This is a genomic window from Fructilactobacillus sp. X8R4C1 (genome assembly GCF_059900905.1).
Map to the genome: position 1 here is coordinate 115,344 of NZ_JBWXVJ010000001.1, position 115,343 is coordinate 230,686.

Sequence of the window (115,343 nt, forward strand, 5' to 3'; positions counted from 1 at the left end):
ATAGTATGAAAGCTTACGAAGTCCCAGAGTACGGACGATCCGCGAAGGGAATTCCAATTGTTAACCTCTTAAACTTGGGTCAAAATGAGAAGATTCAAACGGTTATCAGTATTTCGTCCCAGCATAATGACGAGGACAAGTACCTGTTCTTTACAACGAAACTGGGAACGGTTAAACGAACCCCAGTCTCTGACTTCTTGAACATTCGAAAGAATGGTTTAAAGGCCATTCACTTACACGATAATGATGAAGTGATTGGCGTATCCATCGTGGATAACGGCGACAACATGATCATTGGAACTCATTTGGGATACGCCGTTAGCTTTAGAGCTGATGACGTTCGCTCTATGGGACGTTCGGCTTCAGGAGTGAGAGGAGTTCGACTCAGACCAAATGACTATGTGGTTGGAGCGGCCATCTTGACACGTGACAGTGACGTGTTTGTCATTTCTGAAAATGGATATGGGAAACGCACGAAAGCTTCCGACTACCCGATCAAGGGTCGCGGTGGTAAAGGAATCAAGACGTCAAACGTTACTAAGAAAAATGGTCCCCTAGTGGGATTAAGTACCGTGACTGGTGATGAAGACATCATGTTAATCACTAACATGGGTGTTATGATTCGGTTTGCGGTTAATAACGTTTCTGAAACCGGCCGTGCCACCCTTGGAGTTCATTTAATCCGAGTCGACGATAATGCTAAGGTTGCTACGATGGCAGTCGTTGCAAAGGATGAAGAAAACGAATCAAAGGTCAATGAACCAGCTTCATCTACTGATCAATCCGAAGAATAATGGTTAAAAATAACACTACGTTAACGGTAGTGCTATTTTTTTGCCTAAATTTATGGTTAACATTCGTAAATTGGCACTTTCATATTGATTAAATGGTGCAATTCGATTATGATATTGGTTGTGTTTGAAACATTTAAACTAAATTTGACAAAATAGTTCGTAAAATAATCAAGGAGAGTTATGAAGATGGACGTGTTTGATTACGAAGATATTCAACTGATTCCGAATAAGTGTGTGGTCAATTCTAGAAGTGAGTGTGATACTTCCGTGGAATTTGGTGGCCGTAAGTTCAAGATTCCGGTCGTACCCGCCAACATGCAAACGGTCATTAATGCTGATTTAGCCGAAAGCCTTGCAAAAAACGGTTATTTTTACGTCATGCACCGTTTTCAACCTGAGAAACGACTTGATTTTGTTAAAAAGATGCACGCTGACGGGGTCTTTGCCTCTATCAGCATTGGGGTCAAGCCTGGCGAGTATGACTTCATTAAAGAGTTGGTCAAAGCCAACCAGCTTCCTGAATACGTTACGATTGACATTGCTCACGGATACTCGGACTCGGTTATCAATATGATTAAATTCGTCAAAGAACAGATGCCTGACACTTTCCTGATTGCTGGAAACGTTGGAACGCCAGAAGCCGTGCGGGCACTTGAAAATGCCGGAGCGGACGCTACCAAGGTTGGAATTGGACCCGGGAAAGCCTGCATTACCAAGATTAAGACCGGCTTTGGAACGGGAGGATGGCAATTAGCTGCCATTCGGTATTGTGCGAAGGGTGCCAGAAAGCCCATCATCGCTGACGGTGGGATTCGGACCGATGGTGATATTGCGAAATCAATTCGCTTTGGTGCTACAATGTGCATGATTGGATCGATGTTTGCGGGCCACGAAGAGTCGCCCGGTAAAAACGTTGAAAAAGACGGTAAGGAATACAAAGAGTACTTTGGTTCCGCATCGCAATTTCAAAAGGGTGCTTACAAGAACGTCGAGGGTAAGAAGTTGCTGGTTCCGTTTAAGGGCAGCATCTACGACACCTTACGGGAGATGCAAGAAGATTTGCAGTCATCAATTTCTTATGCTGGTGGAAAAGACATTGATGCCATTAGAAAAGTTGATTACGTGGTCGTAAAAAATTCAATTTATAATGGTGATTAAAAAAAGATTTAAAAAAGCTTCGTATTTAATCATGTATCGCAAGTCAACGTCTCAAATGTCCTGTTGAAGTAAAAAACAATCAATGATATAATCAATCGTTGTGAGTTTAATTAGATTTTAATTGACTCCCCTTGCTCTCCAAATCACTGGAGAGCCGACAGTCCACAAGGAGGTGTAATTCATGGAAAACAAATACGAAATTACTTACATCATCAGACCAGATATCGACGATGCTGCCAAGACTGACTTGGTCAACCGCTTCGATAAGATCTTGACTGATAACGGTGCAAACGTAATCGATTCAAAAGACTGGCAAAAACGTCGTCTTGCTTACGAAATCGGCGGTTACAATGAAGGTACTTACCACATTGTTAACGTTGAAGAAGGCGACAACGACCAAGGTCTAGACGAGTTTGACCGTCTTGCTAAGTTTAACAAAGACATCTTACGTCATATGATCGTAAGAAGAGACGACAAATAATTAGAATGAAAGGAGTTTTTCAGTATGATTAATACAGTAGTTCTTACTGGACGCTTAACACGAGACGTTGATTTGCGATACACCCAAAACGGCGCAGCAGTGGGTACTTTTACGCTAGCTGTTGACCGTCGTTTCACTAACTCAAATGGTGATCGGGAAGCTGACTTCGTCAACTGTGTCATTTGGCGCAAATCAGCTGAAAACTTTGCCAACTTCGTGCATAAGGGTTCCCTGGTTGGAATTGAAGGTCGAATTCAGACCCGAAATTACGAAAACAAGCAGGGTCAACGGGTTTATGTTACCGAAGTAGTCGTTGAGAACTTCACTCTCCTTGAACCACGTTCACAGAACGGAAATGGTCAGGGTCAAGTTAACAACGGTGGCAATCACGCTCCTAGCGAAAATCCATTTGGAACTCCAAAGACGAGTGGTCAGGCCACTCCTAACAATAGTAAAGGTAACGACAATTCGAAGGATCCGTTTGCTAACTCTGGAGACCAGATTGATATTTCCGATGACGATCTTCCATTTTAATGGAACGATTTGATTAATGTTTTAGGAGGGAATTACACATGGCTCAACAAAGAAGAGGTGGCCATCGTCGCCGTAAGGTTGACTTTATCGCCGCTAATCACATTGAATACATTGATTACAAAGACGTTGATTTGTTAAGACGTTTCGTATCAGAACGTGGTAAGATTTTACCTCGTCGAGTTACCGGAACAAGCGCTAAAAACCAACGTAAGTTGACCATTGCGATCAAGCGTGCCCGCATCATGGGCTTAATGCCATTCGTAGTTGGTGACTAATTAAGAATTTGAGACTTAACTAATTTAGTTAGGTCTTTTTTTTATCCGATTATTGGGTTGCCTCAATGTGATAAAATAGAAGCTATAATGGAGCAAAGATGGGAGTTACTATGAAGAAATTCTTTTCACAAATGACGTTGCCGCCATTTTTAAAAAATACACGATTAAGAAAAATTACGATTTTTATTGCAATTTCATTGATTTTGGGACTAGTAATTGCCTTTCTCTACAACTTCTTTATCGGAATCGTTCTTTTACTGATTGCTTGTGTGGGGCTCGTCTATACCATTAACACGATGAACCGCGTGGGTGAAGAATCCGATAAGTACATCAACGATTTGTCCTATCAAATCATGCGCGGACAACAGGAGTCACTACTTGAGATGCCGATTGGGATCTTAATCCTTGATGATAACCACGTGGTGGAGTGGATTAATCCATATTTACAGCCATACTTTGATAGTACGGAGGTGGTCGGATATCCACTTGACCATTCTGCTCCAGACCTCTTTGACATCATTCAGGCAAACCTTGACCAGACCAAGCCAATTGAGGTCACCTGGCGCGGTCACATGTTCGATATGTTGATTCAAAGAGAGTACAACACCGTCTACATGATGGACATTACCCGCTATGCTGAGATTGAAAAGAAGTACGAAAACGGTAAAATTGCGGTCGGCCAGATTTTTCTGGATAACTTTGACGAAATTACGCAGTCAATGAGCGACCAGGACGTCTCTAACCTTAGAAACTACATCACCAACGAACTGAGCTCGTGGGCGCAGGAATACGGAATTTTTCTAAAGCGAATTGATGCGGATCATTACTTTATCCTGTTGTACGTTTCCGCGTTGAATCAAATTGAGGCGGATAAATTTAAGATTTTAGACGTGATTCGAGAAGATACCTCGAAACAGAACCTTCCTTTGACCCTTAGTATCGGGATTTCATACGATGATAATAACCTGAACAACTTAGCCGACCAGGCTCAGAGTAACCTTGATTTAGCCCTCGGTCGTGGTGGCGATCAGGTCGTCGTTAAGGCCAAGGACAAAGAAGCCCGCTACTATGGTGGAAAGACGAACCCAATGGAGAAACGAACTCGGGTCCGGGCGCGGATGATTTCTCACGCTTTACAAGAGTTAATGAAAGAATCGGATCAGATTTTCGTTCAGGGTCATGCTCAACCTGACATGGACGCGATGGGAGCCGCCATGGGAATCAGACGGATTGCCCAGATGAACGGGAAGCAGTGTTGGATTGTGATGGATGACGAAGAACCGCACTCAGACATCAAGCGGTTATTAAACGCGATTGATGATTATCCAGACATTAAAGAGTCAATTATTACTCCAGATAAGGCGTTGAAAAAGGCAACTGACAACAGTTTGCTGATTATGGTTGATCATTCCAAACCGGACATGGGTGTTTCTGGGGATCTTTACAAACGCTTAAAGAACCGCGTGGTCATCATCGACCATCACCGGCGTGGTGAGGACTTTCCTGAGAATCCGATCCTGGTTTACATTGAACCCTACGCTTCGTCAGCCTGCGAACTGATTACCGAGATGTTTGAGTACCAGTCTCAGGACGCCGATCCAATCAACCAGTTAGAGGCGACCGCCATGCTGAGTGGGATTGTGGTTGACACCCAATCCTTTACGATTAGAACGGGAACGAGAACGTTTGATGCGGCGAGTTATCTGCGGTCAGCCGGTGCCAACGCTGACGAAATGGCCGACTTTATGAAGGAAAGTATCAATAATTACATGGCCCGAAACCACCTGATTTCCATGATGGAACAGATTGATGAGAACATGGCCCTGATTACCGCTGAAGATGATAAGGAATATGATTCGGTCATTGCCGCACAAGCCGTTGATTCGCTACTGACGATTGACGGAGTGGAAGCCTCGTTTATCGTCTTTAAGCGGACGAACGGGAACATTGGAATCTCGGCGCGAAGTAATGGTAACATTAACGTTCAGTTGATTATGGAAGCACTTGGTGGAGGTGGCCACTTATCAGCGGGAGCTACGCAAATTCCCGACGAAAGTGTTTCAGAGGTTAAGAAGACACTGCTAGGTGCCATTGATAAAATCGTTAATAACGATGATAAAACCGACCAATAGCAGAATTAGTTTAAATCTGTTAAATTATTAGTAAACAAGGAGGGATTTAAAATGAAAGTAATCTTTTTAAGCGATGTTAAAGGCAAGGGCAACCGGGGCGACGTTAAGGACATGCCATCTGGGTATGCTGACAACTTTTTGATTAAGAAGGGCTTGGCTAAAGAAGCTACCAAGCAGGCTATCAGTGAATTAAAGGCTCAACAACACGTTGAACAGGAGCACGAGCAAGAGGAACTAGCAGATTCCAAGAAACTAAAAAAAGAACTTGAAAATGACAAAACCGTCGTTGAGTTGAAAGCCAAGGCTGGGTCTGACGGTCGCTTGTTCGGTTCGATTACCAGTAAACAGATTGCCCAGGGACTTTTGGATCAATACAACATTAAATTGGATAAACGGAAGATTGAATTAAGTGAGCCAATCAAGACCATGGGGTACACCGATGTTCCCGTTAAGGTCCATCCCCAGGTTTCCGCTCAAATTCGGGTTCACGTCAGCGAAAAATAGTCGTAAGTTGCAGTTAGAAAAGAGTCGATAATGAACAACGATACTTTAAATGATCACACGCCACCACAAAATATTGAGGCCGAAAAGGCCGTTTTGGGTTCCATTTTTCTGAGTACCGACGGTTTAGTTGACGCGATGGAATATCTGAATCCAGATGACTTCTATAAGCGGGCGCATCAATTAATTTTTAAGGCGATGTTGGATCTAAATGATGACGATCAGGGCATTGATGCCGTGACCGTGACCGATCTTTTGAAGCAGCGTGACCAGCTGGAAGACGTTGGTGGTGTGCCTTACATCATTGATCTGACCAACGCCGTGCCAACGGCCGCTAACTTGGTCTACTACGCGAAAATTGTAAGAAATAAGGCCGTGCTCAGGCGCTTGATTCAGACGGCTACTAACATTGCCACTCAGGGATATGAACAGTCCGAAGACGTCGAAGACCTCTTAGATAATGCCGAACGTGACATTATGAACGTCTCTGAGGACCGTAATCAGTCGGGATTTAAGAACATCAAGGACGTTTTAAACGAATCATTTACAAAGATTGACCAACTTTCTCAAAATGGTGGCGACGACATTACGGGCCTTGCGACTGGTTATCACGAGCTCGATAAGATGACGACCGGACTTCATCCCGGCGAATTGATGATTCTAGCCGCCAGACCGGCCGTTGGTAAAACCGCCTTTGCGCTAAACATTGCGCAAAACGTGGGAACCAAGACCGACAAGACGGTGGCCATTTTCAGTTTGGAAATGAGTGCCGAATCGTTAGTGAACCGAATGTTGTGTGCCGAAGGTAGCATTGACGCCAATCACCTTAGAACGGGTCAGTTGACCGAAGAGGAGTGGCAAAATCTAGTCATTGCGATGGGCAGTCTTTCTAAGGCCCACATTTACATTGATGATACTCCCGGCAATAAAATGGCTGGAATTCGGGCTAACTGTCGTCGTTTGGCAAAACAAACGGGGAACTTAGGGCTGATTGTGGTCGACTACCTCCAGTTAATTGAGGGTGGTAATAAAGAAAACCGGCAACAGGAAGTGTCTGAGATTTCCAGACAACTTAAAAAGCTAGCCAATGAATTACAGGTGCCAGTGATTGCGTTATCTCAGCTTTCGCGTGGAGTGGAACAGCGTCAGGACAAGCGTCCGGTGCTGTCTGATATCCGTGAATCGGGGTCAATCGAACAGGATGCTGACATTGTTGCATTCTTATACCGAGAGGATTATTATGAACACGATTCAGATGATGATGACCAAGATCCACGTTCCGATGTTGAAAATGATGATGATAACGTTGGCGAAGTTGAAGTTATTATCGAAAAGAACCGTTCGGGTCCACGTGGAACGGTTAAACTGCTCTTTATTAAATCGTATAATAAGTTTTCATCGATTTCATACGCTTCAAACGATGGTGTACAGTAAAAGGCCACTTACAGAGTAAGTGGTCTTTTTATTAAAATTAAGAATGATTGAGAGGATTTTCAATGAATAACAATGAAAAGACACAAGGGTTGCCAAAACTTACCACGGCCGCAATCTGGTTTCTATCCTTTGGAATTCTTGGAGTCCAAATGGCGTTTGGCTTAATGAATTCGCAACTGGGAAGAATTTTTCAGACCCTCGGGACTTCTCCGAGTCTTTTAGGGCTTCTGTTTATTATTCCCCCAATTGCGGGATTATTTGTCCAACCGTTAGTGGGAGCGTGGTCCGATCGAACCTGGGTGCCAAAATGGGGAAGAAGAATTCCCTACCTCATTATTGGAACCGTTGCTTCCGCCGTTACCCTGTTTCTTTTACCAAACGTTGGTGATTTTGGCTGGCCGAGCATCATTACGATCTCACTGGCCGCCGTCATCACGTTGGTTTTGATGATTGCGTTCAATATGTGTGTGCAACCCTACAAGATGTTGATTGGTGACATGGTTAATCAACGTCAGAGTGGGTTTGCTTACTCAATTCAGAGTTTTTTCTTAAACATTGGGAGTGTGTTAGCGTGTTTATCGCCGTGGGTTTTCACCAAGCTCGGGGTCAGTAACACCGCTAGTAAAGGGATGATTCCTAATTCAGTCATTTTTTCGTTCTACGTTGCGGTGGTTGTTTTAATCTTCTGTACGTTTATTACTGTCATGAAGGTTAATGAGTATCCCCCTAAACAGTTTAATGACTATCATGGACTGGAGCAGAATGATGAACGGGCCAAAAAGAGTACGTGGATGCTTTTAAAAGATGCTCCACGCGTTTTCTGGGTGGTATCCATTATCCAACTTTTTGCCTACATTGGCTTTGCCTACATGTGGATGTACGGGACGAGTATCATTGCCAAAAACGTTTTCAACACAACCAATCCGATGAGCAGTGGTTATCAGTCCGGTGGTAATTTATTTGGAATTTTATCGGCCGTTTATGCTTTATCAGCTGTTATTTTTTCACTTTTACTATCAAGAATTCCCCAACGAAAGTACAAGTTGCTCTTTTCAATTAGTTTGGTAATTGGCGGAGTCGGCTTTTTGATGTCAGCATTCTCCCACACCGTTTTCTTGCAGGTGCTTGCGTTTATTTTGATTGGCATTGGATGGGCTGGCGTTTCGGTCTACCCGTTGACTTTTGTAACCCGTGAGATTCCAGGAAAGTACATTGGCGTGTACATGGGACTGTTTAACGTTCAAATTTGTATTCCCCAAATTGTGGCTTCACTTGCTAGTCCACTAGTTGTGATGGCAATTGGATCCATTGCTAACATCTTTGCGATTGCGGCGGTTACCATGGTTTTGGCGGCAATCTCAGTATGGATCTTAAACGACATTAAAGACTAGTTGGAGGTGAGAACGTGCAGGTAATTGATGTAGGTGGTTTTCGGGGGCATCCACTGACCGTTAGTTTCGATGGGTTGAACGTCTATTTTGACTACTTAGATGTAATTAATTTATTGAAGCCCAAAATCGTTTCACTTTCAGACAGTGAACTAGTGACTGATGAAAATGGAGTTAACCAATTAACCGTGGCGGGAACGTGTCGTCTTGCTTCCCTTAGTAATTATCCACGTGCTGACCGACTAATGCGCTGGATTCAGCAGCAGGTAAAACCAATCGTGTTGCGTTACGGAAATAGTTTAAAGCAGAATCAGATCACTAAATCAATTGATGACGTTTACGGTGAGTTACACGTAAGTGGGATGGAAATGACGAAACGTGAGTTTTACCAGTTCTTAAGAGCCCATCACTACACCATCAAATGGCTCAAGGGAAATAATAGCCCCAGTGACTTGAGTGTGAAAAAGCATTTAATGGTACCAAAAATTGGTCATTTTAACTTGCCTCAACCATGTGGAGCGGATAAACTATACGTAAACGCGGCTTTTACCACCAAAGGTGTCCAAGTTGTGATTAATCAGTTGAAAGAATTAGATGAAGTTGCCTATCAACAGGTTTCACTGTTTTAAATGATAATTGTTCCACGTGAAACAATTGATGTAATCCCATGGTGTTCAAGGATTAGAGGTGTTAAGCGTGAAGAAGCAACATGTCCTATCGTTAATCTTGGCCTTTTTGGCGGCAATGTTTTTGATCCTCGTTCCGTTTATTGAGGATCAAAGCTTGATTTGGATTGGTCTGGCGATGGCCGGCTTTTGTGCTGTTTTAGCAATTTTAACCGAGATTTTAGCAATTAAAAAATAAAAAAGGAAGGATCCTTCGCAATTAACGAAGATGGTCTTTCCTTTTTTTAGTGAAATTAATGATATAAAAAAAGATCATGGCGTTAACCATGATCATGATATGTGATGGGCAGTCAGGGGATCGAACCCTGGACCCACGGATTAAGAGTCCGTTGCTCTGCCAGCTGAGCTAACTGCCCAAATCAAAAGTACATTTATTATAATAGCATACCGCAAAACCCCATGCAACACTAATTTACAAAAAAAGGCGAAATTGCAGATACGGAAGAAATACTGAAAAGAGCTGTTATTAATTAACAACAGTTGTTGAATAACGTGAAGCGAGTAATTTGATGTGTTACAATTTAACTAGGATTGAGCGTAAAATAAGCCTTGATTCCAAACTTGATTGATATAGGGACTGCCAGCAGTTCAAAGGAGACAAATAATATTATGAAGAAAAAAATTCTAGTTGTCGATGATGAAAAACCAATTACAGACATTGAAAAATTTAGTTTAACCAAAGAAGGATTTGACGTTGACGTCGCACACGATGGGCAAGAGGCCCTTGATAAGGTTGATAGTAATACACCCGATCTCATTATTCTTGATCTCATGTTGCCAAAGGTCGATGGCTTAGAAGTTGCCAAGGAAGTTCGAAAGACCCACAACATGCCAATTATCATGGTAACCGCCAAGGATTCCGAACTTGATAAGGTGCTCGGACTGGAGCTTGGTGCCGATGACTACGTTACCAAACCATTTTCTAACCGTGAACTTGTTGCCCGGGTTAAGGCCAACTTGAGACGGCAGAATATCACTGGCTCAGCTGGTGAAGGCAAGGACGATAATCACGACATTGAAATTGGAGACCTGGTGATTCATCCCGATTCTTACTCCGTTACTAAACGCGGGAAAGGCGTGGATCTTACCCACCGAGAATTCGAACTTCTTCATTATCTAGCCCAACACATTGGTCAAGTGATGACCAGAGAGCACTTGCTTCAGACGGTTTGGGGCTACGATTACTTCGGTGACGTTCGCACCGTCGACGTGACCGTACGTCGTTTACGAGAAAAAATTGAAGATGATTCAAGTCACCCCAAGTGGTTAGTAACCAGACGTGGGGTTGGTTATTACCTGCGGGATTCCGAAAAGGAAGAATAACCCAAATTGATTAGTTTAGAGGTATTCATGTAATGAAGAAGAAAAGACGTTGGCACTTTTTAAGGTCCATTCATTTTAAGATTGCGTTAGTTTTCGCCTTAATGATGATCATTACCTTGGAAGTAGTGGGTGCCGTTTTTGTGCGTCAACTCGAGTACCAAAATTTGAATACGTTTAAGGACTCCATTCAACTGAAGCCCTACGTTAATACATCCCTTAAAAAGCAGTTAGCCAAAAAGAACCAAACCAAGGCTAATAAGCAGATTCAGACGATCCTTGAAGACGTTGATACCAACAATTCTGATGATATTCTGGTGGTGGATTCCAGAGGAAACATTCGTGGAACCAATCAGAGTAGCGACCAATCGTTAGTGGGGCAAAAAACCACCGACAATGACATCAAGAATGCCTTAAATAACGGTAAAACCATCGAGAAAAACACCTACAGTGATGGGAACCGTTACTACACCATGATTACACCCTTGATTAACAGTCAGGGCAACGAAAACAACATGGAAGGGGTCGTTTACGTTCGTGCTAATCTGAATCCGGTTTACCAAAACATCAACAGTATCACCTTAATCTACCTGTTTGCGGCGATCGTTGCCATCATCTTGGGCTTGCTTTTAACGTTCATCATTTCTCGGGCCATTACGAAGCCAATCGACGCGATGAAGAAGCAGACGGAACAGATTGCTCGCGGAAATTATTCGGGGCACGTTAAGGTCTACGGAAATGACGAGTTGGGTCAACTAGCGAAGGCCGTCAACAACCTGTCAGTGCGGGTTGAAGAGTCTCAAGAGTCAACCGAGTCAGAGCGAAGGCGTCTGGATTCGGTCTTAGATAACATGACCGACGGTGTGGTTGCCACGGATCGTCGCGGAAACGTCATCATCATTAACGATGAGGCACTTAGTTTTCTAGGCGTTAGTAAGCAACAGGTCATCGGTAAGTCCATCCTAGATGTCTTGCATTTACGCGACCGGTTCACCCTTAAAAACTTGATTGAAGACCCAGGACAGGTCAACTTGGATTTTTCTGATCACGACCATAAGCTGATTTTATCAGCTCATTTTTCGTTGATTCAGCGTGAATCCGGCTTTATTAATGGGCTTGTTTGCGTGTTCCATGACATCACCTTGCAACAAAAGATTGATGACGATCGGAAGCAGTTTGTATCCAATGTTTCACACGAACTAAGAACGCCCTTAACCAGTGTTCATTCCTACATTGAAGCCTTGCAGGATGGGGCCTGGAAGGATAAAAAGTTGGCACCCAAATTTTTGAAGGTCACTCAGGACGAGACCGATCGAATGATTCGAATGATCAACGACCTTTTGACACTATCGCGGATGGATTCTGGGACCCAGAAGTATGATACGGAACTAGTTAACATCAACAAGCTCTTTAACTACATCTTGGATCGTTTTGACATGATCATTAAGACCGATGACGATCCGAAAAAGAAGAATTATTCCATTAAACGGGACTTTACTAAGCAGGATCTGTGGGCTGACATCGATACCGACCGTTTTACCCAGGTCATTGATAACATTATGAATAATGCGATCAAATATTCACCAGACGGTGGCGTCATTACCTGTCGGCTGTACGAACAGAACAACCGCATCATCATGAGTATTTCTGATCAGGGACTAGGAATGCCACGAAAAGCCATTAAACACATTTTCGATCGTTTCTATCGAGTCGATAAAGCTCGTTCACGGGCTCAAGGTGGAAGTGGACTTGGGCTCGCAATCTCTAAGGAAATTGTGGAAGCCTTTGGCGGCCATATTTGGGTCGATAGTATTGAAGGAAAGGGTTCAACGTTCTATATTTCACTACCAAACGAACCAGTCGAGGAGGATCTTTGGAATGAAGGAGAAGCTTAAACCTTATATTTTACCGGTTTCACTGTGTATTGCCGTACTAGTCAGTTTGGTGCTCATCGTGGCACTACTGGTCAATCCAGCTCGCTTTGGGAGTCGAATGCATCAGGATAAATCAGCTACGCTTAAAAGCGAAGTTTCTTCGAAGAATCGTTATGATATCTATTCTCCCACCGAGGTTATTACTACCACTAGGAGTGGGAAACAGAAGTCGCTCACAAGTGAGACCACGAGTTTGACCGGTGAAATCGTCAAAAACATCAAGACCTATCAGGTCAAGTCAATCAAAGAGGTCTCAAAGGATAATCAAAAGCGGTATATCGATACCCTTAACTCTGAAAATTCGCTGATGCTGAATTATGGTGGCGAAGTTCCAGTTAATTTGTTAAGTAAGATTTTTAATCACAAGGTGAAAAAGAATGATTTCAACGTTGATCGCATGGTCATTCCACTAAATGACAGTACCCACTTTTACCTGCTAGGCGATGACGGTTACCACGTGTACCAGGTCACCACTAAAAAGCGGAATTTAGCCAAGTTACAGAACATTCTTACTACGAAAGTTCAAAGTGTGGACGTTCAGATGCGGACGTTAAACGATCGCCCGTTTCTCTTCTACCCAAGTCAGGTCAAGATGCGTAATTACGGGTACTTACTCGCAGAACAGTCCCAGACGGCTTACATTAATCGGGTACTAGGTAATACGACGGATACCAGCGTTAAGCACCGAAAGAAGAGTACGACCTACAGTAGTCGGGACCAGTCATTAAACTTTGACAATGAGGACAACGTTATTTATCAGGACTACCAGCAAAGTAAGCGGGGCCACAGTTACGAGGAAGTGTTGAACTCGGCTTATCGCTACGCTACTAAGCTGGGGATTCCACTGGATAATGCTCGTTTTGACAGCTATAATCCGGTCAAAAACACCGTCACTTACCGGACGTTTGTGGAGGGTTATCCCGTCTTCAATCAGAAGCGACTGGGAACGTGTTCGTTTAAGATGGGAAATGGTGGAGCCAATCGTTACGAATTTTCACTTTTAAGTTTTCAAATCCCAATTCCCACGAACGCCGAAAGTACTACCCTTCCAAGTACTGGAACAATCTTAAACCAACTATCCGCTCAGGGAATTGACATGAAGAAGGTCAGATCCATCACCCTTGGTTACCAAGTTGTTCCCGAAAAGAACAATAAGCAGTTAATCACCTTGCAGCCATCATGGTTCGTTAATTACGACGGCACCTGGATTAACTCCCAGTTGATTGGCAATGGGACCGGAAAGGAGAGCTTCTAATGAATTTTAAGCGAATTCAAGAGATCTTCTTGCTGGCTTTCATTATTTTGGACGTCTTCTTGGTCCTAATGATTGTTCAAAACCAAAACATGCAGTCCGAGAACACGAGTCAAAACAGTGCGAACTCCACCATTATCAAAGAGATGCGCAGGGATGAAATTTCCGTTGGGAAGCTCTCAAATAAGCGCTCTAACGGTTACTACATTTCCGCTTCTAATGATGGTAATCTCGCAAATGAGATGGGTAACTTGAAAAATCAGGACGCGCGCTTTGAAAATGGCGCTGTCGTAAGTACGTTGCGGACGCCAATTGACATTGATAATCGGAACCCACAGAACACGCTGGACCCGCTCATGAAAAGAAAGAGTTTTGTGATTAACGGTGAGGATTATGAGTATGACCAAAACCAGTCCAATTCAAGTAAGATTGTCTACATTCAGAAGGCGCTGACGAGTAATTTGATGGACAATAATGCCAGAATCATCTTCTATTTAGATGACGACGGTAATATTAAGAGTTATACGCAAACGGCACTTAATAACATCAAGATTTTACACGAGAGTTCTGAGACCATTTCGGAAGAACGGGCACTGATCTGGCTCTACCAGTACAATGAAATTCCCAACAACTCCAGGGTGCTTTGGACCAGAAGATCATACACTAAATTGTTAAACATTAATAATAATGGGGTCTACATCCCTACTTGGGTCATTGCCATCCAGACCCGCAACTCCAAGGACGTTTCCGTAAGGCGGATTAACGCCTTCACTGGGTCGGTCTTAAAGACCGAAAACGTTCAGGAGAACTTTAAAAATAAAATCACAAGTGGGACAGAAGATAATTAGAAAGCTGGGAATAAGTTGAGCGAAGATCCAATGAAAATCAGTGTATTGTCGAGCGGAAGTGGCGGCAACGTTACTTATATTGAGACGAACCAGCACAAGGTCTTACTTGATGCCGGACTGTCGGGTAAAAAAATTGAGAACCTCATGAATTCAATTGGACGGAGTTTGACCGACGTTGATAAATTATTTGTGACCCATGAACACACCGATCACGCTAAATCGGTGGGTATCTTGGCGAGAAAGTACAACATGCAGGTCTACGCGAACGAGAAGACCTGGAACGCGATGGGTAACAAGATCGGAAAATTTCCGGAGGAACAGAAGTTTATTTTCGATCCCGATACTACCAAATCGTTTGGGGACTTGGACGTTGAAAGTTTCAGTGTGTCCCACGATGCTGCTGACGCTCAGTTCTACAATTTTCACGACGGCGATAAGAGCTTTGTGGTTTTGACTGATACAGGCTACGTCTCTGATCACATTGAAGGAGTCATAAGAGACGCCAACGCGTACGTTCTAGAGTGTAATCATGACGTGGAAATGCTGAGAAACGGCGACTATTCGTGGCCAACCAAGCAACGCATCATGAGTGATGAGGGTCATTTGTCAAATGAAGACGGGGCGGACGCCATGATGAAAATCATCGGACGTGACACCAAGAACATCTTCATCGGGCACCGCAGTCATCATAACAACATGAAGTCACTGGCTCATCTTACCGTCGCTTCCATGCTTGAAAACGAAGACTTTGGGGTTGGTCATGACTTTAATTTGTTTGACACCGATGTTGAAAAACCATCCGATTTAATAACTCTTTGAGAATAATTGATACTTTTTTAAAAACTATTTGATAGAATAATATTAAATGGGGTGTAAATATGAAGAGAACACATCCGCTACTAACAGTTGCCATCGTGGCACTAGTAGCCGGTCTATTGGGCGGTGGAATTGCCTATGGTGGGATTTCGTGGTATAACGGCGGAATGTCTCTAGGAACTCAATCCGTCCCTGCGGGTTCCAATCGTGGCGGAACCGCAAAAGTTGAGAATGTAAGGGTGAATGCCTCTAATCAGGCGGAAAAAGTCTTTAAGGACAACAAGGATACCGTTGTTTCGGTGATTAACACCGAGAAGACCAAGTCCAGTGACTCTGATCCACTTCAGGGTATGTTTGGTGGCGTGTTCGGAGGAAATGGCGGAGACAATGGCGGTCAAGACCAAAAGGATCAGCAACAGATTAGTGAGGGTTCTGGAGTTGTCTACAATAAGGATAACGGCTCAGCGTACATTGTGACCAACAATCACGTGGTGTCTGGTTCGTCCAACCTGGAAGTCATCTTGAGTAACGGCCAGAAAAAGGAAGCTAAGCTAATTGGCCATGATGCCGTAACCGACCTTGCCGTTCTTAAGATTAACGGCGATGGTGTCAATAAGGTGGCTAACTTCGGTAATTCTGACGACATCAAGGTGGGTCAAACCGCCCTTGCGATTGGATCACCACTTGGCTCTGAGTACGCTTCGTCTCTGACTGAGGGAATCATTTCCGCAAAGAAGCGGGAAGTGCCGCAGGCTAGCACCGAGAACGGTCAGCAGAACGCCAGTGCCGGTGACGCTACGGTTATTCAGACCGATGCCGCCATTAATCCCGGAAACTCGGGTGGACCACTCCTAAATAGTGCCGGACAGGTCGTTGGGATTAACTCAATGAAACTGTCGAAGGATAGTTCCGGTACCAGTGTTGAAGGGATGGGTTTTGCCATTCCAAGTAACGAGGTCGTACGGATTATCAACCAGCTCATTAAGAACGGAAAGGTAATTCGTCCCGAACTAGGCATTAAGTACGTGGACCTAGCTAACATCTCGGTTAAGCAACAGAAATCGATTTTAAAGCTTCCTTCAAACGTTACCAATGGAGTTGTAGTAATGGACGTTAGGGGTAGCTCACCAGCCGCTAATGCGGGTCTCAAGAAAAATGACGTGATTACCAAGTTGGCTGGAAAAGACATTACCAATCAGGGTAAGTTGCGTGACATCCTGTATGAGCATAACGTTGGCGACAAGATTTCCGTTATCTATTATCATAATGGACAAATGAAAACGTCTGAGATTACGCTAGATCAGCAAGCAAAACAGCAGTAATTTAAAAAATGTTCGTCGTAGAGTAAATGCGGCGAACATTTTTTGTTTGAAAAGAGTGAACTGACATTCGGATAGCTTAATGCGATAATTGAAGCAATTGTCCGTTTAAAGCCTGAATTTTAGTTGTGATGATTGTAACGATACTTATGAATTCCGTGATAGAGGGATTGACGGTAAACTCCGAACAAAATTGGTTTAAAAAAAATTAATAATCAGAAAATACGTGGTTGGAAATGTCAAGTGGTAAAAGTCTGTGCATAACTTTGGGGATAAACTCATTGTGAAAACACAAAAGCTGTAATTTAGGCTTTAAATGATAGTGGAAAAGTATCGAGAAGTTATCCACAGGCAGTGTGCATAAGTTTATGTAACAAAATTTTATTAAAAAAAGAACGCGATAAACGTTGATATCACAACAACGAAAATTGCGTTAACGAACATATGTCTTGTTTATTTCTGTGGATAAATAAAAATGTTGTTGACAAAATCGAAATATTAACAGGTCTTTAAATTCTCCAGAAACGTGATAGTTTGTGAAGGTGCCTGTGGATAACTTTGTGGATAGTCTGTTTAAAGGAGTCGACTTATGAACATTAAATTGGTGGTAGTTGGAAAATTGAAGGAAAAATACTTCAAAGATGGAATTAATGAGTACGTCAAACGACTTTCTCGTTTTTGCAAGTTTAAGATTGTTCAGGTTCCCGACGAAAAGGCGCCTGAGAACCTTAGTCAAGCGGAAATGGACGAGGTGATGGAGCAAGAAGGAGCCCGAATTTTGGCTAAAATTAAAGACCGCGAGTATGTGATTGCTTTGGCAATTCAAGGCGATGAACTGACCTCTAAAGCCTTTGCGAAGAAAATCAAGGATCTCGCAACGTACGGTCACTCGGACATTACCTTTGTGATTGGTGGGTCGTTGGGACTTGCTCCTAAGGTCTTGAAGCGGGCTAACTTTGAACTGTCATTTGGTCGTTTTACGCTACCGCACCAGCTGATGCGCTTGGTGTTGACCGAACAAATCTATCGGGCTTTCATGATTAATAGCGGGAGTCCGTACCATAAATAGGCTGATTGACTTTGATTAGAAACTAAGATTATAATAATTATGGATTTAAAAGGGAAGAGATGCTGGTATCATCTCTTCCATGTTCGCAAGTTAGGTGCGGTTACTGTGGTGAAGCTAATCAGTTATGATTAGCTTTTTTTATTATTTTATTTGTAAAATATGGATATTTTCTTCAATTACACGTACACGCCGAAAGGATGTTATTAATAATGAAAATTTTAAATTCGCATCGGATGCTGCGTTTTCTGGTTCAAGTTCTAATTACCGCTATTGGAACGGCGATTATCGCTTTGGGAATGACCCTGATGCGAAAGGAAAACCTCGGAATGGACGCCTTTACCGCGTTAAGTGTCGGATTATCGCACCATTTACCGCTTGGCTTGGGTAACATCCAGTTCATCGACTACATGATTCTGTTAGTCATCGTGCTGATTTTGGATTACCATCAGATTGGCTTTGGGACTTTGATTAACATGCTGGTGGGTTACGGGGTTCAGTATTTCACGCTCTGGTTCGGTGCCTACTTGGTGTTCGATAACTTTTGGTTGAAATTGTTGTTTGCTGTCCTTGGATTCCTGATATTCACGGTAGGAATTGCCGTGTACATGTCGGCCAAGTTCGGGGTGTCCTCGTATGACGCGATTGCGCCCATTTTCTCTCAAAGATTGCACATGCCGTACTGGTCAGTGCGGGTGATTCAGGATGTGCTTTTCATGTTTTTGGCGTTCCTCGTCTCTGGTCCAATTGGAATTATGACGGTCATCATTTCGTTGTGTTCGGGTCCATTTGTGGAACTCTGGGGCAGACACCTCCATCTGATTAAATAAAAAACGGTCCGCTGGATTATTCCAACGGACCGTTTAGTTTAACTAATTTTTATTATCATTTGGGTCAACGCTGCAGCTTCCGCCTTCACAGTTAGCACCCTTTTGCTGGTCATCATCGCCACCAACCATTTCAATTGGTTGAAAGCTAGCCCAAGCCTTGTCTAAAGCAGACTTGAAGACTTTTACTGGTTGAGCACCAGAAACGGCGTACTTCTTGTTGAAGATGTAGAACGGAACCCCGTTAATTCCAACTTGTTGAGCGGCGGCTTCGTCAGCTCTGACGTCGTCTTTGAATTTATCACTGTCTAGGACTGATTTGACTTCGTCTTGATTTAAACCAACGCTCATGGCAAGATCAACTAAAACGGAGTTGTCGTCAACGTTTAGACCGTCGGCGAAGTAAGCCTCGAATAACTTGTCCATCAGTTCGGATTCTTTGCCCTTGGTTCCCGCAAAGTGAAGCAAGCGGTGTGCTTTTAAAGTATTAACCACCTTAATCTTTCCGGTATCCATCTTTAAACCAGCTTCGTTTGCCAGTTCGGTGATGGTTGATAGAAACTCGGAAACTTTTTCCCTTGACATCCCCTTTTCCTTACTCATGTGGTCAGCCATGGTTTCTGGTTCACCAGATGCGTTGGGATCAAGTTCAAAACTATTGTAATGAACCTCAACGTCGTCCTTATGGTCAAAATCACTTAGTGCGGACTTGAAGTGGGCTCGTCCGATGTAACAGAATGGACATGCAATATCGGACCAAACTTGGACTTCCATTTTTTTCGTCATTTTAGTACCTCCTACAAATTATCTACTAACTAAAGTATAGTGTTCAACTGAATCAATCACAATCATCTTGCTTAAGAATCACTTATCAATGGCGTTGCTTGTTCCAAGTAACTTATCATTTTTGATTTGTTTTGGATCTTGGTTTTGTTCAGTGGTTTGCTTACTATCACTGTTTTTTGCTTCATTTGGAGTGTTTTGATTTTTATTCTCGGCATGATCCGATGACTTCTTGTCAGAATCGCCATGGACTGATTTGAGAATCTTATTAAGCCAATTCTTCATGTTACTTCCCCCTCATCTACTTCTCACCTTATTATAGTATAGTGAGTTTTGATTGTAATGAAAGTTAACTAATTTATAAAGAATTGTGATAGGCCAACTACGAAGCGGGCTTTTTGCTTGCTTTTGTTTCGGAAATTAAATAGAATTAAAGTACGTATTAGCTTACTTTTTGTGAGTAAAGGGAGAGAGATTAAATGAAAACAGTTGACGTAATTTTAGGTAGTGCCCGATCCAATTCTAGTGGTGCCGGAATTTTTAACTTTTTAAAGAAGAACGCAAAAGAACTTGAGTCTGATAACGAGGTCAAGTTGAACTTTATTGACATTGGTGATTTAGACTTACCAATCTTCAATGAACCACTCCCACCAATGGGTGATCCTGACCGGAAACTAACGGGGGCCCCCAAGAAGTGGATTGATAACATCAAGGCTGGAGACGGTTATCTATTTATTGAACCAGTCTATGACAACGGTCTTTCTGGCGCGTTTAAGAACGCCCTTGATTACATCGGCTTTGAAACGGCTGACAAGCCTGCCCGAATTGTTTCGTATTCTAGCAGTGCCTTGTCTGGGCAAGCTTCCGCTTTAGGCATTCTTCCCACTTTATCCATGTTGGGAATGGTAATGTTGCCACACATGACCATGATTGGTCACATTGACGACAACTTTGAAAAGGATGGCAATTTTGTAAGTAATGCGCCATCAGAAGAATACTATTCCAAACAGTTAAAGGATGCCGTAAGTGACATTGCTTCTTACACCAAACTTTTAGGTAATTAGCACTATAAGTAAATACGTAAAAGGAGCACTTCATTTTTTTGAAGTGCTCCTTTTTTTTATTGAAAAATCATCTGCAGGACGATCAGGATAATCGAGATCAAGAAGACCGCTGTGATTATGTACTTGAAGAGCTTGTTAATCTTATTACTTCCCTCGGGGAAGAGCCACAAGATTAAGATTAAAAGGACGTTTAGACCAATTCCCACCCATGGATTGGGATGAAAAAAGGTTAAGACCATTAGTAACACCAAAATCACGAGTTCAAGTAATTCCTTAAAGACTGTCAATTCAAGTAACCCCCTTTCTGTTTTACTAAAAACACCAAATCCGAGTAGACGTGGAGGTCTCTCAATAGATTTGGTGCACAGGTATGTTTTTAAAATGGCAAAAGAGATTGATTGGTACTTCTCATTACCGAACTAATTATACCATTGCGTTAAAACAAAAGCGAGATTATTTTTAATTATTTTAGATGATTGACAAGTACTGGGGATTAAGGCTGATTTAAACGGTCTAAGTATCAACTAATAATGGATTATCATTAGTCAGTACATTCAACAAAGTTAATTAATTAAGAGCCAAGTTATATTACGTTCGAGGATTTTTCTGATGCGATGATTGTTAAACATGTAACTATTAAAAAGTTAGTTAAAATTTGGCAAAAACGGTTAATTTTCCCAGTGTATCAACACATATCCGCTTTTACAAATTATCAGTCTTTGAACGATTTGACAAAATTTGTGAAACAGTTATCATTATTGACGTACGACTAGGAAACTTTTTCTAGTCGGTTAAAATGCTTGTTATAAATTGCGAAACCCCGTACGATATGGGTGGTTAAATCGTTTAACCATAAGCATGAATAACAATCTTAAGGAGGATTATTATGAAATCTGCAATTGAAGTGAACTCTGAAATTGGGCAGCTGAAGTCTGTCTTAATGCACAGGCCCGGAAAAGAGATTGAAAATGTCATTCCGGATACCATGAAGCAGATGTTGTTTGATGACATTCCGTATCAAAAAATCGCTGACAAAGAGCACGATTATTTCACCAATCTACTCCGTGATCATGGAGTGGAGGTTGTGTACATCGAGGATTTGTTGGAAGACATCTTAAAAAAAGATGACGTAAGGGATGATTTTGAGTCAACTTATCTAAATGAACACTACTACACGGGTAGTTCGGCAGAGGACATCAAGCGCTACTTTGAGAGTCTCTCGATTCACGACCTGGTCAGTACGATTTATGCCGGTCTAAGACGAGACAAGATTCATTTTACTCACCCAAGTTTGCATGATGTGGCCGGGACGAACGCTTTTGATCCCTTCCTGCTGGATCCACTACCAAATGCGTACTTTACCAGGGATCCGCAAGCTTCGATGGGATCTGGTTTAACGATTAACCACATGACTTTTGAGGCGCGGCGTCCGGAGTCACTCATCACGGAGTACGTGATGAAGTATCATCCACGGTTTGCCGGAAAAGTTGACGTTTGGCTGGACCGCTATAATGATGCTCGGATTGAGGGTGGTGACGAACTCGTTTTAAACGATCACGTCATGGCAATTGGTTGTTCGCAACGAACCTCAACTCGTTCGATTGAAAAACTGGCTCACAAACTTTTTGAAGATCCCAAGTCACATTTTGACACAATCGTGGCGGTTCAAATTCCGCATAACCATGCCATGATGCATCTAGATACGGTCTTCACCATGGTCAACTACGACCAATTTACCGTATATCCAGGGATCATGAACGGTGGTAAGATGAATATTAACATCCTTCATCCCGGAAAAAACAATACCATCAACATGAAACATCGTGAAAGTCTGCCGGATACACTCAAGGAAGTTCTTGGATTATCTGAGATTGACATGATGGAGACCGGCGATGGTGATCCAGTTGCCGCTCCACGTGAACAGTGGAACGATGGGTCAAACAACCTGGCAATTGCCCCCGGGGAAGTGGTCACATACGATCGCAACACGGTCACGATTGATGTGATGCGAAAACACGGTATTACTGTTTACGAGATTTTGTCTTCAGAACTATCGCGTGGCCGTGGTGGAGCTCGTTGTATGTCACAACCAATCATTCGTGAACCACTTGATAAAAATAATTAGAGGGGGAGCAAATTAAATGAGTACATTACTAGAGGAATTAAAATCAATGCAAGGACGTTCTTTTTTAAAGGAGTCTGATTTTACGCCAGCCCAGATTGAAGCTTTGATTGATTTTGCCATTAACTTGAAAAACGAACACAAGAAGTATGGCAAGGTGACCAAGTATTTACACGACAAGGACCTGGTGCTCTTGTTTCAAAAGACTTCGACCAGAACCAGACTTTCGTTTGAACTTGGTGGTGACGACTTAGGTGGAAACACGGCCTACATTGATCCAACCTCAAGTCAGTTCGGCAAAAAGGAATCGGTAGAAGACTCCGCGCGAGTCTTTGGCGAACTGGCTGACGGAATTGAGTACCGGGGCTTTGAACAATCCGACATGGAAATCATGGCCAAGTACTCGGGAGTTCCCGTTTGGAACGGTCTTTCAAACGAGTGGCATCCCACTCAAATGATTGCGGACTTCATGACCGTGAAGGAAAATTTTGGTCACTTAAAGGGGCTCACGTTGACCTTTGTTGGTGATGGGCGCAATAACGTGGCTAATTCTTTACTAGTGACCGGTTCGATGCTGGGTGTGAACGTTCACATCGTGGCTCCAGATGAACTGCACCCCGAAAAAGCGGTGGTCGACCTGGCCGAAAAGTACGCCAAGGAATCAGGAGCACACTTCATGATTACCTCTGACATTGACAAGGGGGTCAAAGGCTCAAACATCATCTACACCGATGTCTGGGTGTCAATGGGTGAAAACAACTGGCAACAACGAATTGACCAACTACTACCATACCAAGTCAACATGGACTTAATGAAGAAGACGGGCACCCCTGACGATGAATTGATTTTCATGCACTGTCTACCAGCCTTCCATGACGGCAACACCACCACTGCCAAAGAGGCGGTTAAAAAGTACAAGGGCCTAAATAGTCCCGAAATGGAAGTAACCGACGAGGTCTTTAGAAGTCCTTACGGGCGCCAGTTTGTTGAAGCTGGCAACCGCAAGCACTCGATCATGGCAATTATGGCCGCCACTTTAGGCGACTTAAGTATGTACAACGAAAATTAAATTTTACTAAAGCATAAATAGGATTATCAATGATACAATCATGTCCTAAATTAGGATTTGAGAGGATTGCGTAAATTATATGGGAAATAAAAAGGGAGTTTCATTATTTGGATTAATCATGCTGGTCATTAGTTCCGCGATTGGCGCTGGAATTTATAATGCCAGTGAACAGATTGCGGCAGCGGCCACTCCGGGACCCGCGCTCGTTGCGTGGATTATTACTGGAGTCGGAATTTTTGCACTAGCAATGAGTTTGAAGTCTCTAAGTGAGGATAAACCAGAACTGACTGGAATTTCCGATTTTGCCAGAGATGGATTTGGTGATTTTGCTGGATTTCTATCGGGCTGGGGATACTGGCTATCGGCATGGCTTGGTAACATTGCGTTTGCCACCATGATGATGTCAGCGATCGGTTATTTCTTTCCGGTTTTTCGATCAGGCAACTCAATTCAAGCGGTAATCATTGCGTCGGTATTCACGTGGCTACTCACGTGGTTAGTAACGATGGGGATTGAGAACGCGGCTTTCATCAATACCATTATCACCGTAATAAAAATAATTCCCTTGGTTGCTTTCGCAATCTTAGGAATTGTCTTATTCAAAGCTAACGTTTTCACCGCCCACTTCTGGGCTAATTTTAGTACTAACTTCACGTATAGTCCGGCGACGGCAATGGGGGTATTTGATCAAGTCAAGGGCTGTATCATCACTACCATGTGGATCTTCATTGGGATTGAAGGAGCCACGATGATGGCAGGACGCGCCAAGAAGCGTTCTGATGCGGCCAAGGCGACCATTATTGGCACCATCTCACTCTTGATCATCAACATCGTGATTGCGATGCTACCATATGGCTACTTACCCCAAGCCAAACTAGCTAAGTTGAGTAACCCGGCCCTGACCTATGTTGTTAAAGATATGATTGGACCAATAGGTGCGGCTTTTGTCAGTATCTCACTTATAATCACCATGGTCGGTGCCCTCCTGTCATGGACCATGCTTCCGGTTGAAGCGACGTCACAACTAGCTGATCAGAAGCTACTACCCCGGTGGTTCGGTTACTTAAACAAGCACAATTCACCTTCACACTCATTATGGTTAACTCAGATTTTGGTACAAATTGTTTTGATTTCGTTACTATTTACCGATCAGGCGTACAACCTGGCAATTTCGTTGTGTACGGCAGCGATTGTGATTTGTTACGCGCTGGTTGGTGCCGATCAAATTAAGGCTGGCGTACAGGCTCATTCGGTCAAGAAAATGATGCCGGGAATCCTAGCTCTATTGTTTGAAGTTGTCGGAATCGCAGTGGCGGGACTACAATTCTTGTGGTTATGTTCAATTGCATACGTTCTAGGCTTTGGTTTCTACATCAAGGCAATCAAGAATCAAGGACGTAAAATCACACCCTTTGAATGGATCATGATGGCATTGATAACGATTGCCGCCATTGGGGCGGTCATTGCTCTATTTATGGGAAAGATAGGAGTGTCGTAAATGAAGAGAATCGTGATAGCTCTAGGTGGCAATGCGATTTTAACCGATGATCCAACTGCAAAAGGGCAAAGAGAAGCTTTAAAAAAAACCACGAAAAAAATCGTGAAGTTCGTGCGTAATTCAACTGAGAACCTTCAGTTAGTGATTACTCACGGCAATGGACCGCAGGTTGGAAACTTGTTACTCCAAGAACTAAACGGTAGCACGAAGGAAAATCCGCCAATGCCACTTGACGTGGTTGGAGCGATGACTCAAGGTGAGTTAGGACTGTGGATTGGGGATGCCCTCTCAGACAATGATATGACTAGTTCAACCATTGTCACGCGGGTATTAGTCAATCCCAATGATCCAGCGTTTAAGGATCCAACCAAGCCCATCGGTCCGTTTTACGCGGACGTTAATTCCGTCTTAATGAAACATCCGGACTGGAAATTCGCCGAAGACTCCGGACGCGGATTCAGGCGGGTCGTTCCATCGCCTCATCCCATCAGCATTTTAGAGGCGAAGCAAATTAGCACCCTGGTTGACAGTGGGTTCACTGTCATTGCTGGCGGGGGAGGTGGCGTTCCGGTCGTCATGACCGATGACGGGGACGTCGAAGGCGTGGAAGCCGTGATTGATAAAGACTTTACGGCTTCACTAATCGGACAAATGGTGAACGCCGACCAGTTAATTATCCTGACGGGCATTGACCAGGCGGCCATTAATTTCGGACGGCCTAATCAAAGAGAACTGGGACACGTGTCGCTTGACGAACTGGACATGTATCTAAAACAAGGTCAGTTTGGTAAGGGTTCAATGGAACCCAAGATTCAAGCGGCGATGCAGTTTGTGAAAAACACCGGCAGGGAAGCCGTGATTACGTCATTAGACAACGTTGCCGATTTTGAGGAAAATGGTCGAGCAACGGTCATTAAAAAATAACGACTGAAGAAATCACCCGATGACTATGAACTAGTCTTTGGGTGATTTTTAGTTGTTATTAAGTGATTCAACGGGACTATAACCATTTTTCCAATTTGATATTAGCATTTAAGAACGAAATGTCAAAGATTATTCTTATCTAGTTAGAGGTAATCCAATGTCGTGATTAGTCTTTAAAACAAAAAGTTCCCTTGCAACTATCAAAAATAGTTGCAAGGGAACTTCATGGTACTTGTGGGTCATAACCATCAAATAGAAAGGAGTAGTGCATCTTGTTTGAAAACTACCGCCTACGCGGTACAAACATAGTATATCATACATGATAAAAATGTCTATCCTTATTTATTTTATGTGATTGAATGGTGGCACGATTAACGCTGGCTTTAACATAAACTTCACATGCATATCGCTATTAACGCTTAGTTGAATTTGTTATGCTTTAGACGTATATAGGAGGTTTCAATTATGAAGATTATGATTATTGGTGGAACCGGAAGAGTCGGTTCTGACCTAGTAAAACAATTTCAAAAAAACACTGACGATTCGGTTACCATTGCGGCTCGTCATCCTGAAGAAGTCAAGTTTGTGGACACCGTTGAGGAACGTCCCAAAATTAACACTATGAAGTTTAGCATCGTCGACATGAGTGTTAACGAAATGGCCGACGCAATGAAGGGCTTTGACGCCATCTACTTCACCGCTGGATCTGGTGGACACAACGTGGTCCTAGTTGACAGTTACGGAGCCATCAAGACCATGCAGGCCGCCGAAAAAGCCGGCGTCAAACGTTACATCATGCTCAGTTCAGCCTTTGCGCTTCAACCAGACCAATGGGAAGGAAAGAAACACTACGCCAAGTTGCAGGACTACCAGGCTGCTAAGTTCATGGCCGACCACTGGTTAATTCACGACACCGACCTGAACTACACTATTTTACAGCCGGGCTCCTTGCTTGAGACTCCTGGAACCGGCGAAGTAACCTTTAATGATGACCAACCTGGTTCAAATTCAATCAACGACGTTTCGCAGGTTTTGTTTGACGTTTTAGATAACCAGCATGCCTTTGACAAAGTCATCGTCATGCACAGTGGCGACATGAGTATCGAAACTGCACTTAACAATTTAAAATAGTTAGGGAGAATTAAGATGGCTGTTAAAGATAAAGTAGTTGTAATTACGGGAGCTTCTAGTGGAATTGGTGAAGCGACCGCCAAGTTGTTGGCAAAGAACGGCGCCAAGGTCGTGCTGGGTGCTAGAAGAGAGGACCGCTTACGTGCGATTCAGGAAGATATCGAAGCTGATGGTGGCGTGGCCGCCATTCAGAAGACCGATGTCACCAAACTCGATGAGGTCAGAAACCTGGCGTCCGCTGCGGTTGACCAGTTTGGTCGCATCGACGTTTGGATGAACAATGCGGGTGTGATGCCCCAATCACCACTGATTAAGGGTGACGTCAAGGGTTGGAATCTCATGATTGACGTCAATATCAGGGGTGTTTTGTACGGCATTACCGCTTCCCTTGATACCATGCGTGGTCAAGGTAGCGGTCAGTACATCAACACCGCTTCGGTTGCGGCCCATACTTCTGGAATTAACAGTGGGGTGTACAGTGCCACAAAGGCAGCCGTTAAGATGATTAGTGATTCACTCAGAGAGGAAGAGGCCAAGGCTAAGTCTGGTATTCGGGTAACCATGATTTCACCCGGCGCGGTAGCTACCGAACTGCCCAATCACATCACCGATCCGGACATCAAGAAGCAGTTTGAGTCATACGACTTGACGCCGCTTAGTCCCAAACGGATTGCGCAATCCATCCTGTACGCCATTGACATGCCAAAGGACGCTTCGGTCAACGAAATCGTGATTCGACCAACCGATCAGGTTTAGGACTGATGCATATGAAACTAGATGTATCGAAACATGTCTTAAGGGATGGTTCGTTTTTAATCATCGCCATCCTGTCAATCATGCAGTTTGCGCGCTACGTCTACACCCAGGAGTATCTGCGTTCGGCTAAGTACCTGGTGCTGTTTTTGATCACCGTCTTAATGTATGGACTAGTTCCAGATCAGGTCCTGCAGTCGATTGTCAATCTGATTATGATTGGGTTGCTCCTGATTTTTACGTGGTACGACGAACGCATTGATAAACGACGAGAAAAGAAATAAATTAATTAGACTAGTTGTTGGTTTTAACCGATAATTAGTCTTTTTTTACGGGAAAATTAACCAATCCGTGAACCATTTCCGCGATGAAGGTTGAAATTGTTAATGTTTAATACTATTATTATAAAAAACAGGTTGTTCGAATTTTGTTATCTGACAATATCCGAACATTGCATATAAAATGGAGGAGAAAGTTCGATGAATTACTATCTAATCATTAACATCATTGGGGTCGCTGTGTTCCTCGGAATTGCCTTTTTGTTTTCTAAGGATCACAAGCACGTCAACTGGCGATCGGTCATTGTCGTTTTAGTCTTAAACCTAGTCATCGCGTTTCTCCTTACTCGCTTTAGTTGGGGTCGAGATGCCGTCAAGGGTGCCGCTGAAGGATTCAACTGGATTGTCCAGGTTGCCTACACTGGGATTGCCTTCGCACTTCCCAACTGGGTGCACGTCAAACAGATGAACTTTGTTACTTCAGCACTGCTTCCAATCCTAATGATTGTTCCGTTATTTGATATCCTTACATACTTTGGGATTTTGCCATTTATCATTAAATGGATCGGAATTGCGTTATCAAAGGTTACAGGACAACCAAAGTTTGAGTCATTTTACGCCGTTGAAATGATGTTCCTGGGAAACACGGAAGCCCTAGCTGTTTCTAGTCTGCAACTTAAGAAATTATCCAGTGAACGACTCTTGACGGTTGCCATGATGTCGATGTCGTGTATCACCGCTGCGATCGTTGGTTCGTACACCCAGATGATTCCGGGGCAATACGTCTTAACCGCGATTCCGCTTAACATCTTGAACGCCATCATCGTGACATCACTACTGAACCCCGTTCACGTTACGCCTGAAGAAGACACAATTGCGACGATGACGGAACCTTCAGAGCAGGTTGCTGAAGAAACGGTTGCTGATAAGCCGGAAAAACCCAAGAAAGAACCGTTCTTCTCATTTTTGGGTGATTCAATCTTAGGTGCCGGTAAGTTGGTCTTAATCATCGCTGCCAACGTCATTGCCTTCGTGGCCCTTGCTAACTTAATTAGTAAGTTACTAGGACTCATTAATCCTTGGTTGTCACTTCAACACTTACTTGGAATCGTAATGTTCCCATTTGCATGGCTGATGGGGATGGACGTTAACCACGCCTTCCAGTTTGCTCAATACATGGGAACCAAGTTAGTGACCAACGAATTCGTGGTCATGGGTGCCATTGCTCCCCATATCAACAACTTACACATCTTTCCGGCTCACTACCAAGCCCAACTCTGTGTCTTCTTGACTTCCTTTGCTAACTTCAGTACCGTTGGCATGGTCATTGGATGCTTGAAGGGCTTAGTCAGCCGTGAAAAGAACGACGTTATTTCCAGAAATGTTGGATACTTAATCCTATCCGGAATCTTGGTATCACTACTCTCGGCTGGAATTGTTGGATTATTCGTCTGGTAATCATAAAATTAAATTTATAACACTTCTGATTTAATTCAGAGGTGTTTTTTGTTGTCTAGTTATAAATACGTAAGTTTAGCGAAACTTAATTTTAGTATGATACACTGAACGTAAATAATTAGGGGATGAGAATTTGAAACGAATCCATCCAAAGCTAAAGATTCGTTGGCTCGCCATCGTTTTGGTGCTAATCTCGGGGATCGTCGCCGTGACCTTCACCCATTTCGACGCACCGATGTACAAACAGACGGTGGCTCGAGTCGTAAACGTGCACAACTACGGTCGCACTTCACAAACTGATGAATTTAAGAATCATGACTACCAAGAAAATCAGAAACTGACCCTCAAGGTCTTAAACGGAGAATACAAGGGCAAGACGATTACCGCTAACAACCAGTATTCTGGTGCCGGGGCGACCGACATGAAGTATCATGCTGGCCAACAGATCTTTATTCACGTTGCCAACAAGAACTTAAAGCCTTCGTCGATTCTGATCAACGGCTTTAAGCGGGACACCGCGGTCGTCTTCTTAATCTGGCTAACGGTGATGCTGTTGCTGGTGATTTTGAAGTTCAGTGGCTCCATGGCGCTTTTAAGTATCATCATCAACGCCGTGCTGTTCTTTTTGGCGGTCTCAATTGACGTGGGAACGAGCTTCAATCCGTTTGTTTTATTTGCCATCTTGTCGGTCATTTTCACGATTGTCACCGCCATTCTGATTTTTGGGGTGTCAAAGGAGACGGTCGTGACGATTTCGTCCACGATTCTAGGGACCGCGGTCGCGATTCTGATTGCGTTCATTGTCCTGTCGGTCACGCACGAGCGGGGCATGAACTTCGAGATGATGGACTACGTGACCCAACAACGACTACCAATCTACTTCGTCGGTTGTATGATTGGGTCGCTGGGGGCCATCATGGACCTCTCAGCCGACATCACGTCCAGTCTGTTTGCGGTTTATGAAGAAGACCACAGTCTTTCGTTCTTGAAGCTCTTAAAGAATGGGCAAAACATCGGACGGTCAATCATGGGACCGTTGATTAACGTCTTGTTCCTCATTTTCGTGGCCGGAACTTTTCCGATGATGGTGCTGTTTTTAAGAAACGGCAACAGTTGGGGCTACTCGTTCTCAATGATTATGTCACTTGGAATCATTCAAAGTCTGATTAGTGCGATTGGGATTACACTGACGGTGCCGATTACCAGCCTGATTGCGAGTGCACTTTGTGAAATGAAGGTGATTAAATGAGTACCATGACCGTCTTATTAATCATTCTCTTTTTCGCAATGCTGCTGGCGGGTGGCTCCAAGGGTTTCGTGGCTTTTATTGGTCTTTTGTGTAACTTTGGTTTGGTCTTCATGTCCGTCGTTTTGATTGCGTTTGGCATTCCGTACCTCTGGGTCACACTGGTTAACGCCGTCATTATCCTCGTCATTACAATTTACTTCGGTAATGAACAGGGACGGAACGCCGACGTGGCGTTTGTGACTTCGTTAATCGTGGTGGCAATCGTAATTGCGTTGATCATTCCGGTGGAACACTGGGCGCAGGTGCAAGGTTTTGGACCCGAGAATACCGAAGATTTGGAAGGAATGTCGCTCTTAATTGGCGTGAAATTCCTAAACGTTTCGTGTGCGATGACGATTTTGAGTTGTCTGGGAGCCGTGGCCGAAGCGGCCGTTGCCATGGCCACTGGGTTAGTTGAGATTCAGGACCACAACATCAAGATTTCCGATAAAGACTTCAGTTATATCGGAGTTTCAATTGGAAAAGAAATCGTTGGAACGGCCTTTAACACCCTATTCTTTAGTTTCTACGGGGAACTAGTTGGTTTGTTCATCTGGTTTGCGCGTTTGCATTACAGTATCGGCATGGTCATGAACGACAAAATCTTTGCGTCAGAGTTGATCATGACGTTGATTTCGGCAATTGGAGTGGTATTGACAATTCCCGTGACCATCGCGGTGATGTTGTATTTGAAGCATCGCAAGTTGAAGAAAGTGAAACAGGGATAAATATTAAAAACATCTTCTTCAGACTAGTATCTAGTATGGGGAAGATGTTTTTTAATATTATCTTTTAAAACGTGATAAGACATGAATAAAAATGATAATTAATCCGAATAATACCGTTATTAGTAAGGCATTTTTAAAATTGGAACTAATTCCTAATGAAGTTAATACATGTTTTGGCACTGCTGTTTTTATATTTTTAATGCTTTCATAACGCATGATTGATGCTATTTGAAATCCAGGCCATAAGTTTAAAATTTTCTGCATAAAATGCGGTAGATCGCCATAAACAATGTAGGTTCCTGAAAAGAAACCAGCTAATGTCCCAACAATTGCGGATAATGATGAGAAACTTGAATTGCTTTTTAAGAAATCAGTAACAAAAGAAAATAGTAAACTAGAAAAAATAATTAGTAGAATGCTAAATAACATTACAACAAGAAATTGAATATTAAATGAATTATACTTGTATTTGAAAGACAAATATCCAAAACAAATAAGCGAAAAAACAAATGTTGAGACAAGACCTTCAATAACAGAAGTTACAGTATATAATTCGTTAAGTATTTTTAGACTTATCTTACTATTAACAATAAAATCATCTATTCTATTATTTTTTTGATCTTCAAGTTTTTGACCAAATGCGGTTAATGTAGTTGTCATTGATACGATGGAAATTAAGCCTGCCATCATCCATGTGTCTACAAACTGGTCGATATGGTTAATACCCTTTAATGAATCTATTAAATTAGAACGTAAGAAAAAGATATAAATAAATAAACTAATGAACATGCCTAAGAAAGAAAAGAAGATACCTATTTTGTCTTTAAAATAGATCAGAAGGTTTCTTTTAATAAATTTTCTGTACATTCTACAAACCTTCTTCCATATTCTTGAATAAATCAGTATAAGTTGTTTTTACTATTTCAAAATTTTCATTCATTAAATCATGTTCTATTACGAAATTTACAGCTTTAGCAGCAGTGTTAAAATATTCAGTATTTTTATTTTCATGAAAAATAAGTTTGAATTTTGGCATTTTTTTCATGAAAGTATTAATATCACCAAAATATTTCACTTTACCGTGTAACATGAATAGTACTTTACTAGCATTTTCTACTTCTTCAAGTAAATGAGTAGTGAAAATGATACTGCATTGTTGATCACGTAGGTATTGATTCAAATCTTTCCAAATAGTCTGACGTATGTCAACGTCTATTCCTGCTGATAACTCATCTAAAATAAGGAAATTCGGCTTAATAGAAATTGCACGTAAGTAATTTACTAAACGTTTTTGACCACCTGATAATGTTGCATATGGTTGACTAGTATCAATATCAAATTCCTCTAGTTTATTTAAGATGTATTGAAGTTTATGTTTATCATTAATTCTACAGTGTATATTTTGATACACAGAAAGTTCATTATCTAAAATATTATTTTGGAAAACTGTGCCTAAATTAATGTCTTTCATGTAAATGTTCCCACTAGTTGGTGATGTTAATCCCATTATTATATTCAATAATGTAGTTTTACCAGCACCATTCGGGCCAATTAATGCAATCTTGTCCCCTTTATTAACAGAAAGGGAGACATCGGTTAAAATATCTGTTTTTGAGATTTTTTCAACTGTTAATTTCATGAACTCTCCTTATGATGTAGTTTATGGTCATAATTTTAATATTTAGTATGTACCTTTCTTTATTATTTGAAAACTGATTTTTAATTTTTTTATTTTGAAATTTAATTGATTTGAATAACGAACAAGACGAGGGGGTCCCTTTTCTGATTTGTGAACTTTATCCTTTACAACTCGCGATTTCTGTGGTTAAATTAATGCAAAATAAGAAAGGGATGAAACCAATGACAACGATTACTACGAACTATCAAAATACTTACTGTTGCTGTACTTGTTACATGTAGGTCAGCGTTCGTAGTTTTAGATGCGGGTGTTGATCAAACGCCTGTATCTAAGTGTAGTAATTTTTGTGCTCAGTTAGATACAACATTTTGTTAGTCTAACTGAGATTGGTGAATTCCAACTCAATCGAATATACTAATCTACTCTATATTTACGTGGAGAAAAAGGATCAGTTAGGCTAACTTAATGGATAGTCTAACTGATTTTTTTAATTGTTTCGTTTAATGGGGTTTTGTCAGAAACAGGATTACTTAGTTGAAGGGGAGAAATAGGATGAAGAAAAGATATTGGATTACCGCATTAGTCGCAATTATCGTGATTTTATTTGGATATACGTTTGTGTATCGGCCGTATCAGAAGGCCCATGCACCACAGTCAAACAAGAAGACGATCACTTTAGCAAGTTCGCCTGGTCCATACAGTGACCTGTTTATGAAGGGCATCAAACCCATTCTTGAAAAAGACGGTTATAAGGTTAAAAATAAGTCATTCTCCGTCTTACTGAATGCCGACATGGCATTAAACCAGGGTCAGGTTGACTTAAACGTTGAACAACACGGCGCCTACATGAATAACTTTAATAAGGAAAATCACGGAAACTTGGTTTCATTAACCAAGGTGCCAACCATTCCAACTGGGATTTATCCCGCTAAAAAGCATAGCTTAAAGGACGTTAAGAAGGGTGACACGGTTGCCATTCCAAACGATCCATCCAACATGTCACGGGCTTTTCTAGTAATGGAAAAAGCGGGTTGGATTAGGCTGAAGAAGGGTGTTGATCCCATCAAGGCCACTAAAAATGACATCATCGACAACAAGTACGATCTGAAGTTTGATGAAATGGATTCGGCCAACGAACCACGTTCCAGAAACAGCGTGGACTACGCCATCATCCCTGGTTCTGATACTTACGGGGCTAAGATTCCAGCAAGTTCAATGCTTCTGCGTGAAAATCCACAGAGTCAGTACATGTTGCTAGCCGTTGTAAACAAGAAGAATGAGCACACCAAGTGGGCTCAGGACGTCAAGAAGGCATACAACTCCAAGCAGTTCATGAACTACATGAAGAAACACAATCAGGACCACGAGTGGGAAATTCCTGAGAAATAATTGAACACTGTGTCTAAAAATACGATCAAATCCTCCCAATGTTTGGAGGATTTTTTTGTTTCACGTGAAACTTATTTCACACAAAAACAGGTCAACCTTACAGTTAACCTGTTTTGTTACTAAGTATTGCAATCCTACTTGTTATCTTTGTTCAAAGCGATGTTCTTAAGTGCTTCAAAAGCATCGATATCGATTTCTTCAGTAGTATTGTTGTTGAAAGTAACTTGGTATGAAATGATGTTACCTTCTGATTCGCGGGGATGGATTGAGTTCACGTTGTTCACGTTAATCAAACGACCATCACCAGTTTCAACTAATCCAGAAAAGTTCATGTTTTTCACCTCCTTACTAGTATTATTACATATGACGCGCCAAAAGATAACTAATAACACGCTCAAATTGCCGTTAAATTGGGAATTTATTGCCTTTTGTTAATTTCGTGATTTACATTAAAAAGACTTAATAAATTAAGCAAGCGTTTTTATTGCAACCGTTTTCATATGGGAGTATATTAAGGTCAACAAAAGAATTAAGTACTTTTGGGAGGAAGAAATTATGACAGATGTAAAGAAAATTCCTGCAGCAGTAGCAATGCTTAAAGTTATTGAATCATATGGCGTTAAGGATGTTTATGGATACCCTGGTGGTTCCATTAACTCAACGCTTGCTGCGCTCGATCAAGAAAAAGATAACATTAATTACGTACAAATTCGACACGAACAGGTTGGGGCATTAACGGCCGCTGCTCACGCTAAACTAACTGGTAAAATCGGAGTTGCCTTTGGATCAGCTGGTCCTGGTGCGGTCAACTTACTAAACGGTCTGTATGACGCTAAAGAAGACCACGCTCCAGTTCTTGCCATCGTTGGCCAAGTTGGTCATGACAACATGAACTATAATTACTTCCAAGAATTTCCAGAGACCCCAATGTTCTCTGACGTTTCGGTTTATGACCGTATCGTAATGACTCCTGAAAGTTTGCCACACGTTGTTGACCGTGCGATTCACGAAGCATACGCAAAGAAAGGTGTTGCCGTAGTTGTCATTCCAAATGACTTCGGTTTTGACGAAATCCCAGATGTTCCGTACAGTTCTGCATCAAAGACTTATGACAAGCCAGCTCCAGAACCAGTCGCAACCGATGACGAAGTAAGTCAAGCCCTTAAGATGATTAAAAATGCTAAACGTCCAGTGCTTCACGTTGGTCGTGGAATCAAGAGCAACGGCGACAAGTTAATCGAACTTTCAAAGAAACTCCAGATTCCAGTTATTATGGACGGCTTAGCTTTAGGCTACGTTGACGCCAACTACGAAGCTAACCTTGGAACCGCCAACCGTGCCGCATCAAAGGCCGCTGACGAAATCTTGAGTACCGCTGACCTAGTTATCGCCATTGGTGGTGACTTCCCATTCGCTAAATCAGTTTATGCAAGTCACAAATTCGCTTACATCCAAGTTGACGATTCTCAAATCCAACTTGGTCGTCATCACGAAGTTGACCTCCCAATCTGGTCTGACGCTGGCTCATTTGTTGACAAAGCATTGGCTCAAAGTGAAAAAGTTGCGCCAAGTCCATTCTACAAGGCTGCCGTTGCTGACCAAGCTAACTGGATGGAGTACATTCACAAGATGTTAAACATTGGCAGTGACGAAACCGACCAGAGTAATGGTAGTTTCATGGAAGAATTCAAGGACTTTGGTAAACACTTGAAGGACACCATGACTAACGCTAACTCAACCATGCCAGTTGCCCCAATCTACAAACAAATTAACCGAGTAGCCGACAAAGATGCCGTCTTCTCAATCGACGTTGGTGACAACATCATCAACAGTTTCAGATACTTGGACATTCAGCCAACTAACAAGTGGGTCATTTCCGCATTGTTTGCAACGATGGGTTCCGGACTTCCTGGTGCCATTGCTGCTAAGAAAGCTTACCCAGATCGTCAAGTCTTCAACATTGCTGGTGACGGTGCCCTTTCAATGGTTATCCAAGACTTAGTAACTTTGACGAAGTATCAACTTCCAGTTATTAACGTGGTTACTTCAAACGAAGACTTAGGCTTCATCGAAGGTGAACAAGAAGACTTACCAATGCAATTCTTCGGCCTTCAACTTCAAGGTCAAAGCTTTGAATTAATCGCTAAGGGAATGGGAATTGACGCTACAACTGTTCACAACGTTTCTGAACTTCCTGCTGCATTTGACAAAGCCGTTAAGGTTACAAAAGCTGGTCACCCATTCTTGATTGACGCAAAGATTAACCAAGACCGTGGACTTCCAGTTGAAGACTTGATCGTTAAAATTGAAAATGGTCAAATTGTTGAAACCATCAGTCCAAACTATAAGAAGGACAAGAATGACAACAAGACTTACACATTACCAGAATTCTTCGCAGAATATGGTGGTGAAGGCTTGTTACCACTTAAGGACTTCTTCGATAAATACGATGTTCAACTTTAATAAGTATGAAAAAGAGCTCTCATTGAGAGCTCTTTTTTGTGGGCAAATAGAGGATGTAAATACTTGAGCAAATTCCTCAGCTCACGGCGATTTAATGGTATGATGAAAGTAATCACAAGAGGATATCGGAGATGAAATATAATGAGTTTTAAAGGATTTGTTAATTGGTTTTTAGTTGTTTTTTGGATCGTGACTTTCGTGGTGTTAGCCATGGGCTTCAGTATGGTATCAATGTATATGATGGTGATCGGAATGCTGATTCACAGTTTAAATTGTGTCCTGGGAGATAAAATTTAAAGGAGGAATTAGATGTTTAAACCAATTTTATTGATTATCGCAGTGATTGCCTTAATCATTGCCTGTTATTTGTATTGGACGAATCGCGGTCGGGCCGTTGATAAGAGTTATATCAAGAGCTGGACGTACTGCTTCTTTGTTGTATGTATGCTGGTTGCTGTTGTAACTTTTGCCGTCGCCACCAGAAACATTTTGTCGGTTGCTGGCTTTGTGATTGCCTTCGTCCTGTTTGTTTACTACTTAGTTCGCTACTTTATGGCTGCTTTAGGTAAGGGATACAGCTGGGATCAGACCGTTTTTCTGAAATACTTTAGAAGAGCCGTGTACGCACTGCTTGCAACCCTAATTTTCTTCATTGCGTTCTACTGCTCGTCAAACAACCAGTTGGATATGTTGCATCATCGAGAGATCACTTCACATCTCCAGATGAAGCATAAGAAGACGCACAAGGAAAAGATGAGAATGGAGAAAAAGGATAAGAAAGCGGAAATGAAATAGTTGTTGAGGAGCCCTGTGGTAGGGCTTTTTGTGTACATAGGAGGGAGTTACATTATGCGTGATGTCTTACCTAAGCACAAAGTATTTTTTAATTTTAGTGATTTTATTTATAATATTTTATTGGTAATCATTAATGTTTTGCTGAGTGTTGTTATATTATTTTTTAAAAGTAAGTATCAATTTCAATTACTCTTAGTGACTATTGGAGTTGTGTTAAGTATACTTTTGCTTATTCATATAATTAGTAGGAAATATCCTTTATCCTTTATTTTTTTTCCATTTATGGATGGTTTGTATTATTTATTTTTGTATTTAGATAATATTTTCTTATATAATTTTATCAATGAATTGTTAATATCTTTTGCCACAGTTTCTATAATTATTAATATTAGTTTGTGTTGTATGTATGCTTATGATAGATGGAAACCATTTAAAGATTTTTGTATAAAAACAAAAGAACGTTTTTTGAGTCCACTAGATAAAAAAATTAATTTAATATGGCCACACATTAAGAATTGCATAAAATATTATACTATTTCACTTATGATTACATTTTTTGCATACATTCTCATATTGTTTATGATTGCTGACACGTCTTTTGATCCGTCGTGTGTTTATTTGAGCTCAGATGTATATAATCAAAGTACTTTATTATTAAAAATAGGAATTTTCTTGATGATCTTCATAACATTTTTAGTAGAATTAATTTACTGTGCCGGGGAATTTAAGGTTAGTAAGAAAGAGTCGACTAGGAACAAAATAGTAACTCTATTTGATCACAATTCAATATTAATATACTCTCCTGTAGTTATTATGTTTTTAGTGCAAATGTTTTTGGAAACGTGGGGAAATAAATCCTTTTATGAAATAATAAATTCAAGATTATTTATGTTTACTTTGATATTTTTGATACCATTGTTATTTTCGATTATTATCAATGGATGTGTTCAAGTTATGACTAAGGTTATAATTTGGATTTTAGATGGAGAATATAAAAATACTCCAGGAACAGTTTCTGAACGTTTTAAAATAGTATGGACAATTGGAGCTGGAATAATTGCTATAATTGGGTATTTGATTTTATTATTTAAGTAAAATAAATATGTTAAATGAAAAGGGACTAAAATTTTTAGTCCCTTTTCATATCTCACTATCGTAGAGATTACTCGCAATGATAAATCAAGTCTCACTAATGTAGAGATACTCATTACTTATAGTAGCATAATCTTTCTTTAAAATAGTTCTTTTTCTATATTATTCCCTATGGTAAAATTATTATCGTGAAAAATTTCATTTTTACGTACTTTACTGTGCGTACGATAATATTCTACTTGGAGGTTAACGTTCATGAACGTTATGCAAGCAATTGAGAAGACCGTCACTAATGCGGGTATCATTAGTTCGATCACCTCAACGATTTTCATTATTTTACTTGGTTTCTTTTTACGTAAGAAGAACATTTTTACCGATAAATTCGGGAAGATGTTGTCAAAGGTCGTATTGACCGTCGCCATTCCAGCCTTAGCACTGAACTCATTCATGCAGCCAATCAACGATGATACCTTGAAAGAGGGAATGAACGTCCTGCTGTGGGGCTTCATCATCTACATTATCTTGATTTTTGTTGCGCCACTGCTTTATCCCAAACAAGACAAGGATAAAAAAGAAGTGATGGGAATTTTAACGACCTTCGGTTCCACGACTTTCTTTGGAATTCCGATTGTCGGGGCGGTCTTTGGACCGAAGGGAATCATGTACAGTTCCATTTTCAATATTGGTTACCGGGTTTTCCTTTATTCATACGCCTACATCAGAATGTCAGGTTTGAAGATGGAAATGAAAAACATCAAGAAAATGTTCCTTAATCCTGTTGTAATTGCAACTTTCCTCGGACTTTTCCTGTGGTTGGGACAAAATTATGTTCCACATGTAACAGTCCAAACGATGTTAAATGGAATTCCTGGCAAAGGTACGAGTAGTGTGGCTTTCTACCGAATTGACCAAACCGCCTTGTGGCTCTGGAAACCGTTGAACTACTTAGCTCAACTATCCTCTCCACTTGCTTGGTTATCAATCGGTGTTACGCTTGGTTCCATTTCATTCAAGCAGGCCGCTTCCAACAAACTGTCATGGTATTATAGTTGGAATAAGGTCATCATTGTGCCGTTGTTCAACCTGATTGCGTTGACTGCTCTCTCAATGCTTGGCATCATGCCAATGAGTTACGTGGCTATCGCAACGATTGTCATCATGATGGCAACCCCAACAGCCACGGTTGCTTCAGCATACGCAATTAGCTTCAATCGTGATCCAGTTTTGGCTTCCAACGCGTCGTTCTTGTCGACCATTCTGTCAGTGATTATGATGCCGATTTGGATTGCGCTGCTTGAAGTCATCAATAACTCGGGGATTATCAAATAATGGGTGATAAAATGTTCAAAATTACTGCGTATGGGGTGCGTCCCGTTGAAGTCAGTTACTTCAAAGATTTAAATAAATACGATTATGAATTGAACTTAGTTTCTGAAATGTTAAATCGTGACAACGCCATCGATTCCAAGGGGTCAGACGGAGTGTTAGTTCGTGGAAACTGTCTGGCTGACAGGGAAAATTTACAGAAATTTGCCGACTGGGGTATTAAGTATGTCTTCACGCGTACGGTTGGTTACGACCACATTGACTTGAAGGCTGCCAAAGAACTTGGCATCAAGGTCGCTCGCGTTCCCGGATATTCGCCATATGCTGTGGCTGAACTGGCAATGACTCTCGGAATGAGTCTGTTTCGCAAAGTTGCTTCTGAAATCAACGCCACTCACGCTGGTGATTTTATCGTCAATGATTCGTACTTTAGTCGTGAGATTCATTCTAGTACCGTTGGAATTATCGGTGCGGGCCGCATTGGTCGAGCTGAGGCTAGTTTGTACAGTGGAATGGGAGCAACCGTGCTCGCTAACGACGGTCACAAGGTTGACGCTCCTGAAATCGATGAATACGTCCTCATTGATGAATTATTGAAGCGGTCTGACATTGTTTCACTGCACGTTCCCTACATTAAAGGTGAAACTGATAACTTAATCAGTACCGCCCAAATCAATTTAATGAAAGACGATGCCATTTTGGTTAATACGGCTCGTGGTCAAGTGGTTGACTTAAAAGCCGTCGATAATGCTCTTGCGTCCGGCACATTAGGTGGATATGGTGCTGACGTGTTAATTGATGAAGCTAACATTTTTGGTCATGAATTCAAAAGCGTCGACGATATTAAGAACCAGGAAGTTGTTAACCTAATGAAGAAATATCCAAACGCAATTGTGACGCCGCACGTTGGTTCGTTTACGGAACCAGCCTTGACGGACATGATTACCGTTAGTTACGACAATTTTCATGAAATGTTGACGACGGGTAAGTCTAAGAACGAGATTTAAGATTAAAAGAGAATATTAATTTTAGTCAGCATTTAACAATTATTGAGAGTGTCTTTTTTAAAGACATTCTTTTTAGTTTTACTTTTTATTCTATATGGTATAATCATCACTATAAAAAATTTCATTTTTTACGTATGAAGAGAGATGATACTACATGAAAGTGGTTAATTGTAATAATTTCAAAGTGAACTTTGAAACATACATGGATCAGGTTATGAAGGACGATGAAGAAGTTACCATTCATTGTGAGAATGGTGATTCGGCGGTGCTTGTTTCAAAAAAGAAATATGATAACATGATCGAGAATCTGTATGTCTTAGGAAATGGTGAGAATTTGAAGTTCTTGGAACATTCGAAGAAGCAATTGAAAAATGGAAAAACGAATTATTTGAAATAATAGTTAATTAACATAATTATGCTGTATAATAACAAATGAAGATTATGCAATCAACTCATCGATTTAATAGGGTGGTGGGACTGAGTTTATCAGCTAAAAGTTGATGAACTCTTTTTTAATTGTTATACCGTATAATTGAATTACTGTTTAATTAAGTTATAATATACTTATAACAAGTAATACATGGTCACCTATTTTCGGTAGAATTGATGATCGAGAGCTCATCGGCCTGTCGCTGATGAGTTCTTTTTTAATTATCATGGTTGTTTAAACGGTCAAATAACATATCTATTAATCGAATGATTAAATTAAGTTATAATAATAGATGTAAATAGTTCATGGGATCATCGATTTTTAGTAGGATTGATGATCAAGAGTTCATTGGTTTGTCGCTGATGAACTCTTTTTTTATTCATAGAACCACATAAAAAGGCTGAAACCAATTGGGGTTTCAGCCTTTTTGGTACTATAGGTCTCGCTAATGTGGAGACATTGACAAGATGGTGCCATTCCCACTAACGCAGGGAGCCTCGTTACTTCTATGATACCATTTCAATTTAATTAAATAAATGCCGTAATGGCGGAAGCAAAGACAATGAGAACTAACCCGAGGTAGGTCAGAGTCATTTCCTTTGGCGTCTTCTTCTGGTGTAAAAAGTAAATCCCGGTCAGAGTGGAAACGAGGACGGCTAATTGACCCAGAACGTTGGCAGTGGCCAATCCGTTCATGTCAGGCTGAGCTGAGATTAAGTACATTAACATACCAAAGCCTTGCGATAATCCAGCGAGAATGTTCTTGTATGAAACGGATTGAATGAAGACATTTTCGTCTCTTAGGTTCCACAAATCGTAAATCACGGCACATAGTACCATTCCGATGGCCTGGGGAAGAAACGCATGGTTCCCGTCCATGGCTTGCATGTTTGGCAATAAAGCCTTCATTGATGGCATGATGACCACCTGTGGAGCGGCTGAGTAAACTAAGTATCCCAGGGCACCAATCAGTTGAAAGATCGTAGCTTTCTTTAAAGCACCCTTATTGGTGGATTCTGGGTTTTGGACCCAAGCGGTGAGAGTCGCACCAAGAATTACGATAACTAGGGCAGTAAATCCTAAGACTTTTCCGATAATGCCAGTCCAGTCGCCTAGAACAAAGACTCCCCAAAGCGACGTCAGGATCAGCTGAAAGGCCGTGGTAATCGGCATTACTCGTGATGATCCAACTAACTTAAAACCCTTGAACTGCATGATCTGACCAAAGCCCCAGCCAAGTCCAGAAATAATTCCAAAAGTGGTACTGATCCAGCCGGGAAGGGCTAATCCTTCAATGAAAAACAGGACGACCGCAAAGACTAAGGTTCCAAGGGTGGCACCTAAGATTTGGTTGGCGGGTTTTCCACCAACCTTCGAAGCAATCGTGGGGAAAAGTCCCCAACCGACCATTGGTCCTAAACCAATTAATATCGCTAGCCAATTCATAATAATAACCTCCTAAAGTGTGTGAATGAATTTTTGAAACGCTGCGGTCCCCTGGTCATCAAGCTTGAAGACCCCGGCGTTTTCCAAGACGTGCATAAAGGTAATCCCGACTTCTTTGTCAATCACGTCCTGGACGTTGTCGGGATTGAGTTGGTAACTTTGTTTGATCTGGTTGGCCCAAGCAACGTGATAATCCGCGATGTCGTTAGGTTGACCAAGTAGATACTTCTTGACCTCGGCCAGTTCGGATTTCAAACGGGAGGGTAGAATGGCCCGTCCCATCACTTCAATCAGGCCAATGTTTTCCTTTTTGATGTGTTGGTATTCGGCGTGGGGATGAAAAATGCCATCGGGATACTTCTTGGACGTCTGGTTATCACGCAGAACCACGTAGACCTCAAATTGCCCCTGCTTGTTCATGCGGACGATCGGTGTGACCGTGTGATGCGGTGTCCCGTTTGTTTCGGCGCGCACGTCGACGGACGGGTCCGAATACTTACGCCATTCATTTAAGATATGGGTCGCAAAATCAATCAGTTCTTGTTTATCTGTCCCGGTCAGGCGAATCGTCGACATCGGCCAGTTTAAGACCTCGGCCTTAACGTCTGGATACTGATCCAAGTCAAAGGTGAACCGGGTCTGTGCTTTCATCATTGGGAAGGTGTGATAGCCGCCCTGGTAGTGTTCGTGACTCAGAATTGAACCTCCCACGATTGGTAGGTCCGCATTACTCCCCATAAAGTACGCAGGGAACATCGAAACAATTTCAGTTAGATTGAAAAACGTCTGCGCACTAATTTTCATCGGCTCGTGAACATCATCCAAAAAGATGCAGTGCTGATCAAAGTAGGAGTACGGTGAATACTGAAAGCCCCATGGCTTCCCGCCAACTAAAACATCAATGATGCGGTGATTAACCCGCACCGGAATTTGCGAATTACCGTAGTAACCCTCAGTTTGAGCGCACAGGTTGCACTTGGGATAACCAAAGTGGGTGTTTTGACCGGCCTTGGCAATGTCTTTGGGGTCCTTCTCCGGTTTCGACAGGTTAATCGTGATTTCCAGATCCCCAAACTTGGTGTCAATGTCCCAGAGCAGGTTCTTCTTGATGCGAGCAGTTTTAATGTAGTTATTTTGTTGACTTAAATTGTAAAAATAGTTCGTGGCCCGGTCTGGAGCCTGCTGATACAGGTTCCAGAACTTGTCATTGACTGCACTTGGAAGTGGGGTGTAGAGATTAGTCAGTTCCGCCTCTAACAGTTCACGGTTTTTGAGGGTATCGTCAATTTGACCATTCTTAATGGCCACATCGATTAATTGATCGACCGTTGCCAATAATTTATTAGATAAGTTCGGATTGGACACGTTCTTTTCACCAACCAAATGGTAAAGATAATTTATGAGATACGTGCGGTCCGATGGTCGGTACGTTTGTCCAGTATCAATGACCTGACCGGCGTAGTGTTCAACGAGATTTTCCATGTTGTTCACCTCACCTAAATCTGGATTTCTTTCGGGCCATCCGAGATGTTGGCAATGTAGAAGTCAGCGTCGTAGCCGAACCGGTAGTTGTAGGTGTCACCAACGTTTTTGGTGAAGCTTGCGACTTGGTCGGATGGAACAATTGCAATCGCACACCCACCAAAACCAGCACCGATCATTCGCGATCCAACGGCGCCGTTCTTCCAAGCTTCATGAACTAGCGTATCCAAGTTCGGACCAGTGACTTCGTAATCGTATTCAAGGGAAATGTGAGATGCGTTCACTAGTCGACCAAATTGAGCAATAGCGTTGTTACGTAAAGCCTTCACGGCTCTTAAGGTTCGTTGATTTTCAGAAACCGCATGACGGGCTCGTTTCAACAACGTTGCGTCATTAATGGTGTAGGTATACTCATCAAATTCGTCGTTTGTCATGGCCCCAAACGAAGAGAAGTCGGCCACCTTGTTGACTAGTTTTAAAGCGTCCTCACACTGTTGGCGGCGCTCGTTGTACTTGGAATCTTTGAGGCCCCGTTTCTTGTTGGTATTCATGATGACGATTTTGTCGTTTCCGAGTTTAATCGGAACGAACTCGCTCTTCATCGTGTTGGTGTCGAGCAGAATGGCCGTGTCTTTTTTGCCCATCTCAACGGCGTACTGGTCCATGATGCCGGAATTCACACCGATATCGTTGTTTTCCACATGTTGTCCGAGTTTGGCTAGTTCTGGTCCCGAGAAGACGTCGTTAAACTGGTCGTTTAAAATCTTGCCAAACAACATCTCAATGGAAGCAGATGATGATAGTCCTGACTCATCCGGTAAAGTGCCATAAATTAGAATGTTGAAACCATGATCCAGCTTGTGACCCTTGTCGGCAAACGCCTTGAACATGCCCTTGGGGTAGTTAATCCAGCCATCATCGTGGTTAATGGTTAGGTCGTCGATTTGAAACGAGTTGACTCCCGTATCTGGGAAGTTCTCCGAATAGATGTTGACTTGTTTGTCGTTACTCGGAGTCACCACGGCGTACGTTCCGAGGCTAATGGCACACGGAAAGACATGACCACCGTTGTAATCGGTGTGTTCACCGATCAGGTTGATTCGGCCGGGCGCGAAATACGCCTTGGTCGGTTCTTGTTGATACAAGTCTTGAAATTTATCCTTTAAATTACTAATAATTTTGTTAGTTGAAGTTATTTTCTCGGTCATTTAAAACATCTCCTTAGAAATCATTTCATTTGTAGTGATTTCTATTTTGAGAGTAAGCGTTTTCATGTGGTAAGTCAAGATTTTTTATCTTATAAAATAAATTGTGTAAAATAAATCTAATTGTTAATTTGTTGCACATGTAAGCGCTTTACATAATCAGACATCTTGTTATACTTGAACTGTGATCACAATATATTCGTTAAAAAGTAATAAATGAATTAATAGGAGGATCGTTATGGATAATTCTAAATCTGCTGACAAACCTAAGAAGAATACACTTCCTAAGTTGAGTTTGTATACGATTTTTGCGATGACATTTGGCTTTTTTGGGGTCAATATGGCATTCTCGCTTCAAAGCTCACAAATGGGACGAATCTTTCAGACCATTGGTGCGGATCCAACAAAATTAGGTTTCTTCTTTTTGTTGCCACCATTAGCTGGAATGATTGTGCAACCATTGATTGGTAAGTATTCAGATATAACCTGGAATCGGTTTGGTAGACGAATGCCATATTTATTAGTAGGAGCTCCAATTGCAGCGATTGTACTGATATTGTTACCAAATGCTGGTTCATTTGGGTTTGGTTATGGATCGCTTGCAGCTCTTCTATTTGGTGCAATTACGATTGCCATGATGGATGTTTCATCAAATGCATGTATGCAGCCATTTAAGATGATTGTTGGTGACATGGTTAATGAAGACCAAAAAGATTTGGCATGGTCATGGCAACAGTCCTTCTCAAACTTAGGTGGAGTGTTTGCAACTTTACTGCCATTCGTCTTAACGGCGCTTGGAATTTCAAACGTAGCACCTAAGGGAGTGGTTCCATTATCGGTTAAGATTGCGTTTTATACTGCCGCAGCCGTTCTACTAATCACAGCTTTATACACCGTTATGTCAGTTCATGAGTACAGTCCAACCGTCTACGCTAAGTATCATGGCATTGATGTCAATGCCCAAAAGACAAAGAGTAGTTTAATTAAATTATTAAAGACGGCGCCTCGTCCATTCTGGGAAGTCTCGTTTGTCCAATTCTTTAGTTGGTTTGCTTTTCAATACTTATGGACATATGGAACTGGTTCAATTGCTAAGACCATTTGGCACGTGACCGATCCATCGTCAGCCGCATATCAGGCAGCTGGAAATTGGTTTGGAATTCTGTCAGGAGTTGAAGCATTAGCCGCTGCTATCTTTGGATTCTTAGTCTTGTCACGGACGAAACCCAATTCACGTAAAATGTGGTATCGGATTGGATTGTTTGCTGGTGGAGTTGGCTTTGTTTGGTTGGCATTTATTCATTCTCAAGCTCTTTCAGTTGTTGCGTTTGTTTTAATTGGAATTGCCTTTCTTGCTATGCAGTCTGAATCACTGTCAATCGTGACTGAGACTTTGAACGGTGAGGATGAGGGTGCCTACTTAGGCCTCTTTAATATCAGTATTTGCATGCCTCAGATCATTGCTTCACTAGTTAGTTTCGCCATTTTCCCGCTGATTGGAAAATCAATGCCTGGCATGATTTTGGTTGCCGGAATTATGATGTTATTAGGAGTGATAGCCGTTAGTGCTATTCACGTTAAACCAATTGAAAGTAAAAAATAATTTTAAATTTTAGTTTAGGAGTTAGTTATGAAAAATAAACAATGGTGGAAAAATGCAGTCGTTTATCAAGTCTATCCCCAAAGCTTTCAGGACAGTAATGGAGATGGAGTTGGAGATTTAGACGGGATCAGAGAACGACTTCCGTACATTAAAAAATTAGGTGCCAACGTGATTTGGTTGAACCCAATTTACGTCTCACCCGAAGTTGACAACGGGTATGACATTGCTGATTATCGGAAAATCAATCCTAAATACGGTGATATGGAATCGTTTAATAAGTTACTTGATGCCGCCCATGATTTAGACATTAAGATCGTGATGGATTTGGTGGTTAACCATACTTCGACCGATAATGAATGGTTTAAGGAAAGTGAGAAGTCTAAAGATAATCCATACCGTGATTATTATTTCTGGCGTGATCCAGTTGATAGTCGTGAACCTAACGATTGGGGCTCCTTCTTTACGGGTTCGGCTTGGAAATACGATCCTAAAACTGGCCAGTACTACTTGCACTTCTTTGCCGATGAACAAGCGGATTTGAATTGGGATAATCCCAAGGTTAGAGGAGAGGTCAAAAACATCATGCGTTTTTGGCTTGATAAAGGAGTCGATGGCTTTCGAATGGACGTCATCAACATGATTTCTAAACCAAAGGGCTTACCAGATGCACCCAAACTTAAAAATGCTAAATACGCTGAACCAGCCAAAGACGTGTTAAATGGACCTAACCTGAATCAATACTTAAAAGAATTAAATCGCGACGTGCTCTCTCATTATGACGTGATGACTGTTGGTGAAATGCCTTCATCAACGCCTGATGAAGCGTTGGAATACACTGGTTTTAATTCTCATGAATTAAACATGGTCTTTCAATTCGATCACGTAGGATTGTCACCAAATCCTGACAAACGTTTGGACAAATGGAACGACCAACCCGTTAAATTAACCGAGTTGAAGCAAGTCTTTAATAACTGGGAAACCAAGCTAAACGGTAAGGGGTGGAACAGTCTTTACTGGGGTAATCATGACCAACCTCGTGCTGTGAGTCGGTTTGCGACCGATGATCCCAAGTATCGGATCTTGGCTGCCAAAATGCTTGGTACCACACTCCACATGATGCAAGGAACTCCTTACATTTTTGAAGGTGAAGAACTCGGGATGACGAACGCTCACAAAGAAGATTTGAGTCAGTATGAAGATATTGAATCACTGAACGCTTATGATCAATTTGTGAACAAAGATAAGTTGGTATCGCCAACGAAAATGATGAGTTACTTAGCTAATATCTCACGGGATAATGCGAGAACGCCAATGCAATGGGATACGTCTAAGAACGCTGGATTTACTACGGGGAAACCTTGGTTTGCTGTTAACGAGAATTACCATGAAATTAACGCAGCCGATGAAGTTGATGATCCAGACTCAGTCTTCACTTATTACCATGATCTAATTAAGTTACGGAAGGATAATCCAATTATTATCGAGGGAGACTTTGAATTGTTGGATCCTGACGACGACCAAGTTTTTGCGTATAAGCGACACTATAATGGACAGACATTACTCGTTGAAAGTAACTTTACTGGTCAAAAATTGAGTCGTAATTATGAGATTCCAGTTGGCGTTAAGGAACTGATTGGAAACTACAATGATGACATTGAAGGTCAGTTACGTCCTTACGAAACAAAAGTTTATTTAAGTAAATAAAAACCGGGCTCATCAAACCATACCTTGATGGGCCTGTTTTTAACGGAAGTTTAGTTGAGAGGTGGAAATTATGAAAAACAAGCAATGGTGGAAAAATGCAGTGGTATATCAGGTCTATCCACAGAGTTTTCAGGATAGTAATGGTGATGGAGTCGGTGATTTAAATGGTATTAGAGAACGGTTGCCGTACATTAAAAAATTAGGTGCCAACGTGATTTGGCTTAATCCGATTTATGAATCACCAGAAGAAGATAATGGTTATGATATCGCCGATTATCGCAAAATTAATCCGAAGTACGGCGACATGGAGTCATTTCAAAAATTGTTAGACCGGGCTCATGAATTGGGAATTAAAATTGTGATGGATTTAGTTGTTAATCACACGTCTGATCAAAACAAGTGGTTTAAGGAAAGTCGGAAGTCCAAAGACAATCCGTATCGTGATTATTACTACTGGAAGGACCCTGTTGATGGCCACGAACCGAATAATTGGGGTTCGTTCTTTAGTGGTCCAGCGTGGAAATACGATAAAACCACTGGTCAGTACTACCTGCATCTCTTTGCGGACGGTCAACCCGATTTGAACTGGGAGAACCCCAAAGTTAGAGAAGAAGTTAAAAGTCTGATGAAGTTTTGGTTGGATAAGGGGGTTGATGGTTTTCGAATGGACGCCATTAACCTGATTTCAAAACCAGTGGGATTGCCTGATGTAGATAAGGCTAAAAACGCCATGTATGGTGCACCAGGCCAAGATGTTTTCAATGGGCCTAAGTTGAATCAATATTTAAAGGAACTGAATCGAGATGTGCTTTCTCACTATGATGTGATGACCGTTGGCGAAATGTCGAGCATTAATCCCGAACAAGCCATTGAATACACTGGCTTTAACGCGCACGAGTTGAACATGGTTTTCCAGTTCCAGCACGTTGAATTGTCGCCCAACCCTGATCCAAGACTGGGAAAGTGGAACGACCAGCCAATTAAGTTAACTGAACTAAAACAAGTCTTTAATAACTGGCAAACGAGGCTAAATGGTAAGGGTTGGAATTCACTTTACTGGAGTAATCATGACCAACCTCGTGCCGTGAGTCGATTTGCGACGGATGATCCCAAGTATCGTGTTTTAGCTGCTAAAATGCTTGGCACCACGCTTCACATGATGCAAGGAACTCCGTACATCTTTGAGGGTGAAGAACTTGGGATGACGAACGCTCATAAAGAGGACTTGAGTCAGTATGAAGACATTGAAACAATTAATGCCTATGACCAATTTGTCAAAAAAGAAAAGATTGTTTCCCCAACTAAAATGATGAGTTATCTGGCTCATATGTCCCGTGATAATGCGAGAACGCCAATGCAGTGGGATAATTCTAAGAACGCTGGCTTTACTACTGGAACACCGTGGTTTGCGGTGAACAAAAATTATAAAGAAATCAACGCGAAGGATGAGGTTGATAATCCAAATTCGGTCTTTGCTTACTATCAGAAGTTAATTGAATTGCGTAAGAATAATCCAATTATCATTGAAGGGGATTTTGAACTCCTAGACCCAGACGATGAGGAGGTCTTTGCCTATAAGCGTCAATATCAAGGAGAGACTTTGTTGGTTATCAGTAATTTCACTGACCACGAGGTGGAACGTGATTATGAGGTACCTGATGGGGCTGAAGAGTTAATTGGAAATTATAATGATGATACTGGTAAAAAGTTGAGGGCGTATGAGAGTGAAGTTTATAAAATTAAATAGATAATTTATATAAAAATAGAGTAATACAGATATTTAAATATCTGTATTACTCTATTTATTTTGTACCATTTTTCTCGGTAATTGGGAATGTTTTGATAATCATGTCTGTCAAACGCTCACACCTAGAGCTAATTTCTTCGGGTGTCCATTTATTGTTTGCTGCAATATTCTTATTTGCAGTAATTAAGCTATTTTCTTTAACTTCACTATCTAGGTATATTTTCTTCTTAAAGTAAAAGTTTTTATTATTTGCTTTTCCATTATTGTGTTCTGATAATAACGTTATGTTTCCAATGGCGTATTTATATTTTGTTCTTATTTTTTCACTTTTGGGAAATGAATTATCCCAAGAAGAACCATCATCTATAACTTTAGGTAAAATATGCTCAAGTTGTAGATCATACTTTTTTAATTCACTTTCGTCTGCTCCAAATAATTTTCCATAAACGATTTTTAGAATAAGTATTAATTTTGGATCTCTTTTTTCAAATTGTTTTTTAATAATTTGATTTTTTGTTTCATAGTCATTTTTCATTTTTTGTTGTATTGTTTTCTTTATTTTTTCAGTAATAGGATTATCATTTTTACAAACTTTAATAGTTAATTCTTTAAACATACTATTTACTTTATTATTATTGTTTAGAGTGTCTGTTTCATGATTTACTTTGTCTAATTGTGTGTCATTAATGAGTTCCCCAGTAGCATTTGTGGAATTTAAGTAATGCCAACCGTCATAAAGAACTCGATTTCTAACTACGAATGTCCTAATAACTCGTAAAATTTCGTTAATATGTTTAATGTCATATTCTTTATCTAACATAGCTATTATTAAAGGATAATGTGAATTGAACTCGAATGTATTTAGGTCCATTAATAAATTAGTATATGTAATAAGATATTTCTTATCTTTATGTTCAATATTATGTGATATATTTTTATCCATTGTTAGTCTGTATCTCCTAATAATATTTAATATATTGAAACACAGTAATTATTTCATTAGTGGCATAACTATTCAATAGTTATGTTTGCAATAATATATTGAATGAATGGCAGTTCTAAAATGTTAATTGTTTATTGACTATTATTAAGATAACTTATAAATAATGATAAAATAAAACTATTCACAAATTTAAAAAGCTTGGAAGTTATGAAAAATGAACGAAAAAGAAGAAAAATTACTAAAAAAAGCTAAAGAAGAGTATGAAAAGCAAGTAAGACAAACAAAGGTTCCTGAAGATGAGAATATATTTCCGTGGATGACTCATTCACTTAAAATTATTGTTTTAGAAACAACTCAACCCGCTTTAACATTAGGTGGATCTGGTGATACTTCTTACACCGTGTTTTCTGTAATATCAAAAAATGATGAGCTTGAAATTATTGATAAAATCAATGAAACAGATAATTATGATTTTAAATCAATAGATCCTACAGATATCTTAGATAATCTTGTGACAAAACATGTTATAGATGATCCAGGAGAAATTATTGATGGACCTGATCAACTATTTATTTTAGAACCGCAATATAATTTTGAAAATTCATTAGTTAAATTGATGGATAATTGGGTTAGAAAAGAATATCAAAAATCAAAAAATATATTAACTTCAATACCAAATGATGAATTAAAGTTTGATAAACAGGACTTTTATGCCGATATTCTTCAATATGATAAAATTGTTGATGGAATTAATGATGATCAATTTACTGATGAACTAAAAGAGTGTTTATATGCATATAATCATTCAAAGTGGTATATATGTGCAGCTGGAATAGGAGGATTAATTGAGCATTTAATGTATCTTACTTTAGATAATTATGGAATGGCTACTTCACAAAATTTATCCAAAGACCCGACAGCTAAGGATTATTTGCGAGCTTTTAAACGTGATCCAATAAATTTAGAATCAAGACAAGAAACATTTATAAAAATGTTGTTTATGGGTAGAAATGCTATTTCTCATTTTAATAGTGGGTATACTGATAAAAAGCTTTGTGATTTGATGTTTAATGGGCTTATGAGTTTATATTTTGACTATTATGTTAAAAGTGAAGATTATAAGGTTAATGGAGAATAATTAATTAGGGGTTTTATATATGAATGGATCAGATACACAGATAATGCAGCAAATAAAGGATGTACTATCAGAATTTAATGATAAATACATATCTAAAAATGGCAGTTTAAAAAAGTCTAAAGTTATTGAAGACTTGGATAATTTTAATAAGCCGCTTATAGAAAAATTGTTAAAGAATAAAATAATCAGAAAGTATTATGTGGAAAATATTGACGGAACAGATGTATTCAATTTAAATCAATTTATTCAAATGTTCCAATATAAGAATTTTTGGGAGGATAGTTTTACAAAATATTCAAATAAGATTGGTTTGTCTAAAGAAGGTAGTAATGAATTTATTGATGAATCAGATAATGTAGTATTAAATTTTCCCTTTAAAGATACTGTTTTAAAAGGCGGAATGAGTGAAGAACATCCTGATGGTAATACTAATGAACAATTTTTAAATGAAGTACTTGCTAAATCTGAGATAGATGAAATGCTAGAGCCAAAAATATTTAAAAATGCGATTAAGTATGATAAAGAAGGTCATCATTTTACTAATCATTTCGATGATAATGATAATTTCATTATAAAGGGTAATAATCTTATTGCTTTATATAGCATAAAGAAAAGATATGAGGGATCAATAAAAATGATTTATATTGATCCTCCATATAATACTACGAAGGATTTTGAATATAATGATAAATTTACTCATTCGGCTTGGTTAACGTTTATGAAAAGCAGACTTGAAATAGCTTGGGAGCTGCTTGCTGATCAAGGGACAATATGGATATCTATTGATGATAACGAGAGCCACTACTTAAAGGTATTATGTGATTCTATTTTCGGAAGAAATAATTTTCTAGATGAGGTTATTTGGCAACGGGCTTATGCTCCAGTAAATTTAAAAAAGACTTTTTCTAAAAGTCACGATTATATTGAGGTTTATGCAAAAAATAATTCCGATGATTTTTCACTTAATAAGTTACCTAGAAGTGAAGAAGCAAATAGTAGATATAAAAATCCTGATAATGATCCAAGGGGAAGATGGCAATCAGATAATCTTTCAGTTGGCCCAGCTGTTAAAAACAATATATATCCCATTACTACTCCCTCTGGAAGAGTTGTTCTTCCTCCTGATGGAAGAAGTTGGCTATATTCAGAAGATGAATTTAAGAAAAGAAGAAAAGATAACAGAATATGGTTTGGTAATGATGGTAAAAATGTTCCCAGGGTTAAAAGATTTTTATCTGAAACTAATACTGGTGTAGTAGCTCAAACTCTTTGGACATATCAAGAGGTAGGACACAATCAAGATGCCAAAAGAGAAATAAAGAAACTATTTAATAGTAAGAGTGTCTTTGGGACTCCTAAGCCCGAAAAATTAATCCAACGAATTTTAACGTTGGGATCCAATGAAGGAGATACTGTTTTGGACTTCTTTATGGGTTCTGCAACCACTCAAGCAGTAGCCATGAAAATGAAACGAAAATTTATTGGTATAGAACAAATGGATTACATCGACACTGTGTCTGTCCCAAGATTGCAAAAAGTCATTGATGGGGAACAAGGTGGAATTTCAAAAGATGTTGCTTGGAATGGTGGAAGTTCATTTGTTTATGCTGAGTTAATGGAGAAAAATCAAAAATTTGTCCGTTCCATTAAAAATGCTGTTGATGATAAAGATCTAGATGAAGTGTTTAATGAAATGAAAGAATCTTCAGACATTGATTTTAGAGTAGACATAAATAAGTACGAAGAAAATTATAAAAACGATCTAAATTTTGATGAAAAGAAAAGAGTTTTGTTGGAAATGTTAGATAAAAATCAACTTTATTATAATTTTAGTAATATTGATGATGAAAATATCCGAAAAATGTTGTCAAAAGACGATTATGAATTTAATGAAAGTTTTTATAAGAATTAATAATTTAGGAGGAACAAATGAATACTGAGCCATCTGTTATGTACGAAGTAAAACAAATACTAAAATCTTTTGGAAATAAATACATCAATGAAGCTGGGGGGGGGTACAAAGAAATCTAAGGTAATAGAAGATTTAGATAATTTCAATGGACCACTTATGAAAAAAATATTGAATAATGAAACAATCAAAAAGCATTATGTTAAAAGTATTAATGGAACTGATGTTTTTGATTTAAATAAATTTATTAAAATGTTTCAGTATAAGAATTTTTGGGAAAATAGTTTTACAAAGTATTCAAATAAAATTGGTTTAACTAATAATGATAGAAAATTTATTGATGATTCCGATGATGTTGTCTTAACATTTCCATTTAAAGATTCAGTGTTAAAGGCTAATATGTCTGATGGAGACAACAATGATAATAATGAACAATTCTTAAATGAAGTTATTGCCAAACCAGAAATAGATGAACTTTTTGAGCCTAAAATATTTAGTAAGGCTACTAAGTATGATGATAATGGAAGTAATTTAATAGATGTTTTTAATAATGATAACCTTATTATTAAAGGTAATAATCTAGTAGTTCTACACAGTATTTTAAAAAGATATAGTGGAAAGATTAATTTGATTTATATTGATCCACCATTTAATACGCATAATGATACTTTTAAATATAATGACAAATTTAGTCGTTCCGCATGGCTAACGTTTATGAAAAATAGGTTAGAGGTAGCTAAAGAATTATTATCTGAAGATGGTAATATTTTTGTTCACATAGATATTAATGAATCACATTATTTAAAAGTTTTAATGGATTCTATATTTGGTGAGAACAATTTTGTTGAAGAAATAATTTGGTCATATGGATCCGCATCTGGTGGAAGAGCTGCAGGTGCAAAACCTGTGAACGTACATGATTATATTCTTCATTATTCTAAAAACTATTCTGATAGAAAACAACATAAATTATATACACCTTACTCAAACAATTATTTGAAGTGGTTTAAATATGAGGATGAAGATGGAAGAAGATATAGACGTAGACAGCGTGGAAAAGATAATAATGGTAATGCAATTTGGACAAAACAATACTTAGATAAATCTAATGGCGTTCCTTTAACAACAGTTTGGGATGATATTAAACAAATATATGCTAACCCTCAAGCATACAAAGAAAAAAATAAAGCATTTTCTGAGATTGAGAAGGGTTTTGGTAATTCTGGACAAAAGCCGGAAAAATTAATTAAAAGAATTCTTCAAATGTCTACAGATCCTGGAGACATTGTTTTAGATTTTTTTCATGGATCAGGTACTACTGCTTCAACTGCATTAAAGATGAATAGAAAATTTATTGGTGTTGAACAAATTAATAATCAAGTAAATATAGAGTTAAGTAGACTTATTAGTGATATTCAGGGAAAACAATCTGGCATTTCAAAAGATAAAGATGTTAATTGGAATGGGGGAGGATCATTTGTTTATCTTGAGTTAATGGAGAAAAATCAAAGGTTTATACAAAAAATTCAAAATGCATATGATAATGAGAATTTAGACAAAGTTTTTGAAGAAATGAAAAAGACATCTGACATTGATTTTAGAGTAGACTTAAATAATTATGAAAAAAAGTATAAAAATAATTTGAATATTGATGAAAAGAAAAAAGTCTTGCTAGAAATGTTAGACAAAAATCAGCTTTATTATAATTTTAGTGATATAAATGACGAGAATGTTCGGGAAGTTATGTCACACAGTGATTATGAATTTAATGAAAGTTTCTATAAGGGTGGTGAAGATTAATGTCAAAAGGAAAAGAAAAAGTTCTACCATTAATGGATAAAGTTAGAAGTGAAGTTAGAGAAAATCTTTTTCACCAACGTGTTAATTTGCCGGACTATATAAAAACTGGGTTAAAACATACACTAAGGCCTTATCAAATTGAAGCCTGGGAATTTTTAGATGATACTCAAAGAAAAGATAATGCTAATCAATCATACAATCATTTATTGTTTAATATGGCCACAGGAAGTGGTAAGACTGATCTAATGGCAGCTATAATTTTATATATGTATGCTGAGTTTGGATATCAAAATTTTTTATTTGTTGTTAATACAAATTCTGTTATTTCAAAAACAATTGAAAATTTAATTAATAAATCTTCTTCTAAATATCTTTTTAAAGATGACTTTACGATTAATGGAATAAAAATTGATATAAAACAAGTAACGCGTTTCCCACATAATCCTAATCCTGGAACAATATATATTTGTTTATCTACTGTTCAAACACTAGCTAATGAGTTAAATGATCCCAGTGAAAACAGTATTACTAAAGAAGAATTAAGTAATAATAAAATAGTCATACTAGCTGATGAAGCACATCATTTTAGTGCTAATACTAAAGGAAAACAGGCACTTGAAGATCGTTCTTGGGAAAATACGTTAAGTAACGTCCTTGAGGCTAACAAAGAAAATCGACAATTTGAGTTTACTGCAACGATTGATCTTCAAAATGAATCTATTTACGATAAATATAAAGATAAAATTATTTATCAATATAAACTAAGTGATTTTATCCATCAAGGATACTCAAAGAATGTATATAGACTACAAGCGAATAATGATGATAAAAGCAAAATGCTTAATGTAGTCCTATTAAGTCAATTTAGAAAAAGAATTGCTATAAAAAATCATATTTCCGATTTTAAACCGGTAATTTTATTTAAATCTAATAAAATTTCTATATCAAAAGAAGCTAACAAAGAATTTGATGAAATGATTGAGCACTTAAATGTTGAAGATTTAAGGGAATTTATTTCTTTACAATTAAAATCTAGCCAAAGTAGTGCTTTAAAGGATGCTTATAAATATTGGTTAAGACAGGATTTAGCTAAAGCAATTGTGGAAATAAAGAGAGACTTTTCTCCCACAAACACTATTAACGTTAATGAGGGAAAACAAGGTGTTAAGGATAGTAAACAATTAAAGGAAATTAATTCACTTGAAAGTCCTGATAATCCGATTAGGGTTATTTTCGCTGTTGCAAAATTAAGTGAAGGATGGGATGTTCTTAATTTGTATGATATTGTTCGTATAGGAGAACAGCCTACAACAATTAAACAAACTAATAGTGAAGCACAGCTAATTGGACGAGGTGCAAGATATAATCCATTTGAATATGATAATAATAAAAGCTATCAACGAAGATTTGATAATGATTCTTATGATCTTCAGCTGTTGGAGAATCTTTATTATCATACAATTAATGATCCAAAGTATTTATCTAATTTGAAAAAATCATTAGATAATATGGATTTGCCTACTCATGATGATTCGGAAGTAAATACTTATACTGCGAATGTTAAAAACGAATTTAAAAAAACATCAGCATATCAACAAGGAAATCTGTTTGTTAACAAAGTAAGGGAAGTTCCAGATTCTGAATTAAATAGTTTAAGTAGTTTTGGGATTGGTATGAAAGAAATTCACCACGTTGACCTCAGGAATAGTACTTCAGAGTCCGTTTACAATGAGTTAGATGATAATTCAGATAAAAAGGAAGAAAGAATTGTCCTTAGACCGAGTGATGATCACAGAATAGTCAAGAAAGCTATGGCTAGAAATATTTTCTATCGATTTTCAACTTTAAAGACATACATTCCCTCTTTACGATCTTTAAATGAATTTATTACTTCAAGTTCTTATTTAGGTGAAATTAGATTAAATGCCTATGTTTCACCTGGTGTTCAAGAACATCTTTCCAAACAACAAAAGTTGATGGCAATTGAAAAATTTCTAGGTTATGTTCAAAGAAAGATTACTGAGAATTTTCATAAACAGATTGGGACTAAGGTGTTTAAACCAATTCCGGTAAAAGAAGTGGTAAGGGACTATACTAAAGTTGTTTCTAAGAATTTTAATGATAACGAAACACTTAGAGAAAAAATTCAACCATATTCTGATGAGGTAAAACATAAGTCTTGGTTTGTTTTTGATAATGCTATAGTTGATGGCTTAGAAATGGATCTAATTAATTTTATCGGTACGTTGATAGAAAGATTGCAAAAGTACTATTCACATATTTATTTGTTTAGAATAGATGAGCGTGCTACTGACTTTAAGTTGCATCAATTTAAAGGTGAACCAATGCATTATTCAGGATTTATGCCAGATTTTGTCTTGTACATGGATAATTCTGATTATTGTTATCAAGTTTATATTGAGCCTAAGGGTGAACAATTACTTGATAGAGACGAATGGAAACAGAAACTTTTAGAAAGTATCGATCCAAATAATATAACTTTTATGAAAGAAAATGATAATGTCAGATTATACGGGGTCAAGTTCTTTACAAAGGGTGATAGTAGAGAAATCGAAAAAGAATTAAATGAAGATGGCATTTTATAAGTATTAAAAAACAAGGATTATTCTTACTAAAGAATAATCCTTGTTCTGTTTTAGAAGAATTTTATTTATTCGCAAAGCCAATGATAGCTTTTTGATGATGATCCGTCAGATGCTAGTTTAGTTCCATTTACTTCTACTAATTTTTTCCATCTTTTATCCATATAAATGAATTTAGGCCGTCTTCAATATTTGTTTTTGTTTGAAATGGTATAGTAAAGGGAATTTTAGTAGCTCCACTATTAATAAAATCTTCGGCTTCTTTTTTTGAGGCTGTTTTATATCTTGGATCTTGTCTATTATTATTTTTTTTAAATTTGTCCAAATTAGTTCTTCTGCTATTAAAGTTTGTAATTTAGTTTTATATTTAATATTATTTTATAAGATACATGGCATATAAACAATAATAAATTTATTTTAGAGTGGTTTTCTGAATAACTTTTAACTATTATTCTTTTACAGTAACAATATTGTAGAAACTGGAGTTACTTTTCCAGATATACACATTATTTAACTATCTCTCTTCCCATTGCTTTACCTAACTCTTCCCTTTGTCTAAGGGCTTTCTTTTGTTTTTCATCTAGTCCATCTAGATACCATGTTCCTTCAAATGGATTTCGATGTTTAGGCGTTAACTTTGATCCATCTTTTTCTTTTTTAATGTCAAAATCAGTACCTTCTGGGTAGTTAAATCTTTTTGGAATCGTAATTACACTTTTATTTCCAACTTTTCTAAGTTTCATTAGTAATTCCTCCTTTAAGAGTTTGTATAATGACGATCTTACTTGGTACCTAAACCCTCAATGAGCTATGCTTAAACTGTAATGATTATTCATTGATATTGATTACTTAACTTTAATCAGGAGGGGATCCATGGAAAAGCATAAATATTTCATCGTTACTGGAGTATTGATACTGTTAGTGATGGTCTTAACTGGCGCGGGTTTTGCCTCATTGCATCATGCTCATGAGAAGCCGGCCAGTAAAGGCATGAGTATGGCCAGTTTTCCTGCGAAGTTCCGTGGGACTTGGTACTCATATTCGACTAAAACCAAGCAATACAGCGTTATCCGCAACACGAAAAGGACGAGTTCAGCGACTATTTATGATGTCGATTCCAAACCAGATACATATCGTGTCACGATCCATCAAACCAAGTATAAGCCCCACTTTAAGGAAATTGGCAATCGCACTAAACTAAGTAACAGTTACATCAAAAAGACCGAAAATTGGTCGTTGTTACGTAATATGAGTTACATCCCTTGGCAATCAGGTCCAAAGGGAAGGGCGGCCACCGTTAATCTTTACGGTTGGACGCAATCAACAGGGGATGGGATTTACCTGCAGGAACGACGCCAAAAAGTCGACGACTACCACGTTGACATGCTGACGTATGTGAATAACGGAGTGAACCCGATCGTTAACATGAACGAGGGTGGTCACTTTTATCGTAGTAGGCAACTGGCGCAGAAGTTAGCTGGTCGCAAGTATCATCACGAGTTTCGGTACGTTAAAGACTACTAAATTATTTTAATAGATTACTTAAGTCTTCCCATCCGCATCCACCTGAAGTCGGACCGTGATAGTTAGAATTTCCACCATCTTGACAGCCAAACAAGTTATTCACTTGTCTGGATATCATTTCCTCCAGACTTCTGATTTTGTATGAATACTCTTCCTGTTTCTTGATGAAGGGAAAAGAGCCGTCCAGATAGATTGGGGTAACAATGTCGTTGAAGTACAGTTCCAGGCGGTCGTCACCCTTGCGAATCACATGATTGAGGTTGTGGTAGGCGACCCACGACGTGTTGCGCTTGCAGTGGTCAATGGACTTTAAGCGCAGGAGTTGAACGTCATTTCTGATGTATGGGATATTCTTTTTAATCTGACAGTGACTCGCCAGCGTTTTGATTTTCGCAAGAGACAGGTGGTTCTTTTGCCACAACTCCTTCATTAAGACGTTGGTGGTTTGTTTTACGAGGGTAAAGCCTGAGACACGGTCGACGACGAGGGAATTAAATTGATTGCGGGCGTCCTTTAAATTGATGAGCAACAGGACCGAATCCCAGTTAATGGTGTAGGTGGTCAGTTTCCGGTTCACCTGTGACGGTAAAATCGAGTTGATGTCGACCGCGAATTCGTTGCGCATCTTTCGCTTAAGTGGTTCACATAGATTCAGTGGTAATTCATTTAATTCCATGATATCTCTCCTTTTTTGTTTGTTCATTATTTAGATACGCACTTTAGGGAGCAATTTTTCATGAATTTCGATTATTTAAAATAAAACACAATTAGCACGATTAAAAAATAAACCCTAGTGATCATCACTAGGGCTTATTAGTGTTTCAATGTGTGAAAGATTATTTGAGGTATTTACGGCGCTTGTCAGCTAATCCAAAGATGCCCATCAGAGCCGTGAGAAGTCCGACGATTGACAACCAAGTAGTATTTGATTGGCCGGTTTGAGGAAGGGTCACGTTTGAAATTCCCTGCTTCTTACTCGTCAGCTTATCAACCTTGACAGATTGACGATAAGCAAGCGGTGAGGTGGTCAAATGATTACCGACTTGTTTACTGATTCGGTACTTAACTTCGGTTAACGGGATTACACCGGACGTATTGGTCTGGGCGCTTTCAGTACGAACCGTTTCCGTGTGGTTGATGTAAGTTGTCCGTGGTTTTGTGGTCCGTTGAGCCCGGTCAATGGCGTGGTTGATGATTTGAGCGTGCGCCTTTTTGGTCGTGTTTTGATCACTAGCTTGGTTAGCAGCCTGCTCGTCATGAGCCAGTGCGGCTTGGTCCTTTGCTAGGTCACTCTTAGCCTTGTCCAAAGCTGTTTGATCGGAGGCCGCTTGTTTTTCGAGGTCGGCTAACTTCGCCTTATCGTTGGCAAGTTTGGCCTTGGCGTTCGCTAAATTATTGGCTTCATTTTGGTAATTAATCAGTTGTTTTTGTAAGGCGGCCAGTTTAGCTTGGTCATCTTGCAATTGCTTTTCTGCTTTTTCAAGATCCTTTTGTTTGTTGATGAGGTCTTGGGTGGCCTTGTCTAAATCACTTTGCGCCTGTTCGTTTGCGGCCGTTTCCTTCTTCAACTTGTCCTGATCGTTATGGAGTTGGTTGGTGGCGTTTGCGACCCGCTGTTTGGCTTGGGCTAACTTGTTCTGCAAGCCAGGAAGGGCAGCGTTGTTGTGGTCGATGGTCTGTTGCTGCTGAGCAATCTGCTTGTTCAAGTCGTTGATTTCGGCCTTGGCCTTGTGAATGTTGGCGGACCATTTATCTGGATCATACTGGGTAACTTGTTTTTCATCGTTACCTAACTGATTGGTCAGACGTCCCAGCTTGTTTTGTGAGTTTTCTAGCGTTTGTTGGGCACGTTTGATTGCTCCTTTACAATCTGAGATTAATTCGAGCGTGTCATCAATTTGGCGTTCCAGTGTTTCGGGAGTCACGATACCTGTATCAGTTACACTAAACTTAGTCGAATCCTGAATTTGACTTGGGCTAATCAAGACCAAGTGAACTTGACCATAGTTATCAACGCCGATGCCAAGGTACTTGTCATTATTGACGTTTCCGGTCTGCGGGTCGAGACCTAAAAGACTCATCTCGTGGGCATCCGATTCCTGACTGTCATTAAACAGCAAGTTCATAATTATACTGTAAAGTTTGGAGTAGATGGTATCCATAGTGGTGTAGTTGTCAAAGGTCATGTTACCAGGGGTAACGATTTCATAACCGTCCGCTCCGGGGTAAACTTTCAGCCCATACTTGGCTGCCAAGTTGTTGATGGCGTTGACGTCATAACCATTTTTGTTACTAATGTTCCAATCATCTTGGTTATAAGCGTTCATCAAGTTGTCAATAAAGTAATCCATACTATAACCACCGATTGCAATGTCCGTGGTACCAAACTGTTTGTGGATTTGATTAATGAGCCATTGGACGTATTCTGCCATTTCGAGTTTTTGATTATTGGTGAATTGCGGGGTTTCCTGGCCATTACTGTTAGTCCCAACCTGGACATAATCCTGTTTCGCAATGTCACTCGGTTGGTAGTGGTTGGCGGCCATTGCCGCATTATCAAACTGGTTGAACCAGTCGGATGCGTTTTCGTTTGGATGTTGTTGCTTCCATTGCTGAAAGCCCTGTAAGGTCATGCCAGCGGGAATGTGAATGCTTTGCTCAAAGGCACTCTCAGACTGTTTCTCGTCGTTTAAGGTACTCTGAGCGTCACTAAGGGTTGAGTTCCATGAACTAATGTCATCTTGCGCGTTACTAATGTCCTGGTTCGTTTTATTGATGGCATCTTGGTCGTGTTTAACGTTGTTTTCGGCCTCGTCATGCTTTTTCTTAGTGGCGGCTTGCCACTTGTCTAGGTTGTCAAGCGTGGTCTGAGTATCCGCTTTTTGTTGCTTCGCTTGGTCTTGTTTTTGTTGGGCATCCTTGGTGCTTTGTTCGTTGTTGTCAACGGCACTTTGCGCTTGATTTTGAGCGTCAGTATCGTGGTTTAACTGGTTCTGGTCGTTGTTAACGGCGCTCTGGGCTTGGTTTTGGGCCTGCTGAGTATTATCAGCGTTCTTCTCATCTTTTTCCACGGTCGCCTGGTCGTCATTTTCGGCTTTTTGATCGTTATCAACTTGACTTTGGTCCTTTTTAATGTCGTTATCGGTCTGATTAATTTGGTCCTGAGTCTTTTTGATGTTTTCGGGAGTGGCATCGGCCGCTTCTTTTTGGGCCTGGTCAACGGCAGCTTGGTCCTTATTCACCACACCCTGTTGATTACTTATGGCTTGAGAGTCGGAGTCGACGTTCTTTTGGTCGGTGTTTACAGCCGTCTGGTCATTTGTGACCTGGTTTTGATCAGTTGAGACGGCATTAGACGTGCCATTTTGTTGTTGACTAGTGGGTTGCGTCTGGACGTTTGCACTAGCAGCATTGTTGAATACTCCCACTGCAAACACTCCCGACGCTACCAAAGCGCTTCTAGTAGTAATCCTTAGCCAACGTTTATGTAGCCTTACTGGATTCACGTGCGACTGATGACTATCATCTTTTGATACCTTACAATTATCATATTTAATAAATTTACTCATAACATAAGTCCTTTCTGCTTATAAATTATTTTGCATAATTGATAATACTATAAGGACTTTTATAATACAATTGTTTTAAGTAAAAAATGATAATTATGTGAGTTGGTCTTATTTCAATAAATAAAAACCAGCGCGTAAAGCGCTGGTTTAATCATATTCAGTTTGGAGTTAAACGAGCCACCAAATAATCAAAGCGATGATGAAGACGATTAAGGCTAATCCGAGCCAGTCTTTATACGTTGGCCGATGTGGTGTCATCGTGATGGTTATGTGCTTTCCAATTTTCCATTCTCTCGTTTTCATGTCATACCTCCCATATGTAATTGGTGATAGTGTGTTATACTAAAAATGTAGTAAGGAGCGAGCGCAAATCGCTCCCTAAATGAATTACCATTTAAAAACAATTTTGAAGCCTATGATTTCTAAGTTTATTTTGACAGTTAACTTAGTAATTCTGGGCTTTTTTATTTTCAAATGAGGCCATAGTCATCACCTCCTTACTACATTTACTACAATACACTAGTATGAAAGTATTTAAAATACTTTTTCAATCTCATTGTGTATAATATTAAATTAATTTATTTCTGATGATAAAAGTACTTTACTTTCTCAACAATTCTCGCTTCTTTCGTTCAAACTCTTCTCTAGTAATGATGTGATCATCCATCAACTTTTTGAACTCGCGGATTTCATCTGCCTCTGAAACGGGTCCGTGGTCTGTTTCCTTGGAAAAGAAGGTAGTGAGGGTACTTGTCAGCATCCCTACAAAACTAATCCCAACCAGCATCAAAACGACGGTAATTCCCTTCCCAATCTCGGTCTTAGGACTAATATCACCGTAACCAACGGTCGTGGTGGTCGCAATTGCCCACCAGATCGAGTTAGTGAGCGACGTGTTTTCGACGATGGAGTAGAGGCTGGCTGACAGCAAGATAATAATCGTACATATGAGTAATAGGTAAATAAAGCCGTTGGTTTTAAGAAACCGTTCGATTCGTTCTTTGAATTTGCCAAGGACACCCGCGACTCTGAAAAGTCGGAAGATGCGGGTTAATCGGGTTACCCGAGAGATTTTGAAGAAGGATAAGCCGTACCCAAACGGAATGATTGCGAGTAAATCAAACAGATGAGTTTTTATGTACCGCCATTTTGGTTTGGCAAGCAAGAGACCACCGAAGTAGTCGACGGTGAAAATCAGCCAGATGGCATCGTCAATAGCCACGTATGGTTCAGCGTCAAGATTAAGCTTATTTAAGAACTGAAGAACGGTCAGCACAATGGAGATAATTGCTAACAAGATAATCATTGCATCGTAGGTATTTCTGATAATTGGTTTAGTCACGTTCACATCACCCATCACATAGTATATATTTATTTTACCAGTCCTTAGGATCGTTTATAACAACTTCAAGAGCTCACTACCAAAAATGATAGTGAACTCTTTTTGTTTTTGTTCTCATATTTGAATTGCTAATAATGTTGTGATACATCAATTTTTATCATGGAATAAAAATTATAATCAGAGAAATTGCACACCAGACGGCGATTATAATCGAATAATGATTATTAAATTATTATGGAAATCACATAATTATTTTTCACAAATTACCTACAAGCAACACTAAAAGTTACAAATATTATATTATGTAACATATATTTTAAAACCATCTAAATTGTGATGATGTACTCAAATTATTGCCACTCTACGAATTGTTCCGTCTATTATTTTAATTTTTAATAAATTGTTCATAAAATACTTCGTGAATTTTGTTCAAACCACGTTATTCTTGTGAAGTATTAATTAATTACTTGATTGGCAATGGACCTTAACGGCCGTGATTGTAATTATTATTATTTCACAAAGCGTGTTTTTAAATGGAGTGGGAGGAGTTTTTATGTTAAGTAATCCAAAGAAACATTTCAAAATGTATAAAGCTGGAAAGCGGTGGATGGTCGCTGGGCTGGTGACCTTTGCTACCGTTTCTGGTTTAGCCGTTGGAGTAAGTGCTGATACCACCGCTCAACCAGCTGCAAATAATGTGAAAACCGATGCACAAGCGGCGGGTAGCGCAGTTCCTGTAAATGCTACTAAAGCTGACCCAATGACAACTAATAATCAAACTCAGGTTGATAAAGAACCGACTGCTAACGAGCAGCAGCCAAATGACCAATCAAGTCAACCTGCAGCAACTAATGCGCAAGCGGAATCACAAACGACTCAAAAGAACACCGTTACTCCATCAGCACAAAACCAAAACGGTAACGATCAACCAGCAGTTGCGCAATCAAATGACCAGCAAAATGATGGTCAATCAACTGCCAATCCTGCTAAACAGGACCAATCACAGACTAATAATCAAACGACTGATGCTTCAAATGCTCAGCCCGACAAATCACAAGTAACCGATCAAAAAGCTACCAATCAAAACGCTGATAACCAGGGTGTGAAGAAGCAAACTAATCCAGTCAAGACTGACCAACCACAGGTTGACCAAAATAAAACGGCTGTTGCTCCAACGAATCCAGAACCAAAACCAGTCGAAAAGATTGATGATCAAGCTAATTCAGTTGCTAACAACGTTCAAAATAACCAAGCTGTTCAATTTAATGCTCAATCCGTCAAAAACGTTCAATTAGCTGACCAGACGCAACAGGGAACCTGGGGTTCTGCTAAGTATGTTTATGATGCCCAAACTAGAACACTCTCATTTAATGACGGTGGAGACTTAGGCAACGAGTTTCAACTTGATGATTGGTTGCAAAAAAATTATAAACAAGTGCAACACGTTGTCTTTAATTCCAAGGTAATTGTTGATGACGCTAACGGTCTCTTCGCTTATTGGAGTGGTGTTCAAGATTATCAAAACTTGTACAACCTTGACACCTCGAACTGTACCAAAATGACCAATATGTTCTTAGACAACCATGCACTTAAGTTGGTCGATTTGACGGGAATGAATACCAGTAATGTAACCGACATGGATGCTATGTTTTATACCAACGCTGGTTTGGATGGAATGACCGGAACTAAGCTTGAATATGTAAACCTTGGTGGCATTGATACTTCAAAAGTAACTAGATTCTATAACATGTTTAAAGATGATCAATTTTTGAAGCGTATCGACGGTCTAAATAAACTAAATACTAGTAGTGCTCAAGTAATGCACAGCATGTTCCAATCTACTTATCGATTGGAAAGATTAGATGTAAGTAGTTTTAATACCAGTCATGTAACTGATATGGCTTACATGTTCTGCGGAACCGGTGTTTTAACTGACGACTTCAACATCAAAGGTCTTTCAAACTTAAATACTAGTAAAGCAACTGACATGAGTTACATGTTTAACGGTGATCAAAGCATCACGGACTTAAGTGGAATTACCAACTGGGATACCAGTAACGTGAAAAATATGGACTTTATGTTTCAGGATGATAATGCTCTAACCCAACTAGACCTTCACAATTGGGACACCAGTAACGTGACATCGATGAGTAACATGTTTGCCAACTGCTCTGGCCTTAAAAGTTTGGACCTTTCCAACTTTGATACCCAAACCACTAACACGACTGACATGCTTGCAAACGATCAAAGTTTAAGTGAGCTCAAGTTAGGTAATGAAACTGGTTTGTCTGATTCCTATTTGCCAGCGGTTCCTAGTCAATACGCTGGTTGGGTTCAAGTCGACGCCAATGGCCACGTGATTCCTGGTCAGAATGCCTTATCTTCAGACCAATTAACCAACGGTGAAGCTCATCCCGGAACATGGGTTTGGGGAAATCCAGTGAAAGACGAATCCTCAATTCATGCTCAGGGAATTACTATTTACGCTGGTGATGCTGTCCCAACCGACGCTGCGGCTTATAACGCTGGAGCTACCAACGAAGATGGCACAAAAGCATCCATTACCAAAATCGATATTTCCAAAGTTAATAACCAAGTACCGGGTCAGTATCCAGTAACCATCACGGCCTCCAATGGTCAAAGCATGACGGTTACGGTCACTGTTCTTGCTAATCAAGCCAACATTACGGCCCATGGCATCACAATTTACGCTGGCGATAACGTTCCAACTGATGCTACTGCTTATGGTGCAAGCGCCACCAATGAAGATGGCACAAAGGCAACGATTACCAAGATTGATACATCCAAGGTTAATAACCAAGTGCCCGGACAGTATCAAGTTGCCATCTCTGCCTCAAATGGCAAGACGTTCTATGTCCCAGTCACCGTTTTAGCCAACCAAGCTAACATTACTGCTCATGGCATCACCATTTACGCCGGCGATGACGTTCCAACCGATGCCGCATCGTATGGAGCTACTGCCACAAACGAAGACGGCACAAAGGCAACGATTACCAAAATTGACACATCTAAAGTTAATAACCAAGTACCCGGCCAGTATCAAGTATCCATTACCGCATCAAACGGTAAGACGTTCTTTGTGCCAGTAACGGTTTTAGCCAACCAAGCCAACATTACAGCTCACGGAATCACCATTTATGCTGGCGACAACGTACCAACTGACGCCGCAGCGTATGGAGCTACTGCCACAAACGAAGACGGCACAAAGGCAACGATTACCAAGATTGACACATCTAAAGTCAATAATCAGGTACCCGGACAGTATCAAGTTGCAATTTCTGCATCTAACGGCAAAACCTTCTTTGTTCCCGTAACGGTTTTAGTAAATCAAGCTAACATCACTGCCCACGGTATTTCCATCTATGCTGGCGATAACGTCCCAACTGATGCAGCTGCTTACGGTGCCAGCGCTACTAACGAAGACGGCACTAAAGCCACGATTACCAAAATTGATACATCAAAAGTTAACAATCAGGTACCCGGACAGTATCAAGTTGCCATTAGTGCTTCAAATGGTAAGACCTTCTTTGTTCCGGTCACTGTCTTAGCAAATCAGGCTAACATTACCGCTCATGGTATTTCCATTTACGCTGGCGACGATGTTCCAACTAACGCTGCTGCCTACGGTGCAAGCGCTACTAATGAAGACGGCACTAAAGCCACGATTACTAAAATCGACACATCTAAGGTTAATAACCAAGTACCTGGACAGTATCAGGTTGCTATTAGTGCTTCTAATGGCAAAACCTTCTTTGTTCCAGTAACAGTTTTAGCTAACCAAACCAACATTACCGCTCATGGAATTACCATCTATACTGGTGACAACGTTCCTACTGACGCCGCAGCGTATGGAGCTACTGCCACAAACGAAGACGGCACACCCGCAACAATTACTAAAGTGGATACTTCCAAGGTTAACAATCAGGCACCGGGTCAGTACCAGGTTGCCATTTCGGCCTCAAACGGAAAGACCTTCTATGTACCAGTAACAGTTTTATCTAAGAACGCTACCAACCCTGACCAACCCGGAAACAACGGTAGTGGTAATCAACCATCTAATCCAGAAAATCATGACAACAATGATGGAAATGGTGAAAATCCAAGCACGCCAAATAACGAAGGTGGAAATGATAACGGTGGATCGTCGGTAACCCCAGACAATCATGGTGACCACGTTTCAAAGCCTTCTGATCAAATTCCATCAGTTCCTGGTAACGAAGGTCAGAGTTCAACTGCTGCTAATCAGTCAACAAATCAGACTAGTGAGATCGCCAATGGAGGTAAGCAAACAACCACTTCTACTTCACTAAATAATCAAAATCAACCTTCAAACACTAATGCTGGTCATCAAATGACTATGAAGCCCCAAGGTAAGCGAGCTCCTCAAGCAACTAATCAATCCAACCAAAAGAGCGTTAAGAAAAATAAGCACGTTTTGCCACAAACCGGACAAAAGACTTCTACTTTCTTAGAACTCATTGGACTAGGCTTCATTAGTTCTGCTTTAGCTTTGGCTCTTCGTGATTTAAAACACCGCGTTAAATAAAAATAGATAAATTTTAAGCCACTATTAAATGATAGTGGCTTTTTTAGAATCTAAAAAGGACTCCCAAAGTTTTTAACTTTGAGGGTCCTTATTAACCAATTAATTATTTACTTTTGAAAACGTTTGGTTTCATATGCTGAATGACTCTATTATTCATTAACACGTACAGGATTACGATTTGAATCGGAGTTGCGATGATGTTTTTGACAATCCGGATTGGCAGGTAATAGAAAAACGACGTGTTGGACATGATTGAGATCCAGAGGGTGTTGAAAAAGACGTTAATCACTAACGTGACAATTACCATCGTGATCGTCAAGCGCACCCAACCAATTTTTTGGTGGTGATAAAAAGCAAAACTATATATCAGGGCGGCTAACACGGCGGTAAAAGTGTAACCAATGAAAAAGCCGTACCCATTAATAAAGGATTGCAGGATATCGAGGATTACTGCCGAGATGGAGGCCCAGAACGGACCAAACCACCATGCGATAAATACGGCGGCAATAAAGCCAAATCCAATCTCCAGATAACTAGTCTGAAACTGAATCTTACCTAGCACAATCTTGATGGCCATCAAAACCGCTAGATAGGTTAATCCCTTGGTGCTTAGGGGGAGCATCCCCCAATGTTCTAATTCTTTCTTCATACTGACATCTCCTTAGTGGAGCTGCCACCAAAATTGGCATAAATTAAAGTGGCGAATGCGGACCAAGCACCGCAAACTGTTAGTTTTTCGTTCAGCGTTCACATTCCGTTCCGCCGACACTTAACGCGCAAGGTCCTACTCCTAAATTTTTAGAACATTCTAAGTATACTCCTTTTAAGATAATTGTTTTGTTAAATATGGTCAGTCTGGGAATCGAACCCAGATTATCGAAGCCATCGCTGACCTACCATGACTAAGGTAAGAGAAAAAATAAGAAAATTGGTTTGATTAATAAGTAAGTATTAATCAAAGGTCCCTTTCCGATTAGTTCTCTTTGGAATTAACTACCTATGTATGATTTCTATTTATAAAAGCCCCGCCAGAGGAATGTACAAATCATATATATTAAAGATCGTAATTAAACTTTTAAAATTTAAACATAATAAGTAGTTAAGTGCAGAGGGAAGAATCGAACTCCCGTTGTTAAAAGTTACCAGACTCCGCAATAATTTATTCATCTAAGATACTAACAGGAACCAATTATTAATTGAGATCATATGTAAAAATAATACATTATTTTAAAAGAAAATTAAACGTACTTTTAGTTCATAATGAGGTACTATGAACCGTAAGAAAAAGACTAGTGCCCGTCTGTAGGCGCTAGTCTCTGGAAATTAAATTGTGATTACAAAATTAAATTATTGAAAACTGATGATTTTAAAATCGTCGTCATCGGCAAAAATCTCAAAGTTAAAGACCTGATCTAAGTCGTAGTGTTCGACGTGATAGGCAACGTTGTCGTCAATGGCGTTTTCAAGTTTGGAAAGATTAAGCGCGGAGATAAAACTGAGCGCATACTCTACTAACATGATTGGGTTGTCGATTAGGTCGTGGAACTGGCTCTCGTCGTCTGAGACCGTGGTGATGTTTCCTGAAAACTCGTCACCGATGGTGTTGACTCCGTTGTAGCACTTCTGTTTGAAGAATTGATTGCGGATAAATCCTAGTCGGTTGGCCTCATCACGGTCTTTGACTTGGTCGGTTTGGACCTGGAAGTTATCATCAGTTTTGTTTAGTTGACTGTGATTTGGCACAAAGTCCCAAATTGAGCGTTTGTCTTTAAAGTTTGGTGTGACGTTGTATGGATTTAAGCGGATGATTTCACGATCGTTAAGTTTGCATACTGGTAGCGATGAGTACAGGCTTTCTTTTTGTTGTTTCTTGATATAGGCATCCTGATACATCAAGACGAGATCGATCACGTACTGGGCGTCTCTTAGCTCGTTTAGTTTCATGGTATTCCTCCTTTCTGTGCCCCTCAATATAGCAGGATTAGAGCGTGAAAGTCTAACATATTGTTTATAAATTAACATGACGTAAAGGATAAATAAGTTAAGCAATAATGTTTATAAATTGGCATGACACCAGTATTATTATGGAACATACTTTATCACAAACAAACGGTTATTGACAAAATAAACTCTATTCGTTAATTATTTCACTAATTGATATTATTTCTTATCTGATTAAATTCCTTTAAGATGAAGCCTATTTTCTAATAACATTTTATTCATAAGGTCATTTTCATCATCGGGATTTTTTTCTTTTCCGTATTTGCAAAGAAGATCAATCGAAATTTTTAGTTGATTACTCAAAGTTTCAGTTTCATTTTTATGTGTGCTTCCATCTTTATTTTTTTGCGTTTTTGTATATGCAAAGATTAAATTGACATTAGAATTATAAATATTTGTTGATTCAAAAATTGATTTAAAGTATGAGTAATCAGCATCTCCTAAAGAATGCCCGAATATAATTATATTTTTAGTTTGTTTATCAATTAAATTTTCATAATGATTTGTGCTTTCTGAAAACACTCTATACGTTTTTGTAAACCAATATAGGGGTGAAGAAGCTTTGATTTTCTGGCTTCCAAATCCAATTATAATGTTTTGATTTTTGAAATCATTGTCGTCCTTAATTGTCCCATGAATGTATCTTATGTTTTCTATTTTTTTATTTTCCGGTATTGGAGTGTAATTAAAGGTTAAAATGTTGAAGTTTTCGCTATTTGTTAATTTTTCTAATTGATTACTATAAATTTTATCGTAATTATTTTTATTTTTTACTGTTGTTTTTAGATATTCTCCAAAGTTTGTTTCAAACTTTTTTAATTGAGTAAAAAGAACTTTGTAAAGTTTTGCGGGAAATAAGATTGTTGTTTGTTCATTTAATTCTCTTATAATTTGTTGTAATGTAAATTCATTTGTATCTCCATCTGTATCTAAAAAATTATTCAGTATGAATGGAAGTATAATATTTTTTAGATCTTTGATATCGTATTTATATTTTATGTCATCAACACTATAAGTGTACTCTGGATCCATCTCTTCTGTCCTTGATTGGCAATATATGGTATTTCCATTTAAAGCATTTAATCCATTTTCCAAAATCTTTAAATCTGAAGGAATATTTTCTCTCTGATAAAAGAAATTTTTTAATTGTGTTTCGACATCTTTCCACGTTTTTAAATTATAAATAACTTTTTCATTTTTATTATTATTTATTTTATTATCAATATATTTTAAACTTAAAAAGTACATATCCCAAAAACTTAGTCTTCCCGGTATTGATATTGTATTTTTTAATTCTTCAAATGTACTTTTTCTATAATCTTTATCTCTTTCTTTTGTGATTATTTTTTCTGCCTTACCTAATAATTCATTGAATTCTTTCATTTCGTTCTTAAGGGTCATATGTTTAATATGGAGTTTATTATCATCTTCATTTCCTCCATTCAAATAATCTTCAAATCTTGTTGGCAATCCTAAATTAAGATCAAAGCCATTACCGATGATGAGTACTGTATCTTCATTATTTCTTTGTTTCCAAAAACTCAACTTTATCCACCCCATAGTTAAATAATTTTTATTTTGTTACTTATTTCTTTTTATTTTACATTACATATCTGTTAATTAAGCTAATATTATTATGAATTATTCAATATTTAGGGAGTTAAATGTATTTTTAAGAAAAATGTAATCCCATTTTCACTTTCAATGTTGCTCTATCGACGTTAGCCTCGCTAGCGTCTTTTTTGACGGCAAAGTTCCGCCATTTATCGGGATGGTGCTGGTTCTCATCCCATCTTATGCTAGTTCTTGATACAAAGGCCTTTGGATCAAACTACTATAGGGAGATTCAATTTTATGAATAACAAGCAAGCAGCGTTTCGTTTCTTAATGGAAGATGACCACGAGGTTGTGATTTTTGGTGTACTGAAACGCTTGGGAATTAGACCATTTCACGATCAATATCAGGACCTGATGTCAGAGGGACACCTGGCATTTGTGAGTGCGTATCAACGCTATCCGGGTGATCCCACCGATGATAAAAGTCGGTTAAATTTTATTTATCAGGGAGTTTACTGGCACCTTTTGGACCTGTTAAAGAAGGAAACTAGGCAGAGCTCCAGAATTGACGTTGAAAATAGTACCGACCTGGATGTCATCTCTGATTGTGATAAAGATGTCGAAACGCGCATCATGTTTGAAGAAGTCTTGAACCGATTGAACGAAAGGGAGCGCCAGCTGGTGATGCGGTTGTATCACGGCCAGTCGATGACGATGATTGCGAAAGAACTTCATGTATCCAGAAAAACTTTGTATCAATGGCGCAAACACATTATCAAAAAGGTCAATTGGGGTAACACATTTACAAATTGATTCGTTTCTAGTAGGTGTAAGGGGTTGGCCAACTGCCTTAACAAAATAAATTGAAGAGGATGGAAAAAATGAAAAGAAATTGGATGAAGACTAGCGCAACATACACACTTGCAGGAGAGGGTCATGCTGACGCTAAACACACCTTTAACAACCTGGTGCAAAACGTTTCAGAAGACCAGATCAAGCAGTTCGGTGTGATTTTAGCGGAATTATCCGGTGACTCATTTAAAAAGGCAACGTTGAGTTCCACTGATACTTTGGATGCTGAATAATTAGGAGGATGAACATGAGAAATTTAGAATTAGTTTTTAAATCAGATCAAAACAAGGTCAAGACCATTAAGTTGAGTTACGCTTCAAGTACTCTAGGTGAAGAAGTGGTCAAGAACGCCATGGACCGGATTGCCAAACTCGAGATGTTTCAAAAGGACGGCGTGAACTTGTACAACACACCGGTTTGTGCTCGTTACGTGGAAATTAAGAAATATCCGATCTACCAGGCACCGGTGGTCCCAGCTACCAAGTAAATTATGAGCTCAGAAAAGCGCTTCATTATATATGAAGTGCTTTTTTTGTGCGTTATAATCGGTTTAATGGATGAACAAGTTCGAAAGGAGGAAGAGCATGAGTTTACGGTTTGTTTTAGCGCCAGATTCATTTAAGGACAGTATGTCAGCCAAACAAGTGGCAGGCGCGATGGCGGCGGGCATTATCAACGTTGATCCGTCGGCCCACATTGATAAAGTTCCGATGGCTGATGGCGGCGAAGGGACCGTTGACACGCTGGTTGACGCCACTCATGGAAGGAAGATTGACGTCACGGTTGATGGTCCGATTCCTGGTCAGAAGGTGGATTCATTCTTTGGAATGCTCGGTGACGGCAAGACCGCGGTCATCGAGATGGCGAAGGCCAGCGGACTGGAGTTAATTCCCGAAAACCGTCGTAATCCGATGGTCACAACCACGCTTGGGACTGGTGAGTTGATTAGAGCTGCCTTGGATTTTGGCGCCCAAAAAATCATCATCGGAATCGGTGGCAGTGCGACTGTTGACGGTGGAGCCGGGATGGAAACGGCCCTTGGAGTCAAGTTCATGGACGAAAACGGAAAGGTCATTATTCCAAATGGATCCTCAATCGGTCGCATCTCCGACATTTCGGTGGCGGGACTCGATCATCGGATCGCTGAGACCGAGTTTGTGGTTGCTTCGGACGTGACTAACCCACTGGTTGGAAAGAACGGTGCGGCGCCGGTGTTCGGTCCCCAAAAAGGTGCCAACTCTAGTCAGGTCGTGCAACTGGACAATAATTTAAGAAGTTATGCGCACGTGATTAACGATAAATTAGGGATGGACGTTACAAGCGTTCCTGGCAGCGGTGCCGCTGGTGGTGTTGGTGCCGGACTGATGGTCTTTTTAAAGGCCAAGTTGCGTCCCGGCATTGAGATTGTGGAACAGACGGTCGGACTAGAAGAAAAGATTAAGCATGCCGACTGCGTTTTCACTGGTGAGGGCAGTATTGACGCTCAGACCAAGTTCGGTAAGGTGCCCTTTGGAGTCGCCAAGTTGGCCAAGAAATACCATAAACCGGTCTTTGTTGAGACGGGTCACATCGGTGAAGGAATTAGTGACCTGTACGATGCTGGAGTGTCGTCGGTGATTGACATCTTAGGCGGAGTGACGTCAATGGAGGAAGCCCTTAAAAGGGGACCCGAAAACATCGAACGTACCACCGAGAATATTATAAGAATTATCAAAGCCAGTTCGAAACTTTAGATTTTAAATAGAAATAAGGTAGAATAAGCGTATGTAGTAGTGGAGTACGTTTACGAAATGGCGGTAGGAAAATGAAAAAATTTTTTTGGAACCTTCTAATTGTGGTCCTGGTCGTTGTCGGGCTTGGTCTGGTCTTTAATTCTCAGATTACTTCATGGTGGGTTGGATACCAAGGCGGACAGAAGGCTAACAGTATCACCAAGCAGGAGGCTAAGCGCGGAAATCAACGTAAGGGTGATTATGATTTTAGTAACGTGAAGGCGGTCGACGAGAACGCCATTATGAAGAGTCAAAAGGCCAAGCAGTCGCCCGCAATTGGCCGCATCAAGATTCCAGACTTAAACATTGATTTACCCATCTTTAAGGGGCTAAACGACGATGATCTAACGATTGGAGCCGGAACGATGAAGATGGACGAAAAGATGGGGGAGAAAAACTACGTCCTGGCGGGTCATCACATGAAGGACCCAAACGTGTTGTTTTCGCCGCTATCAAAAGCAAAGGTCGGACAGAAAATCTACCTTTCCAATCCTAGTAAGAAGTATACCTACAAGATTACCAGTAAGAAGATTGTCTCTGAAGATGACATCTCGGTGATTAATGATAATGGCAACCAAAAAGAAATCACGCTAGTCACGTGTGCTTCTGGGAATCCGGGTGAAACCAAACGGTTGATTGTGGCCGGTAAATTAATTAAATAGTTCAAAATAAAATACCGTGTCGTTATTAGTCTAATAACGACACGGTATTTTTGTGTCGTGAGTTGATAATATCAATTGTCTTGAAAGTATTCGCGAAGTTTCTTTTCAAAAGATTGGGGTGCTTCTGGGACTGGACTGGTAATCCACATCTCCAAAATAAAGAAAAAGGCCTGAGCCTGCAGATTCATAATCATATTTTTGGGAATCTTTTGTTTAACGTGAAAGTTGGGTGAGTTGTTCATAATGTTACTTTTATACTTTTTCAGTAAAAAAGCCATGAAAATCCCCTTGAGGCTTGGTTTGAGTAGGACACGAATCTGATCGCGATACTTATACACAAGCTCCGGTAGGCAATTAATCAAATTATTGACGTAGGTGTCGTCTGGATCGCTTTCCTTATTAAATTCTTCATCAATTTGATTGCATAATGTGGTTTGAATGTAAGTGATTAAATCATCAATGCTTTCGAAATTATTATAAAAGGACTTTCTTGATACGCCAGCCGAGTCTGTTAGTGATTTCACGTTAATATCAAAGATGCTTTTGTGACTAGCTTGAATTAGAAATTCATTTGCGATTAAGTCCTTGGTTACATTGGTTGCCATATTTTTCTCCAGAATTTTGCTATAAATCATTCTAAGAGAGTTACTCACTAGCGAGAGTTGTTTTAACTCTTTTGGATAATTAAGGCTTTTTACACATTAAGCGACCATTGAATGTGAATTGTATTATAGCAATTATAATATGATATCCTTTATAGTTTCCTGCATGAGTACCGATGTAAACTTTATAAATCAGTTTTTATGTACATCACAAGAAGTATTCTTATTTTTGGACTCGATCGTACATAACAAATTAAATTTTTTTAAAGGTTTCACATACTTGTTCTGGTGGAATTAATTTGATTAGCTGATCTACTAGTTGTGATTTCCATGAAACAAAAGTACTTATGTACTTTTTAACTTACTTCTTAGATTGAAAGTGAGTTTTGTTACTGCTTTTAAATATATAGTATTAATGTTACAAAAACATTACATTTTTTGGTGATTATTTACACATAATGAGTATTATGTGGGACCAGACACATGAAGTTAGACTAAATAAAAGCTTATTATGACAGTATTTTACACACATTGTGTAAAATACAATTGTGTTCAATTCAATTTCGATTTGTGCAATAATTGCTTCAGGCTTAGTTAGCCGGTAAGTATAGATTGATTTGAAATTAGAAGGGCAGGTTTTTACTTATATGTTCAATCGTGATAGCAAAACACATTATAAGATGTATAAAGCTGGTAAACGATGGCTGTTCAGTGCAATTACAGTCACGATGTTTTCAGCCGGGATTTCAGGCGGAATCCTTATGTCTAACCAACATAATGTGAAAGCGGACGTTACTAACAACGCTCAGATGAATTCACAAAATAGTGATTCGTCTGATAAGCAAGTAACAGTACCGCAAAATCAGACTACCAATGATCCGGCAGCTGAACAGAACGTCACCAAGAGTGATGACACAGCAAGTAACCAAAATGTTACTGCTGCTCAAGACACAACTAAGAATGATGACACTTCAGCTAAGCAAACCGATTCATCACAAAATCAGACAACCGATCAAAGCACCACTAAAAGTGATGACGCAACCAGTCAAAAAACCGATTCAACAAACTCTGATCAAAACATAACAAAAAACAATGACACCACATCAGATAAGCAAGCTGACGCTGATGCCACTAAAAATGACAACACTACCAATCAAAAGGCCGATTCAGCAAAAGACCAAGCAACTGACCAAGACGCCAATAAGAGTGACGATGCTTCAAGTCAGAAGAATGATGCATCACAGGACCAGTCTTCTGATAAAAAAGCTGATGCCACTAAAAATGATGATGTGGCAAACAAGGAAGCTGATGCCTTAAAAGACCCATCAGCTGATCAAAAGTCTGACCAGGAGGCAGCTACAAGTGATAACACAGCAAATAAGCAAGACGCTGTGGTAGCTGCCAACCAAAAGACTGATGATCAAGCAGCAGCCATGAAGCAAACTGCGGCAGCCTTAGCCACCAATGATCCCCAGAATCAGCTAAAGAATGCCACTACTGATCTTGCTGCTGAACCATTTAAGATCACTGTTAGTGATCCAGACTACAAGTCTTATGGTGTTCCTTGGGTTGATCCAAACTCCGATCACTTTACGTATGGTTTTGTCACTGTGAAAAATGCTGCCAATACTAACAAAGTAAAGTGGATTGTTTGGTCAACTGATCGTACTGGTGACGGAGTTGTCTATGTAAATGAAATTGATGCTGACGGGAACCTTCTTAAAACCTATGTTCTTAATCAAGACGGCGAAGTAGATAACTCCGATTATATTAATGGAATACAGTATAAAAGATGGAGCAATAACTATAGTTCGATGGGATTTGAAGGCGATAATCCTGAACAGTATGTTTTCAGAAAAAACTGGTTCTATAATAACCCAGCCGGAGTGGATGCCAATCTTGGAGCTATGAATTCCTATACTCCAGATAAAGTTACTTCGACAGTTACGTGGACAAATAAGGACACTGGCGAAGTCATGGCTACCCATCAGTTCACTGGAATGGCGGGTCAGTCATATGATATTACCGGCATGCCACCAGAAATTCCCACCACTTATTACATTTCTACCGAGCCATCAAATGCTACAGGAACCATTTCAAGTTTTGGTGTAGTTGGGACTAAGTGGGTTTCACATCTGAAACAAGGTTACGAGGTAACCTATACTGAAACTGATGATCATGGTGGAATGAGTGTTCAATTAACGGATAAAGACGGAAACCTCGTTCCTGGTAGTGATGGTCAGACGACCTACCATATTGATGCTAGTTATAACTATGACCCAACAACTAAACAGTATTCATGGGATATTCCTGGATATGGAGTTGTGGTTCTTACCCCAATTTATGTTCCACAAACCCGTAAGATCGATTATCAAGTTGCTCAACTGGGAAAATTAGTTCCAGTTGATTCCAATGGCAATCCAATTGACAATGGATCCCATGATGTTCCATACGAAACGCAACCAGACGATCCTACTAAAGCACAACAACCTCAATTACCCAATATTCCTGGCATGATTCCAATGGACCCCCATGATCCAAGTCAACCATTAAAACCAGGTCCAGATGGGACCTATCCATACCCAATTACGGATCCCGGTTCAGACACTAAGGTCCCTTATGGCCCCGCTACCAGTCAAGTGACTGATAATAGTGGTCAAGGTACCATTACCGTTCACTACAAGGATGCTAACGGCAACACTGTTTCACCAGATAAGCAAGTCAGCGTTCCATTTACTAGAACTGGTACTAGAGATAATGAGACTGGTAACATCACTTGGGGCGACTGGGAACCAGTTGGCAATGCTAATCAAGTAATCACTTCACCAGAGGTTCCTAATATGACTCCTGATCAGCCAACGGTTACTGGTCATGCCACTGAAGGTAAAGATGATGTTCATACCGTTATCTACAGTGACACCCTAACAACAGTAACTGATAATAGTGGTAAAGGGACCGTGACCGTTCACTATGTTGATGCTAATGGGAAGACCATGGCAAAGGATCAAGTTGTTACCGTTCCATTTACTAGAACGGGGACTAAGAACGAAAAGACTGGTTCAATTACTTGGGGTGACTGGAAGCCAGCCGATAACGCTAACCCAGTTATTAATTCTCCCAAAATTACTGGTTACACACCAAGTCAAGCTAGTGTAACGGGTGATGCTGCTGAAGGAAAAGACGATGTTCATACCGTTGTCTACACTGCCAATGAAGAACAAGCTCATGTTGAATACATTGACCAAGATAATGGCAATAAAGTTCTAGTAACTGATAACTTAAACGGCAAGTTCGGTAGTCAATCTGATTACAGCACTGCGGATCGAATTGCTAGTTACGAAGCTCAAGGCTACGAGTTGGTATCCGACGGATACCCAAGTGGTTACAAGTTTGGCGACAATAATCCCACCTTCCAAGTTGTCTTAAAGCACAAGACCAAGGAAGTTACGCCAGATAACCCTGGAAACCCAGGTCAACCAGTGGATCCAAACAACCCAACGGGACCGAAGTATCCTGATGGCACTAGCAAGGACAACTTGACTAAGTCCATTACGAGAACCATCCACTACGTTTACGCCGATGGCAGTAAAGCCGCAGATGACCAAGTAGAAACGGTTACGTTTAACAGAACGGCCACCTTTGATGAAGTAACTGGTGAGATAACTTATGGTGCTTGGACATCTGACAATGATGTCTTTAGTTCGGTTGATTCACCAGCCATTACCGGTTATACCCCTGATCAAGCAACTGTTGGTTCTGAAACTGCCACTGCTGATACGAAAAATTCAGATGTTAAAGTCACATACACTGCTAACGATGAGCAAGCTCACGTTCAGTACATTGACCAAGATGACAACAACCGAGTTATTACAACTGACAATCTAACTGGTAAGTTTGGTTCTAAGTCTGATTACTCAACCAAGAACGAAATTGCCAGCTTAGAGGCCCAAGGTTACGAATTAGTCACTGATGGCTATCCAAATGGTTATGAATTTAATACCGACAACCCAACTTTCAAAGTTGTTTTTAAGCACAAAACCAAGACGGTTACGCCAGATAACCCGGGACAACCAGGACAACCAGTTGATCCAAATAACCCAACTGGACCAAAGTACCCAGATGGAACTGGTGTAAATGACTTGACTAAGAACATTACGAGAACGGTGCACTACGTCTACGCTGACGGTAGTAAAGCCTCCGATGATCGTACTGAAACGGTTACTTACACTCGGACCGCAACCTTTGACCAGGTTACCGGCAAGATCATCAGTTATGGCGACTGGACTACTAAGAATGCGGTCTTTAGCTCAATCGATTCGCCCAAAATTACAGGATACACTCCTGACAAGGCAACCGTTGGTGCTCTAACTACTACTGCCGACTCAACCGATTCAACCGATACGGTTACCTACACTGCTAACGATGAGCAAGCTCACGTTCAGTACATTGACCAAGATGATGGTAACCGGGTTATTAAAACTGACAACCTAACTGGTAAGTTTGGCTCTAAGTCGGATTACAGTACAAAGAACGAAATTGCCAGCTTAGAGGCCCAAGGTTACGAACTAGTCACTGACGGTTATCCAAATGGGTACGAATTTAATACCGACAACCCAACTTTCAAAGTTATCTTTAAACACAAGATGAAGACGGTTACCCCTGACAATCCAGGAAACCCAGGACAACCAATTGATCCAAATAACCCAACTGGACCAAAATATCCTGATGGAACTAGTAAAGATAACTTAACCAAATCAATTACGAGAACTATCCACTACGTTTACGCTGATGGTAGTAAAGCAGCTGATGATCAAGTAGAAACCGTTACTTTCACCAGAACGGCAACCTTTGACGAAGTAACTGGCAAGTTAACTTACAGTAACTGGACTTCAACTAACTCCGTCTTTGGACAAGTTGATTCTCCAGCTATCACGGGATACACTCCAGATAAGACAAGTGTTGGTTCTGAAACTGCCACCGCTGACACACCTGACGGAAGTGTTACCGTTACTTATAATGCAAACGAACAAAAAGCCGTAGTTAACTATGTTGACGAAGATAACGGTGATGCCGTTCTTCATACTGATGACTTAACTGGTAAGTTTGGTAGTAAATCTGGTTACTCAACCAAAAATGAAATTGCCACTTTAGAAGCTAAGGGCTACGAGTTGGTATCCGACGGATACCCTGCTGATGGCTTTACTTTCAACACTGACAATCCAACCTTTACCGTTGTTTTGAAGCATAAGACTAAGACGGTTACACCGGATAACCCTGGTCAACCGGGACAACCAGTTGATCCAAATAATCCAACTGGACCAAAGTATCCAGATGGGACCGGCGTAAATGATCTGACTAAGAACATTACGAGAACGGTGCACTACGTTTACGCTGACGGTAGTAAAGCTTCCGATGACAAAGTTGAGACGGTTACCTACACTCGAACGGCAACCTTTGACCAGGTTACTGGTAAGATCATCAGTTACGGCGACTGGACTACTAAGAATGCCGTCTTTGGTGCAATTAATTCTCCTGAAATTACAGGATACACTCCTGATAAAGCAACGGTTGGTTCACTCACCACTTCCCCTAATTCAGAGAATTCAACTGATACGGTTACCTACACTGCCAATGATGAACAGGCTCACGTTCAGTATATTGACCAAGATGATGGCAATAGGGTTATTAAGACTGACAATTTAAACGGTAAGTTCGGTTCTAAGTCGGATTACTCTACTAAGGCTGAAATTGCTGATTTAGAAAGTCAGGGTTACGAGTTAGTCACTGACGGTTATCCAAATGGGTACGAATTTAATACCGACAACCCAACTTTCAAAGTTGTCTTTAAGCACAAGACCAAGACGGTTACACCGGATAACCCTGGTCAACCGGGACAACCAGTTGATCCAAATAATCCAACTGGACCAAAATACCCAGATGGAACTGGTGTAAATGATCTGACTAAGAACATTACGAGAACGATTCACTACGTCTATGCTGATGGCAGCAAAGCTTCCGATGACAAAGTTGAGACCGTTACCTACACTCGAACGGCAACCTTCGACCAGGTTACCGGCAAGATTATCAGTTACGGCGACTGGACTACTAAGAATGCGGTCTTTGGTTCAATCAAATCTCCTGAAATTACGGGATACACTCCTGATAAAGCAACTGTTGGTTCACTCACCACTTCCCCTAATTCAGAGAATTCAACTGATACGGTTACCTACACTGCTAACGATGAACAGGCTCACGTTCAGTACATTGATCAAGATGACAACAACCGGGTTATCACGACTGATAACTTAACTGGTAAATTTGGTTCTAAGTCAGACTACAGTACGAAAGATGAAATCGCTAAACTAGAAGCTCAAGGTTACGAATTAGTCACTGACGGTTATCCAAATGGGTATGAATTTAATACCGACAACCCAACTTTCAAAGTTATCTTTAAGCATAAGACCAAGACGGTTACGCCGGACAACCCTGGCAACCCAGGACAACCAGTGGATCCAAATAATCCAGATGGACCTCATTATCCTAATGGAACTGGTGTAAATGACCTGACTAAGAACATTACCAGAACGATTCACTACGTCTATGCTGATGGCAGCAAAGCTTCCGATGACAAAGTTGAAACGGTTACGTTTACAAGAACGGCAACTTTCGACCAAGTTACTGGCAAGATTATCAGCTACGGCGACTGGACTACTAAGAATGCGGTCTTTAGCTCAATTGATTCACCAGCCATTACGGGCTACACCCCTGATAAAGCTAGTGTTAGTTCTGAAACTGCCACCGCTGATACACCTGACGGAAGTGTTACCGTTACGTACAATGCCAACGAACAAAAGGCGTTAGTTAATTACGTTGACCAAGATGATAATAACAATGTTATTCATTTTGATGACCTAAACGGTAAGTTCGGTACCAAGGCTAACTACAGTACTAAAGATGAGATTGCCAAGTTAGAAGCTCAGGGCTACGAGCTAGTATCCGACGGATACCCTGCGGATGGCTTTACTTTCAACACTGACAATCCAACCTTTACCGTTGTTTTGAAACACAAGATGAAGACGGTTACGCCAGATAATCCGGGACAACCAGGTCAACCAGTTGATCCAAATAACCCAACTGGACCGAAGTACCCAGATGGAACTAGTGTAAATGATCTGACTAAGAACATTACAAGAACCATCCACTACGTTTACGCTGATGGTAGTAAAGCTGCTGACGATCAAGTTGAGACAGTTACCTACACTCGAACTGCAACCTTTGATCAAGTAACTGGCAAGATCATTAGTTATGGTGACTGGACTACTAAGAATGCTGTCTTTAGCTCAATTGATTCACCAGCCATTACGGGATATACTCCTGATAAAGCGACGGTTGGTTCCGAAACTGCCACTGCTGACACACCGGACGGAAGTGTTACTGTTACCTACAATGCCAACGATGAAAAGGCTCAAGTTGAGTACATCGACCAAGACAATGGTAACGAGGTTATTCATACTGATGGCTTGAACGGGAAATTCGGTTCTAAGTCTGATTACAGTACGAAGGACGAAATCGCTAAACTAGAAGCTCAAGGATATGAACTTGTATCCGATGGCTTCCCAGGTGATGGTTACACCTTCAATACTGATAACCCAACCTTCAAGGTTGTGCTAAAACACAAGACCAAGGAAGTTACTCCAGATAATCCAGGAAATCCAGGACAACCAGTGGATCCAAACAACCCAACGGGACCAAAATATCCTGATGGTACTAGCAAGACGGACTTGACCAAGACCATTACTAGAACCGTGCATTATGTATATGCTGACGGTAGCAAGGCTTCAGAAGACCGCATCGAAACCGTTACGTTCAACAGAACGGCCACCTTTGATGAAGTAACGGGTAAGGTAACTTACAGTAACTGGACGTCAACGAACGCTGTCTTCGGTTCAATTGTTTCCCCAACCATTACGGGATACACTCCAGATAAGGCAAGTGTTGGTTCACAAACTGCCACGGCTGACACGCCAGATTCAAGTGTCACGGTTACCTACAATGCTAACGATGAAGTCGTTCACATTAACTATGTTGATCAGGATAAAGGCAATGCCCTTATCACTAGTGATACCGTTAACGGTAAGTTTGGTAGCAAGGCTAACTACAGTACGAAAGATGAAATCGCTAAGTTAGAAGCGCAAGGATATGAATTAGTATCCGACGGATACCCTGCGGATGGCTTTACCTTTAATACTGATGGCCCAACCTTCACGGTTGTGCTCAAACACAAGACTAAGGAAGTTACGCCAGACAATCCAGGAACTCCAGGTCAACCAGTGGATCCAAACAACCCAACTGGACCGAAGTATCCTGATGGAACTAGTAAGACTGATCTCACTAAGAACGTTACTAGAACCATTCACTACGTTGATAAGAATGGGAACAAGCTAGCTGATGATGTGGTTCAATCAACGACCTTTACTAGAACGGCAACGTTTGATCAAGTTACTGGTCAGGTAACTTACAGTGCATGGACGACTAAGAGTGACGTCTTGAGTGGGGTTAACTCGCCAGTTATCAATGGTTACTATACCAACACTGCTTCAGTTGGACAAGCAACGGTTAACGCTGATTCCAACGACTCCGAAGTAACGGTCGTTTACTACGCCTTAGGTCACTTAGTTCCTGATGTTCCGGGCAGTAACCCGATCGTTTATCCAAATGATCCCAACAACCCAAGTGATGCTGGTAACCCACTTATCCCTGACATTCCTGGATACACTCCAGTTGATAAGAACGGGAACAAGTTGGTCCCTGGCACACCATATCCGATTGATCACAATGATTTAGGAAAAGATACCCCAATTCATTATGTGAAGAATGCTGAACCATCAACTCCGGTAGTTCCAAACAAACCAGAAAAGCCTTCAGTACAACCGGAGCCAACTAAGCCAAGTGCACCAAAGGAAGTTCCGGCCGCACAACCGGAAGCTCCGAAGGCTAAGCAGGCTCCACAAACTCCTGCTAAAGCACCGGCTCAACCAGCTAAACCACAAGCAAAGCAAGTTCCAACAGCTAAGCCAGCTAAAAAGTCTGAAAAGAAGACGACGTTACCACAAACTGGTCAAAGTTCTGATAGCTTCTTAAGCCTGATCGGAACCATGCTGCTGTCACTTCTCAGCTTCTTTGGCTTAGGAAAATGGTTTAAAGACCGAAAAGAAACCAAGTAAGTTTGTGATTTAAAGATTAAGCGAGATTAATAAGTTTAAAGGCTAACATCCATTTTGGGTGTTAGCCTTTTTTTATATTTTTTTAATAATTAAAAAATTCAGCAATTTATTAAGAAATGAATAAATTGCTGAAAACGTGTTGGTACTAGCATAGGGTGATTTAGATTTGAAAATTCACAACCTGAATTACCTAATTAATTGACGAGTTTGATAAACAGAATGATTGAGTTATCATATTTTTTATGTATAATAAGTCTCCGTAATAATGAATAATAAGTGTAGTTTGTGATTTATTATTTTGTAACCGCCAGGGTACTAAGGAGTGTTTATTTATGTTTAGGGATTCAAAGAAACATTTTAAGATGTATAAGTCTGGGAAACGGTGGATGGTTGCCGCCCTTGTCACCACTTTCACAATCGGTGGAATGACACTTGGGGCAAACGCCGATACCACTGCTACTCAGACCAATGCAGGAACCGTTCCGTCTGAACAAAAAGCAGACCAGACGAGTACGGCGACGCAACCGGGAACCACATCATCTAATCAAAATGGTGCAAACCCAAGTAGTTCAGACCAAGCTGTCAGTGTAACAGATGGCCAGACAAAGGATAATAAGAGTCAAACAGCTGATTCACAAAAGCAGGCGGATCAAGCAACTCAACCAGCGAATGATTCACAAATTCAGGTGCAGAATGACCAGTCAAAACAGGATGATAGCAATCAAGAATCACAATCATCCACGAGTAATTCTAATCAAGCGAGTCAGAACCAAAAAACTGAGCAATCATCACAAGATAGTCAAACTGATCAATCGAAGACTGACCAGTCCAGTGATGTAAAGAAGCAGACCGAGAACCAACCAAGTGTTACTTCTGATAATCAAAATCAGACCCAGGATTCATCAAGTAAAAATGATGCAACAGCTAAATCTGATTCACAAGCTGATCAGGCAAAAACTGATGACCAGAAGAATCAAGGAACTGATACCCAAGCCAAACCAGATGATACTAAGCAGGCTAAAAATGATGACGCCAAAAGGGCCAATCAGCCTAATCCTGATGTTGTAAGAAGTAATCAACAAATGAATGCTGATACCACTAGTGACAGTAGTACGTTACCAAAAGGTATCAACATCACAAGTGACGCATCTCCGGACAATACTAACTTTAACCAGTTTGGGAGTATGTCAGTTCGAACCGACATTAATATTACCGATGCTGACGCTACCATCAATGCTGGTGACAGAATCGTCTTTAACATTGCCAACAGTACTGATCCGGGTAGTGATGTCATGATGAAAAAGGTTATTGATTGGAATAAAATTACAATGACTGGTGGATCGGAATATGGTCACTTAGAATTTGATCCTAACACGGGTCAAGCTTATTACATTTTCGATAAGAATATTGCTTTCACAACGGGTTCGTTCTCGTTTACTTTGAACATTCCGTTTCAAGCTGACCCAACTGTTCCACTAGTTGGAGTTAACTTTTCAACTGAGTTTCAGCAGGGTAATTCCACTTATTTGATAAACAAATTTTACTATGGATACGTTGCTTCTAATAATAATCAACCATCACCTGACCGTGTTCAGGCACCCAACTTGGGAGCAGGAATAGGTGGAGTTGGATTTGCTGGTGTTGGTCCAAATTATGATGGACCTACTGCTAATAATCCGATTTCAGTTCCTACTTATGGTGATGCAATCTATGATCCAGCCAAGGGTGATCAACCTAGCTTTACTAATATCCTTTATCCCAATCAAGATCCAGACCCTAATCTAAATAACCTAACTGGCAGAACCTGGACCGTTGACATTCAGGGTGACGGGGCTTCGTTTGATTTAAACGGACTTCGGTTTGGAATTCCTAAGGCAGGAACTCCTTATACACCTGGATGGGCCGGACAGTATGCTGGTCAGTGGATTACGCTAGACCAGTTGAGACAGGTTTTGCCTGGCGTTCAGGTTCAAGTTGACCAAATTGATGCGAACCATGCTAGATTATCGATTACTTTCCCAGATGGGGTAACCATTCAATACTTACAGTTTACTGGTAATTTTATTGCTCCAAATACTGGTGGCAGATATTCCGTTAACTTTGGTTATCATGATGATCAGGGAACTTCGAGAAATAATAGTATTCCCATGGGTTTTGTTTACCAAACTAATGACCAACAAGGATTCTTCCCATCCATCACGGCCAGTGATAAGTCATTAAATGCTGACACCTTCAACATTAACAACTTAGACAGCTACCTGTTAGATGGCGTAAGTTCAAATGATGTTCAAGACGGAACCAGCAATAAAGTTGAAATCTCTGATGATGCCGCTTTAAGAGAAGCCATTGCTAACAAGCAGGCTGGCGTTTATAACGTGACTTATAAGACAACCAATTCGAAGGGATTGACGAGTTATAAGACGGTGAGTGTCACGGTCGTTCTTAGTCAAGAAGTTACAGACTCAACCACTGGAACATTTACCATTCATTACGTTGATCAAAATGGTAATACCCTCCAACCAGATAAGGTCATTACCGCGCACTTCACCCGGACTGGTCAAAGAGACCCATTGACAAATAAGACTAGCTGGAATAAGTGGACAAGTACCGATAACACTTATGACATTATATCACCAAGTGTTCCTAACAGAACTCCTAGTCAGGATTCAGTCAGTGGAACCATCAATCCTGACGAAAATGGTTCAACAAAAGTGATTTACACTGATAATACTGAAGATTTAAAGGATGAAGCAAATGGGCAAGTAACCATTAACTATGTTGATCAAAATGGCAATCAGGTTGCCCCATCGAAGACAGTTGTTGCCCACTTTACTCGGACTGGAACTAAGGATTTGGTAACTGGTAAAGTTACTTGGAACGATTGGATAAGTACTGACAACACTTACGACGTGACATCGCCAAATGTTCCTAACAGAACTCCTAGTCAGAAATCAGTTATCGGAACGATTAACCCAAATGATAACAGTGAAATAAATATTACTTATGCTGACGACACTACGGAAGTAAGTGAGCAAGCAACTGGTCAAACTACCATTAATTACATTGACAAGACTGGTGGCAACCAAGTGGCACCATCAAAGGTTATTACTGGTCATTTCACCCGGACTGGGACTAAGAATTTAGTAACGAATGATGTTACTTGGAATGATTGGACAAGTGATGATGCTCATTACAACGTTGATTCACCTAAGGTTTACAACATGGTACCCGATAAATATCAAGTTATTGGAAACGTTGTTCGTGGAGAAAATAATACAATTAATGTCTACTACACGCATGACACGGCTTCAGTAATTGGTACTGCTACTGGTCAAAGAACCATTCACTATGTTGATCAAAATGGTAACCAAGTGGCACCTTCAAAGACTATTTCCGTTAAATTCACTCGAAATGGGACGAAGGACTTTGCAACGGGTGAACTTACCTGGGGACCATGGATGAGCGATGGCAGTGATACTTACAACGTTGCCTCACCAGAAATTGCTAACATGACTCCTGATAAGGACTCAGTTAGCGGAACTATTACTCCAAATGAGTATGATTCAGTAAATGTTGTTTACACGCATAACACTGAAGCAGTATCAGATCAGACAACTGGTCAAGTTACAATTAACTACTTGGATCAAGATGGCAATCAAGTAGCACCATCAAAGACGATTATGGCTCACTTCACTCGAACTGGAACCAAAGATTTGGCAACGGGTGAAGTCACATGGAACGATTGGACGAGTGATGACAATACTTATAGTGTTAAATCACCAAGTGTTGCTGACATGACTCCCGATCAAGCGGTCGTCAATGGAACCATCGGTCCAGATGAGATGGGAACAGAAAAAGTTATCTATTCTAAGGAACAGACAGGTGAAACTAACCCAACACCAAATCATCCGGAGGACCATAATGGTGGAAACCCAACGGAACCAGAGAATCCAACTAATGGAAACAATGGTGAAAGTGGGAACAACGTTGAACCAAACACACCAAACAACAATGGTGGAAATGGTGCAATGACACCAAATGATCACAATGGCAATGCGGTTCCTGAAAGTAATGGAAGTTCAAATAAGAACAACTCGAATTCTTCAGAAACAACCGCCCCAGAATCCTCTACTTCAGAAAATAATACCCATGTTAAGTCACAAAAACATGGGACTAATGAAGCTAAGGGAAATGCAACCAACACTAATAAAAAGAGTGAGTTGCCACAAACTGGTCAAGAAGATAACGGTGTCCTAAGTGCCATTGGAATTATGTTACTTTCAATTCTTGGTATCTTTGGATTAGGAAAATGGTTTAAAGATAAAAAAGAAACCAAATAAGCTTTAAATTAAATTGAATGGTCGACATCTATGAAATGGATGTTGGCCATTTTTTTATGGCTAATTTATGAAAAGTTATTTAACAAAAGCCGAGTTTAATCAAACTTTTAAAATTAATTTGGTGCGGGAATAAAAAAATTTTTGCAAATATTTTTGTGAATTTTACTCACACAAAATCGGTCAAAAAAAGAATTGACAGTAGACAAATTGTGAACGATTGGATAAGACTCGTGTTATTTTAATCAATTAATTAAATAAGAAACGTTTTTTGGCAATATTAGCTATAATTACCGGCAAATCAATGATAAATTGACTCACAATTCGTAAGAGGAAATTTAAATATCGGAAATTCGATAAAAATTACGGGTTGCTAGATTTCGCACGCTATTTTTACGTAGTAATTATTATTTTATAACCCCTCTCTGCTAGTACGTTTTACAAACATTGTGAAACATATTAAAAGGTTGATTGCTGACATCATCGTGTTTACAATGTCAATTGTGAATATATAAACAGCAGTTTTACTATATATTCTGATAATTCACAAGATATATTTTAGAACGAGAGGGGAAACCTTATGCAGAACAATACCAAGAAACATTACAAGATGTATAAAGCCGGAAAGCGGTGGATGGTCGCAGCCATTGTGACCGTCGCTACCGTCGGAGGATTGACGGTTGGCGCAAGCGCCGATACTAACGGTCAATCTAATAATAATAATCATAATATACAAATTATTAAAAAAGCAGCGTCCAGTCAACCAGTAAAGGGTGACCTAGTCACGACGTCTGCTCAATCGCAACCAGAAAATCAAAGTAAGTCGAATCCAGCCGTAACTCAAACGCAAGATAATGTAGCACAAGCTAATACCAGTCAGACCACTGGGACAGCTCCAATGGCCAGTGCTCAACCAGGACAAACTGATTCATCTAAACCGACGACTAACACTGCACAGGTGGACCAATCGTCATCGAAGAATGGTAACGGTCAAACCGAAAGAGCAGCTCAAACAAATTCACAACCGACTAACAACCAAGCCACGGCTAGTCAGAACGATGCGCAAAGCAAAAATCAATCGACCCAACCAACTCAAAATAGCGGTCAACAAAACGCAACTGACCAAAAGACTGCCCCAGCACCCGCTAATCAAGCTAGTCAAAAAACTGATAATCAAGGTGCCAATTTTAATAAACAAGTAGTTGCTCCAGAAAAGCAAGCACCGAAAACCACTAATAACGTTCAGAATAACCAACCAGCGGTAATTAATCAGCAAGCAAAACAGGTTAGAGACAACATTCAAGCTGACCATATAATTTCTAATTCGATTGCGGTTAAAGTCGGTGATCCTGTTCCTGATGATCCAAGTTCATATGGAATTGTTGCAACTGATGATCAAGGTAATCCTCTAAAAGTTACTTCTATTGATATTTCAGGAGTTAATAATCAAGTGCCTGGACGTTACTATGTCCCATTTACTCTTTCTGATGGCATGACTTCTCAAACATTTGTAGATATTGTTAGTTTTACAGCCAAAAATATTTCCATTTTTACAGGTAATCCTACTAATATCGATTTAGGAGACCCTGACAGTTATGATGCTCAGATGACGAATGGCACTATTCCATTTGCAGTTTATGGAGTTAACTATAATAGTGTTAATCTTAATAAGCCCGGAAAATATGCAGTTGTAATCTACGGTCCTCTTGATACTTTATCAGGTCCAACTTTGATTGCTTATGTAACCGTTGTTCCCATTCCCGCTGACGCGATTACCGGTCACGATATCAGCATTCGAATTGGGCAAGCCGTTCCAGACGACGCTAAATCCTATGGTGCGACCGCTCTGAACCCAGATGGCAGTCCAGCAACGATTACTGGGATTGACACTTCCAAAGTCAATAACACTAAAGCGGGAGATTATCCGGTTGTTATCAGTGCGTCAAACGGTTTAACCAAGACGGTCTACGTTCACGTGCTCTTTAACCACACGAGTTTAAGTGCGCATAACCTGACCATCTATACTGGCGACCAGGTTCCAACTGACCCAGCTGCGTATGATGCCAAGGCGACCGATTATGATGGTAATCCGGCTAAAATCACTAAGATTGATGTGTCGAAGGTAAATAATCAGGTCCCTGGAGTATATCCAGTTTGGATTCACGCTGACAATGGTGAGACACTCGGTGTCACCGTCACGGTCGTTAAGAGTCGGATTAGCATTGCCGCTCATGGAACCAGCATCAGAATTGGGAGACAGGTTCCAACGTGGCCAAGTGCATATGGTGCTAAAGCAACCTACAAAAACGGGAAGCCCGCTAAGATTACCAAGATTGACGTTTCAAAGGTTAATAACCAAATCCCGGGTGATTATCCAGTCACCATTACTTCAGATAATGGCGAAAGTATCACTGTCACGGTTACTGTTTTAAAGAATCACACGCGCTTAAGTGCTAACAACATCAAGATTTACGTTGGTCAAAAAGTTCCAACCGACCCAGCGGCATACGATGCTCAAGCAACTGATTATGACGGCAATCCAGCCCAGATCACAAACATTGACGTATCCAAAGTAAACAATGAGGTTCCTGGCGTTTATCCGGTAACGATTACCGCCAACAATGGTGAAAAACTGGGTGTCACGGTTACAGTGCTCCCTGACGAAGCAACGTTAGTGGGACACGGCTTAACTATTTACGTTGGTGGTCAGGTCCCAACTGACCCGCAAGCATATGGGGCCAGTTCCACTAACACGGACGGTACAGAAGCAAGTATCACTAGCGTCGACACTTCCAAGGTTAATAATAAGGTTCCTGGTCAATATCCTGTTGTCATTACTTCATCAAATGGCAAGAAACTAGTAGTAACGGTGATCGTCTTAGCGGATAAGACGAGTCTTGAAGGTCACGGAATTACCATTCACGTTGGTGATCTAGTTCCTACCAATGCCGCTGCCTACGGTGCTAGAGCAACTAACGCTGATGGTACGGAAGCAACGATCACAAGCATTGACACCTCGAAAGTTAATAACCAAGTTCCTGGTCAATACAAAGTTATCATTACCGCCTCAAATGGGGACACATTGGTTGTTACTGTCACGGTTTTGCCTAAGAATGCACCAACCCCGAACCACCCAAGCAACAATGGCGGCAACGGCATTAACCCGATTACACCAAGTCATAACGGTGGCAACGGTAATGGTGGTAGCTCGGTAACTCCAAATCAACCAAGTGGCAGCTCTGTCATGCCAGGTCAACCAACTAACAATGGTGGATCTACAGCAACTCCAAATAATGATAGTCAGACCGGTACACCAGAAGCTTCAACGAAGCAGAACGGTAGTCAAGTAGTCGAACCGCAAAGTACGCAAGCCATTCACCAGGCTTTCAATTCTTCAGAAAAGAACGCTAAGCAGAATTCCAAGAACTTGCCACAAACTGGTGAGAACGACTCGTTAATCCTCGAGTTAATCGGTCTTGGCTTTATTGCTTCAGCAATGGCTTTGGCACTTCATGATTTAAAACATCGGGTCAAATAACTCGGTATCATGGTTAAATACGAGAAGTTTGAAAAATTTGTTTAATTAAAGTAAATTAGTTCAAAAAAATAGCCTTCAGGAATTTCCTGAAAGTATAAAAGCCTCACAAGTTGAATTTATCGTCCAACTTGTGGGGCTTTATTATGTCTAAATTAAATTATGTGGACTTAGGTTGCTTACACTTTTAAACAATGCGGTATACTTATTTCAATTTATATTATGAGCCTATTAATGAAAACATATTAAGTTTAACTAATGGAGAATTAACATGAATAAAATTTTATTGTGTTCAAACTTTTTAGTTGATTTACTCTTTATGATGTTGACCACTTTGTTACCCATATTTGTTTTTTCATTAACAAAATCTTATTCAGATGTTGGTAAGATACTGCTTGTTTTTACAATAATTGTCTTAATTGTAAGACTTTCTGTATGGCATTCGGTAGGGAAAATAAAGTTAAGACTTTTATTTGGAACCATATCATTTTGTGCAACATATGTTATTTTCTTACTTTTCTTTAAAAATTTCTTATTCTATTATGTGGGATCTATACTATTGGGAATAGGAATTGGATTAATTCCTCCGATATTATTAAACCTTTTGACAAAAACGCAAAATGTTAAAACAAATGGGAAAAATATCGGTTTATATAATATAACCACTGCTGTATCATCAGCAACTGGCCCAATGATTGCGGAATTATTATATAAGTCGTCTGTTAAACTTTTACTTTTTAGTTGGCTTGCTTTGGCAATCCTTTTATTAATACTTGTTATAAAGGTGATATCTAATAAGCAAACAACTATCACTGATAATACTCATACGAATAATGTCCCATTTAAATTTATGTCTTTAAAGTTATCCGTTCTACTTTTGTTTCTAACTGCCATTGCTATCTCTTATGGGACCATAATAAGTTATCTTCCGATTTATTTTAGCCATCTTCATTTATCCGTTGGTATTTACTATTTCCTGTTTTGGCTTTTTTATTCCATCGCTCAAGGGTCACACTTTTTTAATTCGAGTTGGGAATCGTTAACTATTATTGCTTTAGGGATGATTATTAGTATGGCAATTATTTCCTACAGTAATCTAAGTATATTGTCGTATCTTAGCGGCATTTTGTTTGGATATTTATATGGGTCGATATTTAGAATATATTATTCACTGATGGCAAAAATAAAGAATCCTACGTCAAGAAATAATGGATATGGAATAGTGGGTTTGATGTCTTATATTGGGGTAGGAATTTCACAAATCTTTATTAGCCCATTTCTAAAGTTGCCCATTAATAATATTTTTTTCTTAAGTAGTATGTATTTAATTCCATTTTTTATATTAATACCATTAGTATTGAGGAAAAAACAAAATTAAAATATTAAGTTAAATTAGTTCAAAAAAATAGCCTTCAGGAACTTTCCTGAAGGCTATTTTCATTGGTCCCACTTCGTCACTAATGAGTGGCCCACGGTCACGATTGGTTGATAACTTAAGACTTGATTGGTCTTGGTGTTATACAGCACGTCACCCAGCTTGTCGACGTTGTCACCGCCGTTTTGGTTGTACTTGGTTGCGTATGTGACGATGACGCGAATCTTTTTAATCGTTTCGGGACTGTTGGGATTGTCGTACATCTGTAGCCCGACCATTTTACTCTTGATGCCCATACTTTTGACTTTATCCTTGGTCTGTTTGTTACCTTGTTTACCAAAGACTCTTTGGTTGCTGGCGTAATTTGGTCCAATGAGTCCAGCTTCCCTTAGGACTTGAGGACGTGCCAGAAATTGATCGTCGTTGTTGTAGGTATAGAAAATCTGGAAGAATTCGTTTAGGTTCTTGTAGGTCGTGTCAGCCATGTGTTGGTTTTGCAGAATACTGCCGGCCTTTTGATTTTCGGTGTTTAAAAGACGATTCTTATAACGCTTGTTTAGGGAGTTAAACCGTTGGTTGTACGTCTTCTGCTCGGCAGAAAGAGTGGCCTGATTAGTTTTAACCTGGGTGTTAATGGTGTCATTATGAATCATCAGGGTGAAGATGGCGAGGAGCAAGACGACAATGATTACGAACATGATTGCTAGAACACTGACGTTTTTATTGAGGTGAAATTTGTTGTTTTTAGCCATTGATTTCTTGACCTCCTAACGCCACGAACGTGCTGGTCCATGAAGTCCCAACGAGGGTCGTCTTTCGTTTCTTAACGTTGTAGTTAACGACGTAATTCAAGACGTTTGGCTTCTTATTCTTCCTTGAGGCAAAGGTAATGGTGATCATCGAGTTGTAGGATTGCGATTGGTTGTCATAACGAGCGTTGTTCACGGAGACGTTCTCAATCTTTTGGTTTAGGTATTTTTTGTTATGACCCTTGGTGCTTAGAATGGTCTTAGTAAGGGTTGGATCGAAACGGTCCTTTTTAAACTGCTTGCTAACGGCTTGACGCTGTTTGCTTGATTTGGCCGTGTATGCCATCTTCATGGCCTTTTGGTAGACCTGGTCGTTATTTTTCTGAATGGATGTGATGTCGACACCAGTCTGGTGCTGCTTTTGAACTTTTTGCGCGGTCTTTTTGGCGTTTAACGTATTGGTTTCCTGCCGGGTTGTCCTAATCTTAGTCATAAGTTGTTGGTTTTTAGCCTTGGCGTGATGAGTTGAGACTAACAGGCATCCTATCAGGATCACTAAGACGAAGATGATGCAGGATGCAACCGTCACACAAACTAGGTTGACGTCATGTTTGGACTTGTTCATAAAATACCCTCGAATTCTGGAAAATGTAGTTACGTTAATTATAGCGGCTTTCCGTGAGAAGTGTAAATCAAATTTCCATTAAGTTTCATTGGTTCTAAAGTTGTGATAAATTTTTAAGCAAAATATTTTCCCTGAAATTTCATTCCATGTAAAATTATAGGTAAGGAAGTGATAAGAAATGGCTAAAGTAGCTGTACTTGTAACTAATGACGTTGAAGATGTTGAATTGACTTCACCAGTCGAAGCATTGAAAAAAGCTGGTCATGATATTACGATCATCGATAAGAAGGCTGGCGAAGAGATCACTGGTAAACACGGACACAAGACCAAGGTTGACGCTGGAATTGCCGATGTTATGCCGGAAAGCTTTGATGCTTTGCTAGTTCCCGGTGGCTTTTCACCAGATCAACTGCGGGGTGACCCACGGTTTGTTAAATTTGCGAGAAGTTTCTTGTTAGCTGACAAGCCAACGTTTGCGATCTGCCATGGTCCCCAATTGTTCATGCAGACGGGACTGGTTAAAGGTCGCACGATGACCGCTTATAAGACGGTTCAAACTGATATTTACTACGCTGGTGCCATTGTGAAAGATGAACCGGTTGTAAAGGATCATCACTTGATTACGAGTCGAACTCCGGATGATTTGGATCAGTTCAACGCTGCCATTGTTGAAGACTTAATTTAAACTAGCAATAGTAAAAATGCTTTACGTATTTAATTACGTAAAGCATTTTTTTAATTATGAGTGATAAACGATTTGGCCGTTAACAAAGGTCATGAGGTTCTGCGCGTCGACTTGCTTGCCAATAAACGGCGAATTAATTCCCTTTGATTTCATGTTTTTGGTTGTAATTTGATGCGGCGCATTTAGATTCCAGACTGAGAAATTGGCGTGATTACCAACCTTGATTTGGTTTTCTTTTGAGAGCTTGAAGGAGGCGGTTGGCTTGCTACTCATCCATTCCATCAATTGACTGAGAGTGACTCGCCCAGTTTCAACCAATCTGGTGTACAGCAGTGGAAAGGCTGTTTCGATGCCGGTAATCCCGAAAGCCGCATCGTTAAAAGAATTCCCCTTGTCAGAGACGGTGTGAGGAGCGTGGTCGGTCGCAATCATGTCGATGGTGCCGTCAAGCAATCCATCTAGTAACGCTTGCGGGTCTTTTTTGGTTCTCAGTGGCGGATTCATCTTGTACATGGGGTTGTCACTGGTAATCATGGTGTCGTCTAATAACAGGTGATGCGGGGAAACCTCAGCGGTGACGTGCACGCCATCCGCTTTAGCCCGTCGAATCAGTTCCACGCTGCGCGCCGTTGAGACGTGACAGACATGATAATGAACGCCACTCACCCTCGCTAGTTCGAGGTCGCGAGCTAGTTGACTGGTTTCCGTCACTTCGGAAATACCCTTTAGGCCAAGTTTTTGGGATGCTAATCCTTCATTAATGACGCCGCCGTTCATTAACGAGCGGTCTTCGACGTGGGCGGTCAGAGGCAATCCAGTTTGAGCGATTTCTTTCATGGCCTCGTACATGGTCTGGGCGCTCTGAATCCCAATCCCATCGTTACTGAAGGCTACGGCTCCAGCCTGTTTCATCTCGGCACAGTTCACGAGTTGGTTACCACGTTCGTTGTAAGTGACGGGGGCGAACTGTTTCACGTTGATAGCGCCCTGTTGTAGGTTATGCTCAATCATTGATTTTAGTTTATCAGGAGTATTGGGGACGGGCATGACGTTTGGCATGGCACAAACGGTCGTGTAACCACCGTGAGCGGACGCTTCACTACCGGTTTTTACGGTTTCCTTTTCCGTTTGACCGGGGTCTCTGAAGTGAACGTGCACGTCCACCAAACCGGGCAGTACCACCTTATTCATGGCGTCAATGACCCTGTCGGTTTGCGTTGGCTCAATTTGAGGTTTGATTTGTTTAATAACACCATCATCTAACAGTAAATCACACCGTTTGAGCGCTTGATTTTGAAATACTTGCCCGTTTTGAATTAAAATTTTCATCGTTCGTCAATTCCCTCAATATCTGCTTTATTCACAATGCCCTTATTAACTAGGACGTCGGTCAAAATGGCCATGCGCATGTACATCCCGTTCGTCATCTGTTTAAAGATTCGGGACTTGTCGGCTTCCACGAGGTCGGAATCAATCTCAATCCCACGGTTGACGGGAGCGGGGTGCATGATGATGGCGTTATCCCTCATCGTTTGGTAGCGCTCCTTGGTTAAGCCAAATTGTTCGTGGTAACTGGTGGCGTCAAAGTCCGTCAGTTCTTTTCCGAGGCGTTCCTTTTGCACCCTGAGTAACATCACAATGTCGGATTTGTGAGCCAGTTCGTCAACGGTTAAATGCTTACCGTACTCCTTAAATTTCGGGTCGTACCACTGGTCGGGACCCGCAAACGACACGTGCGCTCCGAGTTTAGTTAAAAGTTCCATGTTGGAACGGGCCACTCGAGAGTGGTTTAAGTCGCCAATGATCCCGACGTTTAAGTCCTTGAAGGTGCCAAATTCCTGGTAGATGGTCATCATGTCAAGAAGTGATTGGGATGGGTGCTGGCCACTTCCGTCACCACCGTTGACCACACTAATTTTCAGGTTGTCGTCCAGTAGTTGTTGGTAGTACTCGTTTTCGGGATGCCGAATCACTGCGATGTCAACGCCAATCGCCTGAAGCGTTTTGATGGTGTCGGAGAGGGTCTCACCCTTGGTGACCGAACTGGTATCAGCGTTAAACTGGAGAACCTGAATGCCAAGTCTGCGTTCTGCCATCTCAAAGCTGGTATGCGTTCTGGTACTGTTCTCAAAGAAGAGGTTCATTGCGTAGGTGGGGCGGTTTAGGTGCACCGACTTGCCCTCTTTGAAGAGTTGCGCCAGTTTAATCTTATGTAAAACCTGTTCCTCATCCATGTCAGAGACCGTCACTAAGTCATGCTTGTATGAATATGCCATTTGATCCTCCTAGATTTTCACTTGGTTGAATTGCATAAATAAAGGGCCTACTACAAATTAACGTAGCACGCCCACTTTTGACATGACCAGTTAACTTTTCAATCTCTCTGGATTGAATTAAAGTAGTCTCGATTTATTTGATAAATACTCTAACTAAATTGACGTAGAAAGTCAATTATTTTTTAGGCAAGTTTTCTCAGTTGACAAGTGCGACTCGTTGCCATTATGATAATGACAATCAATCTTTAATTGGTTCAGAGAATCCAAAAGATTATTCATCCTAATTAAACTAATCGCGGTCGCAACTATGACAAATGGGAACTTCTCTGAATGCCTACTAGTAGTTGTGACTTTTTATATACCAAAGGAGTTATTACAATGGATCACATTTCAATTGCAGCACAGATCGGTAACGAGACGTTTGCCCATCCCTTTTTAAATGCCGCTGGAGTCTTTGACGAAACCGCCGAAGAGATGAATCAAATCCTGAAATCCGAAGCTGGTGGCGTGACGACCAAGAGTGCCACGTTAGAGCCACGTAAAGGAAATCCCAAGCCGCGCTACGCTGAAACAGAATTTGGCAGTATCAATTCCATGGGATTACCAAACAAGGGACTGACATACTATCTCGATTACATTAAACAGAATCAGATTGATAAGCCAATCGATTTATCAATCTCGGGAACCTCCCTTGGTGACAACATTACGGCTTTAAGAAAAATTCAAGACAGTAGCTTTACCGGTCTCTGTGAACTCAACTTGTCGTGTCCGAATGTGATTGGCAAGCCCCAGATTGGTTACGACTTTGCGGCCGTTCACGCGGCCATGGAAGCCATTTTTAGTTTTTATACCAAGCCACTGGGCCTCAAGTTACCACCGTATTTTGACTTACAACAATACGACGTCGTAAGTAAGATTTTAAACCAGTACCCACTGACCTACATCAACACCATTAACAGTGTTGGTAACGGCTTGGTTGTGGACGCTGACACCGAATCAGCAGTCATTTCCCCCAAGGGTGGTTTTGGCGGAATCGGTGGTTCATACGTCAAGCCCGTGGCGTTAGCTAATGTACGAGCCTTCAGAAAGCGTTTGAAGCCAGAAATCAAGATTATCGGAACTGGTGGCGTTCGTACTGGAAAGGACGCCTTTGAGTTAATCCTGTGCGGTGCTGATGTGGTTGAGGTCGGAACCGCTCTTTTAAAGGAAGGCCCTGAAATCTTTTCACGTTTGGATTCTGAACTGACGGGTATCATGCTTCACAAGGGCTACCATCAGTTGTCTGATTTTCGGGGGAAGCTTAAGGAGCGGCAGGATTAGTTTGGTCCTAGAATGATTTTAAATACTGTTATTAACGAAAGGGTGACCACACGATCGAATCGCGTGATCACCTTTTTTAGTTTGAACCTTAAACTGCGTTTGAAATTTCACCAATTGGACCGGGAATTAACAGTACTAACGCCATGCAGACGAGTAGTACGATTACAAGTACAACAGCGATGGCAATAATAATCTTAGTTGACTTGGACATAAATCTCCTCCTAATCATTTTTGATTAGATCAGTCAAAAAGATGAGCTCCCATGAATTGAAACACACAATCTCGATCTTTTTGAGTTTGATCTTGTGTTCCTCATTTAAAGTGGGGTCAAACGGATCGTCAACGGCTCGTGAAATCAGTGAGAAATTGGACGGTTCTCGATTTTTCATGTAGCCGATGCGGTCTTTTTTCTGGTTCTTCTTGTTAATTGTGACGACTTCAAAATTCACTTCACTCCGTGACAGATAATCAAGGACCTCCTGAAGTGGATTTTTAAAAGGAAGGTCTTCAATTGTTTTAATTTGTGGTGTATCCTTAAGCCCATATTCAGTCGCAAGGGTCCGATACTCGATCATCTGTTTTAAGTATGGAGTTCCCGTGTTAAAAACCGGAACTTCTTTCGTCAGATCGATTAATTCGTAGTTATCAAGACGACCTTCGAGGTCAATGGTCCTCATCAGCGCATACTTGTCGTTATGTTTTAAAATGTAACCAACGTCGAATTTATTTTTCCGTTCATTTTCAAAGTATTCCACCATCGTGGTGGGATTGAGTTCATCAATATCAATGTCTTCCATTTTATTCACCTCCTGGGCTCAATTTCATCATACCCAAACGCTCACGATAGTACAAACATTTAGAAAATTGAGTTTAATTGGGTGTAAAATAGATACCAGAAGAACTAATAAAGGGGAATTTCATGTTAAAAAAACTTGTCAAGACGCGTCAATTCAAAACGTTATCGCTTGAGTTCGTGGCGTATGCTTTCGTCATTTTAGACTTACTTTATTATGAAGCTTTTCACCTGTCGGCTGAGATTGGTCTAATCTTCATTTTTATGGCGGTTCCAATGGCTTTCTTTGAGTCAAAGGGGAAGGGTTATCAGTGGTCGTGGCTCGCGGCTTCGACCTTGATTTGTGGAGCAGCCGCTTCGGTGATGAATCGACCGTACTTTGTGTTAGCCGTGCTGTTCTTTACCGCCGTCTACGCCTTCATGATTTATCACCCGATTAGTCTGTATCCTAAGTTTTGGATGATGTTGATCTACTGGATGGTGTTCATCTTGGGATGCGACATCATCACGTGGACGGGACGCAAGATTAACATTGTGACCGAGAGTCATAAGCAACTTTTGAGCGCTAATCTTGAAATTATTGGAATTACCCTGTTAGTGATGGTGATTTTGACGGCAATCGGCTACTTCTTGATTCGTGGGCAGTTAGAACCTTTGCTCATTAAAAACAGCATCATGTTCTGGATTAACGTGGTGTTGAGCGTCCTGTTGGTCATTCAGTCGGCGGTCGTGGTTTTCTGGCTGAAATTTGGACCGTTTCACCTTCACCTTGGTCCGCATTCCGTCATTGGTGGTTTTACAATGGTCGGCGGTAGTTTGATTGCCCTGTTGATTTACATCGAACTGGTCTTTATTATCATTAATTCGATTTGGTCAAGTCATACAATGGGCAAGTGGCAGGTCGTAAGTAGCTTTGTTTACTTGGACCTAGTGCTCGTGTTTATCATGCTGCTATTAGGAAATTCATTAATTTAAATAAGATTGACAAAATAAAATGGCCTCACGTATTTGAGTACGTGAGGCCATTTTTGGGTTGCTTAACCTTTGAGATACCAATCAATTAGTGATTGGTCATCTGAATCGGGATCGATAATAATTTGACCCATATCATTAGTTTTAGTTTTTTGAGCCAGATTTTTATTCAACAGATTATTCCAAAAATGTTGGATTTTTTTATCATTATTTTCCATATGAATCCCTTTTAATTAATACCTAATTTAAAATGCCATTACCAATAACTTAATTCCTTCAACGATGAAGTAGATGCCGATGAAGATAATAACAACGGCGTTTGAAAGGTATGGGGTAAACAAAAGGATAATTCCAATGATAATTCCGATGATACCAGCCGTTACGATTAACCAGTAGTAACGTTTGGCTGACTTCTGTTGTGCTTTGGTTGCCGAGTAGATGCTTAGACCAGAGTCAACGATGAACCAGATCGCAAAGGCGATGGCGATGAGGTAGAAGCCAAATGAGCGGCTGAATAACAGGATCAGACCAATGATGATATCGATAATTCCATTAATGATAATCAAATATCCCGAAACATCAAAGTTCTTTTGCAGTTGATGATGAAGCACCAAGTGATACAGGCCAATGCAGAGTGCCACGATTCCTAAAATAACGGCTAGTGCCTGCAGTGTGGCAAATGGTTTGATGAAGACAAAGAGTCCAGCGGCAACAAAGATAATTCCCGCAATTAGGGCCCATCCATCAAAACCTTTTTCTTTTTCATTAAACATATAAAACGCTCCCTTTATTTAAAGCTATTACGTGGTCAATTATAACGTAGTTTGTGGGGAATGGTGAAAATAAAAAACTGATAAATGCACGTGGATAGTGTGTGGTTTGGGAACAGTTATGCACCTAACTATGCAAACATTAATTAACATAATTCCACTTTAGAAGTGCTATTCCTTATAAAGGAGTGCTTTATTATTCTTCTGTCTACGGTATATTTAAATTAATAAAACTTAAAGGAGTACATAAATGAAAATTATTTTTGCTCAGCAATTACAAAAATTACGAAAAGAAAAGGGAATTTCTCAAGAAGAGTTGGCAAATGATTTGTACGTGACCCGTCAAACAGTTTCGAAATGGGAACTTGGCGAAACTACTCCAAATTTAAATACAATTGAGAAAATTGCCAAAATTTTTCAAATTCCGGTAGAGGTGTTGTTATTTGGAGATAAACCAGATAATAATTCATCTAATCAAAATGGATACGATTCTCCTCAAAACGTTAACGAAAGATATCATCCGATTAATAATGTGTGGGAATTCTTAGCTAGATATTGGTGGATTGTTTTAATTTTGATTTTAGTAACTGGATTTGTGTTTACTGTCGCAGAAATGTTCCATAGTTAGGTTTATAGAGAGGAATTGGTATGCTTTCAGTAAAAGATATTAGTGTTTCTTTTGGAAAAAATCATGTTTTGAAAAATGTTTCGTTTGAAGTTAAATCTGGTGAAATTGTAGGTTTAATCGGTCCCAATGGAGCTGGTAAAAGTACGATTATGAAAACAATTTTAGGTCTTCTAAAGTTTAAAGGATCAGTTTCTTTAAATGGTCAAAGTGTCACCACCACTAACCATATTGCACTGAAAAAAGTGGGAGCGTTGGTTGAAAATCCAGCTATTTATCCATTTTTAACAGGGCTGGAGAACCTTAAATTATATAGTAAAGATTCAACGGATATGCATCATATTGTTTCATTATTAGAGATGGATTCATACATTGACCAAAAATCTAAAAATTATTCTATTGGAATGAAACAAAAATTGGGGATTTCAATTGCTTTATTAAATAAACCTGATTTAGTTATTTTGGATGAGCCAATGAACGGTTTAGACATTGAAGCTACCATTGGCGTTAGAAAGATCATTAGGGAATATGCCCAAAATGGTACTGCCTTTTTAATTTCTAGTCATATCTTATCAGAATTACAAAAAGTCATGACGGATATTTTAATTTTAAAAAATGGCAAAATAATTTTAAGTAAGTCATTGCAAGAAATTTTTGAAACTAATGATCAAAAATACCGATTAATTACACGAAATATGAATAAGACAAAAGATATCTTAAAGAAATTCAAAATTGATTTTATTGATGAGAATGATTTTTATGTAATTAATCGAAACAATTTGGATAAAATTCAAGAAATTTTGGCTGATAATAGTATTTATCTTGAAGAGTTGACCCCTGATAATGGTAATTTGGAAAAAATTGTAGTCCAAATTCTGGAGAAAGAAGGGGTTCAATAGAATGATTGCCAGTTTACGACATGAATTTTATAAATTCATTCACCAAAGGTTACCTTTATATGGAATTGCGGTTTTGTTTGTTTTAATGCTTTACAGTGCCATAACGAGAAATAATGACAATTTAGTGGTTACGCAAGGTTTCGGTATGGGGCAATGGTCCATCGTGATTTTAATTGCGATTGCGTCTGATTTTATTGCTATTGAATACCGTAACCATACTATTAGTACTCTGTTTTATAAAACTTCTAATAAATTCAAGATTTATTTATCTAAGTTTATGATTGTGATGTTTTATGGAATAACTTTATTAGGACTTGGTTCCTTGTTAACTTTGATATTTACGTTCTTTTTAGCTAATCAAGAATTTTCCTGGTTTTCGCTTGTTAATGATCAACATACTGTTTTAATTTCCCTCTTATTGAATGTCGTTGGTTATCTATTGTATATGATTTTTGTGATTGCACTTGCTTTTCTTCTTATTGTTTTAACTCAAAATGAATCGTTTGTAATTGCGATGGGATTATTAATCGTGTTTTTAGGATCGAATATCTCAACCGCCATCATGAAAAGCATTCCGACTTCAGTCAATTTTATAAAATGGAATCCGTTGAATATGATTTATGTAATTAATCAATTATCTAATAAAAAGTACTTTCTATTTTCAAATTTAAGTAATGTTCAACTAATAATAGGCACACTTATTTATGGACTAGGATTTTTCGTTGTTGGATATTTTATTTTTAAGCATCGACGGATTTAAATTGGAGGGGATCTAGTTATGATACGTTGTTTACATCAGGAACTTTATAAAAGTATTCATCGAAAAATTGTTTATATTGCACCATTTTTAATTCCCGTTTATATGGTCATTGTTAAGATGGCTTCTGGTAATCAACAAAATAATTTGTTAGCTATGACAAATGACGATTCTAATCAGATTATTCCCTTAGTGTTAATCATTGTCTGTTCGACACTTTTTACGATGGAGTATCAGAATAATGCGATTTTAACGATCCTTTATAAAGCTCCGCAAAAAGCTGACGTTTATTTTGCTAAGGTACTGATTGCATGTAGTTATGCGATAATATTACATTTATTTTCAATAATTTGCTTTTTTATTTTCCAGTTAGTTCCGTTTACTTCTTTGTCGATAAATTGGTTAGATTTATATCAATATCACAGTCCGTTAATTATAAATATGATTATTTTTAATTTAGTGGATTTGGTTGCATCTTTATTGATAATTAGTTTGGTATTTATTGCATCGTGTATTATTAATTCAAATGCGGTAGTTATTACAACTAATATTCTCATCGTTTTGATTGGTCAATTCGTCTCAGGCAATTTAGTAGATAAAAGTAATTCATTTTCTAATATATTAAAATGGAATCCCTTTAATATGCTGAACTTGACTAATCAATATTATAACTATGGAACTTATCATTTAACAACTCTTTTGAGCAATGGTCAATTAGTGATTGGAACATTGGGATGGTCACTCACATTTTTAGTGTTAGGGTACATAATTTTTCAGAGAAAAAGTTTTTGATTAATATTTTTTCTAAATAACGAAAAATACCTTTAGATTGGATTGATAAAATCCATCTAAAGGTATTTATATTGTTTAATTTTTAATAAAATGAAGGCTTGGAAAGCTCCTCAGTACCAGGTTCAACCACACCAATGTCTTCACGTTGGTACTTGCTTGGGTCTTCAATGATACTGACGATTAACTTGGCAATGGCTTCCCGGGTGACTTGCGCACCCTTAAATGGCTTGCCAGCGGGAATAACTTCGTATTTTTCGTTGTTCTTGTCGTTATACAGCCAGGTCATCTTCAGGTAGGTGTAGTCAATGTCGGAGTCAAGCAGTTCTTTGTAGGCTTTCTTGGGATCAGCGTAGGTACTGCCAATCATCTCGTTGTTCCACTTCTTAAATGGTCCAACGACCGTATCGTCAACGTCCAGGAGACCAGCGACGATTAAACGTTTAACGTCTGCTTGATCCATGGCTTTGATAACGGAACTCATTGCCTCAGCGTGAGGAACATCCGAAAAGACAATGTCTTGACCTTTCATGACGTTGGCCAAAGTTTCATCATCATTGATGTCACCGTCAACGACAGTTTCTCGTTTGGGGTCACTGACAGTTAACCGACTTTTTGCGTTACGAGCTAATAGCGTCATGTCAACATTGGTGTCCTTTAATAACTTTTGAATTACGATGCTAGGAATTTGTCCTGCGGCACCTAAGATTAGTACTTTTTTTGCCATATGCAATTCCTCCGTTTCTATTCATCACTTTTGACGCCCTTAGTGTGACGCATTTCGTAACGAACTACAAATGTTATGAACGCCGAAAACAGTAAAATAATGGCGACAATCGTGTACGGATAGTGCGGATTAATGTCCATTAGAACTCCAGAAAAAATGGGTCCGATGATGTTACCAACACTGGTTAGTGACATGTTTAAGCCGTTGATTAATCCCTGATTATTCTTGCCAAAACGAGTCAGCAGTGTCGTGATGGCAGGTCTTAACACGTCAAAAGCACAGAAGACGACTAGGGTGGCAATGATGACTTCGATTTTGCTGTGAGCAAACAGGATCCAGACGATACAGATGGAACTGAGGATGAAACAGTCACGAATCAGCCCCAGTTCACCGCGCATTCTGACCAAGCGGTCAAAGAAAACGACCTGAAGGACGAGAGAAATCATTCCGTTAATGATTAGGACGACGGCAATGTTATCAAGGGTAAAGTGAAAGACCTGGTTCACGTAGATCGTATAGATACTTTCAAAGCCCTGCAGACCAAATGATGAGATTAAAATCATGGCGAAGAGAGCAATCATGGCACCGTTTAGGATGGACTTTAAGCCCTTTTCGGTAATGTGGACCTCTTCCATGACTGGATTTTTTTGGTTGGTCTGTTTGATGTGCTTGGGAAGTCCCACCACGAAGAAGATGACGGCGATGATGCCAAGGATTCCCGCAAACCAGAACGGGGTTTTGTACCCAAACTTGGCAAGTGCACCACCAATCCCGGGACCGATGATTAGGCCACCACTAAAAGCGGCCGAAAGCAGCCCAATGACCTTCGCTCGTTGTTCAGAAGACGACAGGTCAGCGGCCATTGCCATGGACGTTGGCACCACCATGGCGGCCGAAATTCCACCAATTAGTCGGGAAATATCGAATAACAGCAGTGTGTTAGAGGCCGCAAACATCATCTCGGAGACCGAATAAAGGATTAGACCCCCAGCCAAAATTGGCGCCCGACCAATCTTGTCTGAGATCCGGCCAACAAACGGCGATCCGATGAACTGAGCTAGGGCGTACAAGGAAGTCATGGTTCCCATCTGAGCGGTGGTTAAATGATATTCGTTTTTAATGAAGGGTTCGACTGGAATCACCAGACTCATCCCTAAACAAATGATAAAGTTCGCAATAATCAGGATGAAAATTGCTCGTTTGGCAGCTTTTGACACGTCGTTCCCTCCCGTTTCGTTAAGTAATATCATCCATTTTAGCACGGTATTACGCGCTTACTCCAGTCTCATTTTGAGAAATTGTGAAGTCAGATAAGTTGAAAAGCCGTGATTTCGGACTTACATTCCGTAAGTTAAATTTTGATTGCAAAGCGTTACACTTATCAATTGTAATTGAAAATAAAAATCAATAGAATGGATGCAACGAGAGAAGAAGGGATGATTACATGAAGAAGGAAGAATTAGATCGTAATTTAAAAAAGTATGCGGAATTGATTGTCAAGGTCGGAGTAAACGTCCAACCGGGCCAGACGGTCGTTCTGTATATCTCTGATCATCACCAGGACTTGGCCCACATGATTGTGAAAGAAGCCTATAAAGCCGGGGCATCCGATGTGATGGTGAAGTGGGACGATACCTTTGTTTCTAAGCAGTTCTTAGAACACGCTAGTGACGACCGGTTGGAAAACATTCCCCAGTACATGGTGGATGAGGCCAACTACATCGTTGACAAGCATGCCGCACGGATTTCGGTTCTATCTGAAGACCCGGCGGCGTTTGCCAAAATCGATCCCAAACGAGTTGCTACAAACTCTGCTGCCATGGGAAAAGCCACCAATGCAGTCCGCGTAGCAACCCAGAATAATGACCTGACTTGGACGGTAGTAGGAGCTGCTGATAACGCATGGGCGAAACAAGTTTTCCCAGATTTACCAGAGGACGAAGCGGTTGACAAGTTGTGGCGGGAAATTTTTAAAACGGCCCGAGTTGATAACAACGATCCCATTCAGGCTTGGGAAGACCACAAGAACCAGCTCCAAGAAAAGGCAGCTTGGTTAAATGAGGAACAGTTTGACACACTGCAGTACCATTCCCCACGAACTGACATGGAGGTTGGATTACCCAAGCACCACGTCTGGGTCGGGGCTGGCAGTACCGGTGTTGACGGCATTAAGTTCATGCCCAACATGCCGACCGAAGAGGTCTTCACCGCTCCTGACAAACGCCGGATTAACGGTCACGTCACTTCAACGAAACCGTTAAGCTATTCTGGCACTTTGATTGAAGATATGGAGTTCACGTTTAAGGACGGACAGGTCGTATCCGCCACCGCCAAGAAGGGTCAAAAGACACTTGACCACCTCCTTGCTACCGATCTAGGAGTTCGTTCGCTCGGCGAAGTTTCACTGGTGCCGGATCCCAGTCCAATTTCACAATCGGGCATTATCTTCTACAACACCCTGTACGACGAAAATGCCAGTGATCACATGGCCCTAGGCGCTGCTTATCCATTCAGTGTTGTTGGAGGGACCGAGATGAGTCCGGAAGAACAAGACCAGGCTGGCTTAAATAGCAGTCAAGAACACGTTGATTTCATGATGGGTTCTGACGACATGAACATCGACGGTGTTAAAGCTGATGGGACGGTCGTTCCCGTCTTTCGTAACGGAGACTGGGCCTAGTGGAAAAACCAACTGAAGTGGCTCATCCGCTCACGATTGCGTCCACCACTGACAACAACATGGCACTGCCGCTGGCAATTAATTACACTTCCATCCTTTTAAACAATCCCGATGCGGACTTTGAGTTTTTTGTCGTCAACGATTATCTAGATCCCAAAAATCAGAACTTAATTGCCACGCTTCCGAAGCTTTTTCAAAACTGTCTAACGGTGAAATTTTTAAAACCCCACGAGGACCGTTACCAGAAGGCCAACACGGATGCTCCGAACAGCATCATCAAACGCAATACTTACTACCGCATTGATATTCCAGAAGAAATTGACCGTCCCAGGATTCTCTATCTTGACGCTGATATGATTTGTGTGGGAAACATTGATGAACTTTATCACGCTGATTTAAATGGGAAAGTAATTGGCGCCGTTGAAAATGCTGGTTATTTGGACCGCCTGCGTGAGATGGGAGTCAGTGAGAAAGCTGGCCACTACTTTAACGCCGGCTTGTTACTAATTGATACCAAGAAATGGCGTAGCGCTGGTATTTCACAAAAAGCACGCAGACTTGCGAATGACCATCCGGAAATGTTGCGGTTTCAGGACCAGGATGCCTTAAATGCCATTTTTAACGGTGATTGGCAGGCATTACCCTCCAAGTACAACGTGCAAAGTAACCTTATTAAGGGCAAGTACCGCAAAAGTGAGACGACGGACGGTCAGCGTTCTCAAGTAGCGGCGTTGGATCATCCCGTCATTGTGCACTACACAAACTTCGATAAGCCGTGGATTGTCAAGGTGGATCATCTGCATCCCTTGAGAAGTCTGTATGATGAGTACCAAAATAAATTACTGAATCAACTAGCGTGGTACGTTAGTAATCATCACTAGTTTTAGATCTAAAAAAGCACTTCAGAAAATTCTGAAGTGCTTTTAGTTTATTTAAAGAAATGCTTTTAGTTTATTTAAAGAAATGCTTTTAGTTTATTTAAATAGGTAGATGATGATGGTGCCAATCATGTACGTCAAAATGTATAACATAACGATCAGTGAAACGTTTTTAACGATGACGTTATAAATTTCTCCCTTGTTTTGATTGAAGTTAAACACTTTGACTTTGGTCCAAACGTAAGGATAAATTAGAATGGTTAGTAGGGCAAAGTAGGGAACAATGCCGACTGCCAAAGAAAGAATTGGAATGACGATGATTGAGAGCCAGTAGACCAAGTCAAACACCTTAATGGCGTTCTTTTTCCCGATGTAGTCGACTAACGTATGACGGTTATTACCAATGTCTTGTTCGAGGTCACACGTGTCGTTTGCAAGTTGAATGATGAAGAAGAGGATAAACGGTAGTAGTGTCACCAAAAAGGCGTCCAGCACACTCATAAGGGTGAAGTTCCATCGGTGGATGCTTCCCATGTACATGTAAATCAGCGGAACAAAGAACGGAATTAATGTGGCAACCGCTAACTCACAGAATGGAGTAGCGTCTAGAGGCTTCGGACCCGCCGAGTACGCCAGTCCCAAGAGAAAACCAATCACACCAATTACCAGCGTGGGCCAGCCAGTAAAGTAACTGAGGATCAAACCGGCGATGATAATGAAAGCGGCAAAACCGTACAACCAGTGCCGAATCATCGTGAGACTCAGATGATTACTCCCGATGGTGCTCGTACTGTGCTTGTAGTCCGTCTTGTCGGTGGCGTGTTCGTAGTCTTCGAGGTTGTTCTGCATGTTTAAAAAGAGGTGCAGGGCGATGACAATCACGAAGGCACAGATGGCATACAGCCAGTTAAACGAGCCATAGTAATAATAAGAAAAACTAGCCGCAAGTATGAGCCAGGTCACGTCCAGCGGTGTTGTGTAAATCTCAGTTAGTTGATAAAAGTACTTCCAGGTCATGATTTACCTCCAGTGTAAATGAATTAAAGAAAGATTTTGATGATGGTTCCGATCATGTAAGTAATGATATACAACCCCATTAACATTGTCACCCCACCAACGATTTGATGATAGACTTCTTGCTTGTTCTGGTTGGTTTGAAAAACTTTAACTTTCTTCCAGGCCAGCGGATAAGCCAAAATAATTAAATTTGAAATGATTGGGACGTATCCAAAGAAGGATAAAATTGGTATGATTAAGATTGTCAACCAGAAAACAATTGTAAATAATTTAATTGCGTCTGATGGTCCGATGTAATACACCAGGGTGTAACGGTGATTTCCGATGTCTTCTCTTAGGTCACAGGTGTTGTTGGCGAGTTGGGTGATGTAGGCAAGCACAAACAGGAACATGGTGACCAAGAAGACGTCGACGATACTGTCCCAGGAAAAGCGAAAGCGATGAATGCTTCCTAGATAGACGTAGACCAGCGGGTCAAAAAACATGATGAGCATTCCGGTTGCGAGTTCACAAAATGGGGTGGAGTCCACTGGTCTCGGACCTGCCGAGTAGGCTAGTCCAAGGCCAAAGCCGATGATTCCAATGATTAACGTGGGCCATCCAGTCAAGTATGCGAGCGTGAGTCCAAGGACGGCGACAATTATCCCCATTATTACGACCCATTTCCAGATCATCCGGGTACTTAGGTGGTACTTACCAATGATACTGGTGGCGTGTTTGTAGTCGGTCACGTCGGTTGCGTGTTCGTAGTCTTCCAGGTTGTTATGTAGGTTTAAAAACAGATGCATCAAGAACACGATGAAGAAGGCCCAGATGGCATACAGCCAGTTAAAGGAACCGTAAAAGTAGTACGAAAAGCTGGCACAGAACAGTAGGATTAAGACGTCGACTGGTGTGGTGTACATCTCGGTTAGTTGATAAAAGTATTTCCACTTCATTGTTTTGCCTCCGAAAGTCATTGTTAATGTTATTATTATTAAGGATAATGCTGTTATTATAGTACCATGAAAATATCGTAAGGTTACCATAAAAAAGGAAAAGACATGAAAACAACCATTTGGAATAAATTTCCTGAAATTGAATCTGAACTGGTTCAAGTTCAATCACTCATAAGTAAAGAGATTCAGGTTCCTGAGGCCGAGTTTAAACGGGGAATCGAAGAACTAATTAACGGAAACGGCAAGATGCTAAGGGCGGCGCTCCTGTTAATCGCGGGTAACTTTGGAACGGAAGCAGTTGAGCGAGAGAAACTCCTCCAGGCCGCCGCTTCAATTGAGGTCATTCATTTGGCTTCTTTGGTCCACGATGACGTCATTGACCAATCGGACTTAAGACGGGGGGAAGATACGTTAAACGCTCAATTTGGCCAGCGCGAAGCCATCTACCTGGGTGATTACCTGTTCACGAAATACTTTGAAATGCTTTTGGACTACGCTCCGAGTTTTGATAATTTGCGTTACAACGTTGAAAGCATGAAGGACGTCTTGTTTGGCGAGTTGGCTCAAGACGAAAGTAAGTATGATTTAGACCGAAGTGAACAGGACTACTTTGATTCAATTCAGGGAAAGACGGCGGAACTCTTCAAAGTGGCAATGGGGGAGGGCGCCATCCTTTCAATGGCTGACAATAACACCGTCCAGATTGCTGAGCAGATTGGTTTGAATTTTGGGATGGCGTTTCAGATTCGAGACGACCTCCTAGACTTTGAGCCAGACGTTGAAACCGAAAAGCCCACTCTGCACGATGCCAGTGAGGGCGTGTATACCTTGCCCGTCATTGAGACTTTCAAGACCGCTGACGGTCCGAAGTTAAAAAAAATCCTAAAAAAAGACCAGCTTAAAAAAGCTGATCTAAAAGAAATTGCTAAAATTGTGAGTGACAGTGGCGGAATGCAAGCGGCACGTCATATTTATACGCAGTACTTAGACGACGCTTTTGACCTAATTGCGCAGTTACCACAATCTGAGAGTACCGCTGTCCTTAAAACCATCATTTCGGAATTGTTTCAGTATTCTAAATAACCGAATAATTACTTACCAACGTCCATTGCGTACAGTCTACGATAACGGGCGTTATTTTTATACAATGCTTGCGGGTTTCCTTCCATCTTGATGACGCCGTTTTCAAGGAAGATGACCTCATTCATTTCGTCTAAGCCTTGAAGGTGATGGGTAACCCAAATCATGGTTTTGTCTTTTAAAACTCGACTAATGGTGTTAATCAGGTTATTTTCGGTAATCGGGTCCAGTCCCACCGTGGGTTCATCGAGTAGGACAATTG

Annotated in this window: 99 protein-coding genes, 1 tRNA gene and 1 riboswitch (2 of these 101 cut by a window edge); of the genes, 66 read left to right on the forward strand and 34 right to left on the reverse strand. The window is 40.3% G+C overall.

Translation table 11 applies throughout. The features are described from left to right. The 11 genes from gyrA to AC6UDA_RS00595 form a co-directional block, all read left to right on the forward strand. Positions 1-794 carry the 3' end of a DNA gyrase subunit A gene (gene gyrA / locus AC6UDA_RS00545; RefSeq protein WP_500708065.1) on the forward strand. Its footprint begins 1,648 nt before the window's first position, so the window shows 794 of its 2,442 coding nt (coding positions 1,649-2,442); its start codon lies off the left edge, out of view; its stop codon occupies positions 792-794. A 186-nt stretch (positions 795-980) separates the two neighbouring features. Continuing rightward, positions 981-1,952 (forward strand): GMP reductase, encoded by a 972-nt coding sequence (locus AC6UDA_RS00550; protein ID WP_500699700.1) that lies wholly within the window; start codon positions 981-983, stop codon positions 1,950-1,952. 181 nt (positions 1,953-2,133) lie between these two features. Continuing rightward, on the forward strand, positions 2,134-2,433 hold the full coding sequence (gene rpsF / locus AC6UDA_RS00555) for a 30S ribosomal protein S6 (protein WP_500694200.1): 300 nt from the start codon (positions 2,134-2,136) through the stop codon (positions 2,431-2,433). A 24-nt stretch (positions 2,434-2,457) separates the two neighbouring features. Continuing rightward, complete coding sequence (gene ssb, locus AC6UDA_RS00560; protein ID WP_500694199.1) at positions 2,458-2,967, forward strand: single-stranded DNA-binding protein; 510 nt, start codon at positions 2,458-2,460, stop codon at positions 2,965-2,967. Positions 2,968-3,005: 38 nt separating this feature from the next. Then, positions 3,006-3,242 carry a 30S ribosomal protein S18 gene (rpsR, locus tag AC6UDA_RS00565; RefSeq protein ID WP_010022194.1) on the forward strand — a complete coding sequence of 79 codons (237 nt, stop codon included), beginning with the start codon at positions 3,006-3,008 and terminating at the stop codon, positions 3,240-3,242. A 110-nt stretch (positions 3,243-3,352) separates the two neighbouring features. Next, entirely contained in the window at positions 3,353-5,374 is a 2,022-nt protein-coding gene (locus AC6UDA_RS00570; protein WP_500695951.1) for a DHH family phosphoesterase, read from the forward strand. A gap of 51 nt (positions 5,375-5,425) precedes the next feature. Further along, positions 5,426-5,878 carry a 50S ribosomal protein L9 gene (rplI, locus tag AC6UDA_RS00575; protein WP_500710382.1) on the forward strand — a complete coding sequence of 151 codons (453 nt, stop codon included), beginning with the start codon at positions 5,426-5,428 and terminating at the stop codon, positions 5,876-5,878. A gap of 30 nt (positions 5,879-5,908) precedes the next feature. Then, on the forward strand, positions 5,909-7,309 hold the full coding sequence (dnaB, locus tag AC6UDA_RS00580) for a replicative DNA helicase (RefSeq protein WP_500695952.1): 1,401 nt from the start codon (positions 5,909-5,911) through the stop codon (positions 7,307-7,309). A 62-nt stretch (positions 7,310-7,371) separates the two neighbouring features. Then, positions 7,372-8,700: an MFS transporter gene (locus AC6UDA_RS00585; RefSeq protein WP_500707984.1), complete on the forward strand. Its 1,329-nt coding sequence runs from the start codon at positions 7,372-7,374 to the stop codon at positions 8,698-8,700. A 14-nt stretch (positions 8,701-8,714) separates the two neighbouring features. After that, positions 8,715-9,326 (forward strand): hypothetical protein, encoded by a 612-nt coding sequence (locus tag AC6UDA_RS00590; RefSeq protein ID WP_500707986.1) that lies wholly within the window; start codon positions 8,715-8,717, stop codon positions 9,324-9,326. A gap of 67 nt (positions 9,327-9,393) precedes the next feature. Further along, positions 9,394-9,561, forward strand: coding sequence for a hypothetical protein (locus tag AC6UDA_RS00595; protein WP_500695955.1), 168 nt, complete (start codon positions 9,394-9,396; stop codon positions 9,559-9,561). A gap of 105 nt (positions 9,562-9,666) precedes the next feature. Here the strand turns inward: AC6UDA_RS00595 and AC6UDA_RS00600 are convergent. Then, a tRNA-Lys gene (locus tag AC6UDA_RS00600) sits at positions 9,667-9,739 on the reverse strand. Positions 9,740-9,992: 253 nt separating this feature from the next. Here AC6UDA_RS00600 and yycF point away from each other — a divergent pair. The 8 genes from yycF to AC6UDA_RS00640 all read left to right on the forward strand — a co-directional run bounded on the left by yycF (position 9,993) and on the right by AC6UDA_RS00640 (position 18,768). Further along, the gene (gene yycF, locus AC6UDA_RS00605; RefSeq protein ID WP_039143559.1) at positions 9,993-10,706 is read left to right on the forward strand and encodes a response regulator YycF; all 714 of its coding nucleotides are present in this window, start codon (positions 9,993-9,995) and stop codon (positions 10,704-10,706) included. Positions 10,707-10,738: 32 nt separating this feature from the next. Next, positions 10,739-12,598, forward strand: a complete 1,860-nt coding sequence (walK, locus tag AC6UDA_RS00610) for a cell wall metabolism sensor histidine kinase WalK (protein WP_500710385.1) — start codon at positions 10,739-10,741, stop codon at positions 12,596-12,598. Further along, entirely contained in the window at positions 12,582-13,892 is a 1,311-nt protein-coding gene (locus AC6UDA_RS00615; RefSeq protein WP_500696263.1) for a YycH family regulatory protein, read from the forward strand. Before walK ends, AC6UDA_RS00615 begins: the two co-directional genes overlap by 17 nt. Next, positions 13,892-14,737: a two-component system regulatory protein YycI gene (locus AC6UDA_RS00620; protein WP_500707516.1), complete on the forward strand. Its 846-nt coding sequence runs from the start codon at positions 13,892-13,894 to the stop codon at positions 14,735-14,737. The genes AC6UDA_RS00615 and AC6UDA_RS00620 overlap by 1 nt, the downstream gene beginning before the upstream one ends. 30 nt (positions 14,738-14,767) lie before the next feature. Continuing rightward, positions 14,768-15,556, forward strand: a complete 789-nt coding sequence (locus AC6UDA_RS00625; RefSeq protein WP_500708066.1) for an MBL fold metallo-hydrolase — start codon at positions 14,768-14,770, stop codon at positions 15,554-15,556. A 59-nt stretch (positions 15,557-15,615) separates the two neighbouring features. Beyond that, complete coding sequence (locus AC6UDA_RS00630) at positions 15,616-16,875, forward strand: S1C family serine protease (protein ID WP_500707988.1); 1,260 nt, start codon at positions 15,616-15,618, stop codon at positions 16,873-16,875. A gap of 586 nt (positions 16,876-17,461) precedes the next feature. After that, the gene (gene rlmH, locus AC6UDA_RS00635; RefSeq protein ID WP_500707989.1) at positions 17,462-17,941 is read left to right on the forward strand and encodes a 23S rRNA (pseudouridine(1915)-N(3))-methyltransferase RlmH; all 480 of its coding nucleotides are present in this window, start codon (positions 17,462-17,464) and stop codon (positions 17,939-17,941) included. Between the two features lie 209 nt (positions 17,942-18,150). Continuing rightward, positions 18,151-18,768, forward strand: coding sequence for a YczE/YyaS/YitT family protein (locus AC6UDA_RS00640; RefSeq protein ID WP_500707991.1), 618 nt, complete (start codon positions 18,151-18,153; stop codon positions 18,766-18,768). Between the two features lie 42 nt (positions 18,769-18,810). Here AC6UDA_RS00640 and AC6UDA_RS00645 read toward each other — a convergent pair whose 3' ends face one another. Both AC6UDA_RS00645 and AC6UDA_RS00650 read right to left on the reverse strand, forming a co-directional pair. Then, complete coding sequence (locus AC6UDA_RS00645; protein WP_500707992.1) at positions 18,811-19,551, reverse strand: DsbA family oxidoreductase; 741 nt, start codon at positions 19,549-19,551, stop codon at positions 18,811-18,813. 78 nt (positions 19,552-19,629) lie between these two features. After that, positions 19,630-19,833, reverse strand: a complete 204-nt coding sequence (locus AC6UDA_RS00650; RefSeq protein WP_500694184.1) for a hypothetical protein — start codon at positions 19,831-19,833, stop codon at positions 19,630-19,632. A gap of 194 nt (positions 19,834-20,027) precedes the next feature. Between AC6UDA_RS00650 and AC6UDA_RS00655 the strand changes: the two genes are divergently transcribed. Further along, entirely contained in the window at positions 20,028-20,612 is a 585-nt protein-coding gene (locus tag AC6UDA_RS00655; RefSeq protein WP_500706091.1) for an NADPH-dependent FMN reductase, read from the forward strand. 56 nt (positions 20,613-20,668) lie between these two features. Here the strand turns inward: AC6UDA_RS00655 and AC6UDA_RS00660 are convergent, their stop codons facing one another. Then, positions 20,669-20,899, reverse strand: coding sequence for a hypothetical protein (locus AC6UDA_RS00660; protein WP_500694182.1), 231 nt, complete (start codon positions 20,897-20,899; stop codon positions 20,669-20,671). Positions 20,900-21,498: 599 nt separating this feature from the next. Between AC6UDA_RS00660 and AC6UDA_RS00665 the strand changes: the two genes are divergently transcribed. From AC6UDA_RS00665 to AC6UDA_RS00710, 10 genes are all read left to right on the forward strand, one after another. Continuing rightward, positions 21,499-22,737, forward strand: a complete 1,239-nt coding sequence (locus tag AC6UDA_RS00665; protein ID WP_500710387.1) for an arginine deiminase — start codon at positions 21,499-21,501, stop codon at positions 22,735-22,737. 16 nt (positions 22,738-22,753) lie between these two features. Then, positions 22,754-23,803: an ornithine carbamoyltransferase gene (argF, locus tag AC6UDA_RS00670; RefSeq protein WP_500710390.1), complete on the forward strand. Its 1,050-nt coding sequence runs from the start codon at positions 22,754-22,756 to the stop codon at positions 23,801-23,803. 79 nt (positions 23,804-23,882) lie between these two features. Beyond that, positions 23,883-25,301 (forward strand): basic amino acid/polyamine antiporter, encoded by a 1,419-nt coding sequence (locus AC6UDA_RS00675; protein WP_500707994.1) that lies wholly within the window; start codon positions 23,883-23,885, stop codon positions 25,299-25,301. Further along, positions 25,302-26,225 carry a carbamate kinase gene (gene arcC / locus AC6UDA_RS00680; protein ID WP_500707995.1) on the forward strand — a complete coding sequence of 308 codons (924 nt, stop codon included), beginning with the start codon at positions 25,302-25,304 and terminating at the stop codon, positions 26,223-26,225. 465 nt (positions 26,226-26,690) lie between these two features. Further along, positions 26,691-27,356, forward strand: a complete 666-nt coding sequence (locus AC6UDA_RS00685) for an SDR family oxidoreductase (protein ID WP_500696275.1) — start codon at positions 26,691-26,693, stop codon at positions 27,354-27,356. 15 nt (positions 27,357-27,371) lie between these two features. Then, on the forward strand, positions 27,372-28,112 hold the full coding sequence (locus AC6UDA_RS00690) for an SDR family oxidoreductase (protein ID WP_500694176.1): 741 nt from the start codon (positions 27,372-27,374) through the stop codon (positions 28,110-28,112). Between the two features lie 11 nt (positions 28,113-28,123). Beyond that, positions 28,124-28,393: a hypothetical protein gene (locus AC6UDA_RS00695; RefSeq protein WP_500695971.1), complete on the forward strand. Its 270-nt coding sequence runs from the start codon at positions 28,124-28,126 to the stop codon at positions 28,391-28,393. Positions 28,394-28,588: 195 nt separating this feature from the next. Continuing rightward, a complete protein-coding gene (locus AC6UDA_RS00700) occupies positions 28,589-29,845 on the forward strand; it encodes a NupC/NupG family nucleoside CNT transporter (RefSeq protein WP_500695972.1) in 1,257 nt (418 codons plus the stop codon). Positions 29,846-29,978: 133 nt separating this feature from the next. Continuing rightward, positions 29,979-31,094: a YibE/F family protein gene (locus tag AC6UDA_RS00705; protein ID WP_500710392.1), complete on the forward strand. Its 1,116-nt coding sequence runs from the start codon at positions 29,979-29,981 to the stop codon at positions 31,092-31,094. Beyond that, positions 31,091-31,861, forward strand: coding sequence for a YibE/F family protein (locus AC6UDA_RS00710; RefSeq protein WP_500696278.1), 771 nt, complete (start codon positions 31,091-31,093; stop codon positions 31,859-31,861). Before AC6UDA_RS00705 ends, AC6UDA_RS00710 begins: the two co-directional genes overlap by 4 nt. A gap of 57 nt (positions 31,862-31,918) precedes the next feature. Here AC6UDA_RS00710 and AC6UDA_RS00715 read toward each other — a convergent pair whose 3' ends face one another. After that, positions 31,919-32,728, reverse strand: a complete 810-nt coding sequence (locus AC6UDA_RS00715) for an ABC transporter permease (RefSeq protein WP_500710394.1) — start codon at positions 32,726-32,728, stop codon at positions 31,919-31,921. 1 nt (position 32,729) lies between these two features. Further along, positions 32,730-33,500: an ATP-binding cassette domain-containing protein gene (locus AC6UDA_RS00720; protein WP_500710396.1), complete on the reverse strand. Its 771-nt coding sequence runs from the start codon at positions 33,498-33,500 to the stop codon at positions 32,730-32,732. Between the two features lie 552 nt (positions 33,501-34,052). On the opposite strand from AC6UDA_RS00720, the gene AC6UDA_RS00725 reads away from it, so the two are divergent. Beyond that, on the forward strand, positions 34,053-34,889 hold the full coding sequence (locus tag AC6UDA_RS00725) for a MetQ/NlpA family ABC transporter substrate-binding protein (protein ID WP_500710398.1): 837 nt from the start codon (positions 34,053-34,055) through the stop codon (positions 34,887-34,889). A 134-nt stretch (positions 34,890-35,023) separates the two neighbouring features. Here AC6UDA_RS00725 and AC6UDA_RS00730 read toward each other — a convergent pair whose 3' ends face one another. Beyond that, a complete protein-coding gene (locus AC6UDA_RS00730; RefSeq protein WP_500694170.1) occupies positions 35,024-35,221 on the reverse strand; it encodes a hypothetical protein in 198 nt (65 codons plus the stop codon). A 223-nt stretch (positions 35,222-35,444) separates the two neighbouring features. On the opposite strand from AC6UDA_RS00730, the gene AC6UDA_RS00735 reads away from it, so the two are divergent. The 7 genes from AC6UDA_RS00735 (at position 35,445) to AC6UDA_RS00765 (ending at position 41,969) form a co-directional block, all read left to right on the forward strand. Further along, entirely contained in the window at positions 35,445-37,352 is a 1,908-nt protein-coding gene (locus tag AC6UDA_RS00735) for a thiamine pyrophosphate-dependent enzyme (protein WP_500710400.1), read from the forward strand. A 141-nt stretch (positions 37,353-37,493) separates the two neighbouring features. Then, positions 37,494-37,649, forward strand: coding sequence for a hypothetical protein (locus tag AC6UDA_RS00740; RefSeq protein WP_500694168.1), 156 nt, complete (start codon positions 37,494-37,496; stop codon positions 37,647-37,649). 12 nt (positions 37,650-37,661) lie between these two features. Continuing rightward, positions 37,662-38,147 (forward strand): hypothetical protein, encoded by a 486-nt coding sequence (locus AC6UDA_RS00745; RefSeq protein WP_500710403.1) that lies wholly within the window; start codon positions 37,662-37,664, stop codon positions 38,145-38,147. Positions 38,148-38,201: 54 nt separating this feature from the next. Continuing rightward, positions 38,202-39,242 carry a hypothetical protein gene (locus tag AC6UDA_RS00750; RefSeq protein WP_500710406.1) on the forward strand — a complete coding sequence of 347 codons (1,041 nt, stop codon included), beginning with the start codon at positions 38,202-38,204 and terminating at the stop codon, positions 39,240-39,242. A 252-nt stretch (positions 39,243-39,494) separates the two neighbouring features. Beyond that, entirely contained in the window at positions 39,495-40,568 is a 1,074-nt protein-coding gene (locus AC6UDA_RS00755; RefSeq protein ID WP_500701406.1) for an AEC family transporter, read from the forward strand. 11 nt (positions 40,569-40,579) lie between these two features. Further along, positions 40,580-41,572 carry an NAD(P)-dependent oxidoreductase gene (locus tag AC6UDA_RS00760; RefSeq protein WP_500710863.1) on the forward strand — a complete coding sequence of 331 codons (993 nt, stop codon included), beginning with the start codon at positions 40,580-40,582 and terminating at the stop codon, positions 41,570-41,572. A gap of 154 nt (positions 41,573-41,726) precedes the next feature. Then, positions 41,727-41,969: a type II toxin-antitoxin system Phd/YefM family antitoxin gene (locus tag AC6UDA_RS00765; RefSeq protein WP_500710410.1), complete on the forward strand. Its 243-nt coding sequence runs from the start codon at positions 41,727-41,729 to the stop codon at positions 41,967-41,969. Between the two features lie 561 nt (positions 41,970-42,530). Here the strand turns inward: AC6UDA_RS00765 and rbsU are convergent. From rbsU to AC6UDA_RS00780, 3 genes are read right to left on the reverse strand one after another with little or no spacing between them, the layout of a single operon-like run. Next, entirely contained in the window at positions 42,531-43,448 is a 918-nt protein-coding gene (gene rbsU, locus AC6UDA_RS00770; RefSeq protein WP_500710413.1) for a ribose/proton symporter RbsU, read from the reverse strand. 12 nt (positions 43,449-43,460) lie between these two features. After that, entirely contained in the window at positions 43,461-44,930 is a 1,470-nt protein-coding gene (gene galT / locus AC6UDA_RS00775; RefSeq protein WP_500710416.1) for a UDP-glucose--hexose-1-phosphate uridylyltransferase, read from the reverse strand. Between the two features lie 14 nt (positions 44,931-44,944). After that, complete coding sequence (locus tag AC6UDA_RS00780) at positions 44,945-46,138, reverse strand: galactokinase (protein WP_500710418.1); 1,194 nt, start codon at positions 46,136-46,138, stop codon at positions 44,945-44,947. Between the two features lie 235 nt (positions 46,139-46,373). Between AC6UDA_RS00780 and AC6UDA_RS00785 the strand changes: the two genes are divergently transcribed. From AC6UDA_RS00785 to AC6UDA_RS00795, 3 genes are all read left to right on the forward strand, one after another. After that, on the forward strand, positions 46,374-47,738 hold the full coding sequence (locus AC6UDA_RS00785) for an SLC45 family MFS transporter (RefSeq protein ID WP_500710420.1): 1,365 nt from the start codon (positions 46,374-46,376) through the stop codon (positions 47,736-47,738). Between the two features lie 27 nt (positions 47,739-47,765). Continuing rightward, entirely contained in the window at positions 47,766-49,442 is a 1,677-nt protein-coding gene (locus AC6UDA_RS00790) for a glycoside hydrolase family 13 protein (protein WP_500710422.1), read from the forward strand. 70 nt (positions 49,443-49,512) lie between these two features. Continuing rightward, positions 49,513-51,189, forward strand: a complete 1,677-nt coding sequence (locus AC6UDA_RS00795) for a glycoside hydrolase family 13 protein (RefSeq protein ID WP_500710424.1) — start codon at positions 49,513-49,515, stop codon at positions 51,187-51,189. A 55-nt stretch (positions 51,190-51,244) separates the two neighbouring features. Here the strand turns inward: AC6UDA_RS00795 and AC6UDA_RS00800 are convergent, their stop codons facing one another. After that, positions 51,245-52,132: an HNH endonuclease family protein gene (locus tag AC6UDA_RS00800; RefSeq protein WP_500710426.1), complete on the reverse strand. Its 888-nt coding sequence runs from the start codon at positions 52,130-52,132 to the stop codon at positions 51,245-51,247. Between the two features lie 214 nt (positions 52,133-52,346). Here AC6UDA_RS00800 and AC6UDA_RS00805 point away from each other — a divergent pair, with 214 nt between their 5' ends. From AC6UDA_RS00805 to AC6UDA_RS00820, 4 genes are all read left to right on the forward strand, one after another. After that, on the forward strand, positions 52,347-53,270 hold the full coding sequence (locus AC6UDA_RS00805) for a hypothetical protein (RefSeq protein ID WP_500710429.1): 924 nt from the start codon (positions 52,347-52,349) through the stop codon (positions 53,268-53,270). 19 nt (positions 53,271-53,289) lie between these two features. Continuing rightward, entirely contained in the window at positions 53,290-55,182 is a 1,893-nt protein-coding gene (locus tag AC6UDA_RS00810) for a DNA methyltransferase (protein WP_500710431.1), read from the forward strand. A gap of 69 nt (positions 55,183-55,251) precedes the next feature. Then, on the forward strand, positions 55,252-56,979 hold the full coding sequence (locus AC6UDA_RS00815; protein WP_500710435.1) for a DNA methyltransferase: 1,728 nt from the start codon (positions 55,252-55,254) through the stop codon (positions 56,977-56,979). Beyond that, positions 56,979-59,585 (forward strand): DEAD/DEAH box helicase family protein, encoded by a 2,607-nt coding sequence (locus AC6UDA_RS00820; protein ID WP_500710437.1) that lies wholly within the window; start codon positions 56,979-56,981, stop codon positions 59,583-59,585. The genes AC6UDA_RS00815 and AC6UDA_RS00820 overlap by 1 nt, the downstream gene beginning before the upstream one ends. Before the next feature lie 136 nt (positions 59,586-59,721). On the opposite strand, the gene AC6UDA_RS00825 is transcribed toward AC6UDA_RS00820, so the two are convergent. Next, complete coding sequence (locus AC6UDA_RS00825) at positions 59,722-59,907, reverse strand: hypothetical protein (RefSeq protein ID WP_500710439.1); 186 nt, start codon at positions 59,905-59,907, stop codon at positions 59,722-59,724. Positions 59,908-60,088: 181 nt separating this feature from the next. Next, positions 60,089-60,325, reverse strand: coding sequence for an AbrB/MazE/SpoVT family DNA-binding domain-containing protein (locus tag AC6UDA_RS00830; RefSeq protein WP_500710443.1), 237 nt, complete (start codon positions 60,323-60,325; stop codon positions 60,089-60,091). A 130-nt stretch (positions 60,326-60,455) separates the two neighbouring features. On the opposite strand from AC6UDA_RS00830, the gene AC6UDA_RS00835 reads away from it, so the two are divergent. Further along, on the forward strand, positions 60,456-61,106 hold the full coding sequence (locus tag AC6UDA_RS00835) for a hypothetical protein (protein WP_500710446.1): 651 nt from the start codon (positions 60,456-60,458) through the stop codon (positions 61,104-61,106). 1 nt (position 61,107) lies between these two features. Here AC6UDA_RS00835 and AC6UDA_RS00840 read toward each other — a convergent pair whose 3' ends face one another. The 4 genes from AC6UDA_RS00840 to AC6UDA_RS00855 form a co-directional block, all read right to left on the reverse strand. Beyond that, positions 61,108-61,782 carry a hypothetical protein gene (locus AC6UDA_RS00840; protein WP_500710448.1) on the reverse strand — a complete coding sequence of 225 codons (675 nt, stop codon included), beginning with the start codon at positions 61,780-61,782 and terminating at the stop codon, positions 61,108-61,110. A 160-nt stretch (positions 61,783-61,942) separates the two neighbouring features. Further along, positions 61,943-64,675, reverse strand: coding sequence for an LPXTG cell wall anchor domain-containing protein (locus tag AC6UDA_RS00845; protein WP_500710451.1), 2,733 nt, complete (start codon positions 64,673-64,675; stop codon positions 61,943-61,945). Positions 64,676-64,843: 168 nt separating this feature from the next. Further along, entirely contained in the window at positions 64,844-64,978 is a 135-nt protein-coding gene (locus AC6UDA_RS00850) for a hypothetical protein (protein WP_500694145.1), read from the reverse strand. 298 nt (positions 64,979-65,276) lie between these two features. Then, complete coding sequence (locus tag AC6UDA_RS00855) at positions 65,277-66,017, reverse strand: ion channel (RefSeq protein ID WP_500710454.1); 741 nt, start codon at positions 66,015-66,017, stop codon at positions 65,277-65,279. Between the two features lie 553 nt (positions 66,018-66,570). Between AC6UDA_RS00855 and AC6UDA_RS00860 the strand changes: the two genes are divergently transcribed. Further along, a complete protein-coding gene (locus AC6UDA_RS00860) occupies positions 66,571-70,584 on the forward strand; it encodes a BspA family leucine-rich repeat surface protein (RefSeq protein WP_500710456.1) in 4,014 nt (1,337 codons plus the stop codon). 103 nt (positions 70,585-70,687) lie between these two features. On the opposite strand, the gene AC6UDA_RS00865 is transcribed toward AC6UDA_RS00860, so the two are convergent. The 3 genes from AC6UDA_RS00865 to AC6UDA_RS00875 all read right to left on the reverse strand — a co-directional run bounded on the left by AC6UDA_RS00865 (position 70,688) and on the right by AC6UDA_RS00875 (position 74,130). After that, positions 70,688-71,233 carry a folate family ECF transporter S component gene (locus AC6UDA_RS00865; RefSeq protein WP_500696001.1) on the reverse strand — a complete coding sequence of 182 codons (546 nt, stop codon included), beginning with the start codon at positions 71,231-71,233 and terminating at the stop codon, positions 70,688-70,690. A 47-nt stretch (positions 71,234-71,280) separates the two neighbouring features. Continuing rightward, a riboswitch (THF riboswitch) is annotated at positions 71,281-71,378 on the reverse strand. A 553-nt stretch (positions 71,379-71,931) separates the two neighbouring features. Next, complete coding sequence (locus AC6UDA_RS00870) at positions 71,932-72,528, reverse strand: hypothetical protein (RefSeq protein ID WP_500710458.1); 597 nt, start codon at positions 72,526-72,528, stop codon at positions 71,932-71,934. Positions 72,529-72,759: 231 nt separating this feature from the next. Continuing rightward, a complete protein-coding gene (locus AC6UDA_RS00875; protein WP_500710460.1) occupies positions 72,760-74,130 on the reverse strand; it encodes an AbiH family protein in 1,371 nt (456 codons plus the stop codon). Between the two features lie 309 nt (positions 74,131-74,439). Between AC6UDA_RS00875 and AC6UDA_RS00880 the strand changes: the two genes are divergently transcribed. The 5 genes from AC6UDA_RS00880 (at position 74,440) to AC6UDA_RS00900 (ending at position 77,428) form a co-directional block, all read left to right on the forward strand. Beyond that, entirely contained in the window at positions 74,440-74,955 is a 516-nt protein-coding gene (locus AC6UDA_RS00880) for a sigma-70 family RNA polymerase sigma factor (protein ID WP_500710463.1), read from the forward strand. A gap of 68 nt (positions 74,956-75,023) precedes the next feature. Next, positions 75,024-75,227 carry a DUF1659 domain-containing protein gene (locus AC6UDA_RS00885; RefSeq protein WP_500694590.1) on the forward strand — a complete coding sequence of 68 codons (204 nt, stop codon included), beginning with the start codon at positions 75,024-75,026 and terminating at the stop codon, positions 75,225-75,227. A gap of 14 nt (positions 75,228-75,241) precedes the next feature. After that, positions 75,242-75,481, forward strand: a complete 240-nt coding sequence (locus AC6UDA_RS00890) for a DUF2922 domain-containing protein (RefSeq protein ID WP_500696311.1) — start codon at positions 75,242-75,244, stop codon at positions 75,479-75,481. Positions 75,482-75,578: 97 nt separating this feature from the next. Continuing rightward, a complete protein-coding gene (locus AC6UDA_RS00895) occupies positions 75,579-76,727 on the forward strand; it encodes a glycerate kinase (protein WP_500710466.1) in 1,149 nt (382 codons plus the stop codon). Between the two features lie 71 nt (positions 76,728-76,798). Continuing rightward, on the forward strand, positions 76,799-77,428 hold the full coding sequence (locus tag AC6UDA_RS00900) for a class A sortase (RefSeq protein WP_500710468.1): 630 nt from the start codon (positions 76,799-76,801) through the stop codon (positions 77,426-77,428). 71 nt (positions 77,429-77,499) lie between these two features. Here the strand turns inward: AC6UDA_RS00900 and AC6UDA_RS00905 are convergent, their stop codons facing one another. Further along, positions 77,500-78,033 carry a hypothetical protein gene (locus AC6UDA_RS00905; RefSeq protein WP_500694586.1) on the reverse strand — a complete coding sequence of 178 codons (534 nt, stop codon included), beginning with the start codon at positions 78,031-78,033 and terminating at the stop codon, positions 77,500-77,502. Positions 78,034-78,677: 644 nt separating this feature from the next. Between AC6UDA_RS00905 and AC6UDA_RS00910 the strand changes: the two genes are divergently transcribed. From AC6UDA_RS00910 to AC6UDA_RS00925, 4 genes are all read left to right on the forward strand, one after another. Next, positions 78,678-87,254, forward strand: coding sequence for a mucin-binding protein (locus tag AC6UDA_RS00910; protein WP_500710471.1), 8,577 nt, complete (start codon positions 78,678-78,680; stop codon positions 87,252-87,254). A gap of 332 nt (positions 87,255-87,586) precedes the next feature. After that, positions 87,587-91,594 (forward strand): mucin-binding protein, encoded by a 4,008-nt coding sequence (locus AC6UDA_RS00915; RefSeq protein WP_500710474.1) that lies wholly within the window; start codon positions 87,587-87,589, stop codon positions 91,592-91,594. 577 nt (positions 91,595-92,171) lie between these two features. Then, positions 92,172-95,129, forward strand: a complete 2,958-nt coding sequence (locus AC6UDA_RS00920; protein ID WP_500710478.1) for a KxYKxGKxW signal peptide domain-containing protein — start codon at positions 92,172-92,174, stop codon at positions 95,127-95,129. 268 nt (positions 95,130-95,397) lie between these two features. Then, entirely contained in the window at positions 95,398-96,504 is a 1,107-nt protein-coding gene (locus AC6UDA_RS00925; protein WP_500710481.1) for an MFS transporter, read from the forward strand. Between the two features lie 59 nt (positions 96,505-96,563). Here AC6UDA_RS00925 and AC6UDA_RS00930 read toward each other — a convergent pair whose 3' ends face one another. Then, positions 96,564-97,253 carry a hypothetical protein gene (locus tag AC6UDA_RS00930; RefSeq protein WP_500710485.1) on the reverse strand — a complete coding sequence of 230 codons (690 nt, stop codon included), beginning with the start codon at positions 97,251-97,253 and terminating at the stop codon, positions 96,564-96,566. Next, on the reverse strand, positions 97,246-97,875 hold the full coding sequence (locus AC6UDA_RS00935; protein WP_500710488.1) for a hypothetical protein: 630 nt from the start codon (positions 97,873-97,875) through the stop codon (positions 97,246-97,248). Before AC6UDA_RS00935 ends, AC6UDA_RS00930 begins: the two co-directional genes overlap by 8 nt. Before the next feature lie 178 nt (positions 97,876-98,053). Between AC6UDA_RS00935 and AC6UDA_RS00940 the strand changes: the two genes are divergently transcribed. Further along, entirely contained in the window at positions 98,054-98,560 is a 507-nt protein-coding gene (locus tag AC6UDA_RS00940) for a type 1 glutamine amidotransferase domain-containing protein (protein ID WP_500695500.1), read from the forward strand. Between the two features lie 54 nt (positions 98,561-98,614). On the opposite strand, the gene pyrC is transcribed toward AC6UDA_RS00940, so the two are convergent. Next, entirely contained in the window at positions 98,615-99,889 is a 1,275-nt protein-coding gene (gene pyrC, locus AC6UDA_RS00945; protein WP_500710491.1) for a dihydroorotase, read from the reverse strand. Continuing rightward, complete coding sequence (locus tag AC6UDA_RS00950) at positions 99,886-100,836, reverse strand: aspartate carbamoyltransferase catalytic subunit (protein WP_500710493.1); 951 nt, start codon at positions 100,834-100,836, stop codon at positions 99,886-99,888. Before AC6UDA_RS00950 ends, pyrC begins: the two co-directional genes overlap by 4 nt. Positions 100,837-101,214: 378 nt before the next feature. On the opposite strand from AC6UDA_RS00950, the gene AC6UDA_RS00955 reads away from it, so the two are divergent. Continuing rightward, positions 101,215-102,156 carry a dihydroorotate oxidase gene (locus tag AC6UDA_RS00955; RefSeq protein WP_500710495.1) on the forward strand — a complete coding sequence of 314 codons (942 nt, stop codon included), beginning with the start codon at positions 101,215-101,217 and terminating at the stop codon, positions 102,154-102,156. Positions 102,157-102,244: 88 nt separating this feature from the next. Here AC6UDA_RS00955 and AC6UDA_RS00960 read toward each other — a convergent pair whose 3' ends face one another. Continuing rightward, positions 102,245-102,367 carry a hypothetical protein gene (locus AC6UDA_RS00960; protein WP_500693256.1) on the reverse strand — a complete coding sequence of 41 codons (123 nt, stop codon included), beginning with the start codon at positions 102,365-102,367 and terminating at the stop codon, positions 102,245-102,247. A 10-nt stretch (positions 102,368-102,377) separates the two neighbouring features. Then, positions 102,378-102,953 carry a hypothetical protein gene (locus AC6UDA_RS00965; RefSeq protein ID WP_500710498.1) on the reverse strand — a complete coding sequence of 192 codons (576 nt, stop codon included), beginning with the start codon at positions 102,951-102,953 and terminating at the stop codon, positions 102,378-102,380. A 122-nt stretch (positions 102,954-103,075) separates the two neighbouring features. Here AC6UDA_RS00965 and AC6UDA_RS00970 point away from each other — a divergent pair, with 122 nt between their 5' ends. Continuing rightward, positions 103,076-103,924 (forward strand): hypothetical protein, encoded by an 849-nt coding sequence (locus tag AC6UDA_RS00970; protein WP_500710501.1) that lies wholly within the window; start codon positions 103,076-103,078, stop codon positions 103,922-103,924. Positions 103,925-103,986: 62 nt separating this feature from the next. Here AC6UDA_RS00970 and AC6UDA_RS00975 read toward each other — a convergent pair whose 3' ends face one another. Beyond that, positions 103,987-104,139 (reverse strand): hypothetical protein, encoded by a 153-nt coding sequence (locus AC6UDA_RS00975; protein ID WP_500698854.1) that lies wholly within the window; start codon positions 104,137-104,139, stop codon positions 103,987-103,989. Positions 104,140-104,166: 27 nt separating this feature from the next. Further along, positions 104,167-104,694, reverse strand: a complete 528-nt coding sequence (locus AC6UDA_RS00980) for a DUF308 domain-containing protein (protein ID WP_500695492.1) — start codon at positions 104,692-104,694, stop codon at positions 104,167-104,169. A 247-nt stretch (positions 104,695-104,941) separates the two neighbouring features. Between AC6UDA_RS00980 and AC6UDA_RS00985 the strand changes: the two genes are divergently transcribed. Genes AC6UDA_RS00985 through AC6UDA_RS01000 form a run of 4 tightly spaced genes read left to right on the forward strand, consistent with a single transcriptional unit; the run spans position 104,942 to position 107,764 of the window. Next, positions 104,942-105,319: a helix-turn-helix transcriptional regulator gene (locus tag AC6UDA_RS00985; RefSeq protein ID WP_500698855.1), complete on the forward strand. Its 378-nt coding sequence runs from the start codon at positions 104,942-104,944 to the stop codon at positions 105,317-105,319. A gap of 20 nt (positions 105,320-105,339) precedes the next feature. After that, positions 105,340-106,215 (forward strand): ABC transporter ATP-binding protein, encoded by an 876-nt coding sequence (locus AC6UDA_RS00990; RefSeq protein ID WP_500698856.1) that lies wholly within the window; start codon positions 105,340-105,342, stop codon positions 106,213-106,215. Between the two features lies 1 nt (position 106,216). Further along, positions 106,217-106,975: an ABC transporter permease gene (locus AC6UDA_RS00995; RefSeq protein ID WP_500698857.1), complete on the forward strand. Its 759-nt coding sequence runs from the start codon at positions 106,217-106,219 to the stop codon at positions 106,973-106,975. An 18-nt stretch (positions 106,976-106,993) separates the two neighbouring features. Beyond that, complete coding sequence (locus tag AC6UDA_RS01000; RefSeq protein WP_500698858.1) at positions 106,994-107,764, forward strand: ABC transporter permease; 771 nt, start codon at positions 106,994-106,996, stop codon at positions 107,762-107,764. An 82-nt stretch (positions 107,765-107,846) separates the two neighbouring features. Here AC6UDA_RS01000 and AC6UDA_RS01005 read toward each other — a convergent pair whose 3' ends face one another. Then, on the reverse strand, positions 107,847-108,488 hold the full coding sequence (locus AC6UDA_RS01005) for an NAD(P)H-binding protein (protein ID WP_500698859.1): 642 nt from the start codon (positions 108,486-108,488) through the stop codon (positions 107,847-107,849). 17 nt (positions 108,489-108,505) lie between these two features. Next, positions 108,506-109,705: an MFS transporter gene (locus AC6UDA_RS01010; RefSeq protein ID WP_500710503.1), complete on the reverse strand. Its 1,200-nt coding sequence runs from the start codon at positions 109,703-109,705 to the stop codon at positions 108,506-108,508. Between the two features lie 227 nt (positions 109,706-109,932). On the opposite strand from AC6UDA_RS01010, the gene AC6UDA_RS01015 reads away from it, so the two are divergent. Further along, the gene (locus tag AC6UDA_RS01015) at positions 109,933-111,168 is read left to right on the forward strand and encodes an aminopeptidase (protein WP_500710506.1); all 1,236 of its coding nucleotides are present in this window, start codon (positions 109,933-109,935) and stop codon (positions 111,166-111,168) included. Beyond that, positions 111,168-112,049 carry a glycosyltransferase family 8 protein gene (locus tag AC6UDA_RS01020; protein WP_500710508.1) on the forward strand — a complete coding sequence of 294 codons (882 nt, stop codon included), beginning with the start codon at positions 111,168-111,170 and terminating at the stop codon, positions 112,047-112,049. Before AC6UDA_RS01015 ends, AC6UDA_RS01020 begins: the two co-directional genes overlap by 1 nt. 93 nt (positions 112,050-112,142) lie before the next feature. Here the strand turns inward: AC6UDA_RS01020 and AC6UDA_RS01025 are convergent, their stop codons facing one another. Next, positions 112,143-113,063 (reverse strand): prenyltransferase, encoded by a 921-nt coding sequence (locus AC6UDA_RS01025; RefSeq protein ID WP_500700976.1) that lies wholly within the window; start codon positions 113,061-113,063, stop codon positions 112,143-112,145. Positions 113,064-113,086: 23 nt separating this feature from the next. Then, positions 113,087-114,001: a prenyltransferase gene (locus AC6UDA_RS01030; protein ID WP_500710510.1), complete on the reverse strand. Its 915-nt coding sequence runs from the start codon at positions 113,999-114,001 to the stop codon at positions 113,087-113,089. Positions 114,002-114,106: 105 nt separating this feature from the next. Here AC6UDA_RS01030 and AC6UDA_RS01035 point away from each other — a divergent pair, with 105 nt between their 5' ends. Then, entirely contained in the window at positions 114,107-115,084 is a 978-nt protein-coding gene (locus AC6UDA_RS01035; protein WP_500695481.1) for a polyprenyl synthetase family protein, read from the forward strand. Between the two features lie 8 nt (positions 115,085-115,092). Here the strand turns inward: AC6UDA_RS01035 and cydC are convergent, their stop codons facing one another. Continuing rightward, positions 115,093-115,343 carry the final stretch of a thiol reductant ABC exporter subunit CydC gene (cydC, locus tag AC6UDA_RS01040; protein ID WP_500710512.1) on the reverse strand. It continues 1,489 nt past the right edge of the window, so only the last 251 of its 1,740 coding nucleotides appear in the window; its start codon lies beyond the right edge, outside the window; it ends in the stop codon at positions 115,093-115,095.

Coding starts and splice junctions, on each gene's coding strand:
- AC6UDA_RS00650 (WP_500694184.1), bottom strand. CDS start 19,833: ATGAAGAATTGGCTTAATAAGATTCTCAAATCAGTCCATGGCGATTCT.
- yycF (WP_039143559.1), top strand. CDS start 9,993: ATGAAGAAAAAAATTCTAGTTGTCGATGATGAAAAACCAATTACAGAC.
- AC6UDA_RS00675 (WP_500707994.1), top strand. CDS start 23,883: ATGGGAAATAAAAAGGGAGTTTCATTATTTGGATTAATCATGCTGGTC.
- rplI (WP_500710382.1), top strand. CDS start 5,426: ATGAAAGTAATCTTTTTAAGCGATGTTAAAGGCAAGGGCAACCGGGGC.
- AC6UDA_RS00585 (WP_500707984.1), top strand. CDS start 7,372: ATGAATAACAATGAAAAGACACAAGGGTTGCCAAAACTTACCACGGCC.
- AC6UDA_RS00960 (WP_500693256.1), bottom strand. CDS start 102,367: ATGTCCAAGTCAACTAAGATTATTATTGCCATCGCTGTTGTACTTGTA.
- walK (WP_500710385.1), top strand. CDS start 10,739: ATGAAGAAGAAAAGACGTTGGCACTTTTTAAGGTCCATTCATTTTAAG.
- AC6UDA_RS00710 (WP_500696278.1), top strand. CDS start 31,091: ATGAGTACCATGACCGTCTTATTAATCATTCTCTTTTTCGCAATGCTG.
- AC6UDA_RS00800 (WP_500710426.1), bottom strand. CDS start 52,132: ATGGATAAAAATATATCACATAATATTGAACATAAAGATAAGAAATAT.
- AC6UDA_RS00900 (WP_500710468.1), top strand. CDS start 76,799: ATGAAAAAATTTTTTTGGAACCTTCTAATTGTGGTCCTGGTCGTTGTC.
- AC6UDA_RS00915 (WP_500710474.1), top strand. CDS start 87,587: ATGTTTAGGGATTCAAAGAAACATTTTAAGATGTATAAGTCTGGGAAA.
- AC6UDA_RS00615 (WP_500696263.1), top strand. CDS start 12,582: ATGAAGGAGAAGCTTAAACCTTATATTTTACCGGTTTCACTGTGTATT.
- AC6UDA_RS00955 (WP_500710495.1), top strand. CDS start 101,215: ATGGATCACATTTCAATTGCAGCACAGATCGGTAACGAGACGTTTGCC.
- AC6UDA_RS00780 (WP_500710418.1), bottom strand. CDS start 46,138: ATGACCGAGAAAATAACTTCAACTAACAAAATTATTAGTAATTTAAAG.
- AC6UDA_RS00685 (WP_500696275.1), top strand. CDS start 26,691: ATGAAGATTATGATTATTGGTGGAACCGGAAGAGTCGGTTCTGACCTA.
- pyrC (WP_500710491.1), bottom strand. CDS start 99,889: ATGAAAATTTTAATTCAAAACGGGCAAGTATTTCAAAATCAAGCGCTC.
- AC6UDA_RS00760 (WP_500710863.1), top strand. CDS start 40,580: ATGTTCAAAATTACTGCGTATGGGGTGCGTCCCGTTGAAGTCAGTTAC.
- AC6UDA_RS00985 (WP_500698855.1), top strand. CDS start 104,942: ATGAAAATTATTTTTGCTCAGCAATTACAAAAATTACGAAAAGAAAAG.
- argF (WP_500710390.1), top strand. CDS start 22,754: ATGAGTACATTACTAGAGGAATTAAAATCAATGCAAGGACGTTCTTTT.
- AC6UDA_RS00745 (WP_500710403.1), top strand. CDS start 37,662: ATGTTTAAACCAATTTTATTGATTATCGCAGTGATTGCCTTAATCATT.
- dnaB (WP_500695952.1), top strand. CDS start 5,909: ATGAACAACGATACTTTAAATGATCACACGCCACCACAAAATATTGAG.
- AC6UDA_RS00830 (WP_500710443.1), bottom strand. CDS start 60,325: ATGAAACTTAGAAAAGTTGGAAATAAAAGTGTAATTACGATTCCAAAA.
- AC6UDA_RS00725 (WP_500710398.1), top strand. CDS start 34,053: ATGAAGAAAAGATATTGGATTACCGCATTAGTCGCAATTATCGTGATT.
- AC6UDA_RS00895 (WP_500710466.1), top strand. CDS start 75,579: ATGAGTTTACGGTTTGTTTTAGCGCCAGATTCATTTAAGGACAGTATG.
- AC6UDA_RS00665 (WP_500710387.1), top strand. CDS start 21,499: ATGAAATCTGCAATTGAAGTGAACTCTGAAATTGGGCAGCTGAAGTCT.
- AC6UDA_RS00905 (WP_500694586.1), bottom strand. CDS start 78,033: ATGGCAACCAATGTAACCAAGGACTTAATCGCAAATGAATTTCTAATT.
- AC6UDA_RS00975 (WP_500698854.1), bottom strand. CDS start 104,139: ATGGAAAATAATGATAAAAAAATCCAACATTTTTGGAATAATCTGTTG.
- rpsR (WP_010022194.1), top strand. CDS start 3,006: ATGGCTCAACAAAGAAGAGGTGGCCATCGTCGCCGTAAGGTTGACTTT.
- AC6UDA_RS00925 (WP_500710481.1), top strand. CDS start 95,398: ATGAATAAAATTTTATTGTGTTCAAACTTTTTAGTTGATTTACTCTTT.
- AC6UDA_RS00735 (WP_500710400.1), top strand. CDS start 35,445: ATGACAGATGTAAAGAAAATTCCTGCAGCAGTAGCAATGCTTAAAGTT.
- arcC (WP_500707995.1), top strand. CDS start 25,302: ATGAAGAGAATCGTGATAGCTCTAGGTGGCAATGCGATTTTAACCGAT.
- AC6UDA_RS00700 (WP_500695972.1), top strand. CDS start 28,589: ATGAATTACTATCTAATCATTAACATCATTGGGGTCGCTGTGTTCCTC.
- AC6UDA_RS00625 (WP_500708066.1), top strand. CDS start 14,768: ATGAAAATCAGTGTATTGTCGAGCGGAAGTGGCGGCAACGTTACTTAT.
- AC6UDA_RS00570 (WP_500695951.1), top strand. CDS start 3,353: ATGAAGAAATTCTTTTCACAAATGACGTTGCCGCCATTTTTAAAAAAT.
- AC6UDA_RS00640 (WP_500707991.1), top strand. CDS start 18,151: ATGAAAATTTTAAATTCGCATCGGATGCTGCGTTTTCTGGTTCAAGTT.
- AC6UDA_RS00860 (WP_500710456.1), top strand. CDS start 66,571: ATGTTAAGTAATCCAAAGAAACATTTCAAAATGTATAAAGCTGGAAAG.
- AC6UDA_RS01030 (WP_500710510.1), bottom strand. CDS start 114,001: ATGAAGTGGAAATACTTTTATCAACTAACCGAGATGTACACCACACCA.
- AC6UDA_RS00695 (WP_500695971.1), top strand. CDS start 28,124: ATGAAACTAGATGTATCGAAACATGTCTTAAGGGATGGTTCGTTTTTA.
- AC6UDA_RS00845 (WP_500710451.1), bottom strand. CDS start 64,675: ATGAGTAAATTTATTAAATATGATAATTGTAAGGTATCAAAAGATGAT.
- AC6UDA_RS00645 (WP_500707992.1), bottom strand. CDS start 19,551: ATGACGAAAAAAATGGAAGTCCAAGTTTGGTCCGATATTGCATGTCCA.
- AC6UDA_RS00765 (WP_500710410.1), top strand. CDS start 41,727: ATGAAAGTGGTTAATTGTAATAATTTCAAAGTGAACTTTGAAACATAC.
- AC6UDA_RS00920 (WP_500710478.1), top strand. CDS start 92,172: ATGCAGAACAATACCAAGAAACATTACAAGATGTATAAAGCCGGAAAG.
- AC6UDA_RS00865 (WP_500696001.1), bottom strand. CDS start 71,233: ATGAAGAAAGAATTAGAACATTGGGGGATGCTCCCCCTAAGCACCAAG.
- AC6UDA_RS00990 (WP_500698856.1), top strand. CDS start 105,340: ATGCTTTCAGTAAAAGATATTAGTGTTTCTTTTGGAAAAAATCATGTT.
- galT (WP_500710416.1), bottom strand. CDS start 44,930: ATGGAAAATCTCGTTGAACACTACGCCGGTCAGGTCATTGATACTGGA.
- AC6UDA_RS00850 (WP_500694145.1), bottom strand. CDS start 64,978: ATGAAAACGAGAGAATGGAAAATTGGAAAGCACATAACCATCACGATG.
- AC6UDA_RS00740 (WP_500694168.1), top strand. CDS start 37,494: ATGAGTTTTAAAGGATTTGTTAATTGGTTTTTAGTTGTTTTTTGGATC.
- AC6UDA_RS00820 (WP_500710437.1), top strand. CDS start 56,979: ATGTCAAAAGGAAAAGAAAAAGTTCTACCATTAATGGATAAAGTTAGA.
- AC6UDA_RS00550 (WP_500699700.1), top strand. CDS start 981: ATGGACGTGTTTGATTACGAAGATATTCAACTGATTCCGAATAAGTGT.
- AC6UDA_RS00880 (WP_500710463.1), top strand. CDS start 74,440: ATGAATAACAAGCAAGCAGCGTTTCGTTTCTTAATGGAAGATGACCAC.
- AC6UDA_RS00840 (WP_500710448.1), bottom strand. CDS start 61,782: ATGGAATTAAATGAATTACCACTGAATCTATGTGAACCACTTAAGCGA.
- AC6UDA_RS00910 (WP_500710471.1), top strand. CDS start 78,678: ATGTTCAATCGTGATAGCAAAACACATTATAAGATGTATAAAGCTGGT.
- ssb (WP_500694199.1), top strand. CDS start 2,458: ATGATTAATACAGTAGTTCTTACTGGACGCTTAACACGAGACGTTGAT.
- AC6UDA_RS00755 (WP_500701406.1), top strand. CDS start 39,495: ATGAACGTTATGCAAGCAATTGAGAAGACCGTCACTAATGCGGGTATC.
- AC6UDA_RS01005 (WP_500698859.1), bottom strand. CDS start 108,488: ATGGCAAAAAAAGTACTAATCTTAGGTGCCGCAGGACAAATTCCTAGC.
- rlmH (WP_500707989.1), top strand. CDS start 17,462: ATGAACATTAAATTGGTGGTAGTTGGAAAATTGAAGGAAAAATACTTC.
- AC6UDA_RS00870 (WP_500710458.1), bottom strand. CDS start 72,528: ATGAAACTAAACGAGCTAAGAGACGCCCAGTACGTGATCGATCTCGTC.
- AC6UDA_RS00785 (WP_500710420.1), top strand. CDS start 46,374: ATGGATAATTCTAAATCTGCTGACAAACCTAAGAAGAATACACTTCCT.
- AC6UDA_RS00995 (WP_500698857.1), top strand. CDS start 106,217: ATGATTGCCAGTTTACGACATGAATTTTATAAATTCATTCACCAAAGG.
- rpsF (WP_500694200.1), top strand. CDS start 2,134: ATGGAAAACAAATACGAAATTACTTACATCATCAGACCAGATATCGAC.
- AC6UDA_RS00620 (WP_500707516.1), top strand. CDS start 13,892: ATGAATTTTAAGCGAATTCAAGAGATCTTCTTGCTGGCTTTCATTATT.
- AC6UDA_RS00750 (WP_500710406.1), top strand. CDS start 38,202: ATGCGTGATGTCTTACCTAAGCACAAAGTATTTTTTAATTTTAGTGAT.
- AC6UDA_RS00935 (WP_500710488.1), bottom strand. CDS start 97,875: ATGAACAAGTCCAAACATGACGTCAACCTAGTTTGTGTGACGGTTGCA.
- AC6UDA_RS00950 (WP_500710493.1), bottom strand. CDS start 100,836: ATGGCATATTCATACAAGCATGACTTAGTGACGGTCTCTGACATGGAT.
- AC6UDA_RS00795 (WP_500710424.1), top strand. CDS start 49,513: ATGAAAAACAAGCAATGGTGGAAAAATGCAGTGGTATATCAGGTCTAT.
- rbsU (WP_500710413.1), bottom strand. CDS start 43,448: ATGAATTGGCTAGCGATATTAATTGGTTTAGGACCAATGGTCGGTTGG.
- AC6UDA_RS00805 (WP_500710429.1), top strand. CDS start 52,347: ATGAACGAAAAAGAAGAAAAATTACTAAAAAAAGCTAAAGAAGAGTAT.
- AC6UDA_RS01015 (WP_500710506.1), top strand. CDS start 109,933: ATGAAGAAGGAAGAATTAGATCGTAATTTAAAAAAGTATGCGGAATTG.
- AC6UDA_RS01025 (WP_500700976.1), bottom strand. CDS start 113,063: ATGACCTGGAAGTACTTTTATCAACTAACTGAGATTTACACAACACCG.
- AC6UDA_RS00885 (WP_500694590.1), top strand. CDS start 75,024: ATGAAAAGAAATTGGATGAAGACTAGCGCAACATACACACTTGCAGGA.
- AC6UDA_RS00790 (WP_500710422.1), top strand. CDS start 47,766: ATGAAAAATAAACAATGGTGGAAAAATGCAGTCGTTTATCAAGTCTAT.
- AC6UDA_RS00810 (WP_500710431.1), top strand. CDS start 53,290: ATGAATGGATCAGATACACAGATAATGCAGCAAATAAAGGATGTACTA.
- AC6UDA_RS00980 (WP_500695492.1), bottom strand. CDS start 104,694: ATGTTTAATGAAAAAGAAAAAGGTTTTGATGGATGGGCCCTAATTGCG.
- AC6UDA_RS00970 (WP_500710501.1), top strand. CDS start 103,076: ATGTTAAAAAAACTTGTCAAGACGCGTCAATTCAAAACGTTATCGCTT.
- AC6UDA_RS00655 (WP_500706091.1), top strand. CDS start 20,028: ATGAAAACAGTTGACGTAATTTTAGGTAGTGCCCGATCCAATTCTAGT.
- AC6UDA_RS01035 (WP_500695481.1), top strand. CDS start 114,107: ATGAAAACAACCATTTGGAATAAATTTCCTGAAATTGAATCTGAACTG.
- AC6UDA_RS00835 (WP_500710446.1), top strand. CDS start 60,456: ATGGAAAAGCATAAATATTTCATCGTTACTGGAGTATTGATACTGTTA.
- AC6UDA_RS00715 (WP_500710394.1), bottom strand. CDS start 32,728: ATGTACAGAAAATTTATTAAAAGAAACCTTCTGATCTATTTTAAAGAC.
- AC6UDA_RS00890 (WP_500696311.1), top strand. CDS start 75,242: ATGAGAAATTTAGAATTAGTTTTTAAATCAGATCAAAACAAGGTCAAG.
- AC6UDA_RS00690 (WP_500694176.1), top strand. CDS start 27,372: ATGGCTGTTAAAGATAAAGTAGTTGTAATTACGGGAGCTTCTAGTGGA.
- AC6UDA_RS01000 (WP_500698858.1), top strand. CDS start 106,994: ATGATACGTTGTTTACATCAGGAACTTTATAAAAGTATTCATCGAAAA.
- AC6UDA_RS00965 (WP_500710498.1), bottom strand. CDS start 102,953: ATGGAAGACATTGATATTGATGAACTCAATCCCACCACGATGGTGGAA.
- AC6UDA_RS00930 (WP_500710485.1), bottom strand. CDS start 97,253: ATGGCTAAAAACAACAAATTTCACCTCAATAAAAACGTCAGTGTTCTA.
- AC6UDA_RS00940 (WP_500695500.1), top strand. CDS start 98,054: ATGGCTAAAGTAGCTGTACTTGTAACTAATGACGTTGAAGATGTTGAA.
- AC6UDA_RS00630 (WP_500707988.1), top strand. CDS start 15,616: ATGAAGAGAACACATCCGCTACTAACAGTTGCCATCGTGGCACTAGTA.
- AC6UDA_RS00730 (WP_500694170.1), bottom strand. CDS start 35,221: ATGAACTTTTCTGGATTAGTTGAAACTGGTGATGGTCGTTTGATTAAC.
- AC6UDA_RS00720 (WP_500710396.1), bottom strand. CDS start 33,500: ATGAAATTAACAGTTGAAAAAATCTCAAAAACAGATATTTTAACCGAT.